This is a genomic window from Streptomyces sp. NPDC047061, assembly GCF_040643955.1.
In the GTDB taxonomy this organism is placed as follows: Bacteria; Actinomycetota; Actinomycetes; order Streptomycetales; family Streptomycetaceae; genus Streptomyces.
In genome coordinates, this window is the sequence record NZ_JBEYVI010000023.1 from 57,672 (window position 1) to 172,292 (window position 114,621).

97 protein-coding genes and 2 pseudogenes (1 of these 99 cut by a window edge) are annotated in these 114,621 nt (G+C 70.9%); 46 read left to right on the forward strand and 53 right to left on the reverse strand.

The annotated features are described in order from the left end of the window. The 4 genes from frc to ABZ887_RS29010 form a co-directional block, all read left to right on the forward strand. Window positions 1-644, forward strand: partial view of a formyl-CoA transferase gene (gene frc, locus ABZ887_RS28995; RefSeq protein ID WP_361295189.1) — the 3' portion only. It extends 589 nt beyond the left edge of the window; 644 of the gene's 1,233 nt are visible here — the last part of the coding sequence; its start codon lies beyond the left edge, outside the window; it ends in the stop codon at window positions 642-644. Window positions 645-648: 4 nt separating this feature from the next. Then, on the forward strand, window positions 649-2,823 hold the full coding sequence (locus tag ABZ887_RS29000; protein ID WP_361295192.1) for an acetate--CoA ligase family protein: 2,175 nt from the start codon (window positions 649-651) through the stop codon (window positions 2,821-2,823). A 126-nt stretch (window positions 2,824-2,949) separates the two neighbouring features. Further along, window positions 2,950-4,338, forward strand: a complete 1,389-nt coding sequence (locus ABZ887_RS29005) for an OFA family MFS transporter (RefSeq protein ID WP_361295195.1) — start codon at window positions 2,950-2,952, stop codon at window positions 4,336-4,338. A gap of 1 nt (window position 4,339) precedes the next feature. Further along, window positions 4,340-5,743 carry an OFA family MFS transporter gene (locus tag ABZ887_RS29010; protein WP_361295198.1) on the forward strand — a complete coding sequence of 468 codons (1,404 nt, stop codon included), beginning with the start codon at window positions 4,340-4,342 and terminating at the stop codon, window positions 5,741-5,743. A 105-nt stretch (window positions 5,744-5,848) separates the two neighbouring features. Here the strand turns inward: ABZ887_RS29010 and ABZ887_RS29015 are convergent, their stop codons facing one another. Beyond that, window positions 5,849-6,457: a hypothetical protein gene (locus tag ABZ887_RS29015; protein ID WP_361295201.1), complete on the reverse strand. Its 609-nt coding sequence runs from the start codon at window positions 6,455-6,457 to the stop codon at window positions 5,849-5,851. 372 nt (window positions 6,458-6,829) lie between these two features. Between ABZ887_RS29015 and ABZ887_RS29020 the strand changes: the two genes are divergently transcribed. Then, window positions 6,830-7,621, forward strand: a complete 792-nt coding sequence (locus ABZ887_RS29020) for a hypothetical protein (protein WP_361295204.1) — start codon at window positions 6,830-6,832, stop codon at window positions 7,619-7,621. A 63-nt stretch (window positions 7,622-7,684) separates the two neighbouring features. Here ABZ887_RS29020 and ABZ887_RS29025 read toward each other — a convergent pair whose 3' ends face one another. Further along, a complete protein-coding gene (locus ABZ887_RS29025) occupies window positions 7,685-8,452 on the reverse strand; it encodes a transposase (RefSeq protein WP_361295207.1) in 768 nt (255 codons plus the stop codon). Between the two features lie 74 nt (window positions 8,453-8,526). Here ABZ887_RS29025 and ABZ887_RS29030 point away from each other — a divergent pair, with 74 nt between their 5' ends. After that, window positions 8,527-9,384 (forward strand): inositol monophosphatase family protein, encoded by an 858-nt coding sequence (locus ABZ887_RS29030; RefSeq protein WP_361295210.1) that lies wholly within the window; start codon window positions 8,527-8,529, stop codon window positions 9,382-9,384. 247 nt (window positions 9,385-9,631) lie between these two features. Here ABZ887_RS29030 and ABZ887_RS29035 read toward each other — a convergent pair whose 3' ends face one another. Then, window positions 9,632-9,832 (reverse strand): hypothetical protein, encoded by a 201-nt coding sequence (locus ABZ887_RS29035; RefSeq protein WP_361295213.1) that lies wholly within the window; start codon window positions 9,830-9,832, stop codon window positions 9,632-9,634. Window positions 9,833-10,602: 770 nt separating this feature from the next. On the opposite strand from ABZ887_RS29035, the gene ABZ887_RS29040 reads away from it, so the two are divergent. Then, window positions 10,603-10,800: a hypothetical protein gene (locus tag ABZ887_RS29040; protein WP_361295216.1), complete on the forward strand. Its 198-nt coding sequence runs from the start codon at window positions 10,603-10,605 to the stop codon at window positions 10,798-10,800. 89 nt (window positions 10,801-10,889) lie between these two features. After that, a complete protein-coding gene (locus ABZ887_RS29045) occupies window positions 10,890-11,420 on the forward strand; it encodes a hypothetical protein (RefSeq protein ID WP_361295219.1) in 531 nt (176 codons plus the stop codon). A gap of 21 nt (window positions 11,421-11,441) precedes the next feature. On the opposite strand, the gene ABZ887_RS29050 is transcribed toward ABZ887_RS29045, so the two are convergent. Both ABZ887_RS29050 and ABZ887_RS29055 read right to left on the reverse strand, forming a co-directional pair. Continuing rightward, complete coding sequence (locus tag ABZ887_RS29050; protein WP_361295222.1) at window positions 11,442-12,293, reverse strand: helix-turn-helix transcriptional regulator; 852 nt, start codon at window positions 12,291-12,293, stop codon at window positions 11,442-11,444. A 10-nt stretch (window positions 12,294-12,303) separates the two neighbouring features. Next, window positions 12,304-13,056, reverse strand: a complete 753-nt coding sequence (locus ABZ887_RS29055; RefSeq protein ID WP_361295225.1) for a DUF6879 family protein — start codon at window positions 13,054-13,056, stop codon at window positions 12,304-12,306. 172 nt (window positions 13,057-13,228) lie between these two features. Between ABZ887_RS29055 and ABZ887_RS29060 the strand changes: the two genes are divergently transcribed. From ABZ887_RS29060 to ABZ887_RS29075, 4 genes are all read left to right on the forward strand, one after another. Next, window positions 13,229-13,435 (forward strand): hypothetical protein, encoded by a 207-nt coding sequence (locus tag ABZ887_RS29060; protein WP_361295228.1) that lies wholly within the window; start codon window positions 13,229-13,231, stop codon window positions 13,433-13,435. Next, on the forward strand, window positions 13,432-13,674 hold the full coding sequence (locus ABZ887_RS29065) for a hypothetical protein (RefSeq protein ID WP_361295466.1): 243 nt from the start codon (window positions 13,432-13,434) through the stop codon (window positions 13,672-13,674). The genes ABZ887_RS29060 and ABZ887_RS29065 overlap by 4 nt, the downstream gene beginning before the upstream one ends. Continuing rightward, the gene (locus tag ABZ887_RS29070) at window positions 13,671-13,856 is read left to right on the forward strand and encodes a hypothetical protein (RefSeq protein WP_361295231.1); all 186 of its coding nucleotides are present in this window, start codon (window positions 13,671-13,673) and stop codon (window positions 13,854-13,856) included. The genes ABZ887_RS29065 and ABZ887_RS29070 overlap by 4 nt, the downstream gene beginning before the upstream one ends. A gap of 418 nt (window positions 13,857-14,274) precedes the next feature. Then, window positions 14,275-14,475, forward strand: coding sequence for a hypothetical protein (locus ABZ887_RS29075; RefSeq protein ID WP_361295233.1), 201 nt, complete (start codon window positions 14,275-14,277; stop codon window positions 14,473-14,475). A gap of 112 nt (window positions 14,476-14,587) precedes the next feature. Here the strand turns inward: ABZ887_RS29075 and ABZ887_RS29080 are convergent, their stop codons facing one another. Continuing rightward, a complete protein-coding gene (locus tag ABZ887_RS29080; RefSeq protein WP_361295236.1) occupies window positions 14,588-15,409 on the reverse strand; it encodes a hypothetical protein in 822 nt (273 codons plus the stop codon). 115 nt (window positions 15,410-15,524) lie between these two features. After that, a pseudogene (locus ABZ887_RS29085) lies at window positions 15,525-15,718 on the reverse strand (Scr1 family TA system antitoxin-like transcriptional regulator); the annotation flags it as partial. 741 nt (window positions 15,719-16,459) lie between these two features. Here ABZ887_RS29085 and ABZ887_RS29090 point away from each other — a divergent pair. Then, window positions 16,460-17,446 (forward strand): hypothetical protein, encoded by a 987-nt coding sequence (locus tag ABZ887_RS29090; RefSeq protein ID WP_361295239.1) that lies wholly within the window; start codon window positions 16,460-16,462, stop codon window positions 17,444-17,446. A gap of 13 nt (window positions 17,447-17,459) precedes the next feature. On the opposite strand, the gene ABZ887_RS29095 is transcribed toward ABZ887_RS29090, so the two are convergent. From ABZ887_RS29095 to ABZ887_RS29110, 4 genes are all read right to left on the reverse strand, one after another. Continuing rightward, window positions 17,460-18,137, reverse strand: a complete 678-nt coding sequence (locus ABZ887_RS29095; RefSeq protein WP_361295242.1) for a GntR family transcriptional regulator — start codon at window positions 18,135-18,137, stop codon at window positions 17,460-17,462. A gap of 147 nt (window positions 18,138-18,284) precedes the next feature. After that, a complete protein-coding gene (locus ABZ887_RS29100) occupies window positions 18,285-19,232 on the reverse strand; it encodes a beta-ketoacyl-ACP synthase III (RefSeq protein WP_361295245.1) in 948 nt (315 codons plus the stop codon). A gap of 148 nt (window positions 19,233-19,380) precedes the next feature. Next, a complete protein-coding gene (locus tag ABZ887_RS29105; protein ID WP_256215692.1) occupies window positions 19,381-19,515 on the reverse strand; it encodes a hypothetical protein in 135 nt (44 codons plus the stop codon). Beyond that, on the reverse strand, window positions 19,490-20,818 hold the full coding sequence (locus tag ABZ887_RS29110) for an OFA family MFS transporter (RefSeq protein WP_361295249.1): 1,329 nt from the start codon (window positions 20,816-20,818) through the stop codon (window positions 19,490-19,492). Before ABZ887_RS29110 ends, ABZ887_RS29105 begins: the two co-directional genes overlap by 26 nt. 210 nt (window positions 20,819-21,028) lie before the next feature. Between ABZ887_RS29110 and ABZ887_RS29115 the strand changes: the two genes are divergently transcribed. Genes ABZ887_RS29115 through fdhD form a run of 5 tightly spaced genes read left to right on the forward strand, consistent with a single transcriptional unit; the run spans window position 21,029 to window position 27,452 of the window. Continuing rightward, window positions 21,029-22,000 (forward strand): 2-dehydropantoate 2-reductase, encoded by a 972-nt coding sequence (locus ABZ887_RS29115; protein WP_361295252.1) that lies wholly within the window; start codon window positions 21,029-21,031, stop codon window positions 21,998-22,000. Next, entirely contained in the window at window positions 21,997-23,916 is a 1,920-nt protein-coding gene (locus tag ABZ887_RS29120) for a molybdopterin-dependent oxidoreductase (RefSeq protein WP_361295255.1), read from the forward strand. The genes ABZ887_RS29115 and ABZ887_RS29120 overlap by 4 nt, the downstream gene beginning before the upstream one ends. A gap of 5 nt (window positions 23,917-23,921) precedes the next feature. Further along, window positions 23,922-25,739 carry an NADH-ubiquinone oxidoreductase-F iron-sulfur binding region domain-containing protein gene (locus ABZ887_RS29125; protein WP_361295456.1) on the forward strand — a complete coding sequence of 606 codons (1,818 nt, stop codon included), beginning with the start codon at window positions 23,922-23,924 and terminating at the stop codon, window positions 25,737-25,739. Further along, complete coding sequence (locus ABZ887_RS29130; protein ID WP_361295258.1) at window positions 25,736-26,596, forward strand: 2Fe-2S iron-sulfur cluster-binding protein; 861 nt, start codon at window positions 25,736-25,738, stop codon at window positions 26,594-26,596. Before ABZ887_RS29125 ends, ABZ887_RS29130 begins: the two co-directional genes overlap by 4 nt. Before the next feature lie 7 nt (window positions 26,597-26,603). Then, the gene (fdhD, locus tag ABZ887_RS29135; protein WP_361295261.1) at window positions 26,604-27,452 is read left to right on the forward strand and encodes a formate dehydrogenase accessory sulfurtransferase FdhD; all 849 of its coding nucleotides are present in this window, start codon (window positions 26,604-26,606) and stop codon (window positions 27,450-27,452) included. A 130-nt stretch (window positions 27,453-27,582) separates the two neighbouring features. On the opposite strand, the gene ABZ887_RS29140 is transcribed toward fdhD, so the two are convergent. Continuing rightward, window positions 27,583-28,413, reverse strand: a complete 831-nt coding sequence (locus tag ABZ887_RS29140; protein WP_361295263.1) for a LysR substrate-binding domain-containing protein — start codon at window positions 28,411-28,413, stop codon at window positions 27,583-27,585. Window positions 28,414-28,551: 138 nt separating this feature from the next. Here ABZ887_RS29140 and ABZ887_RS29145 point away from each other — a divergent pair, with 138 nt between their 5' ends. Beyond that, on the forward strand, window positions 28,552-29,271 hold the full coding sequence (locus tag ABZ887_RS29145; RefSeq protein WP_361295266.1) for an SDR family oxidoreductase: 720 nt from the start codon (window positions 28,552-28,554) through the stop codon (window positions 29,269-29,271). A gap of 12 nt (window positions 29,272-29,283) precedes the next feature. On the opposite strand, the gene ABZ887_RS29150 is transcribed toward ABZ887_RS29145, so the two are convergent. Beyond that, window positions 29,284-29,811: an isochorismatase family protein gene (locus tag ABZ887_RS29150; protein WP_361295269.1), complete on the reverse strand. Its 528-nt coding sequence runs from the start codon at window positions 29,809-29,811 to the stop codon at window positions 29,284-29,286. Between the two features lie 91 nt (window positions 29,812-29,902). Further along, window positions 29,903-30,955 (reverse strand): bile acid:sodium symporter family protein, encoded by a 1,053-nt coding sequence (locus ABZ887_RS29155; RefSeq protein WP_361295272.1) that lies wholly within the window; start codon window positions 30,953-30,955, stop codon window positions 29,903-29,905. 159 nt (window positions 30,956-31,114) lie between these two features. On the opposite strand from ABZ887_RS29155, the gene ABZ887_RS29160 reads away from it, so the two are divergent. Further along, window positions 31,115-31,978, forward strand: a complete 864-nt coding sequence (locus ABZ887_RS29160) for a LysR substrate-binding domain-containing protein (protein ID WP_361295275.1) — start codon at window positions 31,115-31,117, stop codon at window positions 31,976-31,978. An 88-nt stretch (window positions 31,979-32,066) separates the two neighbouring features. Here ABZ887_RS29160 and ABZ887_RS29165 read toward each other — a convergent pair whose 3' ends face one another. Further along, on the reverse strand, window positions 32,067-33,047 hold the full coding sequence (locus ABZ887_RS29165; RefSeq protein WP_361295278.1) for an AsnC family transcriptional regulator: 981 nt from the start codon (window positions 33,045-33,047) through the stop codon (window positions 32,067-32,069). A 338-nt stretch (window positions 33,048-33,385) separates the two neighbouring features. On the opposite strand from ABZ887_RS29165, the gene ABZ887_RS29170 reads away from it, so the two are divergent. Then, the gene (locus ABZ887_RS29170; protein WP_361295281.1) at window positions 33,386-35,212 is read left to right on the forward strand and encodes a long-chain fatty acid--CoA ligase; all 1,827 of its coding nucleotides are present in this window, start codon (window positions 33,386-33,388) and stop codon (window positions 35,210-35,212) included. Between the two features lie 49 nt (window positions 35,213-35,261). Here the strand turns inward: ABZ887_RS29170 and ABZ887_RS29175 are convergent, their stop codons facing one another. Genes ABZ887_RS29175 through ABZ887_RS29215 form a run of 9 tightly spaced genes read right to left on the reverse strand, consistent with a single transcriptional unit; the run spans window position 35,262 to window position 46,161 of the window. Further along, a complete protein-coding gene (locus ABZ887_RS29175) occupies window positions 35,262-37,292 on the reverse strand; it encodes a PQQ-dependent sugar dehydrogenase (protein ID WP_361295284.1) in 2,031 nt (676 codons plus the stop codon). Between the two features lie 11 nt (window positions 37,293-37,303). Continuing rightward, window positions 37,304-38,647, reverse strand: a complete 1,344-nt coding sequence (locus ABZ887_RS29180; RefSeq protein ID WP_361295287.1) for a glycoside hydrolase family 27 protein — start codon at window positions 38,645-38,647, stop codon at window positions 37,304-37,306. After that, the gene (locus ABZ887_RS29185; protein ID WP_361295290.1) at window positions 38,644-41,904 is read right to left on the reverse strand and encodes a glycosyl hydrolase family 28 protein; all 3,261 of its coding nucleotides are present in this window, start codon (window positions 41,902-41,904) and stop codon (window positions 38,644-38,646) included. Before ABZ887_RS29185 ends, ABZ887_RS29180 begins: the two co-directional genes overlap by 4 nt. A 12-nt stretch (window positions 41,905-41,916) precedes the next feature. After that, window positions 41,917-42,705 carry a Tat pathway signal sequence domain protein gene (locus ABZ887_RS29190; RefSeq protein ID WP_361295293.1) on the reverse strand — a complete coding sequence of 263 codons (789 nt, stop codon included), beginning with the start codon at window positions 42,703-42,705 and terminating at the stop codon, window positions 41,917-41,919. After that, the gene (locus ABZ887_RS29195) at window positions 42,702-43,901 is read right to left on the reverse strand and encodes a glycoside hydrolase family 88 protein (RefSeq protein WP_361295296.1); all 1,200 of its coding nucleotides are present in this window, start codon (window positions 43,899-43,901) and stop codon (window positions 42,702-42,704) included. The genes ABZ887_RS29190 and ABZ887_RS29195 overlap by 4 nt, the downstream gene beginning before the upstream one ends. Further along, window positions 43,898-45,001: a pyrroloquinoline quinone biosynthesis protein PqqE gene (gene pqqE / locus ABZ887_RS29200; RefSeq protein ID WP_361295299.1), complete on the reverse strand. Its 1,104-nt coding sequence runs from the start codon at window positions 44,999-45,001 to the stop codon at window positions 43,898-43,900. Before pqqE ends, ABZ887_RS29195 begins: the two co-directional genes overlap by 4 nt. Beyond that, window positions 44,998-45,252 (reverse strand): pyrroloquinoline quinone biosynthesis peptide chaperone PqqD, encoded by a 255-nt coding sequence (gene pqqD / locus ABZ887_RS29205; protein WP_361295302.1) that lies wholly within the window; start codon window positions 45,250-45,252, stop codon window positions 44,998-45,000. The genes pqqE and pqqD overlap by 4 nt, the downstream gene beginning before the upstream one ends. Beyond that, the gene (gene pqqC, locus ABZ887_RS29210) at window positions 45,249-46,001 is read right to left on the reverse strand and encodes a pyrroloquinoline-quinone synthase PqqC (RefSeq protein WP_361295305.1); all 753 of its coding nucleotides are present in this window, start codon (window positions 45,999-46,001) and stop codon (window positions 45,249-45,251) included. Before pqqC ends, pqqD begins: the two co-directional genes overlap by 4 nt. Window positions 46,002-46,020: 19 nt before the next feature. Next, the gene (locus ABZ887_RS29215; RefSeq protein WP_361295308.1) at window positions 46,021-46,161 is read right to left on the reverse strand and encodes a pyrroloquinoline quinone precursor peptide PqqA; all 141 of its coding nucleotides are present in this window, start codon (window positions 46,159-46,161) and stop codon (window positions 46,021-46,023) included. Window positions 46,162-46,493: 332 nt separating this feature from the next. On the opposite strand from ABZ887_RS29215, the gene ABZ887_RS29220 reads away from it, so the two are divergent. Next, window positions 46,494-47,330: an aldo/keto reductase gene (locus ABZ887_RS29220; RefSeq protein WP_361295311.1), complete on the forward strand. Its 837-nt coding sequence runs from the start codon at window positions 46,494-46,496 to the stop codon at window positions 47,328-47,330. 84 nt (window positions 47,331-47,414) lie between these two features. Here ABZ887_RS29220 and ABZ887_RS29225 read toward each other — a convergent pair whose 3' ends face one another. Then, window positions 47,415-48,026 carry a hypothetical protein gene (locus tag ABZ887_RS29225; RefSeq protein ID WP_361295314.1) on the reverse strand — a complete coding sequence of 204 codons (612 nt, stop codon included), beginning with the start codon at window positions 48,024-48,026 and terminating at the stop codon, window positions 47,415-47,417. 227 nt (window positions 48,027-48,253) lie between these two features. On the opposite strand from ABZ887_RS29225, the gene ABZ887_RS29230 reads away from it, so the two are divergent. Continuing rightward, complete coding sequence (locus tag ABZ887_RS29230; protein ID WP_361295317.1) at window positions 48,254-48,949, forward strand: glycoside hydrolase family 75 protein; 696 nt, start codon at window positions 48,254-48,256, stop codon at window positions 48,947-48,949. A gap of 132 nt (window positions 48,950-49,081) precedes the next feature. On the opposite strand, the gene ABZ887_RS29235 is transcribed toward ABZ887_RS29230, so the two are convergent. After that, a complete protein-coding gene (locus ABZ887_RS29235; protein WP_361295320.1) occupies window positions 49,082-49,993 on the reverse strand; it encodes a class I SAM-dependent methyltransferase in 912 nt (303 codons plus the stop codon). An 88-nt stretch (window positions 49,994-50,081) separates the two neighbouring features. Between ABZ887_RS29235 and ABZ887_RS29240 the strand changes: the two genes are divergently transcribed. Then, window positions 50,082-50,894, forward strand: a complete 813-nt coding sequence (locus ABZ887_RS29240; RefSeq protein ID WP_361295322.1) for a phytanoyl-CoA dioxygenase family protein — start codon at window positions 50,082-50,084, stop codon at window positions 50,892-50,894. A 119-nt stretch (window positions 50,895-51,013) separates the two neighbouring features. Here the strand turns inward: ABZ887_RS29240 and ABZ887_RS29245 are convergent, their stop codons facing one another. Beyond that, window positions 51,014-52,732 carry a glycoside hydrolase family 6 protein gene (locus ABZ887_RS29245; RefSeq protein WP_361295325.1) on the reverse strand — a complete coding sequence of 573 codons (1,719 nt, stop codon included), beginning with the start codon at window positions 52,730-52,732 and terminating at the stop codon, window positions 51,014-51,016. A gap of 50 nt (window positions 52,733-52,782) precedes the next feature. Further along, the gene (locus ABZ887_RS29250; protein ID WP_361295328.1) at window positions 52,783-54,270 is read right to left on the reverse strand and encodes a cellulose binding domain-containing protein; all 1,488 of its coding nucleotides are present in this window, start codon (window positions 54,268-54,270) and stop codon (window positions 52,783-52,785) included. Between the two features lie 279 nt (window positions 54,271-54,549). On the opposite strand from ABZ887_RS29250, the gene ABZ887_RS29255 reads away from it, so the two are divergent. From ABZ887_RS29255 to ABZ887_RS29275, 5 genes are all read left to right on the forward strand, one after another. Next, window positions 54,550-57,468: a glycoside hydrolase family 48 protein gene (locus ABZ887_RS29255; protein ID WP_361295458.1), complete on the forward strand. Its 2,919-nt coding sequence runs from the start codon at window positions 54,550-54,552 to the stop codon at window positions 57,466-57,468. A gap of 180 nt (window positions 57,469-57,648) precedes the next feature. Further along, window positions 57,649-60,318: a cellulose binding domain-containing protein gene (locus tag ABZ887_RS29260; protein WP_361295331.1), complete on the forward strand. Its 2,670-nt coding sequence runs from the start codon at window positions 57,649-57,651 to the stop codon at window positions 60,316-60,318. Window positions 60,319-60,494: 176 nt separating this feature from the next. Next, window positions 60,495-61,325, forward strand: a complete 831-nt coding sequence (locus ABZ887_RS29265) for an SDR family oxidoreductase (RefSeq protein ID WP_361295334.1) — start codon at window positions 60,495-60,497, stop codon at window positions 61,323-61,325. 36 nt (window positions 61,326-61,361) lie between these two features. Further along, entirely contained in the window at window positions 61,362-62,375 is a 1,014-nt protein-coding gene (locus tag ABZ887_RS29270; protein WP_361295337.1) for an AraC family transcriptional regulator ligand-binding domain-containing protein, read from the forward strand. Between the two features lie 62 nt (window positions 62,376-62,437). Further along, window positions 62,438-63,376 (forward strand): oxidoreductase, encoded by a 939-nt coding sequence (locus tag ABZ887_RS29275; RefSeq protein WP_361295340.1) that lies wholly within the window; start codon window positions 62,438-62,440, stop codon window positions 63,374-63,376. A 108-nt stretch (window positions 63,377-63,484) separates the two neighbouring features. Here the strand turns inward: ABZ887_RS29275 and ABZ887_RS29280 are convergent, their stop codons facing one another. Both ABZ887_RS29280 and ABZ887_RS29285 read right to left on the reverse strand, forming a co-directional pair. Beyond that, window positions 63,485-65,356, reverse strand: coding sequence for a rhamnogalacturonan lyase (locus ABZ887_RS29280; protein ID WP_361295343.1), 1,872 nt, complete (start codon window positions 65,354-65,356; stop codon window positions 63,485-63,487). Window positions 65,357-65,392: 36 nt separating this feature from the next. Then, the gene (locus ABZ887_RS29285; protein WP_361295346.1) at window positions 65,393-66,352 is read right to left on the reverse strand and encodes a YafY family protein; all 960 of its coding nucleotides are present in this window, start codon (window positions 66,350-66,352) and stop codon (window positions 65,393-65,395) included. A gap of 63 nt (window positions 66,353-66,415) precedes the next feature. On the opposite strand from ABZ887_RS29285, the gene ABZ887_RS29290 reads away from it, so the two are divergent. Next, window positions 66,416-66,895: a hypothetical protein gene (locus tag ABZ887_RS29290; RefSeq protein ID WP_361295349.1), complete on the forward strand. Its 480-nt coding sequence runs from the start codon at window positions 66,416-66,418 to the stop codon at window positions 66,893-66,895. Next, on the forward strand, window positions 66,892-67,359 hold the full coding sequence (locus ABZ887_RS29295; RefSeq protein WP_361295352.1) for a hypothetical protein: 468 nt from the start codon (window positions 66,892-66,894) through the stop codon (window positions 67,357-67,359). The genes ABZ887_RS29290 and ABZ887_RS29295 overlap by 4 nt, the downstream gene beginning before the upstream one ends. Here the strand turns inward: ABZ887_RS29295 and ABZ887_RS29300 are convergent. Further along, entirely contained in the window at window positions 67,337-68,131 is a 795-nt protein-coding gene (locus ABZ887_RS29300) for a class I SAM-dependent methyltransferase (RefSeq protein WP_361295355.1), read from the reverse strand. The genes ABZ887_RS29295 and ABZ887_RS29300 overlap by 23 nt on opposite strands. A gap of 5 nt (window positions 68,132-68,136) precedes the next feature. Next, entirely contained in the window at window positions 68,137-68,442 is a 306-nt protein-coding gene (locus ABZ887_RS29305) for a 4a-hydroxytetrahydrobiopterin dehydratase (RefSeq protein ID WP_361295358.1), read from the reverse strand. A 403-nt stretch (window positions 68,443-68,845) separates the two neighbouring features. Here ABZ887_RS29305 and ABZ887_RS29310 point away from each other — a divergent pair, with 403 nt between their 5' ends. From ABZ887_RS29310 to narJ, 5 genes are all read left to right on the forward strand, one after another. Beyond that, a complete protein-coding gene (locus ABZ887_RS29310; protein ID WP_361295361.1) occupies window positions 68,846-69,709 on the forward strand; it encodes a helix-turn-helix transcriptional regulator in 864 nt (287 codons plus the stop codon). A gap of 92 nt (window positions 69,710-69,801) precedes the next feature. After that, window positions 69,802-70,617, forward strand: coding sequence for an SAM-dependent methyltransferase (locus ABZ887_RS29315; protein ID WP_361295364.1), 816 nt, complete (start codon window positions 69,802-69,804; stop codon window positions 70,615-70,617). Between the two features lie 78 nt (window positions 70,618-70,695). Continuing rightward, on the forward strand, window positions 70,696-73,749 hold the full coding sequence (locus tag ABZ887_RS29320; RefSeq protein ID WP_361295367.1) for a molybdopterin-dependent oxidoreductase: 3,054 nt from the start codon (window positions 70,696-70,698) through the stop codon (window positions 73,747-73,749). Next, a complete protein-coding gene (locus tag ABZ887_RS29325; protein WP_361295370.1) occupies window positions 73,749-75,248 on the forward strand; it encodes a 4Fe-4S dicluster domain-containing protein in 1,500 nt (499 codons plus the stop codon). Before ABZ887_RS29320 ends, ABZ887_RS29325 begins: the two co-directional genes overlap by 1 nt. Beyond that, a complete protein-coding gene (gene narJ / locus ABZ887_RS29330) occupies window positions 75,248-75,742 on the forward strand; it encodes a nitrate reductase molybdenum cofactor assembly chaperone (protein WP_361295373.1) in 495 nt (164 codons plus the stop codon). The genes ABZ887_RS29325 and narJ overlap by 1 nt, the downstream gene beginning before the upstream one ends. 54 nt (window positions 75,743-75,796) lie before the next feature. Here narJ and dnaK read toward each other — a convergent pair whose 3' ends face one another. From dnaK to ABZ887_RS29360, 6 genes are all read right to left on the reverse strand, one after another. Beyond that, window positions 75,797-77,653, reverse strand: a complete 1,857-nt coding sequence (dnaK, locus tag ABZ887_RS29335; RefSeq protein WP_361295376.1) for a molecular chaperone DnaK — start codon at window positions 77,651-77,653, stop codon at window positions 75,797-75,799. A gap of 140 nt (window positions 77,654-77,793) precedes the next feature. After that, entirely contained in the window at window positions 77,794-78,219 is a 426-nt protein-coding gene (locus ABZ887_RS29340; protein WP_189266630.1) for an OsmC family protein, read from the reverse strand. Between the two features lie 67 nt (window positions 78,220-78,286). Continuing rightward, complete coding sequence (locus ABZ887_RS29345) at window positions 78,287-80,095, reverse strand: hypothetical protein (protein ID WP_361295380.1); 1,809 nt, start codon at window positions 80,093-80,095, stop codon at window positions 78,287-78,289. Next, on the reverse strand, window positions 80,092-81,153 hold the full coding sequence (locus tag ABZ887_RS29350; protein ID WP_361295383.1) for a MoxR family ATPase: 1,062 nt from the start codon (window positions 81,151-81,153) through the stop codon (window positions 80,092-80,094). Before ABZ887_RS29350 ends, ABZ887_RS29345 begins: the two co-directional genes overlap by 4 nt. 187 nt (window positions 81,154-81,340) lie before the next feature. After that, window positions 81,341-83,392, reverse strand: a complete 2,052-nt coding sequence (locus ABZ887_RS29355) for an alkaline phosphatase family protein (protein WP_361295386.1) — start codon at window positions 83,390-83,392, stop codon at window positions 81,341-81,343. Between the two features lie 201 nt (window positions 83,393-83,593). Then, window positions 83,594-84,025 (reverse strand): hypothetical protein, encoded by a 432-nt coding sequence (locus ABZ887_RS29360; RefSeq protein WP_361295389.1) that lies wholly within the window; start codon window positions 84,023-84,025, stop codon window positions 83,594-83,596. Between the two features lie 84 nt (window positions 84,026-84,109). Between ABZ887_RS29360 and ABZ887_RS29365 the strand changes: the two genes are divergently transcribed. Next, on the forward strand, window positions 84,110-84,883 hold the full coding sequence (locus ABZ887_RS29365) for an MBL fold metallo-hydrolase (RefSeq protein WP_361295392.1): 774 nt from the start codon (window positions 84,110-84,112) through the stop codon (window positions 84,881-84,883). A 14-nt stretch (window positions 84,884-84,897) separates the two neighbouring features. After that, on the forward strand, window positions 84,898-85,524 hold the full coding sequence (locus ABZ887_RS29370; RefSeq protein WP_361295460.1) for a VTT domain-containing protein: 627 nt from the start codon (window positions 84,898-84,900) through the stop codon (window positions 85,522-85,524). A gap of 95 nt (window positions 85,525-85,619) precedes the next feature. On the opposite strand, the gene ABZ887_RS29375 is transcribed toward ABZ887_RS29370, so the two are convergent. The 6 genes from ABZ887_RS29375 to ABZ887_RS29400 all read right to left on the reverse strand — a co-directional run bounded on the left by ABZ887_RS29375 (window position 85,620) and on the right by ABZ887_RS29400 (window position 92,462). Continuing rightward, the gene (locus ABZ887_RS29375) at window positions 85,620-86,774 is read right to left on the reverse strand and encodes an MBL fold metallo-hydrolase (RefSeq protein WP_361295395.1); all 1,155 of its coding nucleotides are present in this window, start codon (window positions 86,772-86,774) and stop codon (window positions 85,620-85,622) included. After that, the gene (locus ABZ887_RS29380) at window positions 86,771-88,075 is read right to left on the reverse strand and encodes an aminotransferase class I/II-fold pyridoxal phosphate-dependent enzyme (protein ID WP_361295397.1); all 1,305 of its coding nucleotides are present in this window, start codon (window positions 88,073-88,075) and stop codon (window positions 86,771-86,773) included. Before ABZ887_RS29380 ends, ABZ887_RS29375 begins: the two co-directional genes overlap by 4 nt. A gap of 150 nt (window positions 88,076-88,225) precedes the next feature. Continuing rightward, window positions 88,226-89,461, reverse strand: a complete 1,236-nt coding sequence (locus tag ABZ887_RS29385) for a hypothetical protein (protein ID WP_361295400.1) — start codon at window positions 89,459-89,461, stop codon at window positions 88,226-88,228. A 175-nt stretch (window positions 89,462-89,636) separates the two neighbouring features. Further along, entirely contained in the window at window positions 89,637-89,894 is a 258-nt protein-coding gene (locus ABZ887_RS29390) for a DUF6158 family protein (RefSeq protein WP_361295403.1), read from the reverse strand. A gap of 100 nt (window positions 89,895-89,994) precedes the next feature. Next, on the reverse strand, window positions 89,995-91,614 hold the full coding sequence (locus ABZ887_RS29395) for an ATP-binding cassette domain-containing protein (RefSeq protein ID WP_361295406.1): 1,620 nt from the start codon (window positions 91,612-91,614) through the stop codon (window positions 89,995-89,997). A gap of 200 nt (window positions 91,615-91,814) precedes the next feature. Further along, window positions 91,815-92,462 carry a histidine phosphatase family protein gene (locus ABZ887_RS29400; RefSeq protein WP_361295409.1) on the reverse strand — a complete coding sequence of 216 codons (648 nt, stop codon included), beginning with the start codon at window positions 92,460-92,462 and terminating at the stop codon, window positions 91,815-91,817. A gap of 79 nt (window positions 92,463-92,541) precedes the next feature. Between ABZ887_RS29400 and ABZ887_RS29405 the strand changes: the two are divergent. Together ABZ887_RS29405 and ABZ887_RS29410 are read left to right on the forward strand one after the other, a co-directional pair. After that, a pseudogene (locus ABZ887_RS29405) lies at window positions 92,542-93,664 on the forward strand (diacylglycerol kinase family protein). 143 nt (window positions 93,665-93,807) lie between these two features. After that, entirely contained in the window at window positions 93,808-94,623 is an 816-nt protein-coding gene (locus tag ABZ887_RS29410) for a class I SAM-dependent methyltransferase (protein WP_361295412.1), read from the forward strand. A 70-nt stretch (window positions 94,624-94,693) separates the two neighbouring features. On the opposite strand, the gene ABZ887_RS29415 is transcribed toward ABZ887_RS29410, so the two are convergent. Further along, complete coding sequence (locus ABZ887_RS29415) at window positions 94,694-95,380, reverse strand: GvpL/GvpF family gas vesicle protein (RefSeq protein WP_361295415.1); 687 nt, start codon at window positions 95,378-95,380, stop codon at window positions 94,694-94,696. 88 nt (window positions 95,381-95,468) lie between these two features. After that, window positions 95,469-97,316, reverse strand: a complete 1,848-nt coding sequence (locus ABZ887_RS29420) for a transketolase (RefSeq protein ID WP_361295418.1) — start codon at window positions 97,314-97,316, stop codon at window positions 95,469-95,471. A 335-nt stretch (window positions 97,317-97,651) separates the two neighbouring features. Here ABZ887_RS29420 and ABZ887_RS29425 point away from each other — a divergent pair, with 335 nt between their 5' ends. Continuing rightward, entirely contained in the window at window positions 97,652-98,002 is a 351-nt protein-coding gene (locus ABZ887_RS29425; protein ID WP_361295421.1) for a VOC family protein, read from the forward strand. Here ABZ887_RS29425 and ABZ887_RS29430 read toward each other — a convergent pair whose 3' ends face one another. From ABZ887_RS29430 to ABZ887_RS29460, 7 genes are all read right to left on the reverse strand, one after another. Further along, window positions 98,003-99,919, reverse strand: coding sequence for a DUF5107 domain-containing protein (locus ABZ887_RS29430; RefSeq protein WP_361295424.1), 1,917 nt, complete (start codon window positions 99,917-99,919; stop codon window positions 98,003-98,005). 107 nt (window positions 99,920-100,026) lie between these two features. Continuing rightward, a complete protein-coding gene (locus ABZ887_RS29435) occupies window positions 100,027-100,590 on the reverse strand; it encodes a GNAT family protein (RefSeq protein WP_361295427.1) in 564 nt (187 codons plus the stop codon). A 19-nt stretch (window positions 100,591-100,609) separates the two neighbouring features. After that, window positions 100,610-100,855 carry a LapA family protein gene (locus ABZ887_RS29440; protein ID WP_361295430.1) on the reverse strand — a complete coding sequence of 82 codons (246 nt, stop codon included), beginning with the start codon at window positions 100,853-100,855 and terminating at the stop codon, window positions 100,610-100,612. Between the two features lie 67 nt (window positions 100,856-100,922). Beyond that, window positions 100,923-101,846, reverse strand: a complete 924-nt coding sequence (locus tag ABZ887_RS29445) for an LD-carboxypeptidase (protein ID WP_361295463.1) — start codon at window positions 101,844-101,846, stop codon at window positions 100,923-100,925. Window positions 101,847-101,869: 23 nt separating this feature from the next. After that, a complete protein-coding gene (locus ABZ887_RS29450; RefSeq protein ID WP_361295433.1) occupies window positions 101,870-103,804 on the reverse strand; it encodes an LpqB family beta-propeller domain-containing protein in 1,935 nt (644 codons plus the stop codon). Between the two features lie 56 nt (window positions 103,805-103,860). Further along, entirely contained in the window at window positions 103,861-105,165 is a 1,305-nt protein-coding gene (locus tag ABZ887_RS29455) for a M20/M25/M40 family metallo-hydrolase (protein ID WP_361295436.1), read from the reverse strand. Beyond that, the gene (locus ABZ887_RS29460; RefSeq protein ID WP_361295439.1) at window positions 105,158-105,991 is read right to left on the reverse strand and encodes a M55 family metallopeptidase; all 834 of its coding nucleotides are present in this window, start codon (window positions 105,989-105,991) and stop codon (window positions 105,158-105,160) included. The genes ABZ887_RS29455 and ABZ887_RS29460 overlap by 8 nt, the downstream gene beginning before the upstream one ends. 235 nt (window positions 105,992-106,226) lie before the next feature. Between ABZ887_RS29460 and ABZ887_RS29465 the strand changes: the two genes are divergently transcribed. The 5 genes from ABZ887_RS29465 (at window position 106,227) to ABZ887_RS29485 (ending at window position 114,557) form a co-directional block, all read left to right on the forward strand. After that, window positions 106,227-108,101 carry a DNA/RNA non-specific endonuclease gene (locus tag ABZ887_RS29465; RefSeq protein ID WP_361295441.1) on the forward strand — a complete coding sequence of 625 codons (1,875 nt, stop codon included), beginning with the start codon at window positions 106,227-106,229 and terminating at the stop codon, window positions 108,099-108,101. 211 nt (window positions 108,102-108,312) lie between these two features. Next, entirely contained in the window at window positions 108,313-108,717 is a 405-nt protein-coding gene (locus ABZ887_RS29470) for a hypothetical protein (RefSeq protein WP_361295444.1), read from the forward strand. Next, window positions 108,714-110,645 (forward strand): GMC oxidoreductase, encoded by a 1,932-nt coding sequence (locus tag ABZ887_RS29475; protein WP_361295447.1) that lies wholly within the window; start codon window positions 108,714-108,716, stop codon window positions 110,643-110,645. The genes ABZ887_RS29470 and ABZ887_RS29475 overlap by 4 nt, the downstream gene beginning before the upstream one ends. Then, window positions 110,642-112,495 carry a peroxidase family protein gene (locus ABZ887_RS29480; RefSeq protein WP_361295450.1) on the forward strand — a complete coding sequence of 618 codons (1,854 nt, stop codon included), beginning with the start codon at window positions 110,642-110,644 and terminating at the stop codon, window positions 112,493-112,495. The genes ABZ887_RS29475 and ABZ887_RS29480 overlap by 4 nt, the downstream gene beginning before the upstream one ends. A 1-nt stretch (window position 112,496) precedes the next feature. Next, entirely contained in the window at window positions 112,497-114,557 is a 2,061-nt protein-coding gene (locus tag ABZ887_RS29485) for a serine protease (RefSeq protein WP_361295453.1), read from the forward strand. The last annotated feature ends 64 nt before the right edge of the window (window positions 114,558-114,621 follow it).

Sequence of the window (114,621 nt, forward strand, 5' to 3'; positions counted from 1 at the left end):
TGGCCATGCAGCACGCCGTGCTCAACCTCTGCCGGGTCAAGCTCCGCGACCAGCAGCGACTGGCCCACGGCCGGCTCGCCGAGTACCCCAACGAGGACTTCGGCGACGAGGTGCCCCGCTCCGGCAACGCCTCCGGCGGCGGCCAGCCCGGCTGGGCGGTCAGGTGCGCGCCGGGCGGCCCGAACGACTACGTGTACGTCATCGTGCAGCCCGTCGGCTGGCAGCCGATCACCCAGCTCATCGGCCGGCCGGAGCTCGCGGACGACCCCGAGTGGGCGACCCCGGAGTCCCGCCTCCCCAAGCTCAACAAGATGTTCCAGCTGATCGAGGAGTGGTCCTCGACGCTCCCCAAGTGGGAGGTGCTGGAGAAGCTCAACGCCCACAACATCCCGTGCGGGCCGATCCTCTCCACCAAGGAGATCATCGAGGACGAGTCGCTGGTCGCCAACGAGATGGTGGTCACCGTCCCGCACCCCGAGCGCGGCGAGTTCGTCACCGTCGGCAGCCCGCTCAAGCTCTCCGACTCCCCTGTGGATGTGACCAGTTCGCCACTCCTCGGCGAGCACAACGAAGCGGTCTACATCGGCGAACTAGGCCTCGGCGACGAGGAGTTGCGCCTGCTCAAGTCGAACGGAGTGATCTGACGTGATGGCAGAGGACCGGGAGCTGCGGGTCCGCGAACTCCTCGACTCGGTGCGGGCGGAGGGCCGTACCGCCCTCACCGCGCCGGAGGGCAAGGTGATCGCCGACGCGTACGGGATCGCCGTACCGGGCGAGGAACTGGCCACCGACGTCGACGAGGCGGTGGCGTACGCGGCACGCTTCGCCGGACCCGTGGTCATGAAGATCGTCTCGCCGGACATCCTGCACAAGACCGACGCGGGCGGGGTCGTCGTCGGGGTGGAGGGCGCGGCGGACGTGCGCGCGGCCTTCCACCGGATCATCGACAACGCGCGCGCCTACGACGCCGATGCGCGCATCGAGGGCGTCCAGGTGCAGGAGTTGCTGCCGAAGGGCACGGAGGTCATCGTCGGCGCGGTCACCGACCCCACCTTCGGGAAGGTCGTCGCGTTCGGGCTCGGCGGGGTGCTGGTCGAGGTGCTCAAGGACGTGACCTTCCGGCTCGCGCCCGTCTCCGCCGACGAGGCGCTGTCGATGCTGGACTCCATCAAGGCGGCCGAGGTGCTGCGCGGGGTGCGCGGGCAGGCCGGGGTGGACCGGTGGGCGGTCGCCGAGCAGATCCGCCGGGTCTCCCAACTGGTCGCGGACTTCCCGGAGATCGCCGAGGTGGACCTCAATCCGGTGATCGCCACGGCGGAGGGCGCGGTCGCCGCCGACATCCGGATCATCCTCGCGGAGCAGCAGCCGCATGAGCGCAGGAAGTACACGCGCGACGAGATCCTGGAGAGCATGCGCCGGCTGATGCAGCCCCGCTCCGTCGCCGTGATCGGTGCCTCCAACGAGCAGGGCAAGATCGGCAACTCGGTGATGCGCAACCTCGTGGACGGCGGCTTCGCCGGGGAGATCCATCCGGTGAACCCCCGGGCCGATGACATTCTGGGCCGCAAGGCGTACAAGAGTGTCACGGACGTTCCCGGAGAGGTGGACGTGGCAGTCTTCGCCATCCCCGCCAAGTTCGTGGCAGCGGCGCTGGAGGAGGTGGGCCGGAAGCGGATCCCCAACGCCGTCCTGATCCCCTCCGGCTTCGCGGAGACCGGCGAGCACGAACTCCAGGAGGAGATCGTCGCGATCGGCGAGCGCCACGGCATCCGTCTCCTCGGCCCGAACATCTACGGCTACTACTCCACCTGGCAGGACCTGTGCGCCACGTTCTGCACGCCGTACGACGTGAAGGGCGGGGTGGCGCTGACCTCCCAGTCGGGCGGGATCGGCATGGCGATCCTGGGTTTCGCGCGCACCACCAAGACGGGTGTGTCGGCGATCGTGGGCCTCGGCAACAAGTCGGACCTGGACGAGGACGACCTGCTGACCTGGTTCGGCGAGGACCCGCACACCGAGTGCATCGCGATGCATCTGGAGGACCTGAAGGACGGCCGCGCCTTCGTCGAGGCGGCGCGAAACACCGTACCCAAGAAGCCTGTTGTGGTCCTCAAGGCGGGGCGTACGGCGGCCGGGGCCAAGGCGGCCGGTTCGCACACGGGCGCGCTCGCGGGCGACGACGCGGTGTACGACGACATCCTGCGGCAGGCGGGCGTCATCCGGGCGCCGGGCCTGAACGACATGCTGGAGTACGCGCGCGGCCTGCCGGTACTCCCGCCCCCGCAGGGCGACAACGTCGTGATCATCACCGGCGCGGGCGGCAGCGGAGTCCTGCTGTCCGACGCGATCACCGACAACGGGCTGACCCTGATGGAGATACCGCCCGACCTGGACGAGGCGTTCCGGCGCTTCATCCCGCCGTTCGGTGCCGCCGGCAACCCGGTGGACATCACGGGCGGCGAGCCGCCGTCGACGTACGAGGCGACGATCCGGCTGGGTCTTGAGGACCCGCGGATCCACGCGCTGGTCCTCGGCTACTGGCACACCATCGTCACCCCGCCGATGGTCTTCGCCGAACTGACGGCCCGCGTGGTCGCGGAGTTCCGGGAGCGGGGCATCGAGAAGCCGGTCGTCGCCTCGCTCGCGGGGGACGTCGAGGTCGAGGAGGCCTGCCAGTACCTGTACGAGCGGGGGGTCGTGGCGTACCCGTACACGACCGAACGGCCGGTGGCCGTGCTCGGCGCCAAGTACCGCTGGGCGCGGGCGGCGGGGCTGCTGGGGAGCGACGGGGCGAGCAGCGGACGGTTGGGGGGCGGGTCATGACGTAGCCGAGGAAGGGGCCGGCCGGCGGAGCGCGTCCCCGGCCGGCCCCGGGACCCGTGCGCGCACGAAAGGCATTGGACAGGGGGCGCTGGCCAGAGCTTTCGACGCAAGGGGTGCTGAGCGAACATGTCATCCATCGATCTAACGGCGTCCGTCCCCTTCAGGGAGGTGACGGACCGCAACGGCCGCAAGTACCGGATCGGCGAACGCGATGTCGATCTGATGGGCCGGACACGCAAGTGGATGGTCATCCTGCCCTGGGTGGGCATGATGGGCATCAGCTCCGCCGAGTACGCGTTCACGTCGGCGGAGGACACGCTCCACGAGGCGCATCTGTGGAGCAGCGGGCACATCTTCTGGCTGATGGGCGTCTGGGTGTTCTTCCAGGCGGCCGTGGCCTTCCCGGCCGGGCAGCTGCGGGAGAGCGGTCGGCTCCCCGCCCGTACGGCCATGCTGATCGGCGCGGTGGGCACGTTGCTGGGCTATGTGTCGCTGGCGTTCGCGCCGAACGTGGTCGTCGCCTATCTCGGCTTCGGCATGTGCAGCGGCATCGGCGCCGGTCTCGTCTACGCGACCTGCGTGAACATGGTCGGCAAGTGGTATCCGGAGCGGAAGGGCGGCAAGACGGGCTTCGTGAACGGCGGTTTCGCCTACGGATCCGTGCCCTTCGTCTTCCTCTTCACCTCGGTCCTCGACCTGGGCAACTACAAGGTCCTGCTCTCCTCGGTCGGCATCGGACTGTGTCTGGTGGTGGCGTCGGCCGGCTGGTTCTTCAAGGACCCGCCGAAGAACTGGTGGCCGCCGCACGTGGATCCGCTGAAGGCCACTCAGGACCCGAAAATACGGCGGGCGTTGGAGAAGAACCCGCCGGCCGTCAAGCAGTACACCCCGAGGGAGGCCGCCCGTACCCCCGTCCTGTGGATGATGTGGTTCTGTCTGCTCTGCACGGCCGGGATCAATATCTTCGGCATCGCCTTCCAGGTGCCGTTCGGCAAGGACATGGGGTTCGCGGGCGGGATCGTGGCCACCGCCATGTCCCTGAAGGCGATCGTCAACGGCACCGGGCGCGGCGTCATCGGCTGGATCTCCGACCGCTACGGCCGCCGCCACACCCTGATCATCGTGTGCATCGTGCTCGGCACGGCGCAGTTCGGCGTACTGGTCTCCGGCCAGATGCACAGCATGCCGTTCTTCCTGTTCTGCTCCATGGTCTCCGGGTTCGGCGGTGGGGCGATCTTCCCGCTCTTCGCGGCCATGACGGCGGACTACTTCGGTGAGAACAACAACGCCACCAACTACGGGATGGTCTACAGCTCCAAGCTGATCTCCGGCCTGGTGGGCTCCGGTCTGGGCGCGGTCGTCGTCGGTGAGTGGGACTACCACGGCGCGTTCGTGCTCGCGGGCTCCGTCGGCCTGGCCTCCGCAGTACTGGCCCTCTTCCTCAAGGCACCGGGCAGGCCCAGCGCCCGGCGCATCGTCCCCAACCCGCAGCCGCTCGGCGAGGAGATGGCGTGACATGACGGCAGACCCTGTAGCCACGAACAGCACCGACGCCGGACGACGCCCGTACCGCGAGGTCACGGACGCCCGCGGCCGCGTCTACCGGATCGGCGAGACCGACCGGGACATCCTCGGCCACTCCCGCAACATCATGGTGTACCTCCCCTGGATCGCCATGATGGCCATCAGCGTCTTCGAGTACGCGTACGGCTCCGCGGAGGACACCCTGTCCCACGCGCACGGCTGGACGCAGTCCAACACCTTCTGGATCCTGAGCGTCTGGGTGTTCTTCCAGGCCGGCATCGCGTTCCCGGCGGGCTGGCTGCGCGAGAAGGGCATCCTGACCGCCCGCCGCGCCATGTACACCGGCTCCGTGATGTGCCTGATCGGCTTCCTGGCCCTCTCCCACATCAGCGAGATATGGCTGGCGATCATAGGCTTCGGCGTGATCGGCGGCCTCGGCTCCGGCCTGGTCTACGCGACCTGCATCAACATGGTCGGTAAATGGTTCCCCGAACGCCGGGGCGCCCGCACCGGTTTCGTGAACGGCGGCTTCGCGTACGGCTCGCTCCCGTTCATCTTCATCTTCAACTACGCCTTCGACACGGCGAACTACCACCGCGTCCTCGACCTCATCGGTGCCTACGTGATGGTCGTGGTCCTGGTCTCGGCGTTCTTCTTCAAGGACCCGCCGAAGAACTGGTGGCCGGCCGACGTCGACCCCCTCGCCCACGCGACCGACACCAGGACCGCGACGGCCCTCGCCAAGAACCCGCCCGCGGTACGCCAGTTCACCCCCAAGGAGGCGATCCGCACCGGCATGCTCCCCCTGATGTGGATCTCCATCGTCATGACGGCGGGCGTGTCGATCTTCGGCATCTCCTTCCAGGTGGACTTCGCGAAGGACGTCGGCTTCGGCCCCCTGGTCGCGGCGTCCTCGATGGGCGTGATGGCGGTCATCAACGGCGTCGGCCGCGGCGTGGTCGGCTGGCTCTCCGACCGCCTCGGCCGCAAACCGACCCTCGTCTTCGTCATCGTCGTCCTGGGCCTGGCCCAGTTCGGCGTGATCTGGGCCGGTGACGTCAAGAGCGAGTGGCTGTTCCTGTTCTTCGCCTTCCTCTCCGGCTTCGGCGGCGGCGCCTTCTACCCGCTCTTCGCCGCCCTCACCCCGGACTACTTCGGCGAGAACTACAACGCCACCAACTACGGGATGGTCTACAGCGGCAAACTCATCAGCGGCCTCTTCGGCGGCGGCCTCGGCTCCATGGTGGTCGGCGCCTGGGGCTACAACGGCGCGTACGCCCTGGCTGGCGGCATCTCGATGCTGGCGGCGGGGGTTGCGCTGCTGCTGCGGCAGCCGGGGCGGGGAACGGGCATCGGCGCGAAGGCGGTGACGGCACAGCCGCAGGCGGCGACCTGACGGCTTCTCCCGCTTCGTCATGGGGGCCTCTCACTTCGAAGCGGGCTGGTTGAGTCCCGGACTGTCCGGGACTCAACCGTTTCCGGCCTCGGGTCGCTGAGCTGTTCACGGCGCGAAGAGTATGATCAGCAGCCGAACATATTCTGCGTCGTGGACTCCGCCGAGTTCCCAAACGATGGTGTGGCCTGGTGCAGCCGCTTCAGGTCGCGGCAGGGCCGTGGTCGAGCGCAGCAGAATCTGTATGTCAGGATGCGATGGCCATGCGGATCCTGACCGAGGAAGAGGCGGCATCCCGCAAAGACGAGCGGGCACGCCCATTTCCAGGGGGACCGGTTCTTCCTGGGCCAGGAGGCGAGGGTCAACCCTGCCCTCGATGCGCAGCTCGCCTAGCGCCCACGCCTCGTCGCTCAGCTCATCCGGGACCAACCGCTCGTTCTGCTTGAACCACTCGGCCATTGAGCACACGAGGCCGACGCGCGGTTTGGGGACCGCGCCCGTGATGGTGACCTTCACGTCCGGCAGCGCCAGCACCTCGGACTGTTCGGCCGAGGTCATGTCGGCGAGTCGCTCACGGGCGCGGGTGGCCAGGGCGACGAGGTCACTGGCGCGCTGCTCGGTCTGCTGCTTCACCGTGAAGATGGCGTAGTTCGGGCTCTTCGCGGCGTCCGTGTTCGAGCGGGCCAACGTGTTGCTGGGGTCGCCGATGACGCTCACGCCCAACCACCCGTTCGTCTGGACGGGCGGGGCGCCTTGTAATGAACCTCGCTGATCTGCGCCACGCTTACGCGCCGCTGGCCGGGAAACCGGCTCATTACCCCGCGCTCAATCGTCAGCCATTTTTCATCGAATGTGGACTTTGATTTCGACGGACCTCGTCCCCCCTCGGCCACGATCGGCTGCGGCGATATGCTCACTTAATGGCCTCCTGAAATCGGTGCGCTCCGTTATTGCGACCGTGATAAGAAAATCATTGCGCGCCATATCGCTGCAATCGTTGGCCTCAGCTCCGTGAACGCACCGCGCCGGACTGCCCAGTTTCGAAGAACCAGTAGCGCTTTGGGTGTTCGATCAGCAAAATGACCCACCATGCGGGTCATAGCTGCAAAACTGAGAGAGGAAGCGCTGTTCGCTTTCTGCGTTTCTACATTCATTTGGGGGCTTTACTGGGCATTTGACGGGCCGGATCCAGGCGCCCCCGCAACTGTGGCTGCCATCTTTGCTTCCGTAAGTTGCCTCACGATCGCGCTCCAACACGTAGTCGACTCGGCAAATGAGGTGCGGGAGAGCCGCGAACGCGTCCGGGAAGCGGAGCGCAACCTGGAAGACGCTCTGTCGGAGGGGGCTATCAAGCCTCACGGAGACCGGCCCGAGACTCCGAGCGAAGAACGCCGTGAGGCTCACCGGCTGGCGCTCGCGCTGCTGTGGGAGGTGAACCACAGCAAGCTGGAGCTCTATCACAAGATCGCCACGAGACAGGCAAGCATGTCCTTCTGGAGCGCCCAGCTGGCCATGTTCATCGGGTTCGGGCTGCTGGGAGTGTTCGTTGCGGTGGCGTACCACGCCAGCACGACGGCGGGGGCGGCCGTCGCTGGCGGTCTGGGTGCGGTGTCGGCAGCCCTGGCCGGGTTCATCAGCAAGACGTTCGTCCGGTCGCAGGAGACGGCGGCCGGTCACCTCAAGGCCTACTTTGACCAGCCGCTGGAATTCTCGCGTTACCTGGCCGCCGAACGCCTGGTCGCCGACTCCGGCATGACGCAGGAGCAGCGGGCTCAGATAACCGCGGAGTTGGCCAGGGCGATCGTCGCGCGCCCCGGCGCCACACCTGACGCCGGGACTAGCGCACCCAAGCCCGAGGGCGGGTCAGCCGGTGCCGGCTAAGGCTTGTCCCGTAACTGATCTTGAGGTCCATGCGTGCGCTAAGCGGCGATGAGATCCGCTCCTCTATCTGGCGAGGGTGAGGTTGTACAGGCGTGCGATGCCGAGCATGGCGTGGTGTACTCCATCGCCCTTGAGGCGGCAGTCGCGAAGGACCTTCCAGGTCTTCATGTGGGCGAAGACATGCTCGACGCGGGCCCGGACTTGCTTGTGTGAGCGGTTGTGTTCTTCCTTCCAAGCGGCGAGCTCTTCGCCTTTGCGTCGGCGGTGCGGCATCACCAGCCCGGTGCCGGGATAGCCGCCGTCGGCGATCGTGGTCGTCTGCCCGACGGCGTCCTTGGCGCCGGATTCTGCCCATGCCTTGCAGTCGTTGCGGTTGCCCGGGAGCGGTCGGCCGATCATCACGATCAGGCGGGTGTCGGCGTCGATGACGACCTGGTGGTTGGTGGAGTACCGATAGTTCTTGGACTGCTCGGCCACCGTGTGGTCGCGGGTGGGCACCAGTGTGCCGTCCACGATGAGCACGGTGTCCTTGCGGAACCGCTTGCGGGGCTGAAGCGCCAGCAGCGGACCGAGGTGGTCGACTATGCGGTCCGCAGCGGACTTCGAGATGCCGAACAAGGGGGCGAGCTGGCGCAGTGTCAAGTTCGTGCGCCAATAGGCCGTGACCAGCAGGACGCGGTCGTCCAGCGGCAGGCTCCAGGGTCGGCCCGTCCGGCCTCTGTCGGCGCCCTCGCGGCGCAGTGCGGTCACCAACTTGGCGAAGCAGCGCGGGTTCAGTCCGGTGAAGGGAGAAATCCAGGACGGCTCCGAGGCCGTGATCACAGCAGCCACGCCTTGATGATGTCACCGCGTCTGCACGGTCCATGCGGAGCTTAACGATGGATCACAGTGGGAAGGGCAGCCTCGTGACGGACCTGGCAGACCTGGAACTGGTGCACCGCCTGGCCGATGAGGCGGATGCCATCGCCCGACGTTACTTCTCGAGCGCCACCATCGAATCCCGGGCCAAGAGCGACGGCAGCCCTGTCACTGATGCCGACCGGGAGATCGAAATCGTCCTTCGCTCCTTGATCCGCCAGGAGTACCCCGGCGACGCGTTCATCGGTGAGGAGTTCGGCGCCCATGGACACGGCACACGGCGCTGGATCATCGACGCCATCGACGGCACCGCGAGCTTCCTCGCCGGCGAACCGGAGTGGAGCACACTGATCGCCCTGGAGGAGGACGGCCGCATCACCCTGGGCATGGTCTCCGCCCCTGCCCTGGGCCGTCGGTGGTGGGCCAGGCCAGACTCGGGCTCCTGGACAGGGCCGTGCCCCTCCGACCCGGACGCACCGGCACACCGGTTGGCCCTCACCGAAGGCGGAAGTGCCCAGAACGCAGCCATCGGCATCTGGCCACCTCCGTCCAGACTGAACCAGCAGGAACGCGCCGCGGCCGCGAAACTCGCCCGGGGCGTCACGCAGGTCCGGCCGCTGCTGGACTGGACCACAGCGGATCCCACCGCGCCAGCGCCCCGCAAACCGTCCACCGGGTCCGGCACCTGCCATGGCGCCCTTCTCGTCGCGACCGGTCAGCTGGACGCCTTCCTCCTTCTGGGAGCCGGCCCGTGGGACATCGCCCCTCTCATTCCCATCGTCCAAGAAGCGGGCGGCACCTTCAGCGACCTCGCCGGCCAGCACCGGACCGACACCGGAGCCGCACTTTTCGCGCGCCCCGGACTCCATCAACAACTCCTGGACATCGCCGTCGCCGACAACTGAGCGAAGCACGCGGCCTCACCCTGAACAGGGGTTACGGGACAAGCCTTAGTCCTCCTCGCCCTCCGGGAACGTGGGGTACGACGTGGGCCACTGGGACGCGGCGGGAGGCGGAAGCTTCCCCCGTCGGTACTCCGCCCAGTCCGTGATGGGTGGAAGCGGACGGGAGCTCCGGACCGCCTGCTTGCGCTGGATCGTCGGGGTGGTCTTCCCGGCCACGAGAAGCCGGACCACGTGGTCGCGCAAGCCTCTACTGCTTGTAGACCCGGTGCATCGACGTCTCCGTGGGCCGGATCCAGTAGCCCCGGTCGTAAAACACCGGTCGGGCGTAGCAGTGGGCCTGGTAGTAGTCCATGTAGTTCGGAGGGGCGGCGAGGGCATGGTGGTGCCAGGCGAGGCAGTACCGGCAGTGCACGGCCACCTCCATCGGGTTGAACGTGGTGAAGCCCATGACGATTGGGACGCCGCCAAAGTCTTCCTGAATAACCCCGACTCGGCGGTCTCGTCGCCGGGGTGGAGGAGTGCTAGTGCCCCGTTCTGCACCCAGGAGATCATCCCGGGGCTGCTTGCCACAACGGCCGCCGGGAAGTGCGCGTACCGCAAGCTCACGGCGCGTAACAAAGCCCTGATGGGACCTCCGCGGCAGCGTCCACGGCTGTCACGGGAAGTGTCGCGCGGACACACGAGAGGTGAGTGCCGGCGGGCGGCCAGGAGCTGACCGCCGTCGTACGCACGGACCCCGGCCAGCGGTGGGCTTGTCCCGGTCTTCCGTGGGGTCTCCGGCGGCCTCTCGTGGCCGGGCGGGGCGCGGGGCCGCACCCGCCAGCACGAGCCCCGGGAGCACCCACCGTGGCCAACTGGTCACCCAACAACCGCTGCTTCAGGTACGGTTGTGCAAGCCGCGAGCGGAGTGCCCGACGCCTCCGTGAAGTTGAGTAGCTGGCCTTCCTCAGTTGTTGGACCAGTTCGGGCTGAATCGCTGGCAGGAACATTGGGTCGTAGGAAGCCCGCGTACCCGAGGCATGATCCTCGGGACGTTGCACCAACAAGAAGGCGCAGGGTCGCGCGGAGGAAGAGGGTGGAGACCTCCTAAGGGAGCCCCGGAAAGGCACCGAGAGCCTTATCGTCGGCACGGCCTCAGCGAGACCTCACGTACATCACGTGGCGGTCGGCTGAGAGCTGCGTGCCACAGTCCGACCGCCAGGAAGGTAAGTCGGACCGTTGAACCTCTCTCTCGGTGTCAAGGTGCTCGTGGTCGTCATCTGCATCTTGGTGTCCGTCATCGCGGGCATCGTGGCAGGCCTGCTGAAGCACACTCCTCCCGGGCCGAAAGCCCCGGCCATCCTGTTCGGCGGAGGCGCGTTCGGGGGCACGCTGACGCTGTGCCTGTTGGTCATGACGTCGCTCGGCGTGTTGTGAACGTGCGGAAGTCCCGGAGGTGCAGCCGGCACCCCAAGACTTCGCCGTCAGGGTCCATCTGAGCACCGGCAGAGTCATAAGCTCCGGGCATGAGACTGACCCCTCTTGAAGCCACGCTGATAGGCACAACGCTCGGGGCTTCGGCCACTCTCCTCGCGTCAGTGATCACTCAACGAGGCACTCAGTCCCGAGAACGAACCCAGAGGCTGTGGGAACGCCGCGCCGACGCCTTGGAGGAGGCCCACCGCGTGATGGTGGCTTTCTCCACGGTCCGAGTGGAGACGCTCAGGAACAAGGCCGTTCCCGACGATCTAGACCCCAATCGCCCTGAGGAACCCGTGAGGCTTGTAGAGACCAAGATCGCTCTGTACGCGCCGAAGGTCGTCGTCAAAGCGCATATCGACTGGTTCGAAGCCCTGAAAGCGTTTTTTGTCTCCTTTCTGGGGTGGCGAGGTGAAGTCACCCGCCACGCAAATTCGACAGAGCCTGAGGGTGCACAAGTGCTGATCGATGCAGCCTGGGCGATGGTGGAGGCACGAGGCGAGGAATTGAAGCGCGCGGAGGACACACTGACCGAGGCCCTACGCAAAGCATCATCGCTGCGCCCGCAGCGCCATTGATGAGAGGGTCCGCCTTAAGCCTTACGGAGGGTTGAGGGCGCGACGGGTCGAGTTGATGACGTTGTGGGCGTCAGCGCCGTAGACGGCGGACTCGCTCAGGGTGCGCCAGACCTTGGAGTAGAGGGCGATGTTGTCGGCGTCGTCCAGCCAGAGTTCGGCGTGCCAGTCCTCGGCGACGACCAGGCGGTCGTCCATGACCCAGAAGCCGTTGGCGGGCACGATCTTCACCGACGCCGTGAAGGGGACGATGCCGAGTTCGACGGTGTCCATGCCGATCATGCCCGCGAGGCGGTCGAGCTGGCCGACGAGGACCGAGGGCGGACAGATCAGCGAACGGAGAGCGGCCTCCCACATCAGCACGTGAAGCTTGCGGCCAGGCCGGTACAGCCACTCCTGGCGCTGCACGCGGGCACGTACGGCGTCCTCAATGTCGCTCGCGGAGCCGAGCAGGTTGGCGTACCTGCGGATGACGTGGCGGGCGTACTCGGGTGTCTGCACGAGACCGGCGACCACCGACTCCTCCCATACCCAGATGTCGGTGGAGCGCTCGATCTCCGCGCTCAGGCCTTCGTGCATGGGCTTGAAGCCGTTCGCCAGGGCACGGCGCCACGACCTGATGTGCGACTCGAACCCGGCCAGCCGGGCGGCCAGCTCGGGGTACAGCTCGGGCTGGCCGGTCGCGTCGGCCCATGCCTGGAGGTCCTCGGGGGTGGCGGTCTGCTTGCCGTTCTCCAGCTTGCTGACCTTGGAGCCGGGCCAGCCCAGCCGCTGGGCAAGCTGCTGACCGGTGAGCCGACCACCCGGGCACGAGAAACGGAGTTCGCGCAGCCGCGCGCCCAGGGCTTCCCGTGCCTGCTGGTAGTCGGTGCTCACCGGTCACGCACTAGCGAGTGCGGGCCACTTGCTCGGCGAACTGGTCACGCGATACGGCAAGGTGCATGGCCGCGTCGCGCACAAGGGAGTACCGCACGACCTCGGCGGGCTCCGTGATCAGTTCGATGTTGAGCAGGTTGTCGGCGTCGTCGAAGTGCAGGAGGGCGACCAGCCGGGAGTCGAACAGCCAGAAGTCCTCGACGGGCAGGGCGAGCCGGTCGGCGTCCTCGCGCCACAGGTAACGGATGTGTTCGCCGACCGACTCGTTGTGTCGGGCGTAGTCGAGCAAGAACAGCTGCTCGGTGGTCGGCGGGCTGTCGGCGACACGGACCCGGCCGACGCGCTTGCCCGCCTCGGTCTGGCGGCGGATGTTGGTGAACCACGGCTCGCCCGGGTCCATGACCGTCGTCCCGGTGGACAGGAACATCTGGAAATCGGGGTCCTGGCGGTCGCTGGCGTAGCTGCGCCGGGTCTCCAGGCGCCAAGCGGTGTGTTCGAAGGTCTCGAACAGGCGCCGGAAGGTGTCGCGGTCGACCAGCTCGGGCACCCGCTCCATCTCCTTCGGTCCCCAGTTCACGAGCAGTTCGCGCGGTACGACCACGGCGGCTTCATCGGGCCCGAAGTGCTTCAGCTGCGCGAGGTCGGCAGGGTCGGTGACGGGCGTGCCCTGGACGACGATCTCGCCGCTGTCGGCGTCGGTGTGCAGGGCGGGGCAACCGTCGACCTTGCTGTCTGTGCCGGTGAAGCGTAGCTGACGAGCCATGGACGCTCTCCCTTCAAGGGCGTTGATCCGATCAGCATGGCCGGGGGACCAGCTCGGTTCTACGGGACGCGGCAGGGTCCATGCGAAAACAGAAGCAATCTCAGCATCCCCCCGAGAAAACACGCGAAAACAGCGTAGTACCAGCCAACTGCCCAGCCCTAGCGTCCGGTTCATGGCACCGAAGAAGACGCAGGACGTCACCGAGACGCAGGCGGCGGTGGAGGCTCTCAGAGCCGCCCTGGACTCAGCGGGGATCGTCTTCCCCTCGCTCAGGGTGGACCCCGCTTCCCCGGAACTTCAGCTGGTCGAGCTGGGACGGGTGCGCGCCGACGTGGCCGTACGGCTGGCCAGGGCACTGGAGAAGGAGCCCGGCGAGTGACCGCCGAGGAGGTCGAACCACCAGCCGGCACCCTGGTCATCGACACCGCCCGCGACCGGCTCGGGTACGTCATGGGACGGGAAGGGCCGTACGTCCAGCTGCGCCCCGTGGCCGGAGGGCGAGAGTGGGACGCCGACCCCGCTCACGTCCGCCGCGCCACGGACGAGGAGCGCTTGCGGGCGGTGGCCGAGCGGACCCGCGCCATGAACTCGTTCAGCAGCGGCGGCATCATCCCGTGACCGCCCGGACCGAGGACACCTCGACCATGTCCGCGGAGTGCGCCCTGGCCCATCAGCCGGGTTACGGGAAGTTGCACCAGGAGTGCCGCCAGACCCGGGACATCCCGCTCCCCCACGGCCGGGGCATCCTGCTCATACCTCGCTGTACCTGCTCTCACCACCGCTACGCCTCCCCCAAGTGACGCCCCCTCACCAACAGCCTGACCAGCTCCTGAGCCTCACCCCAATTCGACCGGGGTGGGGCTTAGTTGCGTCTTGACGAAGATCACGACCGAATGCGCTAACCTGACTGCGATGGGTTGTGCAAGCAACCCATTTAGTCCGTAGCTCTGTTCGCGCAGGGTTGCGGGTCGCATCAGTTGCGCTGCCCTGGCGATGATGTCCGACCTTCGCCAAGACGCAGGTCAGTTGTGCTGACGCGTGGGGGATTCAGTAGAACTACCGAAAGTAGATGTGGGCCGAAGAGTAGGCCCGACCGAGAACAATTGCGTGTGCGTCCGCGTGGGTGTCTCGACCCAAACCGTAAGGGTTTGGATCGAGGCTGCCTACGCGCAGACCCACCGATCCGACCCATGACAGAGAAGGTCAGGATCAGGGTCGATGAACGTGACAGTCATCCTCCTCTTCATTCTCGCCATCGCTGGCGTGGTCTCCCGGTCGATGTCCTCCATGAAGAAGCTTCTGGATGAGGTGCCGGACGTACTGGATTCGGCCACAGAGGCACGCGACGCGTGGCGACGATTCCGCAGGCCTGAGCTGCCGCCCCAGGCGGAAGATCAGGAGCCGCCCGCTGCCGCATAGGTCGTCGTGGGCTTCCGTGGGGTCTCGGAGGGCAGGAGGCCCCATCCCCGGCATCAGGGCCCGGAGAGCACACGCGAGGCCACGGCGGACGCCGCCCGTGGCCTCGCGCCGTTCAGCGCGCGGAGTCGCCCGGCTCGATCTCCTTGGCCTTCTCAGGAAGCAACCGCTCAACCATCGTTTCCGGCGCGGCTTCCATACCCAACGCTTTCATTGCCGCGGCAGAGTTGAGACGGTCCTTGGTCTCAGAATTGCCAACACGGTCGATGAAAGTAGTAGCAACTTCGAGCTTGTGATCAATATCGATCTTGCTCTCGTTGTCCTCAGCGGCCTTGGTGAGGTTGGCCATGGTCCGCTTCGAGTGGAGCGCCAAGGCGCCACCGCCGACTGTGATCAGTGCCCCCGTCAGGCTCGTCACGAGCGGCAAGTAGCTGAGGTCTGGGTTTCCAGCGTGAACCAGCGCCAAGACGGCCCCGGCGAGAATCACTATCGCACCGCCGGTCATGAACCACACGCTCAGGCGGAACGTCCACTCGGCCTGTTTAAGCGTGTGGCTCAGGAAGTCGAAGTGAAACTTCTGCCGCTGCTCGGCCAGGCTGGATCCCAGGCTGACCGCTCCGGCCACATCCCCGCCGACCTGGCCGATGTTGACGTTGCCACCGGTGACGACGACCCCCGACGCGGACAGGCTCGCATTCAAGTTCAGGCGCGCATCGCCCTGAACCTGTCGCCGTTGCCATTCGATCGCGTCCGGATCGGTGTCAAGCCAACGTTGACAGGCATCCATGATGCTGACCTTGGCGAGGTCGTCATCGTGGTCCATCAAAACCTGTGCCACGACAAGCCTGCTGCAGTCGTCACCGTGCTCAGGGTGCATATCGCACTCCAAATCGATGGCCAGGGTAGCCGGTCTGATGTCCCTGATGGTGGACTTCATGCCCTGAGGCTACGCCGCAACTAGGTCCAGCCTGAGGGGGATCGAGGAAGAAGCGGTACCCCCCGACATGGGACCGGGCACGCTCGTTTCCAGGGGTACCGGCTCTTGCTGGGCCCACGCTGTCGGAGTCATCGAGCCAGAGTCCGGCGTGCCAGTTCTCCACGACCACCCGGCGGTCGTCGTAGATCCAGAAAGCAGTGGGCGGGGGATCTTGAGGGGCGCCGACAGCGGGATGATGCCCAGCTCCACCGTGTCCAGGCCGACAGCCCCGGACAGGCGGTCCAGCTGGGCGAGGAGCACCGAGGGCGGGAAGGGCCGTACGTCGGGCTTCGGCCGGTGGCCGGAGGGAGAGAGTGGGACGCCGGCCCCGCTCACGTTCGCCGCGCCACGAACGAGGAGGGCTTGCGGGCCGTGGCCGAGCGGACCCGCGCCATGAACTCGTTCAGCAGCAGCGGCTTCTTCCCGTGAGCGCGCTCACCCGGACGCCGGGTCACTCGGACTTGCATGACCGGTGCCGCCAGACAGTCCTACCAGTGCGTCTACGGCCTCAGCAGCGTTCGGCGTGGTGAGTACGAGTACGGGGTCGGGCTTCCGGAGGAGGAGGCCGCTCCAGACTCGGAAAGTGGGACGGCCCTCCGGCCCGTCGGTGTCGAAGGAGAGGGGCCCCTCCAGCTCGGTCACGTCTTGTGCGCCACACGTCCAGAATGTCGGGCCGTCCACAAGCCGAAGAAAGTTGTGGCTGGTGAACGGATACCACTGACTCAACACGCTCGCCCTGGCGGCCAGCACCAATTCCTCTGCGACCGGGGGAATCCACGAGTCGGTTCCTCGCACCGCGGCGTCGGCGGACCGCGCACATTCCTCCGTCCAGTCCCAAGCATCTGCCAGCGACCACGGGGTGCTCGTCTCCATCCGTCAAGTCTGGTTCGATGTGAGGCCGGTCGCCTGGAAACAGGAACAAGAGCCGCGAAATTCGTACGCGCTGAGTGCGCGGCGTCCCGTAGATTCCCGGCGGAGGCCCGCCCGAGGTGCTCCGGGTTGGGGGCATCCATGACCGTGAGGTCGATACCGGTGAAGTCGGCGCCGAAGTCGCTGATGTGGGACGGCGACGAACTGGTCTGCGTGGTCGGGGGCGGGCGGCGCTGGGACCGCGACGGGGTCGAGCACAGGGCGCCGTTCATGTGGAGCTTCCCGTTCGACGCCGGGACCGCCTCGGCCTCGGGGCGCTGCTCCGCGGTGTACCAGGAGCGCGGTACCAAGGCGGTGCTGCTCGAAGGCGAACGGGCCGTACGGGAGCTGAACCGCAGCTACTACCACGCGCCGGACTACGACTACCCGCTCGCCCTGGGCGCGTTGGGCGACGGGCGTGAGGTCGTCGTGCACTGCCCCGACGAGTACAACGTCCTCCAGATCGAGGACGCCGCGAGCGGTGAGCGGCTGACCGCCGGCGCGCGTGAGCCGGAGGACGTGTTCCACTCCAGGCTGAGCCTGAGCCCGGACGGCCGGTACCTGCTCTCGGTCGGCTGGGTCTGGCAGCCCTTCGGGACGGCCCTGGTCTACGACACCGCGCTCGCGCTCGCCGACCCCGGCACCCTGGACGGCGCGGGCCTGCTGCCGGCAGCGGCGGTCATGAACGGCGAGGTGACGGCGGGCTGCTGGCTCGACGCGGACCGGCTGGTGCTGGCGACCGGGGCCGACGAGTGCGACGAGGAGGAGACGGCCGGACTGCCGCCGCGCCACCTCGGCGTGTGGTCGGTGTCCGAGGGACGCTGGCTCCACCGCAGCCCCGCGGGCGATGCCGAGCCTGGTGTCCTGCTCCTGCCCCGCGGCGATCAGGTGATCTCGTTCCCCGGCCACCCGAGACTGCTCGACACGACTACCGGGCGCCTCGTCGCGGAGTGGCCCGAGGTCGGCGTACCCGCAAAATCGGCGTGCTTCGGCCGCGCCGACCCGACCCCCGTCGCCGCCCTCCACCCCGACGGCAAACGGCTGGCCGTCGCGCAGGCGGAGCGCATCGCCGTCATCACGCTGCCCTGAGCCCGGACCAGGGTCAGGACTTGGCCCGCTCGTGGTACGACCGCCGCGTGTGTTCCGTGTGTTCGCGCATGAGGGTGGTCGCCAGCTGCTCGTCGCGGGCCGTGATCGCCGCGATCAGTCCGCGGTGTTCGATCCAGGACTGGTGGCCGCGCTGGCGGGCCACCGGGGTGTAGTACCAGCGGACCCGGCGGTCGACCTGGGCGGCGAGTTCGGCGAGGACCGTGTTGCCGGCCAGGTCCATGATCTTGGCGTGGAACGCGGCGTTCAGGGCGACGGCCCCGTCCACGTCGTCCGCGGCGACCGCCTTCTCGCCCTCGGTGCAGAGGGATTCGAGGGCGGCCACTCCCGCGCTGCCCGCGTTGGCCGCCGCCAGCCGCGCCGCCTCCGCCTCCAACAGGGTGCGGACCGTGAGGAGTTGGTCGGCCTCGTCCTCCGTGGGCTCGTGGACGAACGCGCCCTGGGCGGGCCGGAGGTCGACCCAGCCCTCGGTGTTCAGCCGCTGCAGCGCCTCGCGCACCGGCTGCCGCGAGACGCCCAGGTGGCCCGCGAGTTCGCTCTCCACGAGATGCTGGCCGGGCCGGAGGGAACGGGTGGTGATGAGTTCCAGCAGCGCCTCGTAGACACGGTCGCGGAGCGGACCGGGGCGTTCGAGCTTGGGCACCGCGCCCTGCGGCAGTCCGGCTGACAACATCGGGTCCCCCTTCGGCAGACACCCGTTACGAGCGGACACTCAGTAGCGTCAGGATCGATTGTCTTTCGTCTACAGTCTACGGCGCACAACTGCCAGGGGAAGCGGAAGTTGACCACGTCACACCGCAGAACGCGCTCTCACGCGCCCTCACGGACAGCGCACGACCTGGCCCGCGTAGGACAGGTTGCCGCCGAAACCGAAGAGGAGGATCGGGTCGCCGCCGGAGACGCGCCCCTGCTCGACCAGCTTGGAGAGGGCGAGCGGGATGCTGGCGGCGGAAGTGTTGCCCGACTCGGTGACGTCCCGCGCGACGACCGCGTTGACCGCGCCGATCTTCGCGGCGAGGGGCTCGATGATCCGCAGGTTGGCCTGGTGCAGGACGACCGCCGCCAGGTCGGCGGGGGCGATGCCGGCCTTCTCGCAGGCGCGCCGGGCGATGGGCGGCAGCTGCGTGGTGGCCCAGCGGTAGACGCTCTGCCCCTCCTGCGCGAACCGGGGCGGGGTGCCCTCGATCCGTACGGCGTGGCCCATCTCGGGGACGGAACCCCACAGCACCGGTCCGATCCCGGGCTCCTCGCCCGGCCCGCACGCCTCGACCACCGCCGCGCCCGCCCCGTCGCCGACCAGCACACACGTCGTACGGTCGGTCCAGTCCGTGACCTCGGACATCTTGTCGGCGCCGATGACCAGGGCCCGGGTGGCGGCCCCGGCCCGGACGGTGTGGTCGGCGGTCGCGAGCGCGTGGGTGAAGCCGGCGCACACGACGTTGACGTCTATCGCGGCGGGCTGCGGGATACCGAGCCGGGCGGCGACGCGGGCGGCCATGTTCGGGGAGCGGTCGATCGCGGTGGAGGTGGCGACCAGGACCAGGTCGATGTCCGCGGGGGTGAGGCCGGCCGCGGCCAGGGCCTTCGCCGCAGCGTGCGCGGCCAGCTCGTCGACGGGTTCGTCGGGTCCGGCGATGTGCCGGGTGTTGATGCCCACCCGGCTGCGGATCCACTCGTCACTGGTGTCGACCATGCCCGCCAGGTCCTCGTTGGTGAGTACCCTGGCGGGCTGGTAGTGGCCGACGGCGGCGATGCGCGAGCCGTTCATGGGTGGTGGGTCCCCCTCGTTGCCTCGGTGTGGGCCCACCAGTCTGTTCAGTGACTCACGGGTACGACGGCACGTAAGGCCACAGGAAACAGGCGGCCGAGTTGTCGGCTTCTTGCAGACCCCCCGGACGCCCGGACGTTCCCCCGGCTCACCCGTTGAACAGTTGTGTCGCCTTCTGCACGAGTTCGTACACCCCGTAGGCGAACGGCGCGCCGACCCAGACCCAGGCGACGGCGATCAGCCAGCGGCGGTCCGGCTCAGGCCGGCTGCTCTCGTTCGACATCGACGGCCTCCCTCGGGGCGGGGATGTGGTGGCGGGTGTTGACGGGGCGGACCAGCTCGTTGGCGACGAAACCGACGACGAGCAGGCCGATCATGATGCCGAAGGAGAGGGTGTACAGGTCGGAGCCGTGCTTGCCCGCGTCCTTCTGGTGGTCGGCGATCCAGTTGACGATCAGCGGCCCGAGCACTCCGGCGAGGGACCAGGCGGTGAGCAGCCGGCCGTGGATGGCGCCGACCTGGTAGGTGCCGAAGAGGTCCTTGAGGTAGGCGGGGACGGTCGCGAAGCCGCCGCCGTAGAAGGAGAGGATCACCAGGGCGCAGAGGATGAACAGCGGCTTGGAGGAGTCGCCGAAGAGGGCTATGAGCAGGTACATCAGGGCGCCCACGCCGAGGTAGACGCGGTAGATGTTCTTGCGCCCGATCAGGTCGGAGGTGGACGACCAGCCGATCCGGCCCGCCATGTTGGCGGCGGACAGCAGGGCGACGAACCCGGCCGCCGCGGAGACCGAGACCGGGGTGGAGCTGTCGGCGAAGAAGTCCGTGATCATCGGGGCGGCCTTCTCCAGGATGCCGATGCCGGCGGTCACGTTCATGCAGAGCACCACCCACAGGCACCAGAACTGCGGGGTGCGGATGGCGCTGTTCGCGGAGACCTGCACGCCCTCGAAGGCGCTCGGCGCGTCCGCGACAGGTTTCTCCGTGCGCGGGACGCGGATCAGCAGCACGCCGAGGGTCATGAAGACGGCGTACGACAGCCCGTGCACCAGGAAGGCGAGCGCGATGCCATCGTTGTCACTGCCGAAGGACGAAAGCATCTGCGCGGACCAGGGCGAGGCGATCAGCGCGCCGCCGCCGAAGCCCATGATGGCGATGCCGGTGGCCATGCCGGGCCGGTCCGGGAACCATTTGATCAGCGTGGAGACCGGCGAGATGTAGCCGATGCCGAGGCCGATGCCGCCGACGAAGCCGTAGCCGAGGACGATCAGCCAGAACTGCTTGGTCTCGGCGCCGAGCGCGGAGATCAGGAAGCCGGTGGAGAAGCAGACCAGGGCGACGGTCATGGCCCAGCGCGGTCCGTTGCGCTCGACGAGGGTGCCGCCGAACGCGGCCGACAGACCGAGCATCACGATCGCGAGCTGGAAGGGCAGTGCGCTCTGGGTGCCGCTCAGGTTCAGCGCGGCTTCGAGCGGCGGCTTGAACACGCTCCAGGCGTAGGCCTGGCCGATGGAGAGATGGACGGAGAGGGCGGCGGGCGGGACGAGCCAGCGGCTCCAGCCCGGCGGTGCTACAGGGGGGCTGCTCATGAGTCCCGAACGGTAGGGCCGCGCCAGGGTGGTTGAGAACCCGACGACTCGACCGTGTGCGTTGAGCGGTATCCAGAATGCGCCGAACGGTCGCCGTCCGAACTCTTGCCGCCACTCTTGTCCGCCCCCACTCCATACTGTAGACAATATTTCGTCGACATGATTCGGCCGACGTCTCCGCGGTATCCCTCAAACCGAACGGAGTGTTCCGTGAAAGTCGCAGTCCTCGGCGCCGGTGCGATCGGCGCCTACGTCGGTGCCGCGCTCCACCGCGCGGGCGCCGATGTGCACCTCATCGCCCGTGGACCCCATCTGGCGGCCATGAGGCAGTACGGAGTACGGGTGCTGAGCCCGCGCGGCGACTTCACCGCGCACGCCCACGCCACCGACGACCCGGCCGAGGTCGGCCCGGTCGACTACGTCTTCCTGGGCCTGAAGGCCAACTCGTACGCGGCGTGCGGGCCGCTGATCGAGCCGCTGCTGCACGAGCGGACGGCGGTGGTCGCCGCTCAGAACGGCATCCCCTGGTGGTACTTCCACCGGCACGGCGGCCCCTACGACGGCCACCGCGTCGAGAGCGTCGACCCGGGCGGTGCGGTCAGCGCCGTACTCGCCCCCGAACGCGCCCTCGGCTGCGTGGTCTACGCGGCCACCGAGCTCGAAGCCCCCGGTGTGGTGCGGCACTTGGAGGGCACCCGGTTCTCGATCGGCGAGCCCGACCGCAGCGTGTCCAAGCGCTGCCTGCGGTTCAGCGAGGCCATGCAGACCGGCGGGCTGAAGTGCCCGGTGGAGCCCGACCTGCGCAACGACATCTGGCTCAAGCTGCTCGGCAACATCTCCTTCAACCCGATCAGCGCGCTGGCCCGCGCCACCATGCGGCAGATGTGCCTGCACGGCGGCACCCGGCGGGTCATCGAGATCATGATGCGCGAGACGCTCGACGTCGCCGAGGCGCTCGGCTGCGAGGTCGGGATCTCCATCGAACGCCGGCTGGCGGGCGCCGAGAAGGTCGGCGACCACCGCACCTCCACGCTCCAGGACCTGGAACGCGGCAAGCCGCTGGAACTCGACGTACTGCTCGCGGCCGTCGTCGAGCTGGCGGAGATCACCGGCGTGCAGGTGCCCACCCTGCGCACCGTGCACGCCATCTCGGACCTGCTCGCGCTGAGGAGTGCCGCATGAGGAAGCGTGAACCGAAGACCTACACCCGGCTCACCCACCCGCTGGTCCGGGACTCCCGCAACGAGCCCTTCCGGCAGGCGAGCTGGGAGGAGGCCCTGGAGCGGGCGGCCCGCGGCCTGGAGCGCAACCGGGACGCGTTCGGGATGTTCTCCTGCGCCCGCGCCACCAACGAGATGAACTACGTGGCCCAGAAGTTCGCCCGGGTGGTGATGGGCACCAACAACGTCGACTCCTGCAACCGGACCTGTCACGCCCCGAGCGTGGCCGGTCTGAGCGCCGCCTTCGGCTCCGGCGGCGGCACCTCCTCGTACGAGGAGATCGAGCACACCGACGTCATCGTGATGTGGGGCTCCAACGCCCGCTTCGCCCATCCGATCTTCTTCCAGCACGTGCTGAAGGGGATAAGGAACGGCGCCCGGATGTACGCCGTAGACCCGCGCCGCACCTCCACCGCCGAGTGGGCGGAGAGCTGGCTCGGCCTGAACGTCGGCACGGACATCCCGATGGCGCACGCGATCGGCCGGGAGATCATCCACGCGGGGCTGGCCAACGAGGCGTTCATCCGGCGGGCGACCACCGGCTTCGAGGAGTACAAGGCGCTCGTGGAGCCCTGGACGCTGTCCCTCGCCGAGAAGGTGACCGGTGTACCGGCCCGTGCGATACGGGAGTTGGCGCACGCCTACGCCCGCGCCGAGCGCGCCCAGTTGTGCTGGACCCTCGGGATCACCGAGCACCACAACGGCACCGACAACGTCCGCGCCCTGATCAACCTCTCCCTGCTCACCGGTCAGGTGGGCCGCTGGGGCGCCGGGTTGCAGCCGCTGCGCGGCCAGAACAACGTGCAGGGCGGCGGCGACATGGGCGCGATCCCGAACCGCCTGCCCGGCTTCCAGGACATCCTCGACCCGGACGCCCGGCTGAAGTTCGAGTCGGCCTGGGACACCGTCATCCGGCCGCACCACGGGCTGAACCTCACCGAGATGTTCGAGGCGATGGAGGAGGGCACGCTCAGGGCGGTCTACTGCATCGGCGAGAACCCGACCCAGTCGGAGGCCGACAGCGAGCAGGCGATACGGCGGCTGAGCGCCCTCGACTTCCTCGTCGTCCAGGACATCTTCCTCACGAGGACGGCGGAGCTGGCGGACGTGGTGCTGCCCGCGACCGCCGGCTGGGCGGAGACCGAGGGCACCACCACCAACAGCGAGCGCCGGGTGCAGCGGGTGCGCCGTGCGGTCACCCCGCCGGGCGAGGCCCGGGAGGACATCGACATCCTCTGCGCGCTGGCGGCCCGGCTCGGCCACGACTGGAAGTACGCGGACGCGGAGGCCGTCTGGAACGAGCTGCGCTCGGTCTCCCCGGACCACTACGGGATGACGTACGACCGCCTGGTCGAGCACCAGGGCATCCAGTGGCCGTGCCCGAGCACCGAGCGCCTCGAACCGACGTACCTGCACGGCAGGTTGTGGGAGGCGGACCCGGCGAAGCGCGGGACTCCGGCGCCCTTCGGGCTGGTCCGGCACGATCCGCCGGTCGACCTCACCGACGAGGACTACCCCGTCCGGCTCACCACCGGGCGGCGGCTCGACTCGTACAACACCGGTGTCCAGAGCGGCGGTTACGCCTCCCCGCTGCGGCGCGGCGAGTACATCGAGCTGTGCCCGGAGGACGCCGAGCGGTACGGGGTGGTCGTCGGCGAGGAGGTCCGGGTCTCCTCACGGCGGGGCTCGGTCGTGGCCCCCGTCTGGATCGACACCGCCCTGCGCCCCGGTCTCGCCTTCATGACCATGCACTTTCCCGACGAGGTGGACACCAACCAGCTGACGATCGAGGCCAACTGCCCGATCGCGGGGACGGCGGAGTTCAAGGCGTCGGCGATCCGTATCGAGAAGCTCCCGGTCGCGACCATCGTGAGGTGACGCAAGTGGACCTGCACTTCGGCGACAGCAAGCCGACGGACGACGAACGGGACGCCGTCGACGCCCTGTTGGGCCCTCCGGAGTCCTCCTGGGAGGGCGCCGACCGCTCCGACGCGGACCTGAGGTGGGCGCGCGGCGGCCGGGAGGCCCGGGACCGCCGCGACCTGCTGCTGCCGGGGCTGCACGCGATCAACGACCGGATCGGCTGGATCAGCGAGGGCGCCCTCGGCTACCTGTGCCGCCGCCTGACGGTCCCCCCGGCGGAGGCCTACGGGGTCGCCACCTTCTACGCGATGTTCTCCGTCAAGCCGCGCCCGGCGACCGTCCTGCACGTCTGCACGGACCTGGCGTGCACGGCGGCCGACGCATCGGCGCTGTGCGCCGGTGCGGAGGAGAGTGCCGGTCCCGGGGTGCACGTCGAGCGCAGCCCCTGTCTGGGCCTGTGCGAGCGGGCCCCGGCCGCCCTCGCGATCCGGGCCGGGGATCCGGTGCGTACGGCGGTGGCGGCACCGGCGACGGTCGAAACGGCCGTCCTCGCGGCCACCGCACCCGACTCGGCGCCCGAAGAGCCTCCGGCCGCCCTGGCCGTACCCCAGGCCGGGCAGGACTGCCTCGTCCTCCTCAAGCGCGTCGGTGTGGTCGACCCGTCCTCGCTCGACGACTACCGGGCGAACGGCGGCTACACGGCGCTCCGGCACGCCTTCGGGCTCGGCCCCGCCGGGGTCATCCGCGAGGTCACCGACGCGGGCCTGGTCGGGCGCGGGGGCGCCGCCTTCCCCACCGGCCGCAAGTGGCAGGCCACGGCGTCCCAGCCCGACCATCCGCACTACCTGGTCTGCAACGCCGACGAGTCGGAGCCGGGCACCTTCAAGGACCGCGTGCTCATGGAGGGCGATCCGTACTCCCTCGTGGAGGCGATGACGATCGCGGCGTACGCGATCGGGGCGCACCGGGGCCTCGTCTACCTCCGCGGCGAGTACCCGCGGGCGACCCGCCGTCTCCGGCACGCGATCGACCAGGCCCGCTCCCGTGGCCTGCTCGGCGACGACGTCCTCGGCCAGGGCTTCGCCTTCGACATCGAGATCCGGCGCGGCGCCGGGGCGTACATCTGCGGTGAGGAGACCGCCCTGTTCAACTCCATCGAGGGGTACCGGGGCGAACCGCGCTCGAAGCCGCCGTTCCCGGTGGAGAAGGGGCTGTTCGGGAAGCCGACGGTCGAGAACAACGTGGAGACACTGGTCAACGTCCTGCCGATCCTGACCATGGGCGCCCCGGCGTACGCGGCGGTCGGAACGGCGAAGTCCACCGGCCCGAAGCTGTTCTGCGTGTCGGGGAGCGTGGCCCGCCCGGGCATCTACGAACTCCCCTTCGGCGCCACGCTCGGCGAACTCCTCCAACTGGCCGGAGTGCGCGAGAACTTGCGGGCGGTCCTGCTCGGCGGCGCGGCCGGCGGCTTCGTACGGCCGGACGAACTCGGCATCCCGCTCACCTTCGAGGGCACCCGGGAGGCGGGCACCACGCTCGGCTCGGGTGTGGTGATGGCCTTCGACGACACCGTGCCCCTCCCCCGACTCCTGCTCCGGATAGCCCAGTTCTTCCGTGACGAGTCCTGCGGGCAGTGCGTGCCCTGCCGGGTCGGGACGGTCCGGCAGGAGGAGGCGCTGCACCGGATCGTCGCGCGCACCGGCGCCGACGCGGCCGGGGACGTCGCGCTGCTGCGCGAGGTCGGCCGGGCGATGCGGGACGCCTCGATCTGCGGTCTCGGCCAGACCGCCTGGAACGCCGTGGAATCCGCCATCGACCGTCTGGGGGCGTACGAATGACCGTCACACCGCTGGGGATCCCGCGCCGGCTGCTGGAGTTCACGCTCGACGGCCAGGAGGTGCGGGTCCCGGAGGGCTCGACCGTCCTGGACGCCTGCCGGGCGGCCGGGAAGGACGTGCCGACCCTGTGCGAGGGCGACACCCTGCGCCCGAAGAACGCCTGCCGGGTGTGCGTGGTGGAGGTGGAGGGGGCACGGACCCTGGTACCCGCTTGCTCCCGGAAGGCCGAGCCGGGGATGGTGGTGCGGACCGGCGGTGAACGCGTCCGGCACAGCCGCCGGATCGTGCTGGAGCTGCTGGCCTCCTCGGTGGACCTGTCCACGACCCCCCGTGCAGCCGAGTGGATCAAGGAGTACGCGGCGAAGCCGGACCGGTTCGGCCCCGCCGCGGCCCGGCTGGACGAGGAGCCCAGGGTCGACAACGATCTGTACGTGCGCGACTACGACAAGTGCATCCTCTGCTACAAGTGCGTGGACGCCTGCGGCGACCAGTGGCAGAACAGCTTCGCGATCTCGGTCGCCGGGCGCGGCTTCGACGCCCGGATCGCCGTCGAGCACGACGCCCCGCTGACCGACTCGGCGTGCGTGTACTGCGGGAACTGCGTGGAGGTGTGCCCGACCGGGGCGCTGTCGTTCAAGTCGGAGTTCGACATGCGGGCGGCGGGCACCTGGGACGAGTCGCGGCAGTCGGAGACGACCACCGTGTGCGCGTACTGCGGTGTGGGCTGCAACCTCACGCTCCACGTGCAGGACAATGAGATAGTCAAGGTCACCTCGCCGCACGACAACCCGGTGACCCACGGCAATCTCTGCATCAAGGGCCGTTTCGGCTACCAGCACGTACAGAACCGGGGCTGATCAGACCATGGGACGAGTCACGGAACGACGCAAGGTCATCCGCATCCGCGACGGAGCGGTCTCCGCCCGGCCGGACACGCTCGTCGCCGAGGAACCACTGGAGATCAGGCTCAACGGGAAACCCCTCGCCATCACCATGCGCACGCCCGGGGACGACTTCGCGCTGGCGGCCGGGTTCCTGGTGAGCGAGGGCGTGCTGGCGGCCGCCGACGACCTGCAGAACATCGTGTACTGCGCGGGCGCCACGGTCGACGGCTCCAACACCTACAACGTGGTCGACGTGCGGACCACGCCGGGCGTGCAGCTCCCCGACTTCACCCTGGAGCGGAACGTCTACACGTCCTCGTCCTGCGGGCTGTGCGGCAAGGCGAGCCTCGACGCGGTGCGTACGACGGCCCGCTGGCCGATAGCCGACACTCCCCCGGTCCGGGTCGGACCCGAGCTGCTCGCGAGCCTCCCCGACCGGCTCCGCGCGGCGCAGCGGGTCTTCGACCGGACCGGGGGGCTGCACGCGGCGGCCCTGTTCACGGAGGACGGCGAGCTGCTGGACATCCGCGAGGACGTGGGCCGGCACAACGCGGTGGACAAGCTGGTCGGCCGGGCCCTGCAGAACGGCGACCTGCCGCTGTCCCGGGCGATCCTGCTGGTCTCCGGGCGGGCCTCCTTCGAGCTGGCGCAGAAGGCGGTGATGGCGGGCATCCCGGTGCTCGCGGCGGTCTCCGCGCCGTCGTCGCTGGCGGTGGACCTGGCGGCGGAGACCGGGCTGACCCTGGTCGGTTTCCTGCGGGGCAGCAACATGAACGTGTACGCGGGCGAGGACCGCATCGCTCTGCGGGCCGCGGCCGCCCAGGGCTGACCGGTTCCCCGCGTCACGGCGGCGGGGCCCCGAACGGCGGGGAGCGCCCCCTGCGCCGCAGGGGCCCCGCCTCAGTCGGGCGTCCCCCGCCGCCGCAGCGCCCGCCCCAGTCGGAGCCAGGCGCCCCGCCTCAGTCCGAGCCGGGCGCCCCGATGTCCGCCGCGGCCTCGGCGAACGCGGCGACCAGCGGGGAGCGACGGCCGGCCGCCCAGGCCAGCAGCACCCGGTCGGGTTCGGCGTCGACGACCGGGACGTAGACGATGTCCGGGCGGGAGTACTGCTCGGCGGCCGAGCGCGGCACCATCGTGATGGCCTTGCCTGCGGCAACGCACTCGAACTTCTCCTCGATGGTGCGCAGCGGCAGGTCGTCGGGCCGGGGGTCGTTGTAGCGCAGCCACTGCTCGCCGTCGAGGTCGGCGAGCGAGATCTCCTGCTTCCCGGCCAGCCGGTGCCGGTCCGGGAGCATCGCCACGCGGGGCTCGCTGTACAGGGGCCGCAGTTCGAGCCCCTCCTCGCGGATCGGGAGCCGTACGTAGGCGACGTCTACGGTGCCGTCGAGGATCAGCTGCTCCTGGTCGTCCCACTCGACCCGGCGGGCGCGCACCTCGATGTCCGGGTGGCCCGCGGTGAAGGCGCGCAGTGCCTCGGTGACCACCACGCCGGCCCGGAAACCGACGACGAGGCGCCGCCGGCCGCGGGCGGCCTGCACGACCCGGCGCCGGGTTCCGTCGGCGGCGGCCAGCAACTGGCGTGCGTCTTCTAGGAGTTGGTGCCCGGCGTCGGTCAGGGTCACGCCGTGGCTGTCCCGTACGAACAGCTCGGCGCCCAGGTCCTTCTCCAGCGCGCGGACCTGGCGGCTCAGCACGGGCTGGGCGATGTGCAGCCGCTCCGCCGCCCGGCCGAAGTGGAGGAGTTCGGCGACCGCCGTGAAGTAGCGGACCTTGCGCAGGTCCAGGTCCATGACCGCGGCTCCTTCCCGGGTGGCGATGTCCTCAGGGTATCGCCGCGGCCGAAAGAGGTCTTGGACGGCCGACGCCCCGCGACCGCAGGGTGGAGATGTCCGAACGGGACGGAACACCGGCTTGGAGAGGGATCTGCCATGGGTCTGCTGGGACAGCGCGTCGTCGTCATCGGGGGCACGTCGGGTATCGGGCTCGCGGTCGCCGAGGGCGCGGCCCGGGAGGGCGCGCGGGTGGTCGTCGCCTCCCGGCGGCAGGAGAGTGTCGACGCGGCACTGAAGGTGCTGCCGGAGGGCGCCGAGGGGCAGGTCCTCGACGCCACGGACGAGGACGCGGTGCGCGCCTTCTTCACACGGATCGGGGCCTACGACCACCTGGTGTACACGGCCGGTGACTCGCTCCTGCTGGAGTCCCTGGCCGGGACGGACATCGCGACGGCCCGGACCTTCCTGGACACCCGGCTGTGGGGTGCGTACGCGGTGGTGAAGTACGGCGCCGGGTCGATCCGGCCGGGCGGGTCGGTGGTGCTGACCACGGGGACGGCCGGGCGCCGGCCGCTGCCCGGTTCGAGCGTCGTGTCGGCGCTGTGCGGGGCGATGGAGTCGCTGACCCGGGCGCTGGCCGTGGAGCTGGCGCCGGTGCGGGTCAACGTGGTCTCGCCGGGGATCGTGCGGACCGAGCTGTGGCGGGAGCTGCCGGAGGCGGACCGGGAGGGGCTGTTCCGGGCGTCCGCCGAGTCGCTGCCGGTGGGGCGGGTCGGCGAGCCGGCGGATGTGGCGGAGGCGTACCTGTACCTGATGCGTGGCGGGTACAGCAGCGGGTCGGTGGTGGTCGTGGACGGTGGCGGGACGCTGGTCTGAACGATCGGGCGGTCAGGAGGGGCCGAGGCGGACGTCTGCGGCGGTCACGACCGTGCCGAGGCGCGGGAAGTCGAGCCGTACGGACGCCTCGTGCTCGGGGCCGGTGAGGGCGGCCATGGCGTCCTCGACGAAGACCAGGTCGTAGCCGAGGTCCGCGGCGGCACGGGCGGTGGACTCGACGCCGAGGTTGGTGGCGATGCCGCCGAACACCAGCCGGGTGACGCCGAGCCCGCGCAACCGGGCGTCGAGTTCCGTGCCCTGGAAGCCGCCGATCGTCCGCTTGACGATCTCCACGTCCCCTTCCTTCCGGAGTCCGGCCACGAGTCCGCTGCCCGGCGGCTGCTCCGCCAGGGAGGGCCGCTCGACGCGAACCAGCACCACGGGCGCGCCGGCGGCGCGGAAGGAGTGGGCCAGCTCCTCGGCGGTGTGCAGGACTTCGGTGCCCTTGCGGGGCTCCAGGGGCAGCGCGACGATGCGGTCCATCAGGTCGACGAGGACGAGGGCGGTGCGCGCCGGATCGAGCTCCAGGGGTGCGGTCATGACGGAACGTTAGCCGTCATGAGCCGTCCGTACCGGAAATCCGGATCAACAGGCCCGTGAACCGGTCTGGTGCGGCGCCCGGCGGCACGGTTCAGCGGCGGAGTGTCCCGGTGCCGACCGCGGGCCGTGACTCCGCCTTGGGGGCGGCCGGGGGTTCCTCGGCGGGCTCCTGGGCCTCGGGGTCGTGGGCGCGGCGCTTGGCGATGACCGCGCACACCATCAGCTGCATCTGGTGGAAGAGCATCAGCGGCAGCACGGCCAGTGAGGCGTGGGCGCCGAACAGGACGCTGGCCATGGGCAGGCCGGAGGCGAGGGACTTCTTCGACCCGGCGAACTGGATGGCGATGCGGTCTCCGCGGCCGAAGCCTAGCGCCTTGGCGCCGTACCAGGTCAGCAGGAGCATCACGGCGAGCAGCACGGCCTCGACGGCCAGGAGCCCGGCCAGCCGGACCACGCTGACCTGGTGCCAGATGCCCCGGACCATGCCCTCGCTGAACGCGGTGTAGACGACGAGCAGGATGGAACCGCGGTCGACCAGGCCGAGGATCTTCTTGTGCCGGGCGACGAAGCCGCCGATCCACGGCCGCAGCAGCTGCCCGGCCACGAACGGCACCAGCAGCTGGAGCACGATCTTCACGATCGAGTCGGCGGAGAACCCGCCCCCGCTGTTGCCGAGGAGCGCGGCGGCGAGCAACGGGGTGAGGACGATGCCGACCAGCGAGGAGAAGGAACCGGCACAGATCGCGGCGGGCACGTTGCCGCGGGCGATGGAGGTGAAGGCGATCGACGACTGGATGGTGGAGGGCACCAGGGTCAGGAAGAGGAAGCCCTGGTAGAGCGGATGGGTGAGCAGGACCGGCACCAGCCCGCGAGCCGCCACACCGAGCACCGGGAAGATCACGAAGGTGCAGACCAGGACGGTGACATGGAGCCGCCAGTGCCGCAGCCCGTCGACGGCCTCGCGGGTGGACAGGCGGGCGCCGTAGAGGAAGAACAGGAAGGCGATCGCGGCCGTGGAGGCACCGGAGGCCACGTCGGCCGCCGTGTTCCGGGCCGGGAAGAGCGCGGCGAGGCACACCGTCCCGAGCAGCAGGAGGACGTACGGGTCGATCGGCATCCGACTGGGCCGGCTCAGGCGTTTCACGGTGCTCCACTTGCGGGTCGGTCAGGGTGTCGTGCCGGCTCGTACGGCCGGGTTCTCGCCGGAGCCGGAAGGCCCCTCTCCATCGTCCTCCTCCGACACTTGATCGGGAATCCGGTATACCACTCTCACTGCCATCGCGTTCCGCGATAACATGTTCGAGTGTATGACCCTTCGCAGCTGCGCACCTTCCTGGCGGTGGCCCAGACGCTCAGCTTCACCCAGGCCGCCCGCCGCCTCGGGCTGCGCCAGTCGACGGTCAGCCAGCACGTGCGCCGCCTCGAGGACGCGGCCGGCCGCCAGCTGTTCTCCCGGGACACCCACTCCGTGGAGCTGACCGAGGACGGCGAGGCGATGCTCGGGTTCGCCCGCCGGATCCTGGAGGTGCACGAGCAGGCGGCGGCGTTCTTCACCGGCACCCGGCTGCGCGGCCGGCTCCGCTTCGGCGCGTCGGAGGACTTCGTCCTCACCCGGCTGCCCGAGATCCTGGAGAGTTTCCGCCACGACCACCCCGAGGTCGACCTCGAACTGACGGTGGAGCTCTCGGGCACCCTGCACGAGCAGCTGGCCGCCGGAAAGCTGGACCTGGTGCTGGCCAAGCGGCGCGCCGAGGATCCGCTGGGCGAGCTGGTCTGGCACGACGACCTGGTGTGGATCGGCGCGGAACGGCTCCGCGTGGACCCCGCCCGCCCGGTCCCGCTGATCGTCTATCCCCCGCCGGGCATCACCCGCGCCCTGGCCCTGGAAGCACTGGAGCGCGCGGGCCGCGACTGGCGCATCGCCTGCACGAGCGGCAGCCTCAACGGCCTGATCGCGGCGGCCAGGGCGGGCCTGGGCGTGATGGCCCACTCGAAGGGCCTGATCCCCCCGGGCCTGTTCCGCGTCCCGGACCGGGCAGGACTGCCGGAACTGGACAAGGTCGACTTCGTCCTGGTGCACGGCCCGAGGCGGTCACCGGCCCAGTCGGCGGCGGACGCACTGGCGGCGGCGATCCTGACAAGCGGGGCGCACTTGAGACGCCCCTGACTGCAGGCGCCCCCGAAGGGGCGCGGGGCTGTATTCGATGTGCGGCTGCCGCCGCGTGGGCGCGATCAACCCCCACCGGCCCGCACCGTCAATGCGACCCCACATACGTCAACTGCTTCACCCTCCGCAAAAACGGCATGGCCTCCACATGCTGCACCCCCTCCAACCGCCCCACCGGCCCGCTCAGGTACGCGTACAGGTGAGCCGTGTCCCGCAGCACCGCCGTCACCACGACATGCGACGGCCCGGCGGTAGCCACAGCAAACGCCACCTCGTCATGGGCCGCCAGCGCCTGCCCCACGGAGTGCATCGCGGCCGGCGTCGTGGTGATCCACAACACCGCGGACTTCGAGAATCCGAGCACCTCGGACCGGTACTCGACATCGATGTACACCGCCCCGGAGCCGATCAGCGCGGCCAGCCGCCGCTTCACCGACGACTCGGACCGTCCTGTTGCCCGCTGCAACTCCGGATACGTCGCCCGCCCGTCCCGCTCCAGCGCGGCGAGCAGCGGCGCGTCCTCCGGTTCCAGCCGCGCCGGCCCGTCGGCCTCCGGCGGCGCCGGTCGCAGCGCCGCCGCCTGCTCCTCCGACAGCGCCCTGAACTTCCGTACCCACCCGGTCGGCCCCCCGTAGAACCGGTGCAGGAGCTGCTGCGCGCGGATCTCCACCACGCTCGGGGTGCGCGGCAGCTTGCCGAGGAACAGGTCGTCGTGGTCGCCGGGGTGGCGCGGCCGGGTCATGCAGGCGATCTCCGTGCCGCCGGAGGCCAGGCCGATCCAGGCGGTGTCGGGGCGTTTGGCGAGCGCGTCGGCGATGACGGTGGCGCCGTCGGGCGCGCAGCGCAGCCGGAGCATCCACTGGTCCTGGCCGAGCCGCTCGGCGTCGCGGACCGCGACGACCCGCAGCCCGGCCTCGGCGCACAGCCGCCGGTAGCGGCGGGCGATCGTCTGGTCGGAGACGCCGAGCACGGCCGCGATCCGGCTGAAGGAGGCGCGGCCGTCGACCTCCAGCGCGCTGAGCAGTTGCACGTCCAGCGGGTCCAGCGTGTCGGATTCCAGCTCCAGCATCCCTGAACCGTACTCGGACGGAGTGACGGAATCGGCCACGTCGGCGCTGTCCTCAGAGGGTGCTGCGGCACGCCGCCCTGACCGGCGGGTAACCGGCCGGGGGCCGTAATCGGGTCGTACAGATTCCGTGGAGATTACGGAGCCGGAACTTACCGAACCGTAGGAATTCTGTCCGCCCCTTCCCCATGTGGGCGTATTTTCCGTACGTGGGCGCGGTCATACGAGAGCAATGCTCGTTTTCGCGCCCCCTCCCGCACGGTCTTCCGGTGGGGTAGCTTTCACGGCGCTGTGCGGAGCGTCACTGTCGTCACTGTGGAGCGAGGAGCGGGGAGCGGGGTTTGCGCGAGTTCACCAACCCGCCGTTGGTGTCGGCACCGCCGGTCGGCGGCCTGGCCGACAGCGTGTTCGAGCATGCCCAGGCGGACCCGCTGCACGTCGCGCTGGGCCGCAAGGACGAGCTCGGCCAGTGGCGCGACGTGACCTCCGCCGAGTTCCGCGACGAGGTCCTGGCCCTCGCCAAGGGGCTCCTCGCGCGGGGCGTCCGGTTCGGCGACCGGGTCGCGATCATGTCCCGCACCCGCTACGAGTGGACGCTGTTCGACTTCGCACTGTGGACGATCGGCGCCCAGGTGGTGCCGGTCTACCCGACCTCGTCGGCGGAGCAGTGCTTCTGGATGCTGTACGACGCCGAGTGCACGGCGGCGGTCGTGGAGCACGAGGACCACGCGATGACGATCGCCACCGTCATCGACCGGCTGCCGCAGCTGCGCCAGCTGTGGCAGCTGGACGAGGGCGCGGTGCAGGAGCTGTACGACGCGGGCGCGCACCTCGAGGACGAAGTGGTGCACCGGCACCGGCAGGCGGTCACCCCCGACTCGACCGCCACGATCATCTACACCTCGGGCACCACGGGCCGCCCCAAGGGCTGCGTCCTGTCGCACGGCAACTTCATGTACGAGGCGGACACGGTCGTGGCCCGCTGGGAGTCGGTGTTCCGCGCGAAGAAGGGCGAGGAGGTCTCCACCCTGCTCTTCCTGCCGCTCGCGCACGTCTTCGGCCGGATGGTGGAGGTGGCGGCGATCCGGCACGGGGTCCGCTTCGGCCACCAGCCGCAGCTGCACGCGGCCGCGCTGCTGCCCGACCTGGCCGCGTTCCGGCCGACGTTCATCCTGGCCGTGCCGTACATCTTCGAGAAGGTGTTCAACGCGGCGCGGCGGAAGGCCGAGAAGGACGGCAAGGGCGGGCCGTTCGAGAAGGCCGTCGAGATCGCGGTGAAGTACGCGGACGCCGTCGAGGCGAAGGCGTGGGGCACCGGGCCCGGGCCGTCGGCTTCGCTGCGCATGCAGCACCAGCTCTTCGACAAGCTCGTCTACGCCAAGGTGCGCACGGCCATGGGCGGCAGGATCCGCAACGCCATGTCCGGCGGCTCGGCCATGGACCGCCGGCTCGGCCTGTTCTTCGCCGGCGCGGGCGTGCAGATCTACGAGGGCTACGGCCTGACCGAGTCGACGGCCGCGGCGACCGCCAACCCGCCCGAGAAGACCCGCTACGGCACGGTCGGCCAGGCCATCCCCGGCACCACCGTGCACATCGCGGACGACGGGGAGATCTGGCTGAACGGCGGCAACGTCTTCCAGGGCTACCTGAACAACCAGAAGGCCACCGACGCCACCCTGCACGACGGCTGGCTGGCCACCGGCGACCTGGGCTCCCTGGACGAGGACGGCTATCTGACCATCACCGGCCGCAAGAAGGAGATCCTGGTGACCTCCGGCGGCAAGAGCGTCTCCCCCGGCGTCCTGGAGGAGCGGGTCCGGGACCATCCGCTGGTCAACCAGTGCATCGTCGTCGGCAACGACCGCCCCTACATCGCCGCCCTGGTCACCCTCGACACCGAGGCTGTCGAGCACTGGCTGCAGATGCGCGGCAAGCCCCAGATGTCCGCGGCTCAGCTGGTGCGGGACGCCGACCTGGAGACCGAGGTGCGGCGCGCGGTGGTGGCCGCCAACACCCTGGTCTCGCAGGCCGAGTCGATCCGTACGTTCCGTATCCTCGCCCAGCCGTTCACCGAGGAACACGGCTTGCTGACCCCGTCGTTGAAGCTGAAGCGCAAGGCCATCGAGAACGCCTACGCCAACGAGGTCGACGCCCTGTACCGGGCCTGACGGTCCGTCAACCGACGGCTGTCAGCCGATGCCCGTCAACTGATGCCCGTCAACTGATGCTGACCCGGAAGATCTTGTCGGATCCGTCCGGCTCGTTGCCGTTGTTGTCGCAGTTGGTGGTGGACAGCCACAGCTGGTCGGCGCCCGGCACCTTGGTCACGGTCCGCAGCCGACCGTAGGTGCCCACGTAGTACGCGGTCGGCGTGCCGACGCTCTCCGCGTCTCCGTTGATCGGGATGCGCCACAGCCGTTCGCCGCGCAGCGAGGCCATGTAGACGACGTTGCGGACGATGGCGATGCCGCTCGGGGACGCCTCGGAGACGTTCCAGGTGGCCTTGGGGTTGGTCATCCCGGCGACCGAGCAGGTGCCCTCGCAGGTCGGCCAGCCGTAGTTGGCGCCCGGCTTGATCAGATTCAGCTCGTCCTTGGAGCTGTTGCCGAACTCGGCTTCCCACAGGCGCCCGTTGCGGTCGAAGGCGAGGCCCTGCGGGTTGCGGTGGCCGAGGCTGTAGACGTAGTTGCCGAACGGGTTGCCGGGGGCCGGCTTGCCGTCGGTCGTCATGCGCAGGATCTTGCCGTTGAGGGAGTTCTTGTCCTGGGCGAGGTCGGGGGTCTGGGCCTCCCCGGTCGAGACGTAGAGGTAGCCGTCGGGGCCGAAGAGGAGTCGGCCGCCGTTGTGGTAGCGGTTCTTCTTGATGCCCTGGAGCAGGATCTTGTAGTCGCCGAGCGTGCTGCCGTCGTAGGTCATGCGCACGACCCGGTTGCCCTCGTCGGCGGTGTGCATGAAGTAGACGTAGTGGTTGGTCTCCCACTTGGGGTCGACGGCGACGCCGAGCAGGCCGCCCTCCCCGTTGGTGGTGACGGCGTTCGGGACGGTCCCGACCTGGGTCCGGGTGCCGTCCTTGGTGACCTTCCAGACCCGGAAGTCGTCCCGCTCGGTGACCAGCGCGGTCTTGCCGTCGGGCATCCAGTAGGTGCCCCAGGGGATGGTCCAGCCGCTGGAGAGCGTGGCGACGGAGGAGGGCGTGCCGCCGTCGGTGGCGCAGGCCTTGGTGGTGAAGGTGACGGCGTTGCTCGGCGGGGAGACGTTCCCGGCCGCGTCCCGGGCGACGACGTCCAGGGTGTAGGGGCTGTCGCAGGCGAGGCCGGTGAGGGTGGTGGTCGTGGCGCCGGTGACCGTCTTGTAGACGGTGGTCCCGCTGCGGATGTCGTACGCGGTCACCGCCCGGTCGTCGGTGGAGGCGCCCCAGCCGAGGTCGGCGGTGTTCGCGGTGATGCCGGTCGCGGACAGGGTGCCGGGGGCGGTGGGCGGTGTGCTGTCGCTGCTCGGCTTCGTCGTGCAGTCGACGACGGGACTGGCCGGCGAGGTGTTCCCGGCCGCGTCGCGGGCGATGACGGTGAGGTCGTAGGTGGTGTTCGGGGTGAGGCCGGTGAGGGTCTTCGAGGTCGAGCTCCCGGCCGCCTCACCGATCTTGTTGCCGTGCTCGTAGAGGTCGTACGCCGTCACGCCCACGTCGTCCGTGGCCGCGCCCCAGGCGAGGGTGAGCGCGTCCTCGCCGATGCCGGAGCAGGACGGCTGGCCGGGGCGGGTGGGGGCCTGGGTGTCGGCGGCCGCGGCGAGGCTGACCTTGTCCAGGTTGGGGCCGCCGTTCGCGGTGGTGGCGGTGGCGCGGATCTTGTTGCTGCCCGCGGTCAGCGGGACGTTCACGGTCTTCGTCACCCAGGTGTTCCAGTCGGCGGTGGCCGGGAAGGAGACGCCGGAGGCGACGACCGTGCCGTTGACGGAGATGTCCAGCGGCCGGTCGGTGTCGGTGCCGTTGGCGAAGCGCAGGGCCAACGAGGAGGTGCCTGCGGTGGCGGCGCTCACCGTGAACTCCACGTACGAGCCCTTGATGTTGGTGTAGTCGACGAAGCCGGTGCCGGTGTAGCCCGTGTGGTTGGTGGCGGCGGTGCCCTGGGAGATCGTCGCGTCCTCGGCCTGGTAGTCGGTGGCCGCCCGTGCGCTTCCCGGCAGCAGGGCGACGAGGGGGACGGCCAGGGCCAGCGGCAGGGCGCGGGCGAGCAGGGTTCTGGGGGTCATGACGGTCCTCCTCAGCCGAGCGGCCGGACGCGGATCAGCCGGGTCTCGCCCGGGCGCAGGGTGGCGCTGTAGGTGGTGGCGACGGTGCCCTTGTGGGAGCCGGACCACAGGTCGGTGACGTCCCCGGAGCCGGTGAAGCCGACCTGGGACCAGTCCACGCTCACCGTGGAGTTACCGGAGGTGCCGGTGTTGAAGAGGGCCACGACGTACTGGCCGTCGCTCTCCTTCTTGCTCCAGACCTGCTTGACCCCGCTGTTCACGATCCGCTTCGCGGCCACCCCGTCCTGGTCGACGCCGATCAGCCGGTCGTTGGTGAGCATGGCCTTGTCGACGGTGTCGAGGTGGGTGAGGTCGGTGCCGAGGAGCAGGGGTGCGGCGGCCATCGACCAGAGGGTGAAGTGGGAGCGCCGCTGGTCGGCGGTGAGGCCCACCTGGTCGCCGTTGCCGATCTCCAGCGAGTCCAGGTCGTTCCAGCCGCCGGGTCCCGCGTACTGCTGCCAGTTCGCGGCCGTGTTGAAGCGGGCGGAGACGTGCGACCAGTCGGTGAGCGGATAGCCGCTGCCGTTGTCGCCGGGCCCGCAGTAGCACTCGACGTCGCCCTGGGTGCGCCAGCTGTTGGCCAGGGACCGCCAGGTCGGGGCGTCGGCGATCGCGAGGTTGTTGGAGAGCGCGAAGGTGATGGGGCGGCCGGAGACGCGCAGCGCCTTGGACCAGGCCTGGACGTCGGGGATGTCCTGGCTGCCCACCCCGTCGATCTTCAGGTAGTCGACTCCCCAGGAGGCGAACTGCTTGGCCCAGGAGTTCACGAACTCCTGGGCGCCCGGCTTGGAGTAGTCGATGTAGTACATGTTCTTGCAGTTGTAGTTCTTCTCGGTCTTCGAGGTGTCCGCGATGTCCTGCGCGTGGTACGAGGTGCCCTCGATCGGGGTGTTGCGGGTGACGGCGTTCTTGGCGATGCCGGGCGTGACGTAGAAGCCGAACTTCAGGCCCTTGGCGTGCACGTAGTCGGCGAGGGCCTTGATGCCGTCGGGGAACTTGGCGGGGTCGACGGCCCAGCGGCCGTAGGAGTCGACGGTGAAGCCGTTCGCGTCGCACTTCTGCCAGAAGTCGTCGAGGTTGACCTGGACGAAGCCGTGGTCCTTCAGGCCGCTCGCGGCGAGCGCGTCGGCCTGGGCCTCGATCTTGGCCTGGGTGGGCCACCGGCGCACATAGCTCCAGCTGCTCCAGCCCATCGCGGGCCGTGTCGCCTGGCCGTTGTCGGAGGCGGGGGCCGGGTGATCGGGGCTCAGGAGCGGCACCGCTGCCGCGGCCAGCAGTGCGGCGGCCGCCACGGTGAGGGTTCTGGTCCTGGTCACGGGCGTCCTCCGGTCACGGGTGTCGCGTAGGCCGTGCCGATCCAGGCCTCGTCGATCCGCAGTCGCTGGTAGCGGGTGGTGTCGGTGGCGGCGGCCCAGGTGGAGTCCACCTCCAGGCGGACGTAACGGGCCGTTACGGCCGTGAGGTCGATGCCCTGGATGCCGCGGCGGCTGGGCAGCTGCCCGGACTTGACCGCGCTCCCCCAGGTGGTGCCGTCGCTGCTGACGTACACCTTGTAGTCCTTGATGCGCGCCGACTGCTCGGTGTCCGAGCGGGCGTAGGCGACCGAGTCCTCGCGCTGGTTGAGCCCGAGGTACTGCACCTTCTTCGCCGAGCCGAGGTCGAAGGTGAGGTTCACGGGGAGCGTCTTGTTGTTGTCCCAGTAGGTGAGGTAGTCGCCGTCACCGGCGGCCGAACCGGCGTGGCCGCTCGCCGACGCGCTCGCGGTCACCTTGACGCCGGTGAGAATGCCCTGGCGGCCGGCGGTGGTGACCTTGAAGACGGTGTCGTACGGGTCCCAGTCGCCGAGTCCGGTCAGGGTCAGAACACCGCCGGACTGCGACCACGAAACCGCCTTGCCGGTGCGGAGATTCGTCACCGAGGCGATGCGGTAGCCGTTGTCACGGATCCGCAGGGTGCTGGTCGTCGGCGGGGTCAGGACGTGCACGTACTGGCGGTCCGGGTCGTCCTTGGCGACCGTGGTCACGCCGTGGGCGCCGTCGTTCCAGAAGCCGGGTTTGAGGCCGCCGTACAGGTAGCCGCCGCCCTCGGTGTCGTGCAGGGACTCCCAGATCGGGTCGAGGTAGGAGTTCGCGAAGGTGTTGAAGGCGGCCTGGTTGGCCGGGAACCTGCCGTTGACCTGGGCGGTCTCGGCCATCAGGGCCTTCACCGAGGAACCCGCGTTGGTGACGAGGCGGCCGAGGGTGAGCTTCCGGTCGACGGCCGGGTCGGAGCCGTCGTACCACCAGGCACCGGTCGAGGGCAGTTTGAAGTCGGCCTCGGTCAGGCGGGGCTGGGCGGTGTAGACGGCCTGCGGGTAGTCGTAGGCCGGGGTCATCCCCGTCTTCTGCTCGTTGCTGATCATGTCCATGATCGGCGTGTCCTCGTTGTTGTTGCTGAGCGTGTAGTCCGGGCGCTTCTGGTAGATCTGCTGGTAGAGGTCGCGGCTCTCCCAGTACGCGTTGTCGTTGTCGATCCAGAAGCCGCCGAGGTCGGGGTAGCGGTCCATGACCTCGAAGAAGTTGTCGTAACTGAACTGCCCGAAGCCGTCGTTGGTGGTCAGGTCGATGTTCTTGCCCTTGTAGGCGGAGTAGGCGGCGGAGTCGAGCCACTCGTGGCCGCCCTCGTCGTGCCACTGGGGGTCGTTGGTCATGTAGAGGATGACCTTCATGCCCTTGGCCTTGGCCGCGGTGATGAGTTCGCCGAGGAAGTCCCGTTTGGTGGAGCAGGAGCCGGGGATCTTCGACGGCCAGGGGCGAGCGTAGCCGAGGCGGCTGTGGAAGGTGGCGAGGACCAGGTACTGGGTGTGCAGCTTCTGGGCCTCGTTCACCCAGTAGTCCGGGGTCCAGCCGCCGCTGGTGACGTCGTTCTCCCAGGCGGTGCAGCTGGTGTGGGCGGGCGCGGTGCGCAGGCCCCAGTGCAGGAAGAGGCCGCCGACGGAGGCACGGAGGAAGTCCTGGCGGGGGTTCTCCAGGTCGAGCGGCCGCGCCGCCGTACCGCAGTCCTGACCGCCGGAGACCCGGAGCGTGCCGCCGGAGGTGTTGTGGCTGTCGGTCAGGCAGGCCCCGGTGACGTCCTGGAGGCCGATGTCGTACGGGGAGTCGCCGCCCTTCTGAGCGGTGAAGCGGGTGAGGCGGATGTCCCTTGCAGCGTTGGCGATGAGGGCCGGACGGCCGTCGTTCGCGGCGAACTTCACGCTGCTGTCGGTGAACTGCACATGGTCGGCGTTGTGCAGGTACCAGCCGTAGGCCGGCCGGGTGCCGATGGCCTTGGGGTTGTAGTCGTTCGGGTCGTTGCTCGGCACGCCGGTGGACATGGTGCCGTTGCCGCCGGGGACGGTGATGTCGACGTTGTCGAAGGTGATCCCGCTGATGCGGTGGCCGTTCTCGCCCCACAGGGTCGGGCTGAAGGAGGGGCTGTTGCCCGTGGCCGTGATGTTCTCGTACGTGACGTCGCTGATCGAGCCGACACCGGGACTGTTACCGCAGCGCTTGCGGGTGCCGATCTTCTCCATGATCGGCGAGTGCACGTTCGTCATCGTGATGTCGCGGTAGTGGACGTCGGAGATCTTCGCGCCGTCCATGGAGACCATGCCGAGGCCGGACTTGTCAGCGCCGTCGATGCGGATGTTCTCGAACCGGTAGTCCGAGAAGTCGCCGCAGGTCTCGGAGCCGAACATCAGGGCGTTGCAGCACTTGGCGCCCAGGGTCGAACCGCTCACCCGGACATGTCCGTTGGGCAGCTTGGCGCCGAGCGCGTAGTCGCTCTTGAAGACCAGGGCGTCGTCGTTGGCGTGGATGGTGGCGTCGGTGATCGTGGCGTTCGTCGTGGAGATGACGTTCCAGCCGTCGCGGTCGCTCGCGGTGTCGATGGTGAGGTGGTCGGAGGTCACGTCGTTGCAGCCGTTGATCAGGACCGCGAAGTGGCCGCCGCGGCGGAGGGTGAGTCCGTCGCCGATACGGAGGCCGTCGCAGCGGGTCAGCGAGATGATCTTGTCGGCCTCGCCGGTCTTCGGGTTGCCGGTGATCAGGTTGCCCGCGCCGTCGATCACGCCCTGGCCCATGAAGCCGATGTCGGTGAGCCGGTCGCCGTAGATCATCGCGTCGTGGAAGTGGCTGTGGCCGTAGTCCTGGTAGGCGTCGTACGGGTTGGACTCGGCCTTGTCGTAGGTGTCCGCGCTGGAGCCCTGGAGGGTGGCGCCCTTGTCGAGCTGGAGCGTCACATGGCTCTTCATGTGGATGGTGTTCTTCGACTTGTAGGTGCCGGCGGTGAAGCGGACGGTGCCGCCGCCCGCCGCGTTCGCGGCCGTGACGGCCTTGTCGATGGCCGGGGTGTCGTTGGTGGAGCCATCGCCCTTGGCGCCGTAGTCATGGACGTCGTAGACGGCGCCGGCGCGTGGTGCGGTGGGCTCCGGGGCGGCGAGGGCCGCGGGGTGGGAGAGGCCGAGGACGACGGCGAGGACGAAGAGGACGATCGCGGCGGCACTGTGCCGTGGAATCGAGGCGGCACTGCGCCGTACAGCCGTGGGGGGCTTCATGGTGACGGTTCCTCACACCTGTTGGTAGCCACGGAGGTTGGTGAGCAGGAGGTAGGTGTCCTGCAGGGAGCCCGAGGTGTCGCCCAGGGAGCGGTAGATGCCCCACTTCGGGCGGACCCGGTCGGCCAGGAAGGTGTCCACGCCGGACTTCGAGGCGTCGATCACGGTGGCGCCGCCGGACTTGAGGATCCAGCGGACCGAACCCGCCGAGCCGTTACCGACCTTGATCTGGAAGTCGACGTCGGTCCAGGTGTCGTGCAGCGGGTCGAGGTCGGTGCGGCCGACCAGGATGTCGTCGATGGCGAGCCTCAGCTCGATGGTCTGTCTGCCGTTCACCCGCCGCAGGGACTGCACGACGATCGGCGAGGTACCGGTGCCGGGCTGCTTCATCTGCATGATGTGGGTGAAGGTGGTGGTCGCCTTCAGCGAGCTCGGGATGTACATCGAGTACGTCACCCGCCAGGTCTGGCCCTCGTTCCACTTGAGGTAGCTGCCGGCACCCGTGCGCAGGCCGGTGACCTCCTGGCGCTGGCGGTCGGTCGAGGTGTCGCGGTCGACCGTGTGCATGTTGAAGCGCCAGTTGTTCCCCGTGGCGTAAATGTGCGGCTGCCCGGCCGGGTGGGAGTCGGCGCGGTCGTCCTCGACGGTCTCGAAGGCGCCGAGGCCGTCGCCGCTCGCCGACGGCTGCCACTTGAGTTGCCAGGACGCCGCGTGCGCGGGGGTGGCCGGCAGACCGACGGCCGCTCCCGCCGCTCCGGCGAGCGCGGCTCCCAGCACCGCCCTTCTGGATGTTGTGCTCATGACACTGAATCACCTCGCAGTTGCTCGTTCATGATCAGGAAGGCCCCGAGGCCGTGGAAGTCGTTGGTGGCCCGGGTGCGGTCGACGTAGTACGCGTAGTCGCCGACGTTGGTGCCGACGGAGATGCCGGCGAGGTTCGTGCGGCCGTCGGCGCCGACCGACAGCTCGGCGAGCACACCCTGGTAGCCGCGGCGGGCGACGTCCGCGTAGTGCGGGTCGAGGTAGTGCTGCTGGGCGCCGCGCGAGAGGGCGTAGGTGAACATGCTGGAGCAGGAGGTCTCGGTCCAGTTGTCGGCACGCCCGCCCTTGTCGATCACCTGGAACCAGCGTCCGGTCGCCGGGTCCTGGTACCTCTCCAGGGCGGCCGCCAACTTGCCGAAGATGGTCAGCAGTTGCGGGCGGCGGGACTGGTTCGCCGGGATCGCGTCCAGCACGTTGACGATCGCCATCGCGTACCAGCCGACGGCCCGGCACCAGTGCTCGGGCGCGAGCCCGGTCGCCGGGTCCGCCCAACTCGCGGTCTTCGACTCGTCGTAGGCGTGTTTGAGCAGGCCGCTCGCGACCTGGAGGTGGCCGCCGTAGACGGCGAGCTGCCTGGCCGCCTCGTCGTCGGTGTACGCGCTGTCGCCGAACTCCCTGCCGTACTCGACGAGGAACGGGTTCACCATGTAGACGCCGTCCGCCCAGAGTTGATGGGCGCGGCTGCTGGTGTCGGCATGCCAGAAGCCGCCGTCGCCGGTGCGCGGGTAGGTGTTCAGGCGGTCGCGGATCTTCTGTGCCGCCTTGCGGTAGCGGTCCTGGCCCGTCTCGTGGTGCAGGATCACCAGGAGCCGGCCGGCCTGCATGCTGTCCAGGCTGTTGAAGGACTGGTCGATCGAGCCGTCGCTCTTCACGAACCGGTCGACGTAGTTCCTGATGTAGGTGAGGTAGCGGGCGTCGTGGGTGCGCCGGTAGGTGAGGTACTGGCCGTAGAGGTAGAGGCCGACCGGGTAGGACCAGCCGCCTATGGTGCTCGGGGTGTAGCGGGCCATGGTGGAGTCGACGACCGCGGTGGACCAGTCGGTGGCGGCGGCCGGCCTGGCCGGGGTGACGGCCGCAGCCAAGGCGGTGGCGGGCGGCGGCAGGGCCGCGGGGAGCGCGGCCAAGGTGGCGGTGGTGAGTGCGACGGCCGCGAGGGCGGCTCGCAGGCGCTTCATGGTCCTCCTTCTGCGGGAGCTTCTCTGGGGACGGCGGCGGCCGAGGTCCGCCGCAGGGGTACGAGACGGTGGTCGGGGGCGTGGCGGCAGGCCGGGTCGGTGTTGCGGGCGTCGCCGGTGAGCGCGTACGCCTGGCAGCGGCAGCCGCCGAAGTCCGTGGTGCGCAGGGCGCAGCCGCGGCAGGGCTCGCGCATCCAGGACTCGCCGCGGTAGGCGTTGAAGGCCTTGGACTCCCGCCAGATCCAGGCGAGCCGGCGGTCCTTGACGTTGGGCGGGTCGAGGCCGGGCAGGGCGGCCGCGGCCGGGCAGGGCAGGACGGTGCCGTCGGGGGTCACGGTGAGCGAGATCCGGCCCCAGCCGCCCATGCAGGGTTTGGCCGTGCCGGTGAGGAGGTCGGCGGTGACCCAGACCAACTCCGTTTCCCTGCCCAGGCGTTCGCGCTGGCGGAGCACCGTCTCGCGGGCTCGCTCGACCTGCCCGGGCAGCGGCAGCAGGGCGGCGCGGTTGCGGGCCGCCCAGCCGTGGTACTGGGTGTTGGCCAGCTCGATCCGGTCCGCGCCCCAGGCCACGCCGAGCGCGATCAGATCCTCGACGGCGTCCAGGTTGCCCCGGTGCAGGACGACGTTCAGCCCGAAGGGCAGGCCCGCCGCCCGGATCAGCCGGGCCGCGCGTTCCTTGGCCGCGAACGAGCGGGCGCCGGCGATGCGTTCGGCGGCCGTCGGCTCCGCGTGCTGCACGGACAGCTGCACCCCGCGCAGCCCGGCCCCGGCCAGTCCGGCCAGCCGCCGCTCGCTCAGCCCCACCCCGCTGGTGACGAGCTGGGTGTGCAGGCCGGCGGTGTCGGCGGCGGCGACCAGTTCGGGCAGATCGCGTCTGAGCAGCGGTTCGCCGCCGGACAGGTGGGTCTGGACGACGCCCAGCTCACCGGCCTGCCGGAACACCTCCGCCCACTGTCCGGATGTCAGTTCCACTGACCGACCGATCAGTCGGACCGGGTTCGAACAATATCCGCAGCGCAGCGGACAGGCGTGGGTGAGCTCGGCGAGCAGTGCCCAGGGCGGTTCGACGGCGGCCGGCGGGGCCGGTCCCGTGGTGGTCATCGCAGCCACCCCTCCTTCCGTAACGCCGTGAGGAACTCCGGGACCTCGGCCGCGACCGGGGCACCCGGGAACGCCTCGGACAGTTCGGCGACGATCTCGGCCACGGCCCGACGGCCGTCGCACAGCCGGAGCACGCCGCCCGCCCGGCCGTGCAGCACGACGACGCGCTCGGGCAGCAACAGCAGATCGGTGCCGCGGACCCGGTCGTGGCGCAGCACGACCGTGCGGGCGAGGGCGGGCCGCCAGGTCATGGCCCGCCGCCGTCCCGGGCCTCGCCCCAGCCCCGGTCGTCCCCCCGGTCCACGGCGTCGAGCAGTGCCCACAGCACCTCGCACTTGTAGGTGAGGGCGGCGACGGCGCGCTGCTGCGCCTCGCGGGTGCGGGCCCAGGCCAGGACCAGTTCGAGGGCCTCGGCGCCGTCCCGGGCGCCCTGGTCGACGCGGGAACGGAAGTAGGCGAGGCCGACCGGGTCGATCCACGGATAGTGGTGTTCGAAGGCGGTGATGCGGGTGCGCATCAGACCGGGTGCGGACAGTTCGGTGAGGGAGGCGGCGACCGCGTCCAGTGCGGGGCGCAGACGGCAGAAGGTGACGTACCCCTCGACCGCGAAGCGCACCCCGGGCAGCACCCGGGAGCCGTCCCAGAGCTGTTCGCGGGGGAGGCCGGCCGCCTCGCCGAGGCGCAGCCAGCGCTCGATGCCGCCCTCGCCGTCGGCGGTGCCGTCGTGGTCGCGGATGCGGCGCAGCCACGGACGGCGCAGCTCGGGCCGGTCGAGTTTGGCGAGGACCAGGGCGTCCTTGACGGGGATGTGCCGCTGGTAGTGGAAGCGGTTGGTGATCCAGCGGCGCAGTTCGGCCGGGGTCAACTCGCCCCGGTGCATGCGCTGGTTGAAGGGGTGCCGGTCGTGGTAGCGGTCGGCGGTGACGGCGCGCAGCCGTTCGGTGAACTCCGGGGCCGGCCAGGCGTCGGCAGCCGTCCCGGCGGCGGCGGTGACGGTCATGGCGGGCCGCCCGGGCGGGTCAGCGGTCACCGAGGGCGTAGCCGGTGACTTCCAGGGCGGTCTCCACGACCTGGTAGCCGGGGCTTCGCCAGACCTTTTCATCCGATGTCTGTACGGCGGCGGGCGCCGCCTGGCGGTCCTCGGGCGTCGTCTCGTTCATGGGTGCGTACCTGCTTTCCTGAGGTTGGGGGGTCTCAGAGCGCAGAGAGAGGTGTTCCGTTCCACAGGGTTCCGCCGGAAAACCCACAGGAATGTTCACATCCCTGTACCGGGTTCAGCGATACGTCCGACGATGCGCACCAGAGTCTCCGTAGCAACCGGCCGCGGTCAATGGTCCGGACCCATAACGTCGGATCCATTTCCGGCCAATCTCCGCCCGCAGCGCTGACTCACCGGTCAGTTCCGGCGGATTACGCGGTCAGGAATGCGTCGACGCCGGTGATCGTTGACGATGGAGGTAATACCTGTCGACAACCTAAGGATCGAGAGCTCGTGAGCAGCAAGGTCCCCCCGAAAATCCTCAACAACGGTGTCGAGATGCCCCAGCTGGGCTTCGGCGTGTGGCAGGTGCCGGACGACGAGGCCGAGCGGGCCGTCGCCACGGCACTGGAGGCCGGGTACCGCAGCATCGACACAGCGGCGATCTACGGCAACGAAGCGGGCACCGGCAAGGCGATCGCCGCCTCCGGCGTACCGCGTGAGGACATCTTCGTCACCACCAAGCTCTGGAACGCCGACCACGGGTACGACGCCACGCTGCGCGCCTTCGACGCGTCGCTGGCGAAGCTGGGTCTGGACTACCTGGACCTGTACCTCATCCACTGGCCGCTGCCGGCCCGGGGCAAGTACATCGACTCGTACAAGGCGTTCGAGAAGCTGTACGCCGACGGCCGGGTCAAGGCGATCGGCGTCTCCAACTTCCTCCCCGAGCACCTGGAGCGGCTGATCGCGGAGACCTCGGTCATCCCGGCGGTCAACCAGATCGAGCTGCACCCGCACCTGCAGCAGCACGCGCCCCGGGAGTTCCACGGCGAGCAGGGCATCGCCACCGAGGCCTGGTCGCCGCTCGGCCAGGGCAAGGGGCTGCTGGAAGTACCGGCGATCGTCGCGATCGCACAGAAGCACAACCGCACCCCGGCCCAGGTCGTGCTCCGCTGGCACATCCAGCTGGGCAACGTGGTGATCCCGAAGTCCGTGACGCCGTCGCGGATCAAGGAGAACATCGCGGTGTTCGACTTCAGCCTGGACACCGAGGACCTCGCGGCGATCAGCGCGCTCAACGAGGACCGGCGCATCGGGCCGGACCCGGCGACCTTCGACGTGGGCTGAGCGAGAACCCGGTCCGCCTCGGCCGCCCCGCCGTACGCACGGCGGGGCGGCCGTTCGCGTTCGCGGACTCCCGCGCGGGGCGCGTCAGTCGGAGCGTACGTCCGCGTGGACGACCTCGAACTCCTCCAGGCCGACCACGGTCACGTGCGCCTTGGCGGCGTCCGCGCGCCGGGCCGCCGCCTGCCCGGCGCGCGAGCCGGCCATCGCGGCACGGTCGACGAAGAGCGAGCCGACCATGCCGCGGCCCCGCTCCCGGTCGACGAACACGGCGCACCGGGCGAAGCCGGGCAGCGCTTCGAGCCGGGGTATCGCCGAGGAGCGGAACGTCTCCGCGAACAGGTCCGCGTCGGCCGGGTCGAACTCCACCCGGGTGGACCGCATGCCGCCGCCCGCCCTCGGCAGCTGCACCGAGTGGAAGACGGCCACCTCGAAGTTCTCGACGGCGACGGTGCCCGCGAACGGCTCCAGCATCGGCCTGCGCCGCTCGCGCATCACCTGGTCGCTGTTGCGCCGGGACTCCTCGGAGCCCCACCAGCTCACCGCGAGCAGCTTGCCCAGCTCCCGGTCGACGAGGACGTCCGCACCCCGGTACTCGGGACGTTCTTCGAGCAGTTCACGCCCCTGACTGTTCAGGGACCTGATGGCCGCCTCGACCTTCGCCGGATCGCCGGTGACGTACACCGCGCGTACGAACATGACCCCTCGCCTCCCAGGAGCCACCGGAGCCACCGCCCAACCCCCGCACGGCTCCTGCGTAAATATCCCGAATGTCCTGCACCACCAGTGTTCCCCGGCACCCATATCACCGCAATGCGCGAGAAACCGCCGAGTTGACATCCAGGGGTTGACGCGGACATGCAGCCGGGTCCACCTTGTACGACACCCGGTCAGGAAACTTTCCTAACAGAAGGGGACCCCCCACAGTGCGCATCCGAACACTGACCCTTGCCGCGGCCTCCGGGGCCGCACTGCTCGCCGCCGGAGTGCTTCCCGCGAGCGCGTCCGGCGCCGCCGTCCCGAAGTCCGCCCAGGAGGGCTCGGTCAGCGCGGCGAACCTGCTCGCCAAGGTGACGTCCTGTTCCCAGATCTCCAGCGGCAAGTACCGCACCGACGACGAGACGTCGGCCACGATCCCCGTCTGCGGCAAGAACGGCGCGGTCTTCTGGAAGGCCGACATGGACATCGACTGCGACGGGCAGCGCACCACCAACTGCAACGAGGACCGCGACCCCTGGTACCAGGACGACACCGCGTTCCACCAGTCCGACGGCAAGCCGCTCAAGGCCGAGTCGCTGCCGTACATCGTGGTCCCCAGCACCAGCAGCATCTGGAACTACTCCAGCGCCGGCATCAAGGGCGGCGGAGTGGTCGCCGTGATCTACAACAACAAGGTGGAGTACGCGGTGGTCGGCGACACCGGCCCCACCAACATCATCGGCGAGGCCTCGTACGCCACCGCCAAGGCGCTCGGCATCGACCCCGACCCGGCGACCGGCGGGGCCGACTCCGGCGTGACCTACATCCTGTTCAAGAACTCCAAGGTCTCCCCCATCGAGAGCCACAGCGCGGCCGTGACCCTCGGCGACCAGCTGGCCAAGCAGTTCCTCGCCAACAACTAGACCCCCGAGGCGCGTTCGCGCCCCACCGGCCCGGGGAGGGCGGGCGGCCCGGTACCGCACGGTACCGGGCCGCTGTGGTTCGACGGCGCCGCAGTCGACAGACGACATGTCGCGGCAGTTCCAGCGGAGCGCTCAGGCGGGCCGGACCGCCGTGTGCACGGTGCGGACGCCGAGGACGAACAGGTCCGGCCTGCGGTGCACGCTCGCCGGGTCGGCCGGGTCGAGGAGGCGGTCCAGGGTGGCGCGGTCGTCGGCGTCGAGGCCGTCCGCGACCGAGTCCCGCAGCCTGGAGAAGATCTCGGCCGCGTAGGCGCGGGCGCGGTCGGAGGCCGGGGCGGGCAGGTCCAGCAGGAAGCTGCGGGTGCGGGCGTACTTCAGGCCGGCGGAGGACAGCAGCGCAGGCCAGTCCTCGGCCTCCGCGACCGAGCCGGGGAGTTCGGTGCGCATCTGCCCGAACCACTCCTCCTGGAGTGCGTCGAGCCGTGCCTGGAGGCCGGGGCGGCCGATCCCGAAGTCTCGGGGCAGGAAGCGGCTCGGCAGGCCCCCTTCGAGGATGGCCAGGGTGCCGCCGGGAGCCAGCCGCTCGCCGAACGCGGTGAGCGCGGCCCGCTGGTCACCGAGGTGGTGCAGGCTGTGCCCGGCCCAGAGGAGATCCGCCGGGTAGTCCAACTCGCCCAGAATTCCCGGCAGTTCACCGTGGAGCACACCGAAGCGATCGGCCACGCCCTGCCGCTCGGCACGGGCCCGGGCCCGGTCGAGGAGCGGTTCGCTGCCGTCCACGGCCAGCACCCGCGCGCCCGGGAACACCTCGGCGAACAGACACGACACCACCCCCGGTCCGCTGCCGACGTCGACGATCAGTCCCGGCTCGGTGACCTCCTTGCCGAGCCAGCTCAGCGCGCTCTCGTAGAGGGGCGCGAAGAGCTCCGCCTGTGACTCCAGGGAACCGGCCATCTCGGCCCAGTCGATGTCGGTGTTCGAGTGGGTGTGGGTGTGGGAGTGCGCGTGGGTGCTCTTGTGGTCGTGGTGGTGGTCGTGCGCCATGGGGTCAGCCTCTCGTCCTGGGTGTCGCCAGCGTGCGCCGACGCACCGTCCGGAGGCCAGTCCTGTTGCCGGTGCGGCAAAAAACCGGATGCGGACGGCAAGGCGGCCGGTCCACGATGACCGGGTGGACGACGAGCTGGTGGAACACTTCCTGACCGACGGTTTCGTGAAGATCGAGGGCGCGTTCCCGCCGCGCGTCGCCGAGGACTGCGCCCGGCTGCTGTGGCGGGAGACGGGGTACGACCCGGCGGATCCCGGCACCTGGAAGGACCCCGTGGTGTGGGTGGCGGGGATGGCCCAGGGCCCGTTCGCGGCCGCCGTCAACTCCCCTGTGCTGCACCGGGCGTTCGACCTGCTGGTGGGCGAGGGCCGCTGGGCGCCGCGCTATTCGCTGGGCAGCTTCCCCCTGCGGTTCCCGCACGCCGAGGAGCCGGACGACGCGGGCTGGCACATCGAGGGGAGCTACCTCCCGGACGGCGTCGAGACCCGCTGGTACTACACGAACCTGCGCTCCCGCGACCGCGCGCTGCTGATGCTGTTCCTCTTCTCCGAGGTGACCGAGCAGGATGCGCCCACCCGGATCCGCGTCGGCTCGCACCTCGACATCCCCGCGGTCCTGGAGCCGTACGGCGAGGAGGGCGTCTCGATGCTGGAGATCGCCCCGCAGGTCGTCGAGGCCTCCGCGCACCGCCCCCTCGCGTACGCCACCGGCCGCCCCGGTGACGTCTACCTCTGCCACCCCTTCCTGGTCCACGCGGCCCAGCCCCACCACGGCACCCGCCCCCGCTTCCTGGCCCAGCCACCGTTGATGCCGGCCGTCCCCTACGAGCTGGACCGCCCCGACGGGGACTATTCGGCGGTGGAGCACTCGATCCGCCTGGGCCTGTCCCAAGCTGACTGACTCCGGCGAACCCCCGCGCCCCAAAGGGGCGCTGGGGGTCCCCCCGGCCGAAGGCTGGGGGAGGAACTGCGCGACCAGCCCCCACCGGCCCGCAGCGTCGATCCCAGCTCAACCTGCCATCACGACAACGGCGGGTACGCGTTGGCCATCAGCTGCTGGAACTGCGCCGAGAACCAGTGCCCGGACAACGGCGCGTTCGGCAGCGCGCCGGACATGCTGTTGCCGTTGCGCGCATTGCCCGTGTACGTCGGGTCGCACATCTGGTCGAAGCCCTTGCCCTCGTCGTTCGGGATGGCGGAGCTGGAGCCGTCGGACTCACCCGGCGGCTTCATCCAGACGTAGGCGTCGATCCCGGCGGCCGGAGCGGCCTGCGGGCGTTCGCCGAGGCCGGCTCCGGACTGGTTGCACCAGTTGCCGACGTGGATCCGGCGGTCGTAGCGACCGCCGTCGACGTACGTGTCCACGCTGGTCGTCGCGCCCGGGCCGGTCGGCCGTGCGCTGCCGCCCCAGCCGTTGCGGGAGGTGTCGATCAGCATGCCGATGCCGGAGTTGAAGCCGACCGAGACCAGCTGGGTGCGGAAGGCCTGGGCGAAGGAGAGTTCGTCGACGTAGCGGTTCCAGTCGACCCACTTGGACTGGCGGACGGAGGTGCCGTTCACCGTGTCGTTGATGGTGAAGTTGTTCTCCTTCAGGGCACTGTAGTTGGCCGTGTTGGTGATGAACCCGGCCACGTCGTCGACGGTCGCGCCCTCGCTGGTGGCGGCCTGCTTGAACAGGGTGGCCGCCGGGGCGAAGTTGTCGTCCCAGCCGAGCCAGCCGTGGTGGCCGGCGTCGAGGTAGTTGTAGACGTTGGGGATCGCGCCGAGCTTGGCGAGGGCGTAGCCGACGCCCTTCACGTAGTTGCCGTTGGCCAGCATGGTGTTGCAGTTGGCCGTGGCGGTGGCCCGGCTGCCGGTGTTGGTGACCAGGTTGGGCAGCGAGTCGATCTCGATGGTGGTGACGATCCGCAGCGAGGCGTACTTGCTGTCCGAGAGGATCGCCGCGATCGGGTCGACGAACTGCGTCTTGTACTTGTCGATCTCCGTCGGGCCGAGCTCGCCGTTGGAGGCGAGGGCCGCGCAGTCGCGGCCGGGCAGGTCGTAGACGACCAGCTGGACGACTTCCTCGCCGCTGCCCTTCTGGGCGAGCGCCGCGTCGAGGTGGGCGCGCAGACCCATGCTGGTGCTGGTGCCGTTGATCGCGGCGATGCGGTCGAGCCAGACGCCGGTGGGCTGGTTGGAGACGCGGGTGCCACCCGGTTCGGCGGCGGCCTTCGCGGACCACTCGGGGTTCACGTACACCTTGGCGCCGGAGTACGGGTTGTCGACGCGGGTGCCGCCGCCCCCGCCGCCACCGCCTCCGCCACCGCTGCTGCCGTCGTCGACGTTGCAGGTAACGCCGTCGAGGGTGAAGGCGGTCGGCACCGCGTTGCTGCCGGAGTACGACCCGTTGAAGCCGAAGCTGACCGAACCGCCGGTCGCCAGGGTGCCGTTGTAGGTCTCGTTGTTGGCGGTGACGGCGGTGCCGCTCTGGGTGAGCTTGGTGTTCCAGTAGCTGGTCACCTGCTGGTTCCCGGCGTACGACCACTTCACCGACCAACTCGACTTCGCGGCCGAGTTGTTGGTGACGGTGACGGCGGCGGTGAAGCCTGCGCCCCAGTCGCTCTGGATCTTGTAGTCGACGGTGCAGGGGATCGCGGAGATCGCCGCCTGGGCGGAGGGGGTCACGGCGACCGCCGGACCCGACACCCCGGCGACGAGCGCCAGGGCGGCGAACACCGCTGTTCTGGTACGACTCATGAGTGCGGGTTTCCTTCTTCTCGGTGGGCGTGCTTCTTCCGTGGGCGTGCTTACGGGTTGATGGCCTTGAGGTGGTCGCGCAGCCCGACGCCGTACGCCGTGGGCGTACCGCTGTAGTCGGAGATCAGGGACGGGCCGGACGAGCAGTCCCAGGTGTTCCAGGTCCAGCCCAGGTAGGAGAGGCCGCGGTCGTCGAACCACTTCATGACCTGGTCGACGAAGGCGTGCGAGCAGGTGTTCTCGCCGATCTCCCCGGCGACCAGCGGCACCTGGGCCGCGACCGGGGCGAGGGTGGAGTTCCAGCAGCTCTCACTGGCGCAGGTGTTGAAGTTATAGACGTGGTAGGCGGCGGCGAGATTGCCGGCCGGGTCGGTGGGCTTGTGCGTCAGCCACTGGCTGAGGTCGTTGGAGTACGCGAGCCCGCCGATCATGATCACGTTCTTGGCACCGGCACCCCGGATGCTGTCGACCAGGTCCTGCATTCCGGCGACCTCGTAGCCGATCCCCGGGCAGGTGCCGCCGTCCCGCCAGCACTGCCAGGCCTGGGTGACCGTGGAGGTCGCCCGGTCCGGGTAGGGCTCGTTGAACAGGTCGAAGACGGCCGCCTGGTCGTCCTTGAAGGTGCCGGCCACCGAGGACCAGAAGGACGGGGCGTACTGCGCGTCCGGCATCGGCTTCTGGCAGGTGGCGTGCACGTCGGAGCAGCCGGCCGAGTTACCCGTGTACTGGCCGTAGGACCAGTGGAGTTCGAGGATCGGGGTCAGGCCGTACGACTCGACGCGGGCCACCAGTTCCTTCACGGCGCTGATGTAGTTGGCGCCCGCGTACTCGGGTTTGACGTTGGACAGTCCGAGCCAGCACTCCTCGTTGAGCGGGATGCGGACGGCATTGGCCTTCCAGTCGGCGATCGCCTTGATGGCCGCGTCGTCGACCGGGCCGTCCCAGATCCCGTAGCCCTGCACGCACATGAACTCGCCGCCGGAGCGGTTCACCCCGAGGAGACGGTGGGCCGTGCCGCCCGCGTCCACGAGCCTGGTGCCGGAGACGTGCAGGGCCGGTGCGGTCCCGCCGGCGGGCGGCTCGGTCGGCGTCGGGGTGGGGGTGGGTGTCGGCGTGGGCTGCGTATCGACGTTGCACGTCGTGCCGTTGAGCCGGAACGCCGTCGGTACGGCGTTGCTCCCCGACCAGGAGCCGAGGAACCCGGCGCTGACGGCGCCGCCGGTGGGCAGGGAGCCGTTCCAGCTCTCGTTGGCCGCGGTGACCGTCGTACCGGACTGGGACCACTTGGCGCTCCAGCCCTGGGTGACCTTCTGGCCGTTCGCGAAGTCGAAGCCCAGGCTCCAACTGCTCAGGGCGGCCATGTTGTTGGTGATGGTCACGGAGCCCTGGAACCCGGTGTCCCACTGACTGGTGACCGCGTACTCCACCGTGCAGGCCGGCGTCGCCCCGGACGCCGACACGACCGGCACCAGTGCGGACCCGACGAGGGCGGCCGCACCGGCGACGGCTAAAAGAACTGAACGCGGGGGGTGTCGCATGAGCGACTCCTTGCAGCTCGGGCGCGTCGTGACGGACGCGTCGACTGAACGGAATCGCTCCCACTGGTGCGAAGGAAGGTAGCGCCAAGCGGGGGCAAAGAACAGGGGAGTTGCTTGACTTTTCCGCAGTGACGTCCGTCGAATCTTTTCGACTCTTCAACGGCCTTGACCGCACCATGCCACGTCTTCACTATGGGAGCGCTCCCACTGGTTCAAGCCTTGACTTCTCCCCGAGCCGCAAGCGCAAGGAGGAACCAGCACATGCGACCCGGATATGCCATGCACTCCGGGCGGAGGCGCAGAGCCGTGCGACGGTTGTGGACGGCCGTCGTCGCGGCCCTGGCCCTGCCCGTGTCGATGCTCGCGACCGGCACGACTCCCGCCCAGGCGGCGACGGTCCAGTGCAGCGTGGACTACAAGACCAACGACTGGGGCACCGGCTTCACGGCCGACCTCACCCTCACCAACCGCGGCACCGACGCGATCAGCGGCTGGACACTGACCTACGCGTACACCGGCAACCAGAAGCTGGTGAGCGGCTGGAACGGCACCTGGTCCCAGTCCGGCACCTCGGTCACCGTGCAGAACGCGTCGTACAACGGCACGATCGCGGCGGGCGCGGCCGCGTCGACGGGCGCCCAGTTCTCGTACACGGGCAGCAACACGGCCCCGGCGAGCTTCGCGATCAACGGCACGACCTGCACCGGCGCCCACCAGCCGCCCATCACCGTGCTGACCAGCCCGAGCGCGGGCGCGGTCTACACGCAGGGCGACGCGGTCCCGCTGGCGGCGACCGCGGCGGCGGCCGACGGCGCGACGATCAGCAAGATGGAGTTCTACGACGACACCACGCTGCTCGGGACCGACGCGTCGGCGCCGTACTCGCTCTCGGTCTCCAGCCTGACCGTCGGCAGTCATTCCCTGGTGGCGAAGGCGTACGACAGCCTGGGCGCGTCCGCGTCCTCGACGCCGGTCGGCATCACGGTCGCCTCGGGCCCGGCGGTGGTGGCCTCGCCGACCCAGCTGGGCGTCCAGCAGGGCGCGACCGGCAGGTTCGCGGTGACCCTCTCGAAGCAGCCGAGCGCCAACGTGACGGTGTCCGTGGCCCGCACGGCCGGCAACACCGGGCTGTCGGTGAGCGCGGGATCGTCGCTCACGTTCACGCCGTCCAACTGGAGCACCGCGCAGAACGTGACCGTGGCCGCGGACTCCGCCGGCACCGGCACCGCGACCTTCACGGCCTCGGCGACCGGCTACACCGGTGCCACGGTCACCGTGACCGAGCTGGCCGCGTCGAACGCGTACGACGCGCGCTTCCTGGACCTGTACGGGAGGATCACCAACCCGGCGAACGGCTACTTCTCCCCCGAGGGCGTCCCTTACCACTCGGTCGAGACGCTGATCGTCGAGGCTCCCGACCAGGGCCACGAGACCACGTCGGAGGCGTACAGCTACCTTCTCTGGCTGCAGGCCATGTACGGCAAGGTCACCGGTGACTGGTCCAAGTTCAACGGCGCGTGGGCCCTCATGGAGAAGTACATGATCCCCACCCACGCCGACCAGCCGACCAACTCCTTCTACAACGCGTCGAAACCGGCGACGTACGCGCCGGAGCTGGACACCCCGAACGAGTACCCGGCGAAGCTGGACACGTCGGTGTCGGTGGGATCGGATCCCATCGCCGGTGAGCTGAAGACTGCATACGGCACGGACGACGTGTACGGCATGCACTGGCTGGAGGACGTCGACAACGTCTACGGCTACGGCGACACCCCGGGCGGCGGCTGCGAGGCGGGCCCGACGGCCGACGGGCCGTCGTACATCAACACCTTCCAGCGCGGTCCGCAGGAGTCGGTGTGGGAGACGGTTCCGCAGCCGACCTGCGACGCCTTCAAGTACGACGGGACCAACGGCTACCTGGACCTCTTCACCGGCGACTCGTCCTACGCCAAGCAGTGGAAGTACACGGACGCCCCGGACGCCGACGCGCGTGCGGTGCAGGCCGCGTACTGGGCGGACGTGTGGGCGAAGGAGCAGGGCAAGGGCTCCGACGTCTCCGCCACCGTGGGCAAGGCAGCGAAGATGGGTGACTATCTGCGCTACGCGATGTACGACAAGTACTTCAAGAAGATCGGCAACTGCGTGGGTCCGACGACCTGCGCGGCCGGCACCGGCAAGGACGCCTCCGACTACCTGCTCTCCTGGTACTACGCGTGGGGCGGGGCGACCGACAGCAGTGCCGGATGGGCGTGGCGGATCGGCTCCAGCCATGTGCACGGGGGTTACCAGAACCCCTTGGCCGCCTATGCGTTGAGCTCGTACGCCGACCTGAAGCCCAAGTCGGCCACGGGCGCGACGGACTGGGGCACGTCCCTGACCCGGCAGCTGGAGTTCTACCGCTGGCTGCAGTCGTCCGAGGGCGCCATCGCGGGCGGTGCGACCAACAGCTGGCAGGGGCGGTACGCGAGCCCGCCGTCCGGTACGTCGACCTTCTACGGCATGTACTACGACTGGGAGCCGGTGTACCACGACCCGCCGTCCAACCAGTGGTTCGGCTTCCAGGCCTGGTCGATGGAGCGGGTCGCCGAGTACTACCAGCAGACCGGCAACGCCTCGGCGAAGGCGGTCCTCGACAAGTGGGTGGCGTGGGCGCTGTCCAGGACCACGATCAACCCGGACGGCACGTACCTGATCCCGTCGACACTCCAGTGGTCGGGGCAGCCCGACACCTGGAACGCGTCGAGTCCGGGCTCCAACAGCGGACTTCACGTCACGGTCGCCGACTACACGAACGACGTGGGTGTCGCCGCCGCGTACGCCAAGACGTTGACGTACTACGCCGCCAGGTCCGGTGACGCGACGGCGAAGTCCACGGCCAAGGCGCTGCTCGACGGCATGTGGAACAACTACCAGGACAGCCTGGGGATCGCGGTGCCGGAGACGCGGGCCGACTACAACCGCTTCGACGACGGCGTGTACGTGCCGAGCGGGTGGAGCGGGAAGATGCCGAACGGCGACGCGGTCAACTCGTCGTCGACGTTCGCCTCGCTGCGGTCCTTCTACCAGAACGACCCGGCGTGGTCGAAGATCCAGAGTTATCTGGCGGGCGGGGCCGCGCCCGTGTTCACGTATCACCGGTTCTGGGCTCAGGCGGACATCGCGCTGGCAATGGGGTCTTACGCGGAGTTGCTGGAGTAGTTCCGGTGGCTGCGTGGTCGGCTGCGGATTTCGTTGTGGCTGGTCGCGCAGTTCCCCGCGCCCCTTGCGGGGCGCGACAGCCAGGTCGGCCGGGCGGTCCCCCACCCGCACTGGGGGATCGCCCGGCGCTTCTCACCTCACGGAGTAAGCGCTTACCGCCTCTCTTGCGGAAGGACCCCTGTGCGAAGAACCCGCATCCTCACCGCCGTACTGGCCCTCGCGGCCGGGCTGCTCGTCGGAACCCCGCCCGCGCTCGCCGCCCGCACGACCGCGGACGTCACGCTCGCCGCGGACAGTTACACCTGGCACAACGCCCGGATCGACGGCGGCGGCTTCGTCCCGGGCATCGTCTTCAACCGCACCGAGAAGAACCTCGCCTACGCCCGTACCGACATCGGGGGTGCCTACCGCTGGTCGGAGTCGACGCAGACCTGGACACCGCTGCTGGACTCGGTCGGCTGGGACGAGTGGGGGCACACGGGGGTCGTCAGTCTCGCCTCCGACTCCGTCGACCCGGACAAGGTGTACGCGGCCGTCGGGACGTACACCAACGGCTGGGACCCGACCAACGGCGCCGTGCTGCGCTCCGCCGACCGGGGCGCCAGCTGGCAGAAGACCGACCTGCCGTTCAAGCTGGGCGGCAACATGCCCGGCCGGGGCATGGGCGAGCGGCTGGCCGTCGACCCGAACAAGGACAGCGTGCTGTATCTGGGCGCGCCCAGTGGCAAGGGGCTGTGGCGGTCCACGGACTCCGGGGTGACCTGGTCGCAGGTGACCGGCTTCCCCAACGTCGGGAACTACGTGCAGGATCCGACCGACACCAGCGGCTACGCCTCCGACAACCAGGGCATCGTCTGGGTCACCTTCGACGAGTCGACCGGGACTGCCGGTACGGCGACAAAGACGATCTACGTCGGGGTCGCCGACAAGGACAACGCGGTGTACCGCTCGACGGACGCGGGCGCGACCTGGACCAGGCTCGCCGGTCAGCCCACCGGGTACCTCGCCCACAAAGGCGTGCTGGACGCGAAGAACGGCTACCTCTACCTCGCCTACAGCGACAAGGGCGGGCCCTACGACGGCGGCAAGGGCCGGCTATGGCGGTACGGGACGGCGAGCGGCACCTGGACCGACATCAGCCCGGTGGCGGAGGCCGACACGTACTACGGGTTCTCCGGGCTGACGGTCGACCGGCAGCACCCCGGCACGGTGATGGCGACGGCGTACAGCTCCTGGTGGCCGGACACCCAGATCTTCCGTTCCACGGACAGCGGGGCAACCTGGACGAAAGCCTGGGACTACACGTCGTACCCCAACCGCTCGAACCGCTACACGATCGACGTCTCGTCCTCCCCCTGGCTGACCTTCGGTGCGAACCCGTCGCCGCCCGAACAGAGCCCGAAACTGGGGTGGATGACGGAGGCGCTGGAGATCGACCCGTTCAACTCCGACCGCATGATGTACGGGACGGGGGCGACGCTCTACGGCACCGGAAACCTGACGAAGTGGGACAGCGGCGGCCAGTTCACGGTCAAGCCGATGGTGCAGGGGCTGGAGGAGACGTCGGTCGACGACCTGGCCGCTCCCCCGTCCGGCGGGGCCCAGCTCTTCAGCGCGCTGGGTGACATCGGCGGCTTCCGGCACACGGACCTCACCAAGGTCCCGTCGATGATGTTCACTTCGCCGACCTTCACCACGACCACGAGCCTGGACTTCGCCGAGACGAACCCGAACACGGTGGTACGGGTCGGCGATCTCGACTCCGGCCCGCACATCGCGTTCTCGACGGACAACGGCGCCAACTGGTTCGCGGGGACGGACCCTTCGGGCGTGAGCGGCGGCGGAACGGTGGCCGCGGCCTCGGACGGCAGCCGCTTCGTGTGGAGCCCGGCCGGCACCGGCGTGCAGTACACGACCGGCTTCGGCACGTCCTGGTCGGCGTCGAGCGGCATCCCGTCCGGTGCGACCGTCGAGTCCGACCGGGTCGACCCGAAGACCTTCTACGGCTTCAAGTCCGGGAAGTTCTACGTGAGTACGGACGGCGGCGCGACCTTCACCGCGTCCGCCGCGACCGGTCTGCCGAGCGGTGACAGCGTCCGGTTCAAGGCGCTGCCGGGGACGAAGGGCGACGTGTGGCTGGCCGGCGGTGCGGCGGACGGCGCCTACGGCCTCTGGCACTCGACGAACGGCGGCGCGACCTTCACCAGGCTCGCGAACGTCGACCAGGCCGACACTATCGGCTTCGGCAAGGCGGCGACGGGAGCCTCCTACCAGACGCTCTACACCAGCGCTAAGATCGGCGGGGTCCGTGGCATCTTCCGGTCCACGGACGCGGGTTCGACCTGGACACGCATCAACGACGATGCCCACCAGTGGGGTTGGACGGGCGCGGCCATCACGGGTGACCCGCGCGTGTACGGCCGGGTGTACATCTCGACGAACGGCCGGGGTGTGATCTACGGCGACACGTCCGACACCGGCGGAGGTGGTGGAGGGGGCGGCGGAGGCGGTACGGATCCCGCGCCGTCCGGCGCCTGCTCGGTCGCCTACACCGTCACCAACCAGTGGACGGGCGGCTTCCAGGCGGACGTCCGCCTCACCAACACGGGCTCGGCGGCATGGAGCAGCTGGTCCCTCGGCTGGTCCTTCCCGAACGGGCAGACCGTCGGCCAGCTCTGGAACGCCGACTGGACCCAGTCCGGTGCGGCCGTGACAGCGAGGAACGTCAGCTGGAACGGCACGGTGGCACCCGGGTCGTCGGTGTCCTTCGGTTTCACGGGCACCTGGACCGGCAGCAACGCCGAACCGACGGCCTTCGCCCTGGGCGGCCAGACCTGCGCGGTCGCCTGACGGACGGCGGGGCGCGTGCCGCACCGGGCACGCGCCCCGCCCCATCCGGCGGGCGTGCGATCCGAGACGCGATGTGCGAGCAGGCCGCGTGGCGCGATCGGATTGAACGACGGCGTCATCCGTCACTGCGGCGGCAGGTGAGTATTCCTAGTGTGGTCGGCGAAAGGAGCGCCACCATGACCCAGACCATTCTTGTCACCGGCACATCCAGCGGACTCGGACGAGCAACCGCCAGACTCTTCCGGTCCCGAGGCTGGAACGTCGTCGCGACCATGCGCGACCCCGGCGCCGAACGGGAACTCACCGAACTCGACAACGTGCTCGTCGCCCGTCTCGACGTGCAGGATTCCGCATCCATCGATGCGGCCGTCGACGCGGCACCGACCCGCTTCGGCCGCATCGACGTGCTGGTGAACAACGCCGGCTACGGCGCCTACGGGCCGCTGGAGGCAACACCGCTCGACAAGATCCGCCGGCAGTTCGACGTCAACGTCTTCGGCCTGCTCGCCACGACGAAAGCACTGCTGCCGCATTTCCGTGCCAACAGAAGCGGCACCATCGTCAATATCTCATCGATGGGCGGACGCGTCACCTTCCCTCTGGGCACCCTCTATCACGGCAGCAAATTCGCCGTCGAAGGGATCTCGGAAGCCCTCCAGTATGAATTGACCGAAATCGGTGTGCGCGTCAAGATCGTCGAGCCGGGCAATATCAGGACCGATTTCGGCGGACGATCCTTCGACTTCAGCAACGATCCGTCCCTGCCGGAGTACCAGCCCATGATCGAGGCGGTTTTCAGCGCCTTCGGTTCGATGACCGCACAGGCACCGGAGCCCGAGATCATCGCCGAGACCGTTCACCAGGCCGTGACCGACGACACCGACACACTGCGGTACGTGGCGGGCGCCGACGCCGAGCACCTTTTGAAGGCGCGCGCCGGTGCCGATGACGCCACGTTCTTCGCGGGAATGCGCGCACAGTTCGGCCTCGGCGCCACAAACGCGTGATAAATTAGCACAGGGAATTTCCTCGACCGACGGCAGATGATGCACATGCAGAGCTATTCACTGGACGTGACATGGCGCGCCGTTCTGAGGGATCTCGGCGTCGTACCCGCCAACGTGCTGCGCCGCGCCGGGCTTGCCGAGGACCTGTTCGTGCAGCCGTCGGCGAAACTCGCGCCCGGCGACTACTACCGCCTGTGGAACAGCGTCGAGGCCGAGACCAAAGATCCGTTCTTCCCCATCCGGCTGTGCGAGATGTTCCGCGCCGAGTCGTTTTCCCCGCCGTTGTTCGCGGCATTGTGCAGCCCCGATTTCGTGGTCGCCGCCCAACGGATCGCGCAGTACAAGAGATTGATCGCGCCGATGCGCATGACCGTGTCGGAGGCGGATTCGGTCGTCGCAGTCGAACTTTCCTGGCTCGACGGCGCGCCACCGCCTCCCGCCTCGCTGGCGATGATGGAACTGCTGTTCTTCGTGACCCTCATTCGCATCGGAACTCGCGAGGAGGTGAGCCCGGTCGAGGTGACCACCACAGCGCTGACAGAAGTGATGCAGCCGTATGAGGAATTCCTCGGTATTCCTCTTCGGACAGGCCCCGCTCACCGGGTCGCGTTCGCCCCCGCCGACGCGACCCTGCCGTTCCTCACCCGGAACGAGCCGCTGTGGGCCGCTTTCGAGCCCGAGCTGCGCCGACGCCTCGCCGATCTGGAGGCATCGGCGACGACCGCCGAACGGGTTCGAGCGGCCCTGCTGGAGACATTGCCGAGTGGATCGACGTCGATGGACACGATCGCGCGAAAGCTGACGCTCAGCAAACGCACGCTGCAGCGCCGCATCGAGGCAGAGGACACCAGTTACCAACGCATCCTCGACACCACGCGGAACGATCTGGCCAGGCACTACCTCGTGAACACCGATCTGTCGATCGCCGAGGTTTCGTTTCTCCTCGGTTTCAGCGAGCCGAATTCTTTTTACCGGGCGTTTCGCATGTGGACCGGCACGACCCCGGACACGCTTCGACGCACCCGGGACCCGCAGGCGTCGTCGCACTGAATTCCACGCGATGTTCCCGCCACCCGACTTACCTGGTTGAACAACCCGTTCGGAGACAAGAAATGAGCTGGACCGCACACGACATTCCCGACCAGAACGGCCGCACGGTCGTCGTCACCGGCGCCAACGGCGGGCTCGGGCTGGTGACCGCAAAGAAGCTGGCGGCGAAGGGGGCGCACGTCGTGATGGCCGTGCGCGACCAGAAGAAGGCCGCCGCCGCGGTCCAGGAGATACGGGCGGCCCTCCCGGTCGCCTCACTGGAACTGGTGGCCCTCGACCTGTCCTCGCAGGCCTCCGTGAAGGAGGCCGCCGCACAGATCCTGGCCGCCCACGACGGCCTCGACCTCCTGGTCAACAACGCGGGCGTGATGGCGATCGCCGAGACGCGCACGGTCGACGGCTTCGAGATGCAGTTCGGTGTCGACCACCTGGGCCACTGGACGCTGACCGCCCTCCTGCTGCCCGCACTGCTGCGTACGCCCGGGTCCCGCGTGGTGACCGTGACCAGCACCGCCCACCACATGGGCCGTGCCGTCGACGTGGCCAACCCCCACCTGGAGGGCCGCTACGGGCCCTGGCGCGCCTACGGCCAGGCGAAGCTGGCCAACTTCCACTTCGGGCTCGGGCTCCAGCGCGAACTGGAGCGGGCGGGCGCGGGCACCGCCAGTCTGATCGCACACCCCGGACTGTCCGACACCGACCTGCAGTCGGTCAGCGTGGAGGGCTCGGGCGGCGGCGTCTCCCAGCGGTTCTTCCACACCATGGCCCGGCGCACCGGCATGTCCCCCGACGACGGCGCGCTGCCGCAGCTGCGCGCCGCCACCGACCCGGCGGCCAAGGGCGGCGAGTTCTACGGACCGTTGTTCATGAACAACGGCGCTCCGGTCCGCAGGCCGGTCCTGCGCAGGTTCGGGATGGACCGGGCCATAGCGAAGCTCTGGGAGGTGTCCGAGCGCGAAACCGGTGTCGCGCTCGACGTGCACGCCTCGGCCGGGGCGTGACCGGACCACTCCCGGCGGACCACTCCCGGCGGGCGTCGGCCGGGTGTTGCGGCGCCGCGGCCCGCCGGGGCGGACGGCACGTCAGCATCTCCTTCCGGAGAGTTCGGGTCAGGGCGTGTACACGGCCGGCCGGGGTGCCGTCGTCATCCCGTCGCCGATGAAGAAGCTCGGGTGGGGCGGCTGGTTGTAGGCCGTGTTCTGCCAGGCCAGGGCCGTGCGGTACTGGGTGTCGTGGAGCAGGGTCGTGATCTTCGTGCTCGTCTCGTACGGGGTGGAGTAGATCCGCAGGGCCGTGTTGTCCGTCGTCGCCCAGACGACCTCCTCACGCCAGTCGCCGAGGATGTCCCCGGCGAGCGCCGGGGTGGCCTTGGTGCTGTTGTCCGAGTGAACGCCGGTGGCGCTGAGGAGGCGGGTGTCGGCGGAGGTGCCGTACTTGTCGATGTGGGTGTCGTCGAGGAGTTCGCGGACCGGGTCGCCGTCCCACCAGGCGAGGAAGTTGGTGCTGGAGGGCTTGCGGCTCGCGACCACCGTGCCCTGCGGGTTGCGTACGCCGTCCGCGTGCGAGGACCAGGACTCGGCGCCCGCACTGCCCGCCCAGATGTCGCCCGCGACACCCCGGCCGTTGTCGCCGTTCGGATCGGTGGACCAGAGGATCTCACCCGTCTTCGCGTCGGCCATCCAGGAGGACGGCTTGGAGCCGTCCTCGTCGACCTTGAACTCCTCCAGGCCGGGGCGGGAGGGGTCGAGGTCGCCGACGTGCATGGCGTCGCCGTGGCCGTTCTTCGTCGTCCACAGACCGGAGCCGTTGTCGTCGACGGCCATCGAGCCGTACACGATCTCGTCCTTGCCGTCGCCGTCGACGTCGGCGATCGACAGCTGGTGGTTGCCCTGGCCGTCGTAGCCCTTGCCGGTGTTGGTGGAGGAGTTGGTGTCGAAGGTCCAGCGGCGGGTGAAGGCGCCGTTCCGCCAGTCCCACGCGGCGATGACGGTACGGGTGTAGTAGCCCCGCGCCTCGATCAACGAAGGCCTGGATCCGTCGAGATACGCCGTGCCGGCGAGGAAGCGGTCGACGCGGTTGCCGTAGGAGTCGCCCCACGACGACACCGTGCCGCGCGCCGGGACGTAGTCGACCGTGCCCATCGCGCTGCCGGTCCGACCGTCGAACATGGTCAGGTACTCGGGGCCGGACAGGACGTACCCGCTGGAGTTGCGGTGGTCGGCGGTGGAGCTGCCGATCACGGTGCCGGTGCCGTCGACCGTGCCGTCCGCCGTCTTCATGGCGACCTCGGCCCTGCCGTCGCCGTCGTAGTCGTACACCTGGAACTGGGTGTAGTGCGCGCCGGAGCGGATGTTGCGGCCCAGGTCGATGCGCCACAGGCGGGTGCCGTCGAGCTTGATGCCGTCGAGGATCGTGTCGCCGGTGTAGCCGGACTGGGAGTTGTCCTTGGCGTTCGTCGGCTGCCACTTGAGGACGAAGTCGAGTCGGCCGTCGCCGTCGAGGTCGCCGACCGAGGCGTCGTTCGCCTCGTAGGTGTAGGAGACACCGTCGGGGGTGGTGCCGCCCGCGGGCGGGGTGATCGGGACGTCCTTGTAGCCGGCGCGGAACTGGACGGCGTGGACCGAGTCGGTCTGCTCGACACCGCCCACGATCGCGCGGACCGTGTAGTCGGCCTGGGCCGGGGCGCCGGCGTGGAAGTAGTTCGTGGAGCCGGTGATGGGGCTGGAGTTGACCTTCGTACCGGCGCGGTAGACGTTGAAGGAGACGTCGTCGGGGTCGGTGCCGAGCCAGCGCCAGCTGACCAGGTTGCCGGCGTCGGTGTGGACGCTGACCACGCCCCGGTCGAGGGCTTCGACCTGGCGGGCGGTGGCCGCTTCGGCAGTGGCGGGCGAGAGTGCGGTGAGGCCGGCGGCGATCAGGGCGGCCACGGCGGTCAGGACCGCCGGGACGGCAGAGCGGCGTCTGCGATGCGGGTGCTGCACGTGAGGTGCCTTCCGGGAGATCGGACGGGTCCTCTGTCAGTCGGCGCCGCCGTCCCCGCGGCTGCCGTATCTTTCGGCCAGTTCGGCGATCGTTCGGGCGATGCGTGCGCGCAGCTCGGGCGGGGCGAGGACCTCGATGTCCGTGCCCAGGCGCAGGAATTCGGCTGCCGCGTGATCGAGCGACTCGACGGGGACGCGGGCCACGGTCCAGGCGTCGGCGTCCCGAGCGTCGACCGGCACCGCCCTGGGGAGCGTCACGCCCGGCGCAAGCCGGACCAGGGCCTCGCCGCCGCCCTCGTAGAGCCGTGCGTGGAAGTCGCGTTGGTAGGCGGTCCAGTGGGCGGCCAGGTCGAAGCCCTCGGGGCGATCGAACTCCGCGTCCAAAAGGGTCAGTTCGAGGATCTGGTCGACGCGGTAGGTGCGCGGGCCGGGGGCCGCCACGACGTACCAGCGGCCCGCCTTGAGGACCAGTCCGTACGGTTCCAGGCGGCGGCGCACCTCGGTCGGCTCGCGCCAGCGGCGATAACGGACGTCCAGGGCACGGCCGTTCCAGACCGCTTCGGCCACCGCCGGGAGGTACGGCGTCTCGTCGGTGTCCGCGTACCAGCCGGGGGCGTCGAGGTGGAAACGGCCGCTGATCCGGTCGGCGTGCGCGCGCAGCTCCGGCGGCAGGGCGGCGCGGACCTTGAGCTGGGCGGCGGCCAGCACCGGGCCGAGCCCGAGGTCGGCCGCGGGGCCGGGGGCGCCGGCCAGGAAGAGGGCCTCGGCCTCCCCGGTGGTGAGGCCGGTGAGGCGGGTGCGCCAGCCGTCGAGGAGGCGGTAGCCGCCGGCGTGACCAGCGTCGCCGTAGAGCGGGACGCCGGCGGCGCTCAGGGCCTCGACGTCCCGGTAGACCGTGCGGGCGGACACCTCCAGCTCCGCGGCGAGCTGGGCGGCGGTCATCCGGCCCCGGGCCTGGAGCAGGAGGAGGATGGCGACGAGCCGGCTGGACTTCACCGTCCCAGGATCCCCGACTCCACTGACAGGAGATGTCAGTGAAGTGGACCTAGCGTCCCGTCCATGAGCTTCACGGAGAAACTGCTGACCGTGCCGCCGCCGATCACGGTGGCCGGCCGGCACGTCAAGCGCTACCACGTCACCGCCGATCCCGCGGGCATCGCGCCCGAGGTCGAGGAGGCGGCGTACGCGATCCTGCCCGACCTGCTCCCGGAGCCGGACGGCACCCCGCCGGCGACCTTCGTCGTCCTGCACCGGGGCGGGGACAGCGGCGCCTACCTCAACGCGTACAGCTGGGTGTGGGACAACGTGCTCCACTTCCGGGGCGCCGCGGCGGGCCAGCCGGTGCTCGGCTGTCCGGACCAGGACCCGGCGCACTTCGTCGAGCCCGGTCGGCCCTGGATCGGCTGCGTCTGGGAGCTGCCGCCGATCCAGCACGAGCGGGACGCCTGGGTACGGCACCTGCTCACGCCCGAAGTGCCCGACCTGGAGGCCTACCTGGCCGACTCCCTGCCCGAAGGAACCACCGGAGGCCGCGCATGAGCACCCCGAACGACTTCGACTTCCTCCACGGCGACTGGGCGGTCCGCAACCGTCGCCGTACCGACTTCCTCGACCCGGACGGCACATGGGTGGAGTTCCCCGCCGTCACCCGCTGCCGGCCGCTGTTCGACGGCGCCGCCAACATCGACGAGATCGACATGCCGTATCTGGGCGCGAAGGGCGTGACCCTGCGGCTCTTCGACCCGGAGGCCGGACAGTGGTCGCTGAACTGGGCGGCGAGCCGAAGCGGGAAGCTGTTCCCGCCGGTCGTCGGTCGGTTCGACGGCGCCCACGGGGAGTTCTACGGCGACGACACCTACGACGGCAAGGACGTCCGGGTGCGGTTCGTGTGGTCGGGGATCTCCCCCACCGGTGCGCACTGGGAGCAGGCGTTCTCGGTGGACGGCGGGGAGACCTGGGTGACCAACTGGACGATGGACTTCAGCAGGCCGCCGGTTTCCTGAACGCCCGTACGGCGAAGCGGGGGTCGGGGCGGCGCCGGTCCTGGTCGGGCAGGGCCGCCAGCCGGTCGGCGAAGTCCTCGGCGCGGGGGTCGTCGGGCGGGAGCATCGTGAACCAGCCGCGCCGCAGGTCGGCGAGGGTGGAGCGGGGGCTGCGGCCCTGGCCGACGCCGGTGAAGGCGGCCTTCCCCGCGGGCAGCAGGCCGCTCGCCAGGGCGTACGCGCCCACGTCCGCGGCGGCGTCGGACGCCGGGCGGCGCGGGCGGGCGGCGAGGACGGCGTCGATGTCGCTGCCGACGTCGTGCGCGGCGGCCTTGTCGACCGTGGTGACGTACACCCCACCGGGCCGCAGTACCCGCGCACACTCGGCGACGATCGCGCGGACCTCGGCGGTGTCCGCGATGAGGTGGAGCAGCCACACGGTCGTGACGGCGTCGAACGTCGCGTCGGCGAAGGGGAGTTGACGGCTGTCGGTCAGCAGGACCGAGCCCGGCAGCCGGGCCGCCGCCATCCGTGCCATGCCGGGTGCGCGGTCCGCGCCGGTGACCCGGAGCGCGGGGCGGGCGGCGGCGAGCCGACGGGTGACGATGCCGGTGCCGCAGGCGAGGTCGAGGAGACGGGCGGGGCGACGGGGGTGAGCGGGGCTCTCGGTGCTGCCGGGGCCGTGGCTGCCGTCGGGTATCAGGGTGAGGACGGCGTCGGCGGCCGCCTCGGCGCGGGCCTCGCCGCCGCGTGTCGCGTCGTAGCCGCCGGCTTCCTTGTCGTAGTCGAGCACATGGCTCAGTGTGCGCCGTGGCCTGGGGCGATGTCCTCCACTCTGTGGGCGAGTTCGAAGTCCTTGGCGGTGACGGCGCCGCCCACGCTGTGGGTGTTCACGGTGAGGGTGACGGTGTTGTACCCGAGGGTGAGGTCGGAGTGGTGGTCGAGTTCGTCCTGGATGTGGGCGATGTGCACGACGAGGGCGAGGGCCGCGAAGTGCGAGTCGAGGCGGTAGGCGCGGGCGAGCCGGTCGCCGTCCAGCGACCAGCCGGGCAGCTCGGCCAGCCGGTCCTCGATCTCCTGCTGCGACAGCGGTGCGACGGCCATGGTGCGGCTTCCTTCCCGGTGACCTGCGAGTTCGTACGTGCGGTCAGCCTCCCATGAACAGGCCTTCCGGGCCGCGAGGACGGTGCGAGGACGATCGCGTGTCCGGGTCCTCGGCCACGGTCGTCGGCATGGCCTTTGCCGCGCCCGGTCCCGCCGCCACCCCGACCGCCCCCGACGTCAAGGACGTCGGCCCGCTGCCGCGCGCGCACCCTGCGCGAGCGGCGCCTGTCCGGCGCCGGCCGGCGAGCCCACGGAAACCCCCGAATCCGGCCGCGGCCCCGGCCACCGCCAAGTACCTCAACTCGACGGTAAGTTGACGGAAGTAGTTCCCTCGACCAGGTGTGCGACGCGGCATCGCGTGACACACTGCTCCCCGTACTTGGGCACGTAGGGGAGGCGTGGCGTGAGTGAGCGGCGTGCTGCGCCCACGGTCGGGCAGGTCGTGCTCGGCAAGCGGCTGCAAGAGCTGCGCGAGGCGGCTGGCCTGGGGCGGGACGAGGCGGCACGGGTGCTGCGGGTGGCGCAGGCGACCGTGCGGCGGATGGAGATGGCCGAGGTCGCGCTGAAGATCCCGTACATCCAGGTGCTGCTGGAGACGTACGGGGTGGCCGAGGAGGAGCAGGCCGCGTTCGTGCGGCTGGCCGAGGAGGCCAACCAGCCGGGCTGGTGGCAGCGGTTCCACGACGTGCTGCCGGACTGGTTCAGCCTGTACGTGAGCCTGGAGGGCGCCGCCCGGGTCATCCGCTCCTACGAACCGCACTTCTTCCCCGGCCTGTTGCAGACCGAGGCGTACGCGCGGGCCGTGATGGAGGCCGGGACGATCGGCCACAGCGACCCCACCGCCGTCGAGCGGCACGTGGCGCTGCGCATGACCCGGCAGCGGCTGCTGGAGCAGGACGATCCGCCCCACCTGTGGGTGATCATGGACGAGACGGTGCTGCGGCGCCCGGTGAGCATCCACTGCGAGGTGATGCGCGACCAGGTCGACAAGCTCCTCGCCTACATCGAGCGGGACCGGATAACGCTCCAGCTCGCCGAGTTCGCGAGCGGCCCGCACCCGGGGACGTACGCGCCGTTCACGCTGTTCCGGTTCGCCGAGCCGGAGCTGCCCGACATGGTCTTCACCGAGTATCTGACCGGCGCCCTCTACCTGGACTCCCGTGACGAGGTCGGGGCGCATCTGGAGGTGCTGGACCACATGACGGCCCGGGCGGCCTCGGCGCAGCGGACCGAGGAGCTGCTGCGCGAGTACCGGGACAAGATCTGAGCGGGAGTACCGCGACAGACCCTGCGCGGACGTAGCGCGACAAACCCTGAGCGGGAGCACCCCGACAAACCCTGATCCGAGGAGCACAGACTGTGACCGCACCCGAGCCCGCCCCGATCTCGATCGACACGAGCCGGCCGCACCCGGCGCGGGTGTACGACTGGTGGCTGGGCGGCAAGGACAACTACCCGGTGGACGAGGAGCTGGCCCGGCGGATCCTCGCCGTGGACGGCACCGTGCTGCGCGGAGCCCGTGCCAACCGCCGGTTCATGCAGCGGGCCGTGCGGACCGTCGCCGAGTCCGGCACCCGCCAGTTCCTGGACATCGGCACGGGCATCCCGACCGAGCCGAACCTGCACCAGGTGGCGCAGGGCGTGGCCGCGGAGTCGAAGGTGGTGTACGCGGACAACGACCCGATCGTGCTGCGCCACGCGGAGGCCCTGCTGCGGGGCACGGACGAGGGCAGCACCGCGTACGTGCACGCCGACGTCCGGGACGTCGACACCCTGCTGGCCCGGGCCGCCGAGACCCTGGACTTCAAGGAGCCCGTCTCGCTGTCGCTGGTGGCACTGACCCACTACCTCGGCGACGACCCGGACGGCGACGACGTGTACGGCCTGCTGCGCCGCTACGTCGAGGCGCTCGCGCCCGGCAGCCACCTGATCCTGTCCCAGGTCACCCCTGACCTCAGCCCGGAGGCGATGGAGCAGGCGGCCGCGAACTTCCGGCGCAGCGGGACGCCCTTCCACCCGCGTGCGCTGCCCGACTTCTACCGCTTCTTCGACGGCCTGGAGCTGCTCGGCCCCGGGGTCATCCCGGTCTCCGGCTGGCGTCCGGAGCCGGTGGACGTGGCCATCCAGGCGGAGGGCATCGTGCCGGTGTACGGCGGGGTCGCCCGCAAGGTCTGACCCGTCCGGGTGCCCTGAACAGGTGCGTTCCCGGGCCCGCCCCTAGCGTCGAAGCGACGGGTGAGCGAGGGAGCGGACGTGACCGACACGCGGACACCGCCGAAGGAGCCGGGGGCGGCGCTGCTGAGCGCCGCCCGGTTCTTCCGGCCCGGCACGCCCGCGCCCGGTCCGCACGGCGTGGCCCTGCCCGGCGGCCGGGAGGCCGGCGGCCAGGAGGCGGACGCCCGCCACCGCGAGGCCTTCTCCCGGTACGCGTACCCGCCGCCGGCCCGGGTGCGCCGTCCGTACGTCCGGGGCGTGCTCCTGGAGATGTACCGGGAGGCGAAGCGACGGCTCACGGACCCGGTGCTGGCCTGGGCCGACATCCAGAACGACCCGGAGCGCCGCCGCCGTTACCAGCGGGCGCGCGGCAAGAGCGGTCTGGTGCGCGCGAGTTGGGACGAGGCGGTGGAGATCGCCGCCGCCGCGCAGGTGCACACGATCAGGACGTACGGCCCGGACCGCATCGCGGGCTGCTCCCCCGACCCGACGGTGTCGACGGTGTCGCACGCGGCCGGCGCCCGCTACCACTCCCTCATCGGCGCCCCGATGCTCTCCTTCCACGACTGGTACGCCGGGCTGCCGGTGGCCTGGCCGCGGGTCTTCGGCGACCGGACGGACGGACCGGAGTCGGACGACTGGTGGGACGCGGCCTATCTGATGATGTGGGGCTCGACCGTCCCGGTGACCCGCGCCCCGGACGCGCGCCGGATGGCGGAGGCCCGCTACCGCGGCCAGAAGGTCGTGGTCGTCTCCCCCGGTCACGCGGGCCACGCCAGGTTCGCCGACGAGTTGCTGCACCCGCACCCAGGGACGGAGGGCGCGCTGGCCCTCGCGATGGGCCACGTGGTGCTCAAGGAGTTCTTCGTCGACCGCGAGACGCCGTTCTTCGCGGACCACGTACGGAAGTTCACCGACCTGCCGTTCCTGGTGACGCTCACCGAGCGGGCGGGAGCGTACGTGCCCGGCAGGTTCCTGCGCGCCGCCGACCTCGGCCAGGACGGCGAGGGCGCCGAGTGGAAGACGGTCGTCCTGGACGCCGCCTCCGGCCGCGCGGTCGTCCCGGACGGCTCCCTCGGCTTCCGCCGGACGGACGCCGGCATGGGCCACCGGAACCTCGGACCGGGCTCCGTCGAACCCCAGTTGACCTTGTACGGGAGTGCGGTCACGGCCGGGGTCGAGGTGCTGCTCCCGCGCTTCGACACGGACGGCGGTGCGCACGGGCAGGGCAGCGGGGGCGTCCTGCGGCGCGCGGTGCCGGCGACCCGCCTCGGCGGCGCGGACGGCCCGCTGGTGACGACCGTCCACGACCTCCTGCTCGCCCAGTACGGTGTGTGGCGGCACGGCCTGCCGGGCTGCTGGCCCACCCACTACGACGACGCCGACGCCCCGGGCACCCCCGCCTGGCAGGAGCGGCACACCTCGGTCCCGGCCGCCAGGTGCGTGAAGATCGCCCGGGAGTTCGCCCGGACCGCCGAGCGCTCCCAGGGCCGCTGCGTGATCCTGACAGGCGCCGGCACCGACCACTGGTTCCACTCCGCGACCATCCACCGCGCCTTCCTGGCCCTGCTCCAGCTAACCGGCTGCCAGGGCCGCAACGGCGGCTGGGCGCACCACACGGGCCAGGAGAGGTGCCACTCGGTGACCGGCGGGGCCCGCCTTGCCTCCGCCGGCGACCGGTCCCGGCCGCCGCGCCGGATGGCCGGCACCGCCTACTGGTTCTTCCACACCGACCAGTGGCGCTACGACCGGTTCGGCGCCGACGTCCTGGCCTCACCGCTCGGCGAGGGCAGGCTCACCGGGATGACCGGCGCCGACTGCCTGGCGCTGTCGGCCCGTTCGGGCCGGCTGCCGTCGTACCCGACCTTCGACCGCAACCCCCTCGACCTGGGCGGGGCTGCCGGCGATCCGGTGGCCGGGGCGGTCGCCGAACTCAAGGCGGGAACCCTGAAGTTCGCGTACGAGGATCCCGACGCCCCGCGGAACTGGCCGCGCGTCCTGACCCTGTGGCGGGCCGACCTCCTCGGCTCGTCGACGACGGGCGCCGAGTACGTCACCAGGCACCTCCTCGGCACGCACTCCTCCCTGCGCGCCGAGGAGGCGGGCCCGGACCGCCGCCCCCGGGACGTGACCTGGCGGGACGAGGCACCCGAGGGCAAGCTCGACCTGCTCCTCTCCCTGGACTGCCGGCAGACCCCCTCCACCCTGCTGTCGGACGTCGTGCTGCCCGCCGCCACCTGGTACGAGAAGCACGACCTCTCGCCCACCGACCTGCATCCCCACGTGCACGCCCGCACCCCGGCCGTGGACCCGCCCTGCCAGGCGCGAACCGACTTCGACGCCTTCAGGGCGCTCGCGGAGCAGCTGAGCGAGCTGGCCGTGCGCCATCTCGGGGTGCGCAGGGACCTGGTGGCCGCGCCGCTGGCGCACGACACCCCCGGCGAGACCGCCCGGCCCGGCGGGGTGGTGCGGGACTGGAGGCGCGGGGAGTGCGAGCCGGTGCCCGGGGAGACCATGCCGAGCCTGGTCGTGGTCGAGCGGGACTACCCGGCGATCGGGGCCGAGTTCGCGGCGCTCGGCCCGCCGGTGGAGCAGCCGGGCACTGCCGACGGCCGGCTCCCCGGCCGCCGGCACTTCTTCCTCGACCACGACTGGATCCACGAGCTCGGCGAGGCGCTGCCGGTCTACCGGCCGCCGCTGGACATGAACAGGCTGCTCGGCGAGCCACGCCTCGGCCCGGACGGGCAGCGGGAGGTGACGGTCCGTCGCCTCACCCCGCACGACAGGTGGTCGATCCACTCCGCGTCCCCGGACGACCTGTTCATGCTCGCGCTCTCCCACGGCGGCCGGCACATCTGGATGTCCCCGCAGGACGCGGAAGCGATCGGGGTCGGGGACGGCGACTGGGTCGAGGCGGTCGACCGCAACGGAGTGGTGGCGGCCCGGGCGGCCGTCTCGCACCGGATCCCGGCCGGCACGGTCCACGCGGACCACGCCCAGCCGTCCGGGGCCTTCGACCAGCTGGGCCAGACGGGCAACGAGCGCGACGAGGTGACGGTGATCCGCCGCCGGGCGCAGGAGGTCGAGCACTGATGCGCCCGATGGCCCAGATCGCGATGGTCATGAACCTGGACAAGTGCATCGGCTGTCACACCTGTTCGGTCGCCTGCAAGCAGGCGTGGACCGACCGGCGGGGCATGGAGCACGTCTGGTTCAACAACGTCGAGACCCGGCCCGGCCAGGGCTATCCACGCCGCTACGAGGACCAGGAGAGGTGGCGCGGCGGCTGGCAGCTGAACCGGCGGGGCGCACTGAGGCTGAAGGCGGGAGGCCGCCTGCACAGGCTGGCCGGGATCTTCACCGACCCCGGGCTGCCGGAGATCGAGGACTACTACGAGCCCTGGACGTGCGAGTACCGCGACCTGGCCGGCGCCCCCGCCCCGTACGACCTGGACCCGATGGTCGAACGCGCCCGCCGACGCGCCTCCGAGCAGGTGCGGTTCGCGTTCGAACAGACCTTCATGTTCTATCTCCCGCGCATCTGCGAGCACTGTCTCAACCCGTCGTGCGTGACCGCCTGTCCGTCCGGGGCGATGCACAAGCGGGCCGAGGACGGCATCGTGCTGGTCGACCAGGACCGGTGCCGGGGCCGGCGGATGTGCGTGACCGGCTGCCCGTACAAGAAGGTCTACTTCAATGACGCCACCGGCAAGGCCGAGAAGTGCACGCTGTGCCACCCGCGGATCGAGGCCGGTCTGCCCACGGTCTGCTCCGAGACCTGTGTGGGCCGGCTGCGCTACCTCGGGGTGGTCCTCTACGACGCCGACCGGGTGACGGCGGCGGCCGAGACCAAGGACGAGAAGGCCCTGTACGAGGCCCAGTTGGGCGTCTTCCTCGATCCCGAGGACCCTGCCGTGCGACAGGCCTGTAGGGCGGCGGGCATCCCGGACGACTGGACGGAAGCGGCCCGCCGCTCCCCCGTCCACGCGTTGATCAGCACGTACCGGGTGGCGTTGCCCCTGCATCCGGAGTACCGCACGCTGCCCATGGTCTGGTACATCCCGCCGCTGTCCCCGGTCGTGGACGCGCTCTCCGAGACCGGCCACGACGGCGAGGACGCCGACAACCTGTTCGCGGCGATCGACACCCTGCGCATCCCGCTCGCCTACCTGGCCGAGCTGTTCACGGCCGGTGACACCGCCCCGGTCCGTGCCTGTCTGGAGAGGCTCGCGGCGATGCGCTCCCATATGCGGGCGCTCGGCCTGGGCGAGCAGCCGGCCCCGGCGATCGCCGCCGCTGCGGGCATGCGGCCGGAGGAGATCGAGGCGATGTACCGGCTGCTGGCGGTCGCCGAGTACGAGGACCGGTACGTGATCCCGACGGCGGCCGTCGGCGACGCCCGCCGCCTGGAGGAGTCCGTGCTGCCCGACGGGTGCAGCCTCGACTTCGACGGCGGCCCCGGCATGGGCGGTGACGGCCCCTTCGGCCAGGACCCGGGGCGGAGACTGCTCCCTGTGGTGTCGGTGCAGAACTTCCACGGTCTGCGCGGACGGCAGACCGCCGACACTCCCGACGAGGCGAAGGAGGACTGATGCCCTCGGACGCGGTGTTCTACCAGGCGGCGGCGCTCTGTCTGACCTACCCGGACGACGACTTCGTCGCCCGGCTGCCGCTGCTGCGCGAAGCCGCCCCGCAACTACGGGAGTTCACCGACCACGCGACGGTGACCCCACCGCAGGAGCTGGCCGCGCACTACGTGCAGGTCTTCGACTTCGAGAACCGGCACAGCCTCTACCTCAGCTGGTGGCAGGACGGCGGCACCCGCCGCCGGGGCATGTCCCTGGTCCGGTTCCAGGACGTCTACAAGGCGTACGGCATGGAGTTCACCGGTGAGGAGCTGCCGGACTTCCTGCCCGCCGTGCTGGAGTTCACGGCCCGCACCGGCAACACCGACCTGCTCACCGGGCACCGCGACTGCCTGGCCCGGCTCCGGTGCCGCCTCACCGAGTGCGGCACCCCGTACGCGTCCGTCCTGGACGCGGTCTGCGCCGCCCTGCCGGCCACGCCGACCGGCGCACGCCGATGACCACCCTTTCCGCCGCCGCGGCGCTCGGCTCCGACGGCGGAGTCCGGCGGTGCCTCACCCACCCGTGCCCCGCTCGTCGTCCACGATCTCGGCATCCACCACCCCCTCCTCCTCGGCCTCGGCCGCCGTCGTCCGCTGTTCCCCGGCCGAACCGCCGGCGGCAGCCGCCGCGTACATGGCCTGCCCCATCTGCTGGCTCACGCTCGCCAGTTTCTCCACCCCCTGCCGCAGCTCGGCGGTGTCGGCGTCCCGTTCCAGCAGCGCCTTGAGCTCGGCGACCGCCGCCGCCACGTCGGCCTTCGTGCCGTCCGGCACCCGCTCCTCGTTGTCCCGGACGAACTTCTCGGTCTGGTAGACGAGTTGCTCGGCCTGGTTGCGGGTCTCCGCGGCCTCGCGGCGCTTGCGGTCCTCCTCGGCGTACTGCTCGGCCTCCCGCATCATGCGGTCGATGTCGTCCTTCGGCAGGGCGGAGCCGCCGGTCACGGTCATCTTCTGCTCGCGGCCGGTCGCCAGGTCCTTCGCCGAGACGTGCATGATCCCGTTCGCGTCGATGTCGAAGGCCACCTCGATCTGGGGCACGCCGCGCGGTGCCGGCGGCAGACCGGTGAGGTCGAAGACGCCCAGCTTCTTGTTGTACGCGGCGATCTCCCGTTCACCCTGGTAGACCTGGATCCCCACCGAGGGCTGGTTGTCGGTCGCGGTCGTGAAGATCTCCGAACGCCGCGTCGGGATCGTGGTGTTGCGCTCGATGAGCTTGGTCATGATGCCGCCCTTGGTCTCGATGCCCACGGACAGCGGGGTGACGTCGAGCAGCAGGACGTCCTTGACGTCACCGCGGATGACACCTGCCTGGAGGGCGGCGCCGACCGCGACCACCTCGTCCGGGTTGACGCCCTTGTGCGGGTCCTTGCCGGTGAGTTCGCGGACCAGGTCGGTGACGGCGGGCATCCGGGTCGAGCCGCCGACCAGGATGACGTGGTCGATCGCCGACAGCGGCACGCCCGCGTCCTTGACGGCCTGGTGGAAGGGTTTCTTGCACCGGTCCAGCAGGTCGGCGGTGAGCTCCTGGAACTGGGCCCGGGTCAGCTTCTCCTCCAGGTGCAGCGGTCCCGCGGCGGAGGCGGTGATGTACGGCAGGTTGACCGACGTCTCCGTCGACGACGAGAGCTCGATCTTGGCCTTCTCGGCGCCCTCGCGCAGCCGCTGCACGGCCATCTTGTCGTTGCTCAGGTCGATGCCGTGCTGCCCCTTGAACCGCTGCACGAGATGCTCGACGATCCGCTGGTCCCAGTCGTCGCCGCCCAGACGCGTGTCGCCGTTGGTGGCCTTGACCTCGATCACCCCGTCGCCGATCTCCAGCAAGGACACGTCGAAGGTGCCGCCGCCGAGGTCGAAGACGAGGACGGTCTGCTCCTCGCCCCGGTCCAGGCCGTAGGCGAGCGCGGCGGCGGTCGGCTCGTTGATGATCCGCAGCACCTTCAGACCGGCGATCTCCCCGGCCTCCTTGGTGGCCTGCCGCTGGGCGTCGTCGAAGTACGCGGGTACGGTGATCACCGCGTCCGTGACGTCCTCGCCGAGGTAGGCCTCGGTGTCCCGCTTGAGCTTCTGCAGCACCCGCGCCGAAAGCTCCTGGGCCCGGAACCGGGTGCCGTCGACGCTCCCGCTCTCCGGGAACCGCCAGGCCGTGTCGCCCATGTGCCGTTTGACCGAGCGGGCGGTGCGGTCCACGTTGGTCACCGCCTGCCGCTTGGCGACCTCGCCGACCAGCACCTCGCCGTTCTTCGCGAAGGCCACGGCCGACGGGGTGGTGCGCGCCCCCTCGGCGTTGGCGACGACGGTGGGCTCACCGCCCTCCAGCAGGGCCACCACCGAGTTCGTCGTACCGAGGTCGATACCGACCGCACGTGCCATGTCCGTCCCCTCTCCGCCCGGGCGCTTCCCCGACTCCAGCACAAAACTTGAGCAGGCTGTTGTCAATGCCGGGTGCGCCGTAAACGACGCTGCCGCGCCCCTCCGGGAGGAGGAGCGCGGCAGCGCGGCGGGCAGGGCGCTCAGGCGAGCTTCGCGTCCAGGGTGATGGTGGTGCCGGTCAGGGCCTGGCTGACCGGGCAGTTCTTCTTGGCGTCCTCGGCGGCGGCGACGAAACCGTCCTGGTCCAGGCCGGGAACGGTGCCCTCGACGGTGAGGTGGATGCCGGTGATGCCGGTGCCGGGCTGGAAGGTGACGTCGGCGTTGGTGACCAGCTTGGCGGGCGGGGTGCCGGCCCCGGTCAGGGCGTGCGACAGCGCCATGGAGAAGCAGCTGGAGTGGGCGGCGGCGATCAGCTCCTCGGGGCTGGTCCTGCCGTTCGCCTCCTGGGAGCGCGAGGCCCACGTGACGGGCTGCTCGCCGATACCGGAGGAGTCGAAGGTGATGACACCGTTGCCCTCGGTCAGGCTGCCTTCCCAGACGGTGTGTGCGGTGCGCGTGGTAGCCACGGTTGTTCCTTTCGGCGATGAAGGCGAATGAACCGGTTCGCTCGCCCCCATCCGATCACATCCGGGCTCAGCGCACCCGGAAGACAGGTCCCCTTGCACTGAAGGGAAGACGGGCACCGTCCGGGATCAGGTACGCGTGCTCCCGGCGGACCCGCAGGACGTCGCACCAGCCGTCGGTGATCACCAGGACCGGCGCGGTGGGCGGGAAGTCGTCCGCGCGCTGCAGCAGGTCGATGCCCGGCTGCAGGACCGTACCGCCGCGGCCGTGCACCCGGACCCGGCCGGCGATCTCGGTGGTCGGGAGATAGCCGGCGTCGTGCGGTGCCGCGTCGCAGAAGACGACGCGCGCGGCCGGTACGTCCCGGGCCTCGGCGTAGGAGGCGATCGCGCCGAGGGCCTTGCCGAGCAGGGCGCGGTCCATGGAGCCTGAGGTGTCCAGGACCACCCCGAAGGTGCAGCGGGCGACCTCCTCGGGCGGGAAGTACCGGCCCGCGCGCGGGATGTCCGGGGTGGACGACTGGCGGCGCGAGGGGCGGGCGTAGGACCGTACGGCCTCCGGACGCGGCACGAACTCGTCGAACCAGCGGGCGAGTCGGGCGTCCCAGGGCAGCGGCGGGTGGCTGAGCGCGCGGATCTCCTCGATCAGGCCGCCGGGCAGCAGGCCGCGGTCCTGCGTCTGGTGCAGGTCGAGTCCCTGGCACAGGCCCCTGCGGTAGAACTCGTCGAGGTCGACGTATGCGCCGGGCGGCCCGATCGGTGCGCCCAGCACGTCACCGCGCCCCTTGCCGCGCAGCGTGGCCAGCCGCCGCATCCTTCTCAGGTCGCCAGCGATCCGGTCGTACACCTCTTCCGCCGACAGGTCCTTCAACTCCGGGTCGTACAGCAGCCCTTCGGGCATGGTGCCGACGCGCATCTCGACCAACCAGGCGTTGATGACGTAGTCGCAGGCGATGTTGAAGAGGTAGGGGTCGCGGGTGCCGAGGCGGTCGCCGTGGCGCAGGGCGGCGTGCAGCATCTCGTGGGCGAGGACGAACCGCCACTCCTCGTCGTCCATCGTGCGGAGCGGGTTGACGTAGATCTCGCCGGCCTCGGGGTTGACGGCGGCGATCGCGATGTCGTGGGCGCGGGCCAGTTCGGCGTCGGCGACCAGCCTGATGCCGGCCGCGACGCCGCCGAGCAGCGGGTAGGAGGAGACGAACCAGCTCAGCGCCTTCTCCCAGGGGCGCAGCGGGGTCGGCGGACCGGACAGGGAGGTGCGGCGGCCGCCGGCCAGGTCCATCGCCCGGGACATGGCGCGGGTCAGCGCGTGCGCGAACCCCGCCTGCCAGTCGGGGACCTGGCCGGCCCACTTGCTCCAGGAGAGCAGGAGCTGGTCAGACTCACCGCCGCTCGTCCCACCGTGCTCGTAGGCGGCCGGGATGCCGCCGGTCCGGCGCCAGCCCGCGGCGAGCCGCTCCTCGTCGCCCTCCGGGTAGGAGGCGGGCAGGTGGTCGGGGGCCTCGCCGACCGGGAAGGTCTGCAGGAAGCGGTTGACGACGGTGCAGCGGGCGGCGAGGTCGTAACGGTCGGGCTGGGTGCGCGGCCCGGTGGCGGCCGGAAGGTGCCCGAAGCCGAGATGGATGGTGCAGTGTGCCAACGCCCAGGCCCATTCGGCGGGTTCGGCACGCCGGGTGGGGTGCGCGTGCAGCACGCCGTCCGAGTCGGCACGCACCAGCCCCTCGCGGGGCGCGAGTTCGCACTTCTCGTGCCGGCAGATGGTGAACTCCACCGCCCGCAGAGCGGGGTTGGCCCGCAGCAGCTCGACGCCGGCCGCGAAGTTCTCGGCGGCGGGATCCTTCTTCTTCGGCTGCTCCTTGCGGGCGGCGGATCGGCTCATCGCCGGGCCTCCACCAGCCGGGGCATGTCCCGGGCCGCCTCGATCAGGAACCAGGCGGGCAGGACCGGGTTGCCGTCGGCGTCGGAGGCGATGACGGTCTGGGCGACCTCGACGGAGATCTCGGCGAGCTGCACCAGCAGCGACTTGGCGCGGTACGCGGTCTGCCGGCCGTTCGCCGACATGTGCTCCTTGTCGGAGGGGAGTTCCTTGACCAGCCGTCCCCGGAACGACTCGGCCAGGTAGTACAGCAGGTCGCGGTCCTCGATCCGGTTCGGCCACCCCGCGTCCCCCTTCAGGATCGCCTCGATCCCGAACCGGCTGCGCACGATCTTGACGTATCCGCAGAAGGCGGTGGCGTGGGCGGGCGTCAGCGTGCCGTGCGCCAGGACCTTCAGCGTCGCCTCGTCCAGCTCGCGCCCGAAGGAGTGCAGGGCGTCGGAGAGCATGTGCCAGGAGCGCGGGGTGGAGAACGGCTCCTCGGTCTTCGGCGGCTTGGACCACAGGTGGTCGGGCCGGTCGGTGAGGTGGTCCAGGATCCACGGGTGGATGCCGTTGCTCCCGGCCCAGGCGAGCCAGTCGTGCGCGGAGGCCTCCAGATGGACGTGGGCCAGCCGGTTGACGAGCGCGGAGGCGATCGGCCGGGCGAGGGCGTTGTCGGTGGCCCGGTTGCCTGCGCCGATGACGATCGACCCCTTGGGCAGCTCGTAGTTCCCGATGCGCCGGTCGAGGATCAGCGAGTAGAACGCCTTCTGCACGTCGGGGGTGGCCGCGTTCAGCTCGTCCAGGAACAGGCAGTACGGCTCGTCCCGGGCGATCGACTCGGGCGGACAGAAGACGGACCGTCCGTCCCGGATCTGCGGGACACCGATCAGGTCCTCGGGCGCGAGCTGGGTCCCCAGCAGGCTCACGCACTCCAGCCCGAGCGACTCGGCGAACTCCCGCACCAGGGAGGACTTCCCGATCCCGGGCGCCCCCCAGATGAACACGGGCCGCACGGTGGCCAGACCGAGAAGGAGTTCGGGGATACGGGAGGGGGTGACGGACACGGCTGCCTGCAAGAGGCTGCTCCTTGGGGGTGTTCGAGAGGTTTGCGACCCGAACAGTGTGAGCCGGGGCCATGACGAGCGCAGCTGAATTTTCAGGAGGCTTGCCTGCAGCGCCCCTTCAGGGGCGCTGGGGGTCCCCCCGGCCGAAGGCTGGGGGAGGAACTGCGCGACCAGCCCCAACCCACCCGCACCCGACGAACTACGCGGCGTTCTCCTGTCGGTCCTCCGCCAGCGGCACTTGCGGCCCATCAGCCTCCCGAAGCCACCGCCGCAACACCTGATGCACGGCCTCGGCCCCCACGAGCTCCTCCCTTTCCCCCACCGGTTCGGAAACGCAGACCGGCGACAGGAGGAACGGCCGCCCCTGCGCGCCTCCCAGCCCTCCGTGCGACCCGATCTGCTCCTCGAAGGCCAGTACTTCGCCGGACTCCGGGTCGTACCACGAGTTCACCATGATGTCGGCGGTGTGCGGAAAGGAGTGCGTCCGCCGCACGGCATCGGCGGCACCCGCCCCGAACACGGCCAGCGGCCCCGCAGGGCCGTCGAGCCGGTCGAGCCGGTCGAGCGGGATCTCGGCGCCGTACGCGCCGAGCACCACCCCGCCGTGCTCCTCGCTGCGCACCAGCAGGAAGCCGACGCCCGGATGGTTGGCGAGCGTCGTCAGCAGCGCGGGATGCCGCGCGTCCAGCTCCTCCTTGGTCATGCGGTGCGGCACGTCCGGGAAGGAGACCAGGCCGAGGTTGCCGGAGGCGAGCACGATCGGCTCGGAGTCCCGGGTCGGCCGGTGCTTCTCGCCGCCCTCCTCGACCGGCCTGCGCAGCGCCGCGCGGACGGCGGCCCGCGCCTCCGTGCCGCTGTGCGTGCGCTCCGCCCGCCGCGGCACGGGCAGTCCGCAGCCGGCCCGGACCAGGTCGCCGAGGGTGAGGCCGTAGCGGGTGTGGAAGGTCTCGCCGGGGCTCTGGCCGTGGTCGGAGAGGACGACGATCCGGTACTGCCGGGGGGCGTGCTCGGCGGCCTTCTCGATCAGGGCGAGGGCCCGGTCCAGGCGCTGCAGGACCTTCTCGGCGTCCCGGCTGTGCGGGCCGGAGTGGTGGGCGACCTCGTCGTAGGCGACCAGGTCGGCGTAGACGGCGGTGCGGCCGACGAGCAGGTCGCCCATGACCGCGGCGACGACGACGTCGCGTTCGACGACGGTCGCGAAGGCGCGGACGAAGGGGTAGAGGCCGCCGCGTCTGACGCGCGGGCGCTGCCTGCGGAGGCGGGCCGTGGTGGACTGGCCGATCTCGCGGGCGACCTCGGCGAAGAAGGAGAGCGCGGTGCGGACGGCGTTGGCGGGGTCGGAGAAGTACGCGAAGTAGCCGGCGCGGGACCGGTTCTCCCGGCCGCGGCGGCGGGTGGCTATCGACAGGACGAGGGCCTGTTCGTCGGCGCCGCCGCTGAAGAGGTTGCCGCGGCTGGCGCCGTCCAGGGTGAGCAGTCCGCCGTCGGCGGTGCGCTCGATCGCACGGTGCTGGAGTTCGGCGGCGCTGGTCGGCCGGTTGCAGACCATCACCTCCCGGTGCTCCTTCTCGTACCAGCGGAAGGCGGGCACGTCGAAGTTGGAGCCGTGCAGGATGCCGAGCTGGCTGGCGCCGGTCTGGCTGGACCAGTCGGTGCGCCAGGGGGTGAGCCGGTGGGAGGGCTGGTGGGTGGGCCGGTGAGTGGGCCGGTCCTCCGCTGCTCCCAGCCAGCCGGCCACGGTCGGCATCAGGCCCTTGGCGACGGCGGCGGTGAGGACGTCGTGGCCGACTCCGTCGAACTGGAGGAAGACGGTGCCGGGGGTGGCCGCGCAGGGCGGTCGGGATCTGCGGCGGCGGATGGCGAGGCGGGAGAGCCGGCGGCGGTAGGCGTCGTCGTCGCGGACGGCGAGCGCACCGCCGGTGGCGGAGGCGACGGCGGACATCACGGCGGCCACGATCACGGCGGTCTCCGGGGCGACTTCGCTCTGCCCTGAGGGGTTGATGCGCAGGGCGACCAGGAGGAGGGAGCCGTTGAGGAAGAAGACGAGCAGGCCGAGGACGAGGGCGGGCACGAGCAGCAGCAGCCGGACGAGGAGGGGCCAGACGACGGCCGACAGCACACCGAAGGCGCCGGCGCCGAGGGCCGCGGTCATGGCGATGCGGGTGGCGCTGTCACCGTCGGGGGACTGGAGCTGGAAGTCGGGCAGGATGCCGGCGAGGACCAGCATGGTGACGGTCGAGACCGCCCACACCGTGACGCTCCGTCCGACCTGACTGACGACCCGCCGCCACCGCACGCCCCACCGACCTCACGTCCGCGACCCGCGCCGGCCGCGGGTCTGCCGCCGTCCACACTGTCACACGGCTGCGCGTCGGATGCGTGTGAGCGTCGATCAACGCGGGCGATCAATGGGGGCGATCAGCGCGGATGGTCACTGCGGGGGGGCGGGGCCCTACCTGCCGTCGTAGCCCGCCGTCGGCATCGACAGGCGGCGGTGGATCATGGCCTTCATCCGGGCGTCGTAGCGGGGTTCCGCGCGGCCCACCGTCTCCACCCGGACCCCGCGTCGCGCGCACTCCGCCATGAAGTCCTCGACCGACGACAGCGCGCTCTCCAGGACCCGTCTGCTCGGGGCGACGAAGACGTCCAGGCCCGGGCGGACGCCCGTCCACAGGGCGGTGTGGTCGGGGCGCAGGCCGCGGACCAGGAGTTCGCGGGCGATGACGTAGCCGTGCTCCACGGCCCAGCGCGCGCACATCGCGTGCTGGCTGCGGGAGTCGACCAGGAAGGGGTCGATCTCCAGTTCCTCCAGGGGCGTCAGACTCGCGATCGCGGTCACCCGCACCGGCGCGAGCCCGCTGGAGGCACCCCGCACCTGTCCCATGGCGTCCCCCCTCACCTCCGGGTTTCGCCGCCGACCCTACTCCTGCACGTAGGCTTCGGGGAGTCGCGCGAAGGAGGCAAAGAGGTGCCGGTGGAGATCACCTGGTGGGGTCACGCCACCTGCACGATCGAGGATTCGGGCATACGCCTGCTCACCGATCCTCTGTTCGCGCGCCGGCTCGCACACCTGCGCCGCCGCCGGGGTGCCCCGCCGCCGCCCGAGGCCCGTCACGCGGACCTCGCGCTCGTCTCCCACCTGCACGCGGACCATCTGCACGTGCCCTCGCTCGCCGGGCTCGCCCCGGGCACGCGCCTGCTCGTGCCCCGGGGCGCACCACGGGCGGTCCCCGCGCTCCGCCGGCTCCGTCACCTGCGGATCACCGAGGTGGGCGTCGGCGACGAGATACACGTCGGCCCCCTCGTCGTACGGGCCGTGCCCGCGCGGCACGACGGCCGCCGGCTGCCGGTCGGACCGCACCGCTCCCCCGCCCTCGGATACGTCGTGGAGGGCGCGGCGCGGACGTACTTCGCCGGGGACACCGGGCTGTTCGACGAGATGGCCGAGGCGGTCGGGCCGGTGGACGTGGCCCTGCTGCCGGTCGGCGGGTGGGGACCGCACCTCGGTGAGGGGCATCTGGACGCGGGCCGGGCGGCGCGGGCGCTGGCGCTGCTGTCGCCGCGCAGCGCGGTGCCGGTGCACTACGGGACGTACTGGCCGATCGGCATGGACGCGGTGCGCCCGCACGAATTCCATGCGCCGGGCGAGGAGTTCGTGCGGCTGGCCGCCGAGTACGCGCCGCAGGTGGCGGTGCACCGGCTCGGTCACGGGGAGAGCGTGCGGCTGGAGGTCGCGCGGTGAGACTGCTGGTGGTCATGGTGGCCGCCGCCGGCTCCACGGCGGCGACCTCCACCTCGACCGAGTCCACGCAGCAGGCGATCGGGTATCCGACGCTGTTCCTGCTGGTGCTGATCGGGGCGTTGGTGCCGGTGGTGCCGACGGGGGCGCTGGTGAGTTCGGCGGCGGTGGTGGCGTTCCATCAGACGGCGCCGTTCGCGCTGGCGCTGGTCTTCGTGACGGCGTCGCTGGCGGCGTTCCTGGGGGACGCGGCGCTGTACTGGCTGGGCAGGCGGGGGCTGCGGTCGAAGAACGGGTCGCGGTGGCTGGAGGCGATCCGGGCGCGGGCGCCGGAGGAGCGGCTGGAGCAGGCGCAGGGGAAGTTGGCCGAGCACGGGGTTGCCGTGCTGGTGTTGTCACGGCTGGTGCCGGCCGGGCGCATCCCGGTGATGCTGGCCTGTCTGCTGGCCGACTGGCCGTTGCGGCGGTTCGCACGGGGGAACGCGCCGGCCTGTCCGGCGTGGGCGGCGACGTATCAGGTGATCGGGATTCTGGGCGGGTCGCTGTTTCCGGAGCCGTGGGAGGGGGTGGTTGCGGCGGTGGGGCTGACGGTGGTCATCAGTGTGACGCCGGGTGTGGTGCGCCGGGTTCGATCTGCCGGGTGACGGTACGTTGCGGGGCGCGGGTGCGTCGTGGCTGGTCGCGCCCACGCGGCGGAAGCCGCATATCAGATTCAGTCCCGCGCCCCTGAAGGGGCGCTCTAGTCGAGGGCGCTTTGGACTGAAGTCCGCTCCAGAACCCTCGATCCTCCCACCGGCAGGTCCCACAGGTCCTCCCGCTCCCGTCCCGCCCGCTCCCAGGCCGCCCGTACCCGCGTCAGCGGCTCCAGGACCGGTTCTGCCGAGAGGATGAAGGTGCCCCAGTGCATGGGGGCCATGCACCGCGCGCCCACGTCCTGCGTCGCCCGGACCGCCTCCTCCGGGTCCAGGTGGACGTCGCTGAGCCACCAGCGGGGGTCGTAGGCGCCGATGGGCACCAGGGCGAGGTCTATACCGGGATAGCGGCGGCCGATGCGGGAGAACCAGTGGCCGTAGCCCGTGTCACCGGCGAAGTAGACGCGTCCGTCGTCGGGCGCCGTGAGGACCCAGCCGCCCCAGAGGCTGTGACAGGTGTCGGCGAGGGTGCGCTTGGACCAGTGGTGGGCGGGGACGAAGTCGAAGCGGACCCCGGACAGTTCGGCCGCCTCCCACCAGTCCAGCTCGGTGACGGTGGTGAAACGGCGGCGCCGGAACCAGCGGCCGAGCCCGGCCGGCACGAACACCGGGGTGTCACGCGGGAGACGGCGCAGGGTGGGGGCGTCGAGGTGGTCGTAGTGGTTGTGGCTGATGACGACCGCGTCGACACGCGGCAGGGTCTCCCAGGGGACGCCGACCGGGGTGACGCGGGCGGGGATGCCGAGGATACGGCGGGACCAGACCGGGTCGGTGAGGATGGTCAGGCCGCCGATCCGGAGGACCCAACTGGCGTGTCCCGCCCAGGTGACGGAGACGGTGCCGGCATCCGCGCGGGGCAGCGGGCCGGGTTCGAAGGGCAGCCGGCGGACGTCGGCGAGGCCCTCGCGGCCGGGGCGGACGGAGCCCTCGCGGGCGAACCGGGCCATGGCCTTGAGGCCGGGCAGGGGGGCGGTCAGGCGGTCGTGGAAGGTCCGCGGCCAGACCCGGAGTTCGCCCAGCGGGCGGGGCTCGGCGAGCGGCGGGAACGGGAGCGCGGAGGGAGTCGGGGCCACGGAGGCGGCGGCACGGGCATCGGCTTCATCGGTCGTCGAGACAGGCGTCGTGAGGTCGGGTGTCGTGAGGTCGGGCGTTGTGGTGGCAGTCGTCGTCGCGGACCCTGACTCGTGCGTCTGCTGCGTCATCGAGGAGGCTCCCATCGCTGAGCGTCGTCGCGGAGACCGTCGAGTACTGATCTCAAGGACATCAACGCGCGTTGCACGTGTGGCAGTTCCAACGGTGCGGGTGACGTGAGGCATTCCAGGCGTTCCGCGTCGGTGCCGCCCAGCAGCGGCCCGGTGGCGAACCGGACGCGCAGCGCGCCGAGATCGTCGCCGAAGCGGTGGCCCCCGGGTGCGGGCAGGCCGAGCCGGGCGGTCAGGTAGTCCTCCAACTCCTGTGCGTCGCCGACCCCGTGGGCGCCGAGCGCGGCGCGCAGCGGTTCCAGGTCGGCGTACAGGTGACGGCCGGCCTGCGGGGGCCGGGCCAGGGCACCGCCGGCGACGACCGCGGTGTGCACGGCGGCGGCCACGCTCGCGTGCAGCCGTACGACGGCCTCCCGGCGGGCGGTGACCGGCTCGGGCTCGTCGAGCGCGTAGCGCGCGGCGACCGCCACCGGTCCGGCGAGGCGGGCGCCCAGCGCGGTGAGGATGTCGAGCACGCGCGCGTGCAGGGCCGTACCGGTGGCGCCCTCCGGGAACCGGGCGACGGCGGCGGGCCAGCCGGCCGGCAGCAGGGCACCGGCCAGGTCGGTGACGACGGTGACCCGGTCCGGGAGCATCTCGGCGGGGCTGAGCAGCACGGTGGCGTCCGGGGCGTGCAGGGTGTCGCGCCAGGTCTCGTCGCTGACCAGGTGCAGCCCCGCGCCGGTCGCGGCCTCCACGGTCTCGTGCAGCAGTTCGGGCGGGGCGACGGTGGCGGTGGGGTCGTCGGCGACGGAGAGCACGAGCAGCCGGGGGTCGCCGCCCTCGTCCCGGACCCGGCGCACGGTCTCCAGCAGCGCGTACGGGTCGGGCGCGCCTCCGGACTCGGCGGGGGTGGCCACGTGGAAGACGGGCCGGCCGAGGAGTCTGGCGTACGGCGCCCACCAGGCGGCGCAGGGGCGCGGCACCAGGACGTCGCCGCCGAGCGCGGCGGTGAGCGCCAGCAGCAGGGCGGGGGCGCCGGGTCCCGCGGTCACCCGGTCAAGCGGGGCGGGCAGTCCACGGCGTGCCCAGTAGCCGCGGGCCGCATCGAGCAGTGCCGGTCCGCCGCCGACGGGCTCCTCCGCGCCCCGGTTCGCGGCGGCGGCCAGTACGGCGGAGAGCTCGGGCAGGACGGGCAGCCCGTCGTCGGGCAGGGGCGGCCCGTAGCGGACGGGTCCGTGGCCCTCGGGCGCCGCCGGCCCGCTCTGCTCCGGGGAGGTGCCGTCCGCCGCTCGGTGGCCCCCGGAATCCGTCCGCCGCATGTCCGCCTCCGCGCAGTCCGTGGTGCCGTGTGCTGTCCGGTCCGGGCCGGTCCGGGCCGGTCGGGACCGGTCGGGACCGTGCCGGGCCCCGTCGTCGGGTCATGCGTACGGTGCCGGGGGAAGCGCCCGGCGTACCCGGTGGCGGCCCGGTCACCCGTCCGCGCGGGACCTCCCGCTCCACAGCCGGTACGGCCTGCCGCCCCACACCCGGTAGGCGGCGCCGCAGCAGGCGGCCGCGATCAGCATCCCGCCCGCGAACAGTGCCGGTACGGAGGGGCTGTAGGCGCCCCCGTCCCCCGCCTCCACCCCGTGCTGGACCCCCGCCACCGCGCAGGAACCGTCACCGCCGTGCGCCCCGCCGCCGCACTCCTGCCGGTCGCCGCCACCGCACTCCTGCTGTCCACCGGCGCAGGGCCGCTCGCCGTTCCCGCGGGGGACGTCACCGTCCTCGCCCCGAGAATCCACGGCATGCCCGTCACCGCGGGAGGCCGCGTCGTCATCACCGCGGGAGGCGGCGCCGACGTCTCCGCGGGAGGCCGCGTCGTCGTCACCGCGCGGGGCCGCGTCGTCGTCACCGCGCGGGGCCCCGCCGTCGTCCCCACGGGCAGCGGTGCCCTGGTCGCCGCGTGTGAACATGCCGTCGTCCCCGCGCGAGGCCGTTCCGAAGTCACCGCCGGTGACCGCGCCGTAGTCCCCACCGGTGACCGCGCCGACGTCCCCGTGGGGGACCGTTCCTCCGTCCCCCTGGGACGCGGTGCCACCGCCGACCTGTGGCATCGCGCCACCGCCGACCTGCGGCATCGAGCCGCCACCGCCCTGGAGGGCCGCGCCACCGTCGCCCACGGAAGCCGGGCCGGCGTCGCCCGCAAGGGCCGGACCACCGTCGCCCACGGAAGCCGGGCCGGCGTCGTCCCGGGTGACCGCCAGGTGCGTGCTCCAGGCCCGCCCCCGTGCTCCGCTCGCCGTCGGACAGGTCCCGTCCACGCTCCGGGCGCCGCCGGGCCCGGCGTCCGGCGCACCCCCGGTCACGTCACCCGCCGCCGCGTCCCCCTCCGCATAACTCACCGGACCGTCCCCGGAGACGACCTGCGCGGTGCCCCGATAGGAGAGTCCGCCGCCCTGCTCGACCCTGGCCAGCCGCACGGTGCGCCCGGCGAACGCCGACGACGTGGCGTCGATGGCCGAAGGCGCCTGCCCGGCGCCCGGCACGCTCCCGCGTGCGTCGGCCTTCTCGCAGGTCACGGAGACGATGACGGTGGCGCCTGGCCGGGCGCTGCCGGGGCTGACCTCGGCGGCGGGGTCGGCGGCCGCGACGGCCGTACCGGTGGCGCCGAACGCGGCACCCGTCAGGACGGCGACGGACAGGGCGCGAACGGTGCGGCGCATGGGAGGAGCTCCTTGCACGGACGACTCGGAGGCACGGGGCCCGTACCCCCGCAGCCATCACAGCCCGCCCCACGCCCGGCCGCGCGCGGCCGGACCCATTCGCAGGACATGCGGCCTCTTTCGAGTGATGCCGAGTCGTCCGGGGCTCCGGTACCGCGGCTCCGGTACCGCGGCCTCAGCTCGCGGAGACGCCCGGCGCGGCCGCCTCGGCGCAGTTCCGCTCGCGGGCGCCCTCCCGGGTCCGGCCGGCGGCGACGAGACGGCGCGGATGGCGCCGCAGGTACTCGCCCTCCAGCTGGGCCATGCGCTCGTTGTGGGCCCGCAGCGCGTCGTTCGAGCCGTACAGCAGGGTGTCGTGGCGCGTCCGGTGGATGGTCTCCAGCTCCTTCATGAGCTGCTGGTCGTCCAGCCGGCTGGGGTCGACTCCGGTCATGGTGGTACCCCGCTCGTCGTGTGGGTCCCGGCGGTCCGGATTCCTGCCTCCACTGTACGAACATCCGGGCACGCGGGCCTCCCTATGGCGCCTCGCCGCCCTACCGCACCCGCTCCACCCGGCGCTCGTCCCACACCGGCTCCGAGGTCTCCCGGACCCGGCCGTCGCTGCCGAAGACCAGGTAGCGGTCGAAGGAGCGGGCGAACCAGCGGTCGTGGGTGACGGCGAGCACCGTGCCGTCGAACGCCTCCAGCCCCTCCTGGAGGGCCTCGGCGGACTCCAGGTCGAGGTTGTCGGTCGGCTCGTCGAGGAGCAGTGCCGTCACGCCCTGCAGCTCCAGCAACAGGATCTGGAAGCGGGCCTGCTGGCCGCCCGACAGCCGATCGAAGTTCTGTTCGGACTGCTGGGTGAGTTCGTAGCGGCGCAGCCGGGACATCGCCGCACCGCGGTCCTGGGAGTGCTCCGTCCACAGGATGTCCAGCAGTGTGCGGCCCTCCAGCTCGGGGTGGGCGTGGGTCTGCGCGAAGTGCCCGGGCACCACCCGCGCGCCCAGCTTCCACGCCCCCGTGTGCGCCACGTCCTCGCCGGCCAGCAGCCGCAGGAAGTGCGACTTGCCGGAGCCGTTGGAGCCGAGGACGGCGACCCGTTCGCCGTAGAAGACCTCCAGGTCGAAGGGTTTCATCAGGCCGGTGAGTTCGAGCTGTGCGCAGGTGACGGCGCGTACGCCGGTACGGCCGCCCTTGATGCGCATCCTGATGTCCTGCTCGCGCGGCGGCTCGGGGGGCGGTCCGGCCTCCTCGAACTTGCGCAGGCGGGTCTGCGCGGCCGCGTACCGGGATGCCAACTCGTGTGAGATGGAGGCCGCCTGACGGAGACTCAGCACGAGCTTCTTCAACTGGGCGTGCTTCTCGTCCCAGCGGCGGCGCAACTCCTCGAAGCGGGCGAAGCGCTCGCGCCGGGCCTCGTGGTAGGTGGCGAAGCCGCCGCCGTGCACCCAGGCGTCGGCGCCGGTGGGCGAGGGCTCCACGGAGATGATCTTCTCGGCGGAGCGGGCGAGGAGTTCGCGGTCGTGGGAGACGAACAGGACCGTCTTGCGGGTCTCCTTCAGCTGCTGCTCCAGCCAGCGCTTGCCGGGCACGTCGAGGTAGTTGTCCGGCTCGTCGAGCAGCAGCACCTCGTCGGTGCCCCGGAACAGCGCCTCCAGCACCAGCCGCTTCTGCTCACCGCCGGAGAGGGTGCGCACCTGTCGCCACTGGGCCTTCTCGTACGGCACCCCGAGCGCGGCGGTGGTGCACATGTCCCAGAGGGTCTCGTGCTCGTACCCGCGCACCTCGGCCCAGTCGGCGAGGGCCTGCGCGTACCGCAGCTGGGCCGCCTCGTCGTCGACGGTCATGATGGCGTGCTCGGCCCGGTCGACGGTCCGCGCGGCCTCCCGGATCCCGGGCGGTGCGACGGACACCAGCAGGTCGCGCACGGTCGTCTCGTCCCGTACGGAACCGACGAACTGGCGCATCACCCCGAGACCGCCGCTGACGGCGACCGTCCCGCCGTGCGGTTTCAGCTCGCCGGAGATCAGCCGCAGCAGGGTGGTCTTGCCGGCGCCGTTGGGCCCGACGAGGGCGACGGCGGCCCCCTCGCCGACCCGGAAGGAGACATCGCCTAGCAGCGCCCTCCCGTCGGGGAGGTAGTACTCGAGATGCGCGGCTTCCAGATGTCCCATGGTGAGGGATTCTGCGGGGCACCCCCGACCTGGGGCAAACCGTTATCGGGCCGGGTGCGGGCCGGTGGGGGCTGGTCGCGCAGTTCCCCGCGCCCCTTTGGGGCGCGTTGCAGCAGTGCCCCTTCAGGGGCGCGGGGAACTGCGCGAGCAACCACGACGCACCCGCAGCCGAACACATCGGCCCGAACACATCGGCAGCCCTACTGCAACGACTCCCCCGCCGGCCCGCTCGCCCCCGTCGGCTCCACGACCGCGCCCTGCCAGGACAGCGCCTTCCAGCCGTCGGCCGGAGAGCCCTCCAGGATCACCACACCGGTGTTGTCGAGAGGGCGGGAGGCCGCGTAGGGGACGTCCACGTTGCCGGCGCGGGCCGCCGTCCACAGGCGGATCACGGCGCCGTGGCTGACCATGGCGACCGTCCCGGCGCCGCTCGCGGCGGCCTCGGCGATCACGGCGTCGTAGCGGCCCAGGGCCTCGTCCCCGGTCTCCCCGCCGGGCATGCGCAGCGCGGTGTTCCCGGCCGCCCACGCGAACACGGTCCGCATGTACTCCTCGCCCCGCTCGGAGTGGCCGGGCAGGAGCTCCAGGTCGCCGGCGGAGACCTCCCGGATGCCGTCGCGGACGAGCGGGTCGAGACCGCGGGCGGCGGCCAGCGGGGCTGCGGTGAGCTGGGTACGGGTGAGGGTGGAGACGTAGAGGGCCTCGATGTCCTCGTCGGCGAGCGCCCCGGGGAGGGCCGCCGCCTGCCGCTCGCCGAGGGCGGTCAGACCGGGACCCGGCACCGCGGTGTCGAGCAGGAAGTCGACGTTGGTCGGGGTCTGCCCGTGACGTATGAGGAGCAGGCGCATTCAGGGTTCCTCTCACTCGGCTCACTCGACCGCACCGCGGGCCGGCAGGAAAGTGCCACTTCAGGGTAACCGCACCCGCATGAGCCCAGACGTCGACCTCACCGTCCCGAAGCCCGGCCGGCACGCGCTGCGCGACCGGCTGCTCGCCCTCGACAGCCGGCTGTTCGAGATCGCCGCCGAGCGGAACTGGCCGCTCGCCGAGCCGGTGCTGCCCCGGCTGAGCCGGAGCGCCGACCGCGGGGTCCTGTGGTGCGCGGCAGCGGCCGCGGTGGCCCCGCCCCGCACGCCCCGGGCCCGCCGGCCCGCCGCCCCGGCCGCGTGCCCAGGCCCCGGCGCTGCCCGGCGGGGCCGGTCTGGTGGTGGTGGCCAACCGGGCCTCCGGCAGCGCCGACCGGACGGGGGTGCTGCGCCGCGAGTTGCCGGAGGCGGAGCTGGTGGAGTGCGAACCGGAGGAGGTGCAGGCCGAGTTGGCGAAGGCGGCGGTGCGGGCGCGGGCGCTCGGGGTGTGCGGCGGCGACGGCACCGTGAACGCGGCGGCCCGCATCGCCCTGCGCCACGGGCTGCCGCTCGCCGTGCTGCCCGGCGGCACCCTCAACCACTTCGCCCACGACCTGAGCGTGGAGGACGGCCGGGACCTCGGCCGGGCGGTGCGCGAGGGCGAGGCGGTCCGGGTGGACGTCGGCCGCTTCACCTCCGGCGACCGGGAGGGCGTCTTCCTCAACACGCTGAGCCTGGGCGTCTATCCGGAGCTGGTCCGGGAGCGGGAACACTGGGCGCGCCGCATCGGCGCCTGGCCGGCCGAGGTGCTGGCCGTGCTGCGGGTGCTGCGCGCGGACCGGCATCCGCTGCGGGTCGAACTGCGGGGCGAGACCCACCCGTTGTGGCTGCTGTTCGTCGGCAACTGCCTCTACCACCGGCTGGCCCTGACCCCGGGCCGCCGCACCGACCTCGCGGACGGGCAGCTCGACGTACGGGTGGCGCACGGCGGCCGCCGTCCCGCGCTCCGGCTGCTCTCGGCCGCCCTCGCGGGCCCCCTCACCCGGTCCCCCGCCCACGCCGGGGCACGGCTGAGCCGACTGCGCCTCACCGGCATCGCGGCCGGCACGCCCCTCGCGTACGACGGCGAAGTCATGGAGGTGGCGGGCGGGATGACGGTGGAGAAGCTGCCGGAGGCACTGACCGTGTACCGGCCGCTGCCCTGACAACCAGACCCGTCGCTGACGGTCCGTCAGTCCATATCGCAAAACGCGGGTCTCATCATTCGGCACGCGGGCGTAGCGTTGCGGATACCGCGAGACGGGGTCGTCCGGCCCCGTCCGCCGGTGTGACGCGAAGGGGTCGAGCCATGTCGAAGCCGCAGGAGACAGCCGTCTACACGCACGGGCACCACGAGTCGGTGCTGCGTTCCCACACCTCGCGGACCGCCGCCAACTCGGCCGCCTACCTGCTGGGTTCGCTCAAACCCCACATGAAGATCCTGGACATCGGCTGCGGTCCGGGCACCATCACCGCCGACCTGGCCGCGCTGGTGCCCGACGGCCGTGTCACCGGCGTGGACCACGCGCCGGGCATCCTGGACCAGGCCCGGGCGACCGCCGCCGGTCGCGGACTGACGAACGTGGACTTCGCGGTCGCCGACGTCCACGCGCTGGACTACCCGGACGACACGTTCTGCGTGGTCCACGCCCACCAGGTGCTCCAGCACGTGGGCGACCCGGTGCAGGCGCTGCGCGAGATGCGCCGGGTCACCAAGCCCGGCGGCATCATCGCCGCCCGGGACGGGGACTACGCGGCGATGACCTGGTATCCGGCGACGCCGGGGCTGGACGACTGGCTGGAGCTGTACCGGCGGGTGGCCCGCGCCAACGGGGGCGAGCCGGACGCCGGGCGGCGGCTGAGGTCATGGGCGCTGACGGCGGGGCTCACCGACATCACGGCCACCTCCGGCACCTGGACGTACAGCACGGCCGAGGAGCGGGCCTGGTGGGGCGGGCTGTGGGCGGACCGGACGGTCGCCTCCTCCTACGCCGGGCTGGCCACCGAGGGTGGCCACGCGACCACGGAGCAGCTGGAGGCGATCGCGGCGGCCTGGCGGGCGTGGGCGGGGCAGGAGGACGGCTGGTTCGCCGTACTGCACGGAGAGATTCTCTGCCGGAAGTGAGCCCGATCCGCGGATTTCGGGAAACCCGCCGTACAGGAGGGTCACACTACGGTTCCCATCCTGCTCGGAATCAGCCGGGCGCTGTCGGCCCCGTCGACTCGGTGGCGGTGGCCGGTTCCGTGAAGGAATAGGCCGCCCAGGGCCCGGTGAGTTCCACCCGTATTCCGGGTGCCGTTTCCTTCGTGCGGTCGACCAGTTCCACGAATTCCTCGGAATCCGCGCGCGGCACCAGATAGGCGGCGTCGAGCGGTTTCTGTGCGGACGTTCCGAAAAGCCGGGAATCCTCGGCGCGCCCGGAAAGCCGCTCGTGCAGAGCACGGGCCAGTTCCTCGGCGGCTCGCCGCTGCCCGGGCGGGTCGGCATGCACCTGCACACCCCACTCGACCCGCCCTTCCAGCCGGTCGAGGGTCTGCAGGAAGTAGGCCTCGCGGGCCTCCATCATGGTCCGTACGCCGCTGTTGTCGGGGAAGACCATGGCCGGCCGGAGCGGCAGCGGCGTGGTGACCGTGGTGAGCGCGTCGATCACGCCCTGGTGGGCACGGGCGGTCGCGGCCAGCCACTCCCGGTCCTCCAGATGGTCCCGCAGCGGCTCGTCGGCGAAGTCCCCCTCCGGGACCGTACTGACGACGGCGACCAGGCCGTGGTGCCTGAGCAGCCCCGGCGGGGCACCGGCCACACCGGTGAGCTGGGCCTGCAGGGCCGCCGCGAACGGACGGCAGACGGCGTACACGTACCGGAGTCCACCCCGTGCTGTCATCTGTCCTCCTCCTGGCCCTGGCCCTGCTCCCGGCCCTCCTCATGGTCCTCCGCCCGGCGCCGAGTGCGGCCGGGGCCGGGCGTGCGTGTCAGCGCACGAGCGCCTCCCCGACCAGCAGCCGCCCGGCCGACGCGATCGCGTCGGCGTCGATCCCGGCGGCGTGCAGCTGCTGGTCGGGCGCGGCCGAACCCGGCATGGTGCGCACGGCGAGCCGGACCAGCCGCGGTACGGGCCTGCCGTCGGTGAAGGCCTCCGCGACCGCGTCGCCGAGCCCGCCCTCCTCGTGGTGGTCCTCGACGGAGAGCAGACAGCCGGTCTCCTCGGCGGCGCGGCGCAGCGTCCGCAGGTCGACGGGCTTGACGGAGTACAGGTCGACGACCCGGATCCGGATGCCCTCCTCGGCGAGCAGGTCGGCGGCCTTCAGCGCCTCGTGCACGGTGACCCCGGCGGCGGCCACGGTCAGCCGGTCCTCCTCGGAGGAGCGCAGCACCTTGCTGCCGCCCACCGGGAACTCCTCGTCCGGGCCGTAGATCACCGGGCTCGCGCCGCGCGAGGTGCGCAGATAGCGGATGCCGTCGAGCCCGGCCATGGCCGCGACGAGCTTGGCCGTCTGGTTGGCGTCGCACGGATAGAGCACGGTCGAGCCGTACACCGCGCGGAACATCGCCAGGTCCTCCAGGCCCATCTGGGACGGTCCGTCCTGCCCGATGGCCACGCCCGCGTGCGAGCCGACCAGGTTGATCCCGCTGCCGCTGACGGAGGCCATGCGGACGAAGTCGTAGGCCCGGGTGAGGAAGGCCGCGAAGGTGGCGGCGTACGGCACCCAGCCCCGGGTGGCCATGCCGACGGCGGCGGCCACGAGTTGCTGTTCGGCGATGTAGAACTCGAAGTAGCGGTCGGGGTGTTCCTTGCCGAAGAGTTCAGTGCGGGTGGAGTCGCCGACCTCGCCGTCCAGCGCGACGACGTCGTCGCGGGCGTGGCCGAGCGCGACGAGCGCCTTCCCGAAGGCGTCGCGGGTGGGGACCTCTTCTCCCCTTTCGTAGCGCGGGAGTTCGATCGGGCCAGTGGGCACGGAATGCAGCGCGCGGGCCGCCGGCGGCTCCTGCACGTGCACGTACAGGTCCCGCACGCCGCCGAGTTCGGCGATGGCCTCCTCGGGGTGCGGCAGCGGCTTGCCGTGCATCCCCTCGCGGTCCTCGACGGCGGCGACGCCCCGGCCCTTGCGGGTGCGGGCGAGGATCACGGTGGGCTGTCCCGCGGTGGCCTCGGCCTGGTCGCAGGCGCGGTCGACGGCGTCCACGTCGTGTCCGTCGATCTCCACGGTGTGCCAGCCGAAGGCCTGGAAGCGGCGGGCGTAGGCATCTAGGTCGTGCCCGTGCCGGGTGGGTCCGCGCTGGCCGAGCCGGTTGACGTCCACGATCGCGGTGAGGTTGTCGAGGTGCTCGTACCCGGCGTGCTCGACGGCCTCCCACACGGAGCCCTCCGCCAGTTCGCTGTCCCCGCACAGCACCCAGACCCGGTAGCGGCCGTGCTCCAGCCGCTTCCCGGACAGCGCGATGCCGACACCGATCGGCAGGCCCTGGCCGAGGGAACCGGTGGCGGTCTCCACCCACGGCAGCCGGCGCGGCGTCGGGTGCCCCTCCAGATGGCTGCCGAGCTGCCGGAAGGTGAGCAGCTCGGCGTCGTCGATGGCGCCTGCCGCCTTGTACGCGGCGTACAGCAGCGGCGAGGCGTGGCCCTTGGAGAGGACGAAACGGTCGTTGCCGGGGTGGTCGGGCCGCTCGAAGTCGTAGCGCAGATGGCGGGCGAGCAGCACCGCCATCAGATCGGCGGCGGACATCGACGAGGTGGGATGCCCGGACTCGGCCGCGGCGGCCGCCCGCACGCTGTCCACGCGCAACTGCTGGGCGAGTTCGACGAGTTCGGCGGTGTTCATGAGGCTCCTTCCGGGGACGGCCCGTGCTGGCTCGGGGGCGGAGGGGTGGCCGGCGGAGTGATCTCGGCGCGGTCACGGTACGGAGTCGACCCTGCACGGTACGCCTCCAAGGACACGGCGAGATCCGGGCCGTACCAGGTAACCCTAGGCGGGGCCCTCAAACACCGCGCGTCGAAACGCGCCCGGCACGAGCGCGCCCCCTAGGGGCGCGGGGAACTGCGCGACCAGCCCCCACCGGACCCGCAGCACATCGCAGGCCGGAGGAACATGCGGTCTGTAACCAGAGATCGCCGGAGGTGACACCATCCCGGCCCGCGGCAACTAGGCTCGTGGGCATGGAGATTCTGGGCGCCTCCCTGCGCATCTGCGTCGACGACATCGAGACCGCGATCCCGTTCTACGAACGCCTCTCCGGCGGCAGAGCCCAGCGTTTCGAACGCGGCGGTGTCCAGGTCGCCGCGGTCGGCTCCTTCCTTCTGATGAGCGGGCCGGAGTCGGAGCTGGAGGTGCTGCGCAAGGTGGCCGCCACCATCGCGGTCAAGGACGTCGACGCGGCCCGCCGGCTGCTGGACGACCTCGGCGCCCGCATCCTCGCGGGGCCGGTGGCCTCGCCCGCCGGCCGCACCCTGCTCGCGATGCACCCGGACGGCTCGCTGTTCGAGTACGTCGACCAGCTCCGGGGCTGATCAGAGGCCCTGCGGCCGCATCCGGAAGTCGTACCGGGCGGGCAGCGGCCCGTCACCGAGCAGCGCCCACAGCCGGCCGATCGCCTCCGACCCTTCCCGCAGGTCGGCGACCTCGAAACCGGTGTCGAACACGGCCCGGGCCGCCGTCCGCCGGCCCTCCGCGAGGAGCAGCTCCGCCTCCAGGAGCCGGAAGCGGCCGCGCTCCCGGGTCGCGGGCAGCAGGGCCTCCCACACGGCGCGGGCGTCCGCGACCCGCCGTACCCGCAGCAGTGCCTCGACGGCCTCGCGGCCGAGCGCCGCGCAGGCGGCGGTCCACGCCTCGCCGTCGTCGCGGCGCTCCCGGCACAGGTCGTCGAAGGCGTCCGCGTACCGCTCGGCGGCCCGCTCGTGGTCCCCGTACTCCTGGTCGGCGACGGCGAGACAGCGCAGCAGCGGCCAGAGGGACGGGGCGAGCGGCAGGGCCCGTTCCCAGCTGCGGACGGCCTGGGCGCGGTCCCCGGCGTGCCACTGGGCGATGCCGAGGTGGTACTCGGTGTGCGGGGTGGCGGGGGCCGTCTCCAGCATGTCCCGCCAGTGCGGGGCGACCAGGGTCGGTCCGGGCGGCCGTACCCGGCGGGGTTCGGGCAGGGTGCCGGTGCGCAGCAGTTCTCGCCAGGGAGCCTGTTCCTCGGTCAGCGCCGGCTCGGCGAACGGCGTGCCGGGCAGCTTCCAGTCGGCACGCAGCACTTCGAGGGCGCCCCAGCCGGAGCCGGTGGCGAGGAGTTCGCCGGGTTCGGTGTCGGCGTACGGCTTCCAGGCGGCGTATGCGGCGTCCAACTCGGCGCGCGGCAGGGCGAGTTCGAGCTGCTCCTCGACGTCCTGCGGCGCTGCCCGCAGCGGGCCGTACGCCTCCAGCCAGGAGATCTCGCTCTTCGCGTCGAGGCGGACGTGCTCCAGCTGGGTGCGGGCCAGTCCGGCCTGGATCTCGCGGTAGCCGCCCGTGCCGGGGCCGCCGAGCCACTCCTGCCAGCGCCGGCCACCCGGGCCCGAGCCCCACACGAACTGTTTCCGGCCGCGCAGTTCGTCGGTGGAGGTCTGCACCAGGCCGTGGCCGTCGGCACCGAGCGCGGCCGTCCAGCGGCGCCGGGCGTCCGGGATGTCGTAGAACCAGTCGACCGGGTAGGGGTGTTGGGTGTCGTACGCCGGAACGGGCACCCGGTGCAGTCGGCGCTCGGCCCCGAACTCCCAGGCCTCCTCGGCCGGGACGACGATCCGACGGTTCTCCGGTACGGCCGTGTTGGACCACCAGTAGACCGGCACCGGGTGGTCGTGCGGGTTGCGGACGCGGACGCCGGCGTACAGGAAGTCGGAGCCGTCCGGCAGCCACAGGTCGACCTGGAAGGGCAGGTCGCGCACCCGTTCCCACTCCCACAGCCGGAGCATCTGGCCGCCGTCGGGGGCGGAGACCCGGGCCGCGTGCAGCGGGGCGCAGGAGAGGGTGGTGTGGCCGGTGGCGCCGATGTTCCACTCGATGCCGCCGGCGTACCAGGCGCCGTTGAGGGCGAGGTTGGCGGGCTGGAACACCGGGTTGCGGTGCAGGAGCTCACGGCCGGTGGGCAGGTGCACGAGGGAGGCGACGCGGCCGCCGAGTCCGGGCAGGACGGTGGCGCGCAGCCGGTCGTTCTCGATCACGAGGGCGTCGAGATCGCGGGGTGTGCGCGTTCTGCCGTAGCCGTCGCGGACCCGTACCGGGAGGAGGCTGCGCAGCGGTTCGTAGCCGAGCTGCCGGGCCATGTCCTGCGGCAGGTCCTCCCGGTCACGCTCGTCGACGCGGTGCAGCTCTTCGAGGGGGCGGAGCGGCGGGAGCGGGTTGTCCGGGCCCAACTCCGCCGCGGGCAGGGTCAGTACCTCACGTCGGATCCTCGTCACGATCACCATGGAACCCGGCACCGGGTGAGCTGACCAGGGGAGCCGCCGGTCAGGATTGCGCAAAGGCCGGGCGGTGCGGAGGTCCGGGCGGTGCAGGGGTCCGGGCGGTGCAGGGGTCAGCCGGTGGTCCGCATCTCCGCGGTGATCGCCCAGCGTTCGTGGTCCCGCCAGGCCCCGTCGATGTAGATCATGTTCGGCGAGAAGCCCTCCAGCCGGAACCCGGCACCGCGCGCGAGCGCGATGGACGCGGCGTTGCCGGGCTGCACGTTGATCTCCAGCCGGTGCAGCCGCATCGGCCCGAAGGCATGGTCCACGACGAGCCCCATCGCCTCCCGCATCAGCCCGCGCCCGGCCGCGTGCGCGAACGCGCCGTAGCCGAGCGCACCGCACTGGAAGCCGCCCTCGACGATGTTGTTGATGTTGATGAACCCGGCGATCGTCCCGTCGCGCCCCCCGGTGCCCTTCTCGCAGACCAGGAACCCGGCCTTGCTGCGGTCCTCGATCAGCCGTCCCGCGTAGCCGGCGTAGGCCGCGTCCGTGGTGGGCGGGAACAGCCAGGGCTGGTGGAGGTCCTTGCTCTCCCGGGCCCGGGCGATGAACTCGGCGCCGTCCTCGTAGGTGTAGTGGCGGATGCCCACGCGGGGGCCCTCGACGAGGTAGCGGGAAGCGGTGTGCGGCATCCCGTCACCCTACGCGGAGCTACCTTCGGCGTTTCATGAAATACGCCCCGCACAGCGCGCCGATCACCCCGGTGACGAGCAGGGCGATCCACAGGGGCGTGGTGACCACGGGGACCAGGAAGCGGATCTCGGTGGCGTGGGTGTTCTCGAAGACGAAGACCAGGCCGAGGACGCCGAGCAGCAGCACGGCGATCCTGCCGGGGGTCAGCAGCAGGCCGCGCCGGCCGTCGGTCCGGTCCCGTTTCGCCGAGCTCTTCGGGCTCATGCGACCAGGTTGGTCCGGGGGCCGCCGCCGCGCCCGCCGGGCGCGGCCCTCCGGGTGACGGGTGAGCTCAGCGCAGCGCCGGCTCCAGCAGCGTCAGCGTGCCCGCGTCCGCGTCCAGCTCCGCGGCCACCCCGAGCGGGACGGTCAGGGCCGCCTCGCAGTGCCCGAACCCGAACTCCTCCATCACCGGCACGCCGAGCCCGCCGAGCCGGTCGTCGAGCATCGCCCGTACCTCCTTGTAGGGTCCGCACCGGTCCCAGGAGCCGAGCAGGATCCCGGCGACACCGTCGAGCCAGCCGGACCGCAGCAGCTGGGTGATGCTCCGGTCGAGGCTGTACGGCCGCTCGCCGACGTCCTCCAGGACGAGCAGTCCGCCGCGGGCGCCGGTGTGGGTGAGCGGGGTGCCGAGGCCGGCCGCGAGCAGCCGCAGGCAGCCGCCGACGGTGACGCCCCTGGCCCGGCCGCCCACCAGCGCGGCGCCCCGGGAGGGGATGGTGCGGACCGTCTCCGGGGCGAAGAGGGTGGCCCGCAGGTGGTCCTGCGCCTCGGTGCTCTTGACGAAGTCGGCGCCCGCGGCCACCGGCCCGTACAGGGTGGCGAGCCCGAGCCGGGTCGCGAACGCCTCGTGCAGCACGGTGGCGTCGCTGAAGCCGACGAACACCTTCGGGCCGGCCGCCCGCATCGCCTCCCAGTCGAGCAGGTCGACGAGGCGCTGTGCGCCGTAGCCGCCGCGCGCGCAGAGCACGGCGGAGACGGACGGGTCGCACCAGGCCCGCTGGAGGTCGGCCGCGCGGTCCGCGTCGGAGCCCGCGAGGTAGCCCAGGTCGCCGTCCGTGGCGAGCACATGGGGTGCCACCACCGGGTCGAGGTCCCAGCCGCGCAGGATGTCGAGGCCCGCCTGGAGCCGCTCCTCCACCACCGGTCCGCTGGGCGCCACGACGGCGACCCGCGCTCCGGCGGAGAGCCTCGACGGCCGGGTCAGTTCCGCCACTTCGGTCACTTGCGCCACTTCGGTCACTTCACCAGTTCCAGCTCGGGGATGCCGGGCACGTCCAGCCCGAACACCTGAGCGTAGAGGGCGAGCTCGGACTCCAGCGCGCGGACCAGGGTGCCGGCGCGCCGGAAGCCGTGGCCCTCGCCCGCGAAGGTGAGGTACGCGTGCGGCACCGGGCGGCCGTCGAGCCGGGCGAGGAAGCGCTCGCACTGCGTGGGCGGGCAGATCACGTCGTCCAGTCCCTGGAGCAGCAGGAAGGGCGCGGTGAGCCGGTCCACGTGTTCGCTGGGCGACCGCTCGACGTACCGTTCGGGGACCTCGGCCAGCGGGCCGATCAGGGATTCCAGGTACTGGGACTCGAAGTCGTGGGTCTCCCCCGCACCCCAGCTGGTCAGGTCGAGGACGGGGTAGGAGATGGTGCCGCAGGCGTAGACGTCGGTGCCGGTCAGGGAGGCGGCGGCGGTCCAGCCGCCGGCGCTGCCGCCGCGGATCGCGAGCCTGGCGCGGTCGGCGGTGCCCTCCTCGGCGAGGGCGAGCGCGACGGCCGCGCAGTCCTCGACGTCGACCACGCCCCACTGCTCGCGCAGCCGATTCCGGTACTCCCGCCCGTACCCGGTGGAGCCGCCGTAGTTGACCTCGGCGACGCCGATGCCCCGGGAGGTGAAGTAGGCGATCGCGAGGTCGAGGACGAGCGGAGTCCTGCCGGTGGGGCCGCCGTGCGCCCAGACGACGAACGGCGGCAGCTCGCCCTCGGGCGCGGTGTGGCCGGGGTGGTGGGGCGGGTGGACGTGGGCGTGCACCTCGCGGCCGCCGGGACCGGCGAAGGTTCGGACCTGCGGCTCGGGGTAGTGGGCGGGGTCCACCGGGTCCCGGTGCGGGGTGCCGACGACCCGGGTGCGACCGGAGGCGGTGTCGAGTTCCACGACCTCGTGGGCGGTGCGCGGGCCGGCACCGACCGCGAGCACGCGGGTACCGTGCATGGCGAGGGTGGCGGAGTACTCGGTCCACGGTCCGGCGGCGTCGGCGATCTCGCCGGTCTCCGGATCGAGTATCCCGAGTGCCAGCGGCCCGCGGCCGTGCAGGACGGCGATCAGCCCGTTGTCCAGCGGCGCGAACCACCTCTGGCCGAGCCGCCAGAGCGGCCCCGCGAACTCCTCCGCGCGCGGACACAGAGGGACGTCGTCGCGGTACAGGTTCCACCAGCCGCTGCGGTCGCTGGTGTACAGCAGCCGGTCGTCCGCGGACCAGTCCACCTGTGCGACGGCCTCCGTGGGACCGCCGGCCACGGTGCGGACCGCGTGCAGGGTGCCGTCGGCGGCGACCTCGCCGACCAGCAGTTCGGTGCCGTCCCACGGCATCCGGGGATGGTCCCAGGCGAGCCAGGCAGCCCGGCGCCCGTCGTGCGTCAGGCGCGGTCCGGTGACGAACCGGTGCCGGCCGTCGGTGAGTTCGCGCACGGCGGCCCGGTCGTCGGCGGCCGACCCGTCCAGCGGCACGGCGGCGAGCACCCGCCGTACGTCGGTGGGCGCGGCCCCGGTGAACTCCTCCAGGACGCACCAGACTTCACCCCGGTCCAGCAGCAACTTCGGGTCGGCCCAGCGGGGTCCGGGCGGGGTCAGCGGCCGGGGTGCCTCGCCGGGCCGGTACAGGTACAGCCGCTGGTCGTCGAAGTGGACGAAGACGAGCAGCGGTTGACCGTCGCCGTCGGGCACGGCACCGGCCCAGGGCTGTCCGCCGTACTCGATGACCCGGCTGCGCACGTTCCACGGCGCGGACAGCACGGACTCCCCGGTGCTGCCGCGTACCAGGGTCCGGCGGCCGCCCTCCGCGGGCCGGGGCTCGGTCCACCAGGGCTCGTCGCCGACGAAGCCCACCCACTCGGCGAAGCCGTCGTGCGCGGCGGCCAGGGCCGCGTCGATGGGTGAGGGCCACGAGCCGTACGCCTTCGTCTCCACGTTCTCTCCTCCTCGCCTGAGCCGTGCTGCTCCGTGCTGTTCGGTGCTACTCCGTGCTACGCCGTGCGCAGGAAGCGGTCCAGGACCTGGACGCCGAAGTGCAGGGCCTCGACGGGGACACGTTCGTCGACGCCGTGGAACAGGGCCTGGTAGTCCAGGTCCTCGGGGAGCTTGAGCGGGGCGAAGCCGTAGCCGGTGATGCCGAGCCGGGAGAACTGCTTGGCGTCGGTGCCGCCCGACATGCAGAACGGCACCACGTGCCCCTCGGGCGCGAACTCCTCGACGGCGGCGCGCATCCGGGCGTACGTCGGTGAGTCCAGCGGTGCCTGGAGGGCGACCTCGCGGTGGTGGAACTCCCAGTCGACGTCGGGGCCGGTGAGGCGGTCGAGGGTGGCGCGGAACTCGTCCTCGGTGCCGTACAGAAAGCGTCCGTCGACGAAGGCGACGGCCTCGCCCGGGATGACGTTGACCTTGTAACCGGCGTTCAACATGGTCGGGTTGGCACTGTTGCGGACGGTGGCCTCGACCAGTCTGGCGGCCGGGCCGAGCTTGTCGAGGAGCAGGTCGACCTCGGTGAGGTCGGGCTCGATGCCGTAGAGGACGGCGAGTTCGGTGAGGGCGGCGGAGACCGTCGGGGTGAGCCGGAGCGGCCACTGGTGCTCGCCGATGCGGGTGACGGCGGCGGCGAGGCGGGTGACCGCGTTCTCCTCGTTGACCTTGGAGCCGTGTCCGGCCCGGCCGCGCGCGGTGAGCTTGAGCCAGGCGGTGCCGCGTTCCCCGGCGGCGACGGGATAGAGGTGGCGTCCGGTGCCGTCGTGGAAGGTGAAGGCGCCGGACTCGCCGACGCCCTCGGTGCAGCCCTCGAACAGCTCGGGATGGTGGTCGGCGAGGAACCCGGAGCCGTCGACCGCGCTGGCCTCCTCGTCGGCGGTGAACGCGACGACGATGTCCCGCCGCGGCCGTACCCCTTCCCGCGCCCAGGCCCGCACCACCGCCAGGATCATCGCGTCCATGTTCTTCATGTCGACCGCGCCCCGCCCCCACACGACCCCGTCGCGGACCTCCCCGGAGAACGGGTCGACGCTCCAGTCGGCGGCCTGTGCGGGGACGACGTCTAGGTGGCCGTGGACGAGGAGCGCGTCGGCGGCGGGGTCGGTGCCCTCGATGCGGGCGACGACGTTGGTGCGCCCCGCGGTCCGCTCGAGGAGGATCGGCTCCAGGTCCGCCTCCGCGAGCCGCTCGGCCGCGTACTCGGCGGCGGGCCGCTCCCGGCAGTCACCGCCGCCGAAGTTGCTGGTGTCGATCCGGATCAGCTCGGAGGTGAACCGGACGACCTCGTCGAGTGCCTGCTGGTCAGCCATACTGCTCCTCCACCGCGGCCGAGACGATCGTGGTGACCGCCTTGAAGGTGCGGATGCCGTCGTACATGGTCCCCTCGGTGTACGCCACCTTCCGCTCGCCGACCTGGTCCACGCCGGGGACGACGGTGGCGGCCAGGGCGAGGTGCTCGGCGTCGAACTCCAGGGCGATGGTGAACGGTCCGCCGGTCACGGGTTCGTGGCGCACCGCGATCCCGGCGGCGTCCTTGGCGGCGGCGCGGATGTCGGCGGCGGTCCGGGCGGGCGTCCGGCACACGGCCGCGTACCTCGACACATGGTCCTTGACGGCGACCTTGCGGGCCTCGGGGGCGTAGCCGAGGGCGTCCTCGCAGGCCAGGTCGTCGCCGGTGACGAGGACGACCGGGACGCCGTACTCGGCGACGACGTGCGCGTTGAGCAGGCCCTCGCTGGCGCGGACGTCGTTCAGCCAGACGCCGGTGACGGAGTTGGGGAGGTAGGTGTGGGCGAGGACGCCCTCCATGCCGGCGCCGGTGTGGTAGCCGATGAAGGCGACGCCGTCGACGTCGCCGTGCTGGACGCCCTCGACCATGGACAGCGTCTTGTGCCGGCCGGTGATCATCTGGGCGCGGTCGTCGAGCTGCTCCAGGAGCAGGTTGCGCATGCTCCAGTGGGCCTCGTTGATGAGGACCTCGTCGGCGCCGCCGTCGTAGAAGCCAAGGACGGCGGCGTTGACGTCGGAGGTGAACATCGGCCGGCACCGCTCCCACTGCGGCGCACCGGGCAGCACGTCGCCCGGCCAGGTCACCCCGGTGGCGCCCTCCATGTCGGCGCTGATGAGGATCTTCATGCCGCTTCACGTTACGCGTCGGCGAGGCAACTTCCTACAAGGCAGCGAGGAGGTTGAGCCCTCTGCCGGAGGCCGTGCCGCTTTTGGGTGTCTATATCAAGACATATACCTTGCATTGCTGTTTCGATAAATGGTGGCCAGCGGACGCTCGCAGCGACACCGCACCCGCTCTGACCGGTCCGCGGTGCATCGCGCGAGCCGTTCCCCATCCTCCGCGAAGGGACGTCTCCCTTTCATGCCCACCAACAAGAAGACCCGCACTGCGTCGGCGCCGAGGAAATCGGCGTCCTCCCAGGACAAGCTGATCGAGTCCTTGAAGCAGTACATCCGCACGCGCGGTCCGGACCTGCTCGCAGACCCCAACGTGTCCTCCGTCGGGATCGGTCACAAGCTCAGGAACGGCACCCGAGGGAAACAGATCGCGCTGCAGTTCACGGTCGACAGGAAAGCCGAGCCGGAGGCCCTCGAGGCGCTGGGCACGACCCGGATCCCGGAGAGCATCACGGTGGACGGGGTGGAGGTGCCGACCGACGTCATCGAACGCAGCTACCAGCCCCACTTCCGCGTGGTCGCGGAGGCGGAGAAGCCTCCGCGAAAGACCCGCCTGAACCCCGTCGTCCCGGGGGCCAGTGTCGGCGGGGTGACGGTCACGGCCGGCACCATCGGCTGCATCGTGTTCGACCGGACCGACGGCACCCCGTACGTGCTCAGCAACTGGCATGTACTGCAGGGCCCGGACGGTCAGCCGGGCGAGGAGGTCGTCCAGCCCGGCCGGTTCGACGACAACCAGATATCCCGCAACCGCCTCGGCGTCCTGAAGCGGTCCCACCTCGGCCCGGCCGGCGACTGCGCCGTGACCACCATCGAAGAGGGCCGGACCTTCGATCCCAGGATCCTGGAACTTGACGTGGCACCCCAGGAGCTGGGCGAGGCGGCTCTGGGAGACAAGGTCGTCAAGAGCGGACGGACCACGGGCGTCACCCACGGGATCGTCCGCCGCATCCAGACGATGGCCAAGATCGACTACGGTGGCGACGTCGGTGAGAAGATCATCGGCTGCTTCGAGATCGGCCCCGACAACGAGCACCCGGCGGCGGACCAGCAGATCAGCAGCGGGGGCGACTCGGGTGCGGTGTGGCTGTTCAAGCAGAACGGCCGGCCGGGCAAGGTCGTCGCCGGACTGCACTTCGGCGGCGAAAGCGCGGGGGACCCCGACGACCACGCACTGGCCTGCCTCTCCAGCTCCGTCTTCGAGAAGCTCGACATCACCCTGCGGCAGCCCTCCCCCGAGGAGGTACAGCCCCTGCAGGGCTACGACCCGGACTTCCTCGGCGAGCAGATCGACATACCGCAGCTGACCGCGGAGATCAGCGGGGACGCCGTACGCCTCAGCGGCTCCGAGGTCATCCCGTACACGCACTACTCGCTGACCCTCAGCAAGAAGCGGCGTTTCCCCTTCTGGGTGGGCTGGAACATCGACGGCGGGAGCCTCAAGAAGCTCAGCCGGTCGGGCATACCCTTCACCAAGGACCCGCGGCTTCCCGCGAACACGCAGGTCGGGAACGAGCTGTACGAGGCCAACCGGCTCGACCGCGGCCACATCGCCCGCCGTGCGGACCTGATCTGGGGCAGCATGCCCGAGGCTCAGAAGGCGAACACCGATTCGTTCTTCTACACCAACATCACCCCGCAGCTGGACGACTTCAACCAGAGCGCCAAGAACGGCCTGTGGGGCGAGCTGGAGGACGCCGTCTTCGCCGACGTCGAGGTCGACGACCTCAAGGTGAGCGTCTTCGGCGGACCGGTCCTCCAGGACGACGACCGCGTCTACCGGGGCGAGAAGATCCCCCGTCAGTTCTGGAAGGTCATCGCCTTCGTCGAGCGAGGTGAGTTGAAGGCCAAGGCGTTCCTGCTCACGCAGAACCTGGACCAGCTCGAAGCCCTGGACCTCGACGAGTTCCGCGTCTTCCAGGTCACCCTCGACGAGATCGAGGAACGGGTCCACATCCGCTTCCCCACCGCCCTTCACAAGGGCGACCACCTGCTCGTGCCCGAGGCGGTGGCCGAGCGAAGGCCCTTGGACGACCTGGCCGACATCCACTGGGACTGATCGGGCGGCCCGCCGGCGTGTCTCGTCAAGCCGCAGCGCGTGAGACACGCCGGCTCCACCAGGGCCTGCGAAGCCCCGGGACTCGAGGTGCAGGGGAGCCGAGATGCCCATAATGTGGTAATTGGAGCGTTCCGGAGTGTCTTCCTCTTCGTCGGGGGGTTCGGCGGTGGTTCCCGTCACCGCAGGAATCGCAGCACCTTCAGGAGACATGATGGCCACCCAAAAAGCCGGGCCGCGCGCTGTCTCGGTCTACGCACTCGCCGGCATCCGGCTCTTCAACGGAGTCACCGGACTGCTCGCGCCCGACCTGCTCATCCGGCGCCTCGACCCCGATCGTGAGCCGCCCAGCCCGGCAGCCGTGTACGCCTTCCGGCTCTTCGGGATCCGTACGATCCTGCTCGGCCTCGATCTGCTGACCAACCGCGACGAGCGACTGCAGGAGGACCTGCGCGAGGGCGTCCTGATCCACGGCAGTGACACCGCGACGGCGGCCACGCTGGGCCTGAGCGGCCGGCTTCCCCCGCGTACCGCGGTGCTGACCACCCTCATCTCGGCTGCCAACACGGTCCTGGCCGCCGCTTCGCTGGCCAACTCGGTGAAGGGGAAGGGGAAGTGACGGGAGGACCAGGTGCCGATCCCCCGGCCGAGACGGGTTTCGACTACATCGTCGTCGGTGCCGGGGCGGGCGGCGGACCGCTGGCGGCCAACCTCGCCGCCGAGGGCATGCGTACCCTGCTGCTCGACGCGGGCGGCTCCCCGGAGAACGACAACTACCTGGTGCCCGCCTTCCACGCGGACGCCTCCGAGGACCCCGTCCAGTGCTGGAACTACTTCGTCCGGCACTATGCCGACGAGCAGCAGCAACAGCGCGACAGCAAACTGGTCCCGGACCGGGGCGTCCTCTACCCGCGTGCCGGAACGGTCGGCGGCTGTACCGCGCATCACGCGCTGATCACCGTCTATCCGTACAACCGCGACTGGGACGCGATAGCGGAGGAGACCGGCGACGCCTCGTGGCAGAGCACGGCCATGCGCCGGTACTTCGAGCGGCTGGAACGCTGCACCTACCGGCCGAGGCCCAAGGAGCCGCCCGCCAATCCGCTGCTGGCCGCGCTGCTGAAGGCCCTGCCCTTCACGGGCGCCCGCTACCGCAACGAAGCACGCCACGGATTCGACGGCTGGCTGCCGACCGCCCTCGCCGACCCCGAACTGGCCGTCCAGGACAAGCAGTTGCTGAAGGTCATCGTCGCGGCCGCGGAGGACGCGCTGGCCGACTTCCTCGACCGGCCGCTGTCCCCGCTGGAAGGGTTCGGCTCGTTCGTCGACCCCAACGACTGGCGGGCGCAGACACACGCCCTGCAGGGGCTGTGGCAGATCCCGCTCTCCACGGCGGACGGCCGGCGCAGCGCCGTTCGCGAGCGGGTCCAGGCCGTACAGCGAAGCCGTCCGGACGACCTGGTGGTCCGTACGAACGCGCTGGCGGCCCGGGTCGTACTGGACGGGAACGGGGCCGCGGCCGGAGTCGACTACCTGGACGGCGCGCACACCTACCGTGCCGACCCCTTGAGCCGGCCGCACGCCGGGCCGCCGGGCCCGCGCAGGGTCCTCGCCTCCCGTGAGGTGATCCTGGCCGCGGGTGCCTTCAACACACCCCAGCTGCTGATGCTTTCGGGCATCGGACCGCGTGCGGAGCTGCGGCGGCACGGCATCCCCGTACGGGTCGACCTCCAAGGGGTGGGCGCGAATCTCCAGGACCGGTACGAGGTCGGCGTGGTCAGCCGGATGGACCGCGAGTTCCCGGTCCTCAAGGACTGCGACTTCCACGCGCCGCGACCCGGGACCGAACCGGACCACTGCTACCGGGCCTGGCAGCGCGGCGAAGGTCTTTACACGACCAACGGCGCCGTCGTCGGCGTCACCCGCAAGTCCCGTCCGGAGCTGGACGCACCCGACCTGTTCATCTTCGGCGGCCCCTTCGACTTCCGGGGCTACCGGCCCGGCTACTCGCTCGACCTGACACTCCACAGGGACCGTTTCACCTGGGCCATCCTCAAGAGCCGCACCCACAACACCGGGGGCCGGGTGCGGCTGCGTTCCACCGATCCCCGGGACACCCCGCTGGTGAACTTCCACTACTTCGGCGAGGGTACGGACAAGGACGCCGTGGATCTCGAAGCCATGGCAGGTGCCGTCGAGTTCGTGCGCCAGATGAACCGCAGGGCCGGCTCCGTGATTCTGGAGGAGTTGTGGCCCGGCAAGGACATCGACGGCGACGACGGCGTCCGCCGTTTCGTGCAGGACGAGGCCTGGGGCCACCACGCCTCCTGCACCTGCCGGATGGGGCGGGCGGACGACCCTTCGGCGGTCGTCGACAGCGAGTTCCGGGTGCGCGGAGTGGACCGCCTGCGGATCGTCGACGCCTCGGTCTTCCCCCGCATTCCCGGATTCTTCGTCGCCGCCCCCATCTACATGATCAGTGAGAAGGCGAGCGACGTCATCCTCGCGACCGCCCAAAGAGCCACCGCCCAAGGAGTATCGCGATGAGCAGACAACGACGCGCCGCGGAAGGTTCCGCAGCCGGATACCGTACGTCACTGCCCTGGCGGATCCTCACCGCCGGCGCCGAATACGTGGACCGGCGCATCGGCTGGGACAGACTGCCCGTCGTTCCCGGCCTGTTGACGCTCCTCGGACTGCGGGTCAGGCTTCGGCAGAAGAACCTCCACGACACCGGCCTGCTGCCCTCGGTCAATCTGCCCGATCCCGCGCCTCCCTCCGAGACCCACAAGGTGAACCGGACCGCCGACGGCAGCCACAACGACCTCGCCGAGCCCCGCATGGGCATGGCGGGCACCCGCTTCGGCCGGAACATCCCGCTGGACCGGATCGCACCGGCCGCACCCGAGGACGTCCTGTCCACGCCGAACCCGCGCGAGGTCAGCCGCGCCGTACTCACCCGCGACGGGCTCATCCCCGCCGAATCGGTCAACTCGCTGGTCGCCGCCTGGCTTCAGTTCATGGTCCGCGACTGGTTCAGCCACGGGACCAGCCCCACGGACCGGCCCTGGGAAGTGCCCCTCATGGACGACGACCCGTGGCCGGAGCACCCCATGCGGATCATGCGGACACCGGACGACCCGACCCGCGACCCGCAGGCGCCGGCCGGAACGCCCGACACCCGCGTCAACGTGTCCTCCCACTGGTGGGACGCGTCGCAGATCTACGGGACGAACGAGACCGAGCAGCGCCTGCTGCGCGCCGGCAAGCTGGGCAAGTTGCACCTGTGGGACGACGAGCAGTCCCCGGTCCCCTCGGACCCCTCCCGGGACCCCTCGCACATCCCCGGCTTCTGGCTGGGCCTCGCCATGATGCACGACCTGTTCGCCCGTGAGCACAACGCGATCTGCGATCACCTGCACGGCGCGTACCCGTCCTGGAACGACGAGGAACTCTTCCAGCGCGCCCGGCTCGTCAACGCCGCGCTCCTCGCCAAGATCCACACCGTGGAGTGGACTCCGGCCGTGATCAGCCACCCCACCACCGTCAAGGCACTGCGCGCCAACTGGTGGGGCATCGCGGGCGAGCGCGTCCACGATCTCTTCGGCCGGATCAGCGACAGCGAGGTCGTCAGCGGCATACCCGGCGGCGAGACGGACCACTACGGCATCCCGTACTCCCTCACCGAGGAGTTCGTGGCCGTCTACCGCATGCACCCGCTCGTCCGCGACGACTGGCATCTGCGCTCCGCCGCCGACGACACGAGCCTGCGCCACTGCACCCTCCGCGACATCGCCGGCCCCGGGGCGCTGAAGGTCCTGGAGACCACCGAGATGGCCGATCTGCTCTACAGCTTCGGCACGCTCCACCCCGGACTGGTCACCCTGCACAACTTCCCCAGGTTCCTGCAGGAATTCGAGCGCCCCGACGGGCAGCTGCAGGATCTCGCCGCCACCGACATCCTGCGCTCCCGGGAATTCGGTGTCCCCCGGTACAACGAGTTCCGGCGGCTGCTGCGGCTGAAGCCCGCGGCGGACTTCCTGGAACTGACGGAGAACCGGGCGTGGGCCGAGCAGATCCAGCGGCTCTACGACGGCGACATCGAGAAGGTCGACCTCTCGGTCGGGCTGTACGCCGAGAAGCTGCCGGCCGGATTCGCCTTCAGCGACACGGCGTTCCGCATCTTCATCCTGATGGCCTCACGCCGGCTGAACAGCGACCGCTTCTTCACCGAGTACTACACCCCGGAGGTGTACTCCAAGGCCGGCATGGCCTGGATCGACGACAACAGCATGATCACGGTGCTGCTGCGCCACCACCCGGAGCTGCGTACGGCTCTTTCGGGGCTGACGAACGCCTTCGTGCCGTGGCACACCGCCGGAAGGACGGTGACCTGACATGGCAGCGACGGACAGGTTCCGCGAGGAACGGGAGCGCCAGGTCGCGGCGGCCGCCGCGCGGTACGACGAGAGCGGCGACGAGCGGCGGGCGGTCGAGGAGCAGCAGGACGCCGGGGTCGCCTTCCCGGATTCGGAGGAGGCACTCGCGGCGCGCGCGGCCCGGCTGCTCGACCGGCAGGCGGTGCCCGCCGCCATGGTGGTGGAGGCCGTCCGGGCCGAACCGCTGGCCCCGACCGCCGCGTACGAACGCATCCTCGGGGTGTCCAAGGACCTGCAGGCATGGAGTTTCCTGCCGCGCGGTGCCCGCGCGGCACGCACCGTCGCCCGGATCTCGGTGCGGGAGAACGGCCGTGAGCTGCCTCTCGGCACCGGCTTCCTGGTGTCGCCGAGCCTGCTGATGACCAACCATCACGTGCTCAACGACGCGGAAGCCGCCCGGCAGTGCTTCGTGGAGTTCGACGCCCAGGTAACCGTCGACAACACGGCCCAGCCGCCGACACGGCTGGAACTCGACCCGGACGGGTTCTTCGTCACGGACGAACGCCTCGACTTCGCCCTGGTGCTGGTCGCCCCCGGCCCGGACCTGCGGCCCGCCGGGGACACGTTCGGCTGGAACCGGCTCAGCGCCCAGCCGGGAAAGCTTGTGATCGGCGAGCCGGTCAACGTCGTCGGCCATCCGATGGGACGCCTCAAGGAGATCGCCGTACGCGACAACATGCTCCAGGTACGCCTCGACGACTTCCTCCACTACAAGACGGACACCGAGCCGGGCAATTCCGGCTCTCCCGTCTTCAACGACCAGTGGGAGGTCGTCGCGCTCCACCACAGCGGGGTGCCCAGGACCGACGGACAGGGCCGTACCCTGCGCCGTGACGGACAGGTCTGGCAGCCCGGCGACGGCGACGACGCCATCGACTGGGTGTCCAACGAGGGCGTACGCGTCAGCTCCATCCTGAAACACCTCGCCGCCCTGCCCGTCGCCTCCCGGCAGCGGGAGCTGCTGGCCGAGATGGGCCCGGAGTCGGGACTGCGCCTCGCGGAGGCCGCCGGTCCGGTGGCGGCTCCGGTGCCCGCCGCCGGCCCGGTGACGGTCCCGGCGCCCGCGGTCGCGGTGGCGGGCCCGGCCGCCGAGAAGGCCACCGCGCGTGCGGGCCTGCGCGCCCGGGACGGAGCGTTCGGCGGCACACGGCATCTGGTCTTCCTGCACGGTCGCTCCCAGCAAGGCAAGGAGCCCGAGAACCTGCGCCGCGAGTGGGCGGCCGGACTCAACCAGGGGCTCGTCCGCGCCGGGCTCCCTCCGGTCGACCCGGCGGACGCCTGGTTCCCCTACTACGGGGACCGGTTGGTGCAGGCCTTGACCGCGCACGAGGCCGTCCCCCACCTCACCGAGGCGCCGGCCGCCAGGGCGGCGGAGGCGGTCGCACCCGTCACCCCCACCGCCCGCGCGGTGTACGAGGAGATCATCGGCGAGGCGGCCACCAAGTGGGACATGCCGAAGGAGGGCCAGCTGGCCACCGAGAGCATCGGCCTGGACGACCTGGTCGGGACCCTGCACAAGCGGCTGGGCTGGCTGGCCGCCAGGAGCGACCTCGATGCCTGGGCCATCGCCCTGGTCTTCCGTGACGTGGCCGCCTATCTCGACGACCGGCGCATCCGGGACGAGGTCCTGGACTGCGTGCTGGAGACGATGCCTGACGCAGGGGAACTCGTGCTCGTCAGCCACAGCCTCGGCACGGTCGTCGGCCTGGATCTCGTCACCCGGCTGTCCCCCGGAGTGAACTGCGTCCATCTGACTACCGCGGGCAGTCCCCTCGGCCTGGACAGCGTGTACAGCAGGCTGCTCGTCGGCGGGCCGAAGCGCCCGGACATCGTGACGGACTGGCTCAACGCCTGGTGCCCGACCGACGCGGTGGCCATCGGATGCCCGCTGGGCGACGACTGGGCGGACGGGCTGTCCGACCTCGCCGTCGTCAACGCCCGGGACCGGGCGCACAGCATCGTCGAGTACCTCGCCCACCCCGAGGTCGCCCGGTCGATCGGCGGCCACCTCGGCGCCTGAGCCGGCCGTGAAGCCGGCAGCCGGGCCGGGGCGGAGGAGGGCACCCCCGCGAAGGGCGGGGGGC

Excerpts from the sequence above, each read along its gene's own strand:
- ABZ887_RS29010 (WP_361295198.1), top strand. The coding sequence starts at position 4,340 with ATGACGGCAGACCCTGTAGCCACGAACAGCACCGACGCCGGACGACGC.
- ABZ887_RS29385 (WP_361295400.1), bottom strand. The coding sequence starts at position 89,461 with ATGCGCCGCACCGTTCGCGCCCTGTCCGTCGCCGTCCTGACGGGTGCC.
- ABZ887_RS29075 (WP_361295233.1), top strand. The coding sequence starts at position 14,275 with ATGAACGTGACAGTCATCCTCCTCTTCATTCTCGCCATCGCTGGCGTG.
- narJ (WP_361295373.1), top strand. The coding sequence starts at position 75,248 with ATGCCCTCGGACGCGGTGTTCTACCAGGCGGCGGCGCTCTGTCTGACC.
- ABZ887_RS29470 (WP_361295444.1), top strand. The coding sequence starts at position 108,313 with ATGGCCACCCAAAAAGCCGGGCCGCGCGCTGTCTCGGTCTACGCACTC.
- pqqD (WP_361295302.1), bottom strand. The coding sequence starts at position 45,252 with ATGACCTGGCGGCCCGCCCTCGCCCGCACGGTCGTGCTGCGCCACGAC.
- ABZ887_RS29275 (WP_361295340.1), top strand. The coding sequence starts at position 62,438 with ATGAGCTGGACCGCACACGACATTCCCGACCAGAACGGCCGCACGGTC.
- ABZ887_RS29145 (WP_361295266.1), top strand. The coding sequence starts at position 28,552 with ATGGGTCTGCTGGGACAGCGCGTCGTCGTCATCGGGGGCACGTCGGGT.
- ABZ887_RS29455 (WP_361295436.1), bottom strand. The coding sequence starts at position 105,165 with ATGGCTGACCAGCAGGCACTCGACGAGGTCGTCCGGTTCACCTCCGAG.
- ABZ887_RS29460 (WP_361295439.1), bottom strand. The coding sequence starts at position 105,991 with ATGAAGATCCTCATCAGCGCCGACATGGAGGGCGCCACCGGGGTGACC.
- ABZ887_RS29120 (WP_361295255.1), top strand. The coding sequence starts at position 21,997 with ATGAGGAAGCGTGAACCGAAGACCTACACCCGGCTCACCCACCCGCTG.
- ABZ887_RS29045 (WP_361295219.1), top strand. The coding sequence starts at position 10,890 with ATGAGACTGACCCCTCTTGAAGCCACGCTGATAGGCACAACGCTCGGG.
- ABZ887_RS29295 (WP_361295352.1), top strand. The coding sequence starts at position 66,892 with ATGAGCACCCCGAACGACTTCGACTTCCTCCACGGCGACTGGGCGGTC.
- ABZ887_RS29055 (WP_361295225.1), bottom strand. The coding sequence starts at position 13,056 with ATGGCTCGTCAGCTACGCTTCACCGGCACAGACAGCAAGGTCGACGGT.
- ABZ887_RS29480 (WP_361295450.1), top strand. The coding sequence starts at position 110,642 with ATGAGCAGACAACGACGCGCCGCGGAAGGTTCCGCAGCCGGATACCGT.
- ABZ887_RS29245 (WP_361295325.1), bottom strand. The coding sequence starts at position 52,732 with ATGAGTCGTACCAGAACAGCGGTGTTCGCCGCCCTGGCGCTCGTCGCC.
- ABZ887_RS29185 (WP_361295290.1), bottom strand. The coding sequence starts at position 41,904 with ATGAAGCCCCCCACGGCTGTACGGCGCAGTGCCGCCTCGATTCCACGG.
- ABZ887_RS29235 (WP_361295320.1), bottom strand. The coding sequence starts at position 49,993 with ATGGCGCACGACCACCACCACGACCACAAGAGCACCCACGCGCACTCC.
- ABZ887_RS29095 (WP_361295242.1), bottom strand. The coding sequence starts at position 18,137 with ATGTTGTCAGCCGGACTGCCGCAGGGCGCGGTGCCCAAGCTCGAACGC.
- ABZ887_RS29110 (WP_361295249.1), bottom strand. The coding sequence starts at position 20,818 with ATGAGCAGCCCCCCTGTAGCACCGCCGGGCTGGAGCCGCTGGCTCGTC.
- ABZ887_RS29410 (WP_361295412.1), top strand. The coding sequence starts at position 93,808 with ATGTCGAAGCCGCAGGAGACAGCCGTCTACACGCACGGGCACCACGAG.
- pqqE (WP_361295299.1), bottom strand. The coding sequence starts at position 45,001 with ATGACCACCACGGGACCGGCCCCGCCGGCCGCCGTCGAACCGCCCTGG.
- ABZ887_RS29060 (WP_361295228.1), top strand. The coding sequence starts at position 13,229 with ATGGCACCGAAGAAGACGCAGGACGTCACCGAGACGCAGGCGGCGGTG.
- ABZ887_RS29395 (WP_361295406.1), bottom strand. The coding sequence starts at position 91,614 with ATGGGACATCTGGAAGCCGCGCATCTCGAGTACTACCTCCCCGACGGG.
- ABZ887_RS29265 (WP_361295334.1), top strand. The coding sequence starts at position 60,495 with ATGACCCAGACCATTCTTGTCACCGGCACATCCAGCGGACTCGGACGA.
- ABZ887_RS29150 (WP_361295269.1), bottom strand. The coding sequence starts at position 29,811 with ATGACCGCACCCCTGGAGCTCGATCCGGCGCGCACCGCCCTCGTCCTC.
- ABZ887_RS29100 (WP_361295245.1), bottom strand. The coding sequence starts at position 19,232 with ATGAACGGCTCGCGCATCGCCGCCGTCGGCCACTACCAGCCCGCCAGG.
- ABZ887_RS29240 (WP_361295322.1), top strand. The coding sequence starts at position 50,082 with ATGCGGACGGCAAGGCGGCCGGTCCACGATGACCGGGTGGACGACGAG.
- fdhD (WP_361295261.1), top strand. The coding sequence starts at position 26,604 with ATGGGACGAGTCACGGAACGACGCAAGGTCATCCGCATCCGCGACGGA.
- ABZ887_RS29305 (WP_361295358.1), bottom strand. The coding sequence starts at position 68,442 with ATGGCCGTCGCACCGCTGTCGCAGCAGGAGATCGAGGACCGGCTGGCC.
- ABZ887_RS29375 (WP_361295395.1), bottom strand. The coding sequence starts at position 86,774 with ATGACGCAGCAGACGCACGAGTCAGGGTCCGCGACGACGACTGCCACC.
- ABZ887_RS29360 (WP_361295389.1), bottom strand. The coding sequence starts at position 84,025 with ATGGGACAGGTGCGGGGTGCCTCCAGCGGGCTCGCGCCGGTGCGGGTG.
- ABZ887_RS29440 (WP_361295430.1), bottom strand. The coding sequence starts at position 100,855 with ATGAGCCCGAAGAGCTCGGCGAAACGGGACCGGACCGACGGCCGGCGC.
- ABZ887_RS29215 (WP_361295308.1), bottom strand. The coding sequence starts at position 46,161 with ATGAACGAGACGACGCCCGAGGACCGCCAGGCGGCGCCCGCCGCCGTA.
- pqqC (WP_361295305.1), bottom strand. The coding sequence starts at position 46,001 with ATGACCGTCACCGCCGCCGCCGGGACGGCTGCCGACGCCTGGCCGGCC.
- ABZ887_RS29165 (WP_361295278.1), bottom strand. The coding sequence starts at position 33,047 with ATGCTGGAGCTGGAATCCGACACGCTGGACCCGCTGGACGTGCAACTG.
- ABZ887_RS29130 (WP_361295258.1), top strand. The coding sequence starts at position 25,736 with ATGACCGTCACACCGCTGGGGATCCCGCGCCGGCTGCTGGAGTTCACG.
- ABZ887_RS29195 (WP_361295296.1), bottom strand. The coding sequence starts at position 43,901 with ATGAAGCGCCTGCGAGCCGCCCTCGCGGCCGTCGCACTCACCACCGCC.
- ABZ887_RS29380 (WP_361295397.1), bottom strand. The coding sequence starts at position 88,075 with ATGCGGCGGACGGATTCCGGGGGCCACCGAGCGGCGGACGGCACCTCC.
- ABZ887_RS29080 (WP_361295236.1), bottom strand. The coding sequence starts at position 15,409 with ATGAAGTCCACCATCAGGGACATCAGACCGGCTACCCTGGCCATCGAT.
- ABZ887_RS29035 (WP_361295213.1), bottom strand. The coding sequence starts at position 9,832 with ATGGGCTTCACCACGTTCAACCCGATGGAGGTGGCCGTGCACTGCCGG.
- ABZ887_RS29400 (WP_361295409.1), bottom strand. The coding sequence starts at position 92,462 with ATGCGCCTGCTCCTCATACGTCACGGGCAGACCCCGACCAACGTCGAC.
- ABZ887_RS29190 (WP_361295293.1), bottom strand. The coding sequence starts at position 42,705 with ATGAGCACAACATCCAGAAGGGCGGTGCTGGGAGCCGCGCTCGCCGGA.
- ABZ887_RS29140 (WP_361295263.1), bottom strand. The coding sequence starts at position 28,413 with ATGGACCTGGACCTGCGCAAGGTCCGCTACTTCACGGCGGTCGCCGAA.
- ABZ887_RS29370 (WP_361295460.1), top strand. The coding sequence starts at position 84,898 with ATGGTGGCCGCCGCCGGCTCCACGGCGGCGACCTCCACCTCGACCGAG.
- ABZ887_RS29325 (WP_361295370.1), top strand. The coding sequence starts at position 73,749 with ATGCGCCCGATGGCCCAGATCGCGATGGTCATGAACCTGGACAAGTGC.
- ABZ887_RS29420 (WP_361295418.1), bottom strand. The coding sequence starts at position 97,316 with ATGAACACCGCCGAACTCGTCGAACTCGCCCAGCAGTTGCGCGTGGAC.
- ABZ887_RS29415 (WP_361295415.1), bottom strand. The coding sequence starts at position 95,380 with ATGACAGCACGGGGTGGACTCCGGTACGTGTACGCCGTCTGCCGTCCG.
- ABZ887_RS29390 (WP_361295403.1), bottom strand. The coding sequence starts at position 89,894 with ATGACCGGAGTCGACCCCAGCCGGCTGGACGACCAGCAGCTCATGAAG.
- ABZ887_RS29225 (WP_361295314.1), bottom strand. The coding sequence starts at position 48,026 with ATGTTCGTACGCGCGGTGTACGTCACCGGCGATCCGGCGAAGGTCGAG.
- ABZ887_RS29000 (WP_361295192.1), top strand. The coding sequence starts at position 649 with ATGGCAGAGGACCGGGAGCTGCGGGTCCGCGAACTCCTCGACTCGGTG.
- ABZ887_RS29430 (WP_361295424.1), bottom strand. The coding sequence starts at position 99,919 with ATGGTGATCGTGACGAGGATCCGACGTGAGGTACTGACCCTGCCCGCG.
- ABZ887_RS29485 (WP_361295453.1), top strand. The coding sequence starts at position 112,497 with ATGGCAGCGACGGACAGGTTCCGCGAGGAACGGGAGCGCCAGGTCGCG.
- ABZ887_RS29090 (WP_361295239.1), top strand. The coding sequence starts at position 16,460 with ATGACCGTGAGGTCGATACCGGTGAAGTCGGCGCCGAAGTCGCTGATG.
- ABZ887_RS29425 (WP_361295421.1), top strand. The coding sequence starts at position 97,652 with ATGGAGATTCTGGGCGCCTCCCTGCGCATCTGCGTCGACGACATCGAG.
- ABZ887_RS29005 (WP_361295195.1), top strand. The coding sequence starts at position 2,950 with ATGTCATCCATCGATCTAACGGCGTCCGTCCCCTTCAGGGAGGTGACG.
- ABZ887_RS29345 (WP_361295380.1), bottom strand. The coding sequence starts at position 80,095 with ATGAGCCGATCCGCCGCCCGCAAGGAGCAGCCGAAGAAGAAGGATCCC.
- ABZ887_RS29105 (WP_256215692.1), bottom strand. The coding sequence starts at position 19,515 with ATGTCGAACGAGAGCAGCCGGCCTGAGCCGGACCGCCGCTGGCTGATC.
- ABZ887_RS29175 (WP_361295284.1), bottom strand. The coding sequence starts at position 37,292 with ATGACCCCCAGAACCCTGCTCGCCCGCGCCCTGCCGCTGGCCCTGGCC.
- ABZ887_RS29020 (WP_361295204.1), top strand. The coding sequence starts at position 6,830 with ATGCGGGTCATAGCTGCAAAACTGAGAGAGGAAGCGCTGTTCGCTTTC.
- ABZ887_RS29255 (WP_361295458.1), top strand. The coding sequence starts at position 54,550 with ATGCACTCCGGGCGGAGGCGCAGAGCCGTGCGACGGTTGTGGACGGCC.
- ABZ887_RS29435 (WP_361295427.1), bottom strand. The coding sequence starts at position 100,590 with ATGCCGCACACCGCTTCCCGCTACCTCGTCGAGGGCCCCCGCGTGGGC.
- dnaK (WP_361295376.1), bottom strand. The coding sequence starts at position 77,653 with ATGGCACGTGCGGTCGGTATCGACCTCGGTACGACGAACTCGGTGGTG.
- ABZ887_RS29290 (WP_361295349.1), top strand. The coding sequence starts at position 66,416 with ATGAGCTTCACGGAGAAACTGCTGACCGTGCCGCCGCCGATCACGGTG.
- ABZ887_RS29465 (WP_361295441.1), top strand. The coding sequence starts at position 106,227 with ATGCCCACCAACAAGAAGACCCGCACTGCGTCGGCGCCGAGGAAATCG.
- ABZ887_RS29270 (WP_361295337.1), top strand. The coding sequence starts at position 61,362 with ATGATGCACATGCAGAGCTATTCACTGGACGTGACATGGCGCGCCGTT.
- ABZ887_RS29250 (WP_361295328.1), bottom strand. The coding sequence starts at position 54,270 with ATGCGACACCCCCCGCGTTCAGTTCTTTTAGCCGTCGCCGGTGCGGCC.